At 59.4% G+C, this 115343-nt stretch carries 95 protein-coding genes, 8 pseudogenes and 1 riboswitch (1 of these 104 running past the window's edge); of the genes and pseudogenes, 56 read left to right on the top strand and 47 right to left on the bottom strand.

Annotated features, from left to right (window positions below):
- The 3 genes in view from ABID12_RS13615 to ABID12_RS13605 are tightly spaced (at most 52 nt apart) and all read left to right on the top strand, a layout consistent with a single transcriptional unit that may run on beyond the window.
- Window positions 1–489 carry the 3' end of a M20 family metallopeptidase gene (locus tag ABID12_RS13615; protein WP_354434665.1) on the top strand. It extends 900 nt beyond the left edge of the window, so 489 of the gene's 1389 nt are visible here — the last part of the coding sequence; its start codon lies beyond the left edge, outside the window; the stop codon is at window positions 487–489.
- A gap of 52 nt (window positions 490–541) precedes the next feature.
- On the top strand, window positions 542–2050 hold the full coding sequence (locus ABID12_RS13610; protein ID WP_354434664.1) for an amidase: 1509 nt from the start codon (window positions 542–544) through the stop codon (window positions 2048–2050).
- Between the two features lie 23 nt (window positions 2051–2073).
- Window positions 2074–3321 carry an NAD(P)/FAD-dependent oxidoreductase gene (locus tag ABID12_RS13605; protein WP_354434663.1) on the top strand — a complete coding sequence of 416 codons (1248 nt, stop codon included), beginning with the start codon at window positions 2074–2076 and terminating at the stop codon, window positions 3319–3321.
- Between the two features lie 54 nt (window positions 3322–3375).
- Here the strand turns inward: ABID12_RS13605 and ABID12_RS13600 are convergent, their stop codons facing one another.
- From ABID12_RS13600 to ABID12_RS13590, 3 genes are read right to left on the bottom strand one after another with little or no spacing between them, the layout of a single operon-like run.
- Window positions 3376–4269, bottom strand: coding sequence for an MBL fold metallo-hydrolase (locus tag ABID12_RS13600; RefSeq protein WP_354434662.1), 894 nt, complete (start codon window positions 4267–4269; stop codon window positions 3376–3378).
- Between the two features lie 34 nt (window positions 4270–4303).
- Window positions 4304–4924: an NAD(P)-dependent oxidoreductase gene (locus ABID12_RS13595; protein WP_354434661.1), complete on the bottom strand. Its 621-nt coding sequence runs from the start codon at window positions 4922–4924 to the stop codon at window positions 4304–4306.
- 14 nt (window positions 4925–4938) lie between these two features.
- Window positions 4939–5544 (bottom strand): DsbA family protein, encoded by a 606-nt coding sequence (locus ABID12_RS13590; protein ID WP_354434660.1) that lies wholly within the window; start codon window positions 5542–5544, stop codon window positions 4939–4941.
- Between the two features lie 103 nt (window positions 5545–5647).
- Here ABID12_RS13590 and ABID12_RS13585 point away from each other — a divergent pair, with 103 nt between their 5' ends.
- The 4 genes from ABID12_RS13585 to ABID12_RS13570 all read left to right on the top strand — a co-directional run bounded on the left by ABID12_RS13585 (window position 5648) and on the right by ABID12_RS13570 (window position 9857).
- The gene (locus ABID12_RS13585) at window positions 5648–6562 is read left to right on the top strand and encodes a LysR family transcriptional regulator (protein WP_354434659.1); all 915 of its coding nucleotides are present in this window, start codon (window positions 5648–5650) and stop codon (window positions 6560–6562) included.
- A gap of 419 nt (window positions 6563–6981) precedes the next feature.
- Entirely contained in the window at window positions 6982–8427 is a 1446-nt protein-coding gene (locus tag ABID12_RS13580) for an amidohydrolase family protein (RefSeq protein ID WP_354434658.1), read from the top strand.
- 107 nt (window positions 8428–8534) lie between these two features.
- Window positions 8535–9338, top strand: a complete 804-nt coding sequence (locus ABID12_RS13575) for an SDR family NAD(P)-dependent oxidoreductase (RefSeq protein ID WP_354434657.1) — start codon at window positions 8535–8537, stop codon at window positions 9336–9338.
- 117 nt (window positions 9339–9455) lie between these two features.
- Window positions 9456–9857: a nuclear transport factor 2 family protein gene (locus tag ABID12_RS13570; RefSeq protein ID WP_354434656.1), complete on the top strand. Its 402-nt coding sequence runs from the start codon at window positions 9456–9458 to the stop codon at window positions 9855–9857.
- Between the two features lie 28 nt (window positions 9858–9885).
- On the opposite strand, the gene ABID12_RS13565 is transcribed toward ABID12_RS13570, so the two are convergent.
- A complete protein-coding gene (locus tag ABID12_RS13565) occupies window positions 9886–11292 on the bottom strand; it encodes an MFS transporter (protein WP_354434655.1) in 1407 nt (468 codons plus the stop codon).
- 257 nt (window positions 11293–11549) lie between these two features.
- On the opposite strand from ABID12_RS13565, the gene ABID12_RS13560 reads away from it, so the two are divergent.
- Window positions 11550–12179, top strand: a complete 630-nt coding sequence (locus ABID12_RS13560) for a TetR/AcrR family transcriptional regulator (protein WP_354434654.1) — start codon at window positions 11550–11552, stop codon at window positions 12177–12179.
- Window positions 12180–12207: 28 nt separating this feature from the next.
- Entirely contained in the window at window positions 12208–12603 is a 396-nt protein-coding gene (locus ABID12_RS13555) for a hypothetical protein (protein ID WP_354434653.1), read from the top strand.
- Window positions 12604–12656: 53 nt separating this feature from the next.
- Here ABID12_RS13555 and ABID12_RS13550 read toward each other — a convergent pair whose 3' ends face one another.
- Window positions 12657–13556, bottom strand: coding sequence for a LysR substrate-binding domain-containing protein (locus ABID12_RS13550; protein WP_354434652.1), 900 nt, complete (start codon window positions 13554–13556; stop codon window positions 12657–12659).
- 410 nt (window positions 13557–13966) lie between these two features.
- Window positions 13967–14125 (bottom strand): annotated as a pseudogene (locus tag ABID12_RS20865) (carboxymuconolactone decarboxylase family protein); the annotation flags it as partial.
- Window positions 14126–14277: 152 nt separating this feature from the next.
- On the opposite strand from ABID12_RS20865, the gene ABID12_RS13540 reads away from it, so the two are divergent.
- The gene (locus ABID12_RS13540) at window positions 14278–14757 is read left to right on the top strand and encodes a MarR family winged helix-turn-helix transcriptional regulator (RefSeq protein ID WP_354434650.1); all 480 of its coding nucleotides are present in this window, start codon (window positions 14278–14280) and stop codon (window positions 14755–14757) included.
- A gap of 12 nt (window positions 14758–14769) precedes the next feature.
- Here ABID12_RS13540 and ABID12_RS13535 read toward each other — a convergent pair whose 3' ends face one another.
- Window positions 14770–15666: a LysR family transcriptional regulator gene (locus ABID12_RS13535; RefSeq protein ID WP_354434721.1), complete on the bottom strand. Its 897-nt coding sequence runs from the start codon at window positions 15664–15666 to the stop codon at window positions 14770–14772.
- 212 nt (window positions 15667–15878) lie between these two features.
- Here ABID12_RS13535 and ABID12_RS13530 point away from each other — a divergent pair, with 212 nt between their 5' ends.
- Complete coding sequence (locus ABID12_RS13530) at window positions 15879–17078, top strand: MFS transporter (protein ID WP_354434649.1); 1200 nt, start codon at window positions 15879–15881, stop codon at window positions 17076–17078.
- A gap of 80 nt (window positions 17079–17158) precedes the next feature.
- Here ABID12_RS13530 and ABID12_RS13525 read toward each other — a convergent pair whose 3' ends face one another.
- The 8 genes from ABID12_RS13525 to ABID12_RS13490 all read right to left on the bottom strand — a co-directional run bounded on the left by ABID12_RS13525 (window position 17159) and on the right by ABID12_RS13490 (window position 28342).
- Window positions 17159–18229 carry a hypothetical protein gene (locus ABID12_RS13525; RefSeq protein WP_354434648.1) on the bottom strand — a complete coding sequence of 357 codons (1071 nt, stop codon included), beginning with the start codon at window positions 18227–18229 and terminating at the stop codon, window positions 17159–17161.
- Window positions 18230–18279: 50 nt separating this feature from the next.
- Window positions 18280–18927 carry an epoxyqueuosine reductase QueH gene (locus tag ABID12_RS13520; protein WP_354434647.1) on the bottom strand — a complete coding sequence of 216 codons (648 nt, stop codon included), beginning with the start codon at window positions 18925–18927 and terminating at the stop codon, window positions 18280–18282.
- 129 nt (window positions 18928–19056) lie between these two features.
- A riboswitch (cobalamin riboswitch) is annotated at window positions 19057–19258 on the bottom strand.
- A gap of 128 nt (window positions 19259–19386) precedes the next feature.
- Window positions 19387–21201: an ABC transporter ATP-binding protein gene (locus tag ABID12_RS13515; protein WP_354434646.1), complete on the bottom strand. Its 1815-nt coding sequence runs from the start codon at window positions 21199–21201 to the stop codon at window positions 19387–19389.
- 1 nt (window position 21202) lies between these two features.
- Complete coding sequence (locus ABID12_RS13510) at window positions 21203–23011, bottom strand: ABC transporter ATP-binding protein (RefSeq protein ID WP_354434645.1); 1809 nt, start codon at window positions 23009–23011, stop codon at window positions 21203–21205.
- A 148-nt stretch (window positions 23012–23159) separates the two neighbouring features.
- Entirely contained in the window at window positions 23160–23942 is a 783-nt protein-coding gene (locus ABID12_RS13505; protein WP_354434644.1) for an ABC transporter ATP-binding protein, read from the bottom strand.
- A 3-nt stretch (window positions 23943–23945) separates the two neighbouring features.
- Window positions 23946–25010, bottom strand: coding sequence for a FecCD family ABC transporter permease (locus ABID12_RS13500; RefSeq protein ID WP_354434643.1), 1065 nt, complete (start codon window positions 25008–25010; stop codon window positions 23946–23948).
- Window positions 25007–26158 carry an ABC transporter substrate-binding protein gene (locus tag ABID12_RS13495; RefSeq protein WP_354434642.1) on the bottom strand — a complete coding sequence of 384 codons (1152 nt, stop codon included), beginning with the start codon at window positions 26156–26158 and terminating at the stop codon, window positions 25007–25009. The genes ABID12_RS13500 and ABID12_RS13495 overlap by 4 nt, the downstream gene beginning before the upstream one ends.
- Before the next feature lie 18 nt (window positions 26159–26176).
- A complete protein-coding gene (locus tag ABID12_RS13490; RefSeq protein ID WP_354434641.1) occupies window positions 26177–28342 on the bottom strand; it encodes a TonB-dependent siderophore receptor in 2166 nt (721 codons plus the stop codon).
- A 142-nt stretch (window positions 28343–28484) separates the two neighbouring features.
- On the opposite strand from ABID12_RS13490, the gene ABID12_RS13485 reads away from it, so the two are divergent.
- The 5 genes from ABID12_RS13485 to ABID12_RS13465 all read left to right on the top strand — a co-directional run bounded on the left by ABID12_RS13485 (window position 28485) and on the right by ABID12_RS13465 (window position 35946).
- Window positions 28485–29375, top strand: a complete 891-nt coding sequence (locus tag ABID12_RS13485; RefSeq protein WP_354434640.1) for a helix-turn-helix transcriptional regulator — start codon at window positions 28485–28487, stop codon at window positions 29373–29375.
- A gap of 154 nt (window positions 29376–29529) precedes the next feature.
- Window positions 29530–30774: an efflux RND transporter periplasmic adaptor subunit gene (locus ABID12_RS13480; protein ID WP_354434639.1), complete on the top strand. Its 1245-nt coding sequence runs from the start codon at window positions 29530–29532 to the stop codon at window positions 30772–30774.
- A 1-nt stretch (window position 30775) separates the two neighbouring features.
- On the top strand, window positions 30776–33784 hold the full coding sequence (locus ABID12_RS13475; protein WP_354434638.1) for an efflux RND transporter permease subunit: 3009 nt from the start codon (window positions 30776–30778) through the stop codon (window positions 33782–33784).
- 93 nt (window positions 33785–33877) lie between these two features.
- On the top strand, window positions 33878–34603 hold the full coding sequence (locus ABID12_RS13470; RefSeq protein WP_354434637.1) for a response regulator: 726 nt from the start codon (window positions 33878–33880) through the stop codon (window positions 34601–34603).
- The gene (locus ABID12_RS13465) at window positions 34600–35946 is read left to right on the top strand and encodes a sensor histidine kinase (protein WP_354434636.1); all 1347 of its coding nucleotides are present in this window, start codon (window positions 34600–34602) and stop codon (window positions 35944–35946) included. Before ABID12_RS13470 ends, ABID12_RS13465 begins: the two co-directional genes overlap by 4 nt.
- Window positions 35947–36013: 67 nt before the next feature.
- Here the strand turns inward: ABID12_RS13465 and ABID12_RS13460 are convergent, their stop codons facing one another.
- From ABID12_RS13460 to ABID12_RS13450, 3 genes are all read right to left on the bottom strand, one after another.
- Entirely contained in the window at window positions 36014–37051 is a 1038-nt protein-coding gene (locus ABID12_RS13460) for an Ldh family oxidoreductase (RefSeq protein ID WP_354434635.1), read from the bottom strand.
- A gap of 35 nt (window positions 37052–37086) precedes the next feature.
- Window positions 37087–38085: a 4-hydroxyproline epimerase gene (locus tag ABID12_RS13455; protein WP_354434720.1), complete on the bottom strand. Its 999-nt coding sequence runs from the start codon at window positions 38083–38085 to the stop codon at window positions 37087–37089.
- A gap of 188 nt (window positions 38086–38273) precedes the next feature.
- A complete protein-coding gene (locus tag ABID12_RS13450; RefSeq protein ID WP_354434634.1) occupies window positions 38274–39413 on the bottom strand; it encodes a M24 family metallopeptidase in 1140 nt (379 codons plus the stop codon).
- A gap of 180 nt (window positions 39414–39593) precedes the next feature.
- Between ABID12_RS13450 and ABID12_RS13445 the strand changes: the two genes are divergently transcribed.
- From ABID12_RS13445 to ABID12_RS13425, 5 genes are all read left to right on the top strand, one after another.
- Window positions 39594–41336, top strand: coding sequence for an ABC transporter substrate-binding protein (locus tag ABID12_RS13445; RefSeq protein WP_354434633.1), 1743 nt, complete (start codon window positions 39594–39596; stop codon window positions 41334–41336).
- 252 nt (window positions 41337–41588) lie between these two features.
- A complete protein-coding gene (locus tag ABID12_RS13440) occupies window positions 41589–43454 on the top strand; it encodes a dipeptide ABC transporter ATP-binding protein (RefSeq protein ID WP_354434632.1) in 1866 nt (621 codons plus the stop codon).
- On the top strand, window positions 43451–44428 hold the full coding sequence (locus ABID12_RS13435) for an ABC transporter permease (RefSeq protein ID WP_354434631.1): 978 nt from the start codon (window positions 43451–43453) through the stop codon (window positions 44426–44428). The genes ABID12_RS13440 and ABID12_RS13435 overlap by 4 nt, the downstream gene beginning before the upstream one ends.
- The gene (locus tag ABID12_RS13430) at window positions 44425–45384 is read left to right on the top strand and encodes an ABC transporter permease (protein ID WP_354434630.1); all 960 of its coding nucleotides are present in this window, start codon (window positions 44425–44427) and stop codon (window positions 45382–45384) included. Before ABID12_RS13435 ends, ABID12_RS13430 begins: the two co-directional genes overlap by 4 nt.
- A gap of 16 nt (window positions 45385–45400) precedes the next feature.
- On the top strand, window positions 45401–47197 hold the full coding sequence (locus ABID12_RS13425; RefSeq protein ID WP_354434629.1) for an aminopeptidase P family protein: 1797 nt from the start codon (window positions 45401–45403) through the stop codon (window positions 47195–47197).
- A 4-nt stretch (window positions 47198–47201) separates the two neighbouring features.
- On the opposite strand, the gene ABID12_RS13420 is transcribed toward ABID12_RS13425, so the two are convergent.
- Together ABID12_RS13420 and ABID12_RS13415 are read right to left on the bottom strand one after the other, a co-directional pair.
- A complete protein-coding gene (locus tag ABID12_RS13420) occupies window positions 47202–48461 on the bottom strand; it encodes an NAD(P)/FAD-dependent oxidoreductase (RefSeq protein ID WP_354434628.1) in 1260 nt (419 codons plus the stop codon).
- 161 nt (window positions 48462–48622) lie between these two features.
- Complete coding sequence (locus ABID12_RS13415; RefSeq protein WP_354434627.1) at window positions 48623–49330, bottom strand: GntR family transcriptional regulator; 708 nt, start codon at window positions 49328–49330, stop codon at window positions 48623–48625.
- 2307 nt (window positions 49331–51637) lie between these two features.
- Here ABID12_RS13415 and repA point away from each other — a divergent pair.
- From repA to ABID12_RS13390, 5 genes are all read left to right on the top strand, one after another.
- Window positions 51638–52855: a plasmid partitioning protein RepA gene (gene repA, locus ABID12_RS13410; protein WP_354434626.1), complete on the top strand. Its 1218-nt coding sequence runs from the start codon at window positions 51638–51640 to the stop codon at window positions 52853–52855.
- Entirely contained in the window at window positions 52852–53865 is a 1014-nt protein-coding gene (gene repB, locus ABID12_RS13405) for a plasmid partitioning protein RepB (RefSeq protein ID WP_354434625.1), read from the top strand. The genes repA and repB overlap by 4 nt, the downstream gene beginning before the upstream one ends.
- Window positions 53866–54072: 207 nt before the next feature.
- Window positions 54073–55368, top strand: a complete 1296-nt coding sequence (gene repC, locus ABID12_RS13400; protein ID WP_354434624.1) for a plasmid replication protein RepC — start codon at window positions 54073–54075, stop codon at window positions 55366–55368.
- Window positions 55369–55460: 92 nt separating this feature from the next.
- Window positions 55461–55703 carry a type II toxin-antitoxin system Phd/YefM family antitoxin gene (locus tag ABID12_RS13395; protein WP_354434719.1) on the top strand — a complete coding sequence of 81 codons (243 nt, stop codon included), beginning with the start codon at window positions 55461–55463 and terminating at the stop codon, window positions 55701–55703.
- Complete coding sequence (locus ABID12_RS13390; RefSeq protein WP_354434623.1) at window positions 55703–56134, top strand: type II toxin-antitoxin system VapC family toxin; 432 nt, start codon at window positions 55703–55705, stop codon at window positions 56132–56134. The genes ABID12_RS13395 and ABID12_RS13390 overlap by 1 nt, the downstream gene beginning before the upstream one ends.
- A gap of 82 nt (window positions 56135–56216) precedes the next feature.
- Here the strand turns inward: ABID12_RS13390 and ABID12_RS13385 are convergent, their stop codons facing one another.
- Window positions 56217–57140 (bottom strand): sulfotransferase family protein, encoded by a 924-nt coding sequence (locus ABID12_RS13385; RefSeq protein ID WP_354434622.1) that lies wholly within the window; start codon window positions 57138–57140, stop codon window positions 56217–56219.
- A 304-nt stretch (window positions 57141–57444) separates the two neighbouring features.
- Entirely contained in the window at window positions 57445–58524 is a 1080-nt protein-coding gene (locus ABID12_RS13380) for a site-specific integrase (protein WP_354434621.1), read from the bottom strand.
- 146 nt (window positions 58525–58670) lie between these two features.
- Between ABID12_RS13380 and ABID12_RS13375 the strand changes: the two genes are divergently transcribed.
- Together ABID12_RS13375 and scpB are read left to right on the top strand one after the other, a co-directional pair.
- Entirely contained in the window at window positions 58671–59621 is a 951-nt protein-coding gene (locus ABID12_RS13375; protein WP_354434620.1) for a DUF1403 family protein, read from the top strand.
- 2 nt (window positions 59622–59623) lie between these two features.
- A complete protein-coding gene (gene scpB / locus ABID12_RS13370) occupies window positions 59624–60310 on the top strand; it encodes an SMC-Scp complex subunit ScpB (protein ID WP_354434619.1) in 687 nt (228 codons plus the stop codon).
- Between the two features lie 66 nt (window positions 60311–60376).
- On the opposite strand, the gene ABID12_RS13365 is transcribed toward scpB, so the two are convergent.
- From ABID12_RS13365 to ABID12_RS13340, 6 genes and pseudogenes are all read right to left on the bottom strand, one after another.
- A complete protein-coding gene (locus tag ABID12_RS13365; RefSeq protein WP_354434718.1) occupies window positions 60377–60676 on the bottom strand; it encodes a protein NO VEIN domain-containing protein in 300 nt (99 codons plus the stop codon).
- 33 nt (window positions 60677–60709) lie between these two features.
- The gene (locus ABID12_RS13360; protein WP_354434618.1) at window positions 60710–61153 is read right to left on the bottom strand and encodes a hypothetical protein; all 444 of its coding nucleotides are present in this window, start codon (window positions 61151–61153) and stop codon (window positions 60710–60712) included.
- A 45-nt stretch (window positions 61154–61198) separates the two neighbouring features.
- Window positions 61199–61405 (bottom strand): annotated as a pseudogene (locus ABID12_RS13355) (helix-turn-helix domain-containing protein); the annotation flags it as partial.
- Between the two features lie 253 nt (window positions 61406–61658).
- A pseudogene (locus tag ABID12_RS13350) lies at window positions 61659–61775 on the bottom strand (IS5/IS1182 family transposase); the annotation flags it as partial.
- 31 nt (window positions 61776–61806) lie between these two features.
- Window positions 61807–64875, bottom strand: a complete 3069-nt coding sequence (locus tag ABID12_RS13345; protein WP_354434617.1) for a non-ribosomal peptide synthetase — start codon at window positions 64873–64875, stop codon at window positions 61807–61809.
- Between the two features lie 131 nt (window positions 64876–65006).
- Complete coding sequence (locus ABID12_RS13340) at window positions 65007–65996, bottom strand: JmjC domain-containing protein (RefSeq protein ID WP_354434616.1); 990 nt, start codon at window positions 65994–65996, stop codon at window positions 65007–65009.
- Between the two features lie 544 nt (window positions 65997–66540).
- On the opposite strand from ABID12_RS13340, the gene ABID12_RS13335 reads away from it, so the two are divergent.
- The 3 genes and pseudogenes from ABID12_RS13335 to ABID12_RS13325 all read left to right on the top strand — a co-directional run.
- Complete coding sequence (locus ABID12_RS13335) at window positions 66541–68232, top strand: PEP-utilizing enzyme (protein ID WP_354434615.1); 1692 nt, start codon at window positions 66541–66543, stop codon at window positions 68230–68232.
- Between the two features lie 9 nt (window positions 68233–68241).
- Entirely contained in the window at window positions 68242–69054 is an 813-nt protein-coding gene (locus tag ABID12_RS13330) for a PEP/pyruvate-binding domain-containing protein (RefSeq protein ID WP_354434614.1), read from the top strand.
- Between the two features lie 270 nt (window positions 69055–69324).
- Window positions 69325–70065: pseudogene (locus ABID12_RS13325) on the top strand (DUF4158 domain-containing protein); the annotation flags it as partial.
- 108 nt (window positions 70066–70173) lie between these two features.
- Here the strand turns inward: ABID12_RS13325 and ABID12_RS13320 are convergent.
- The 5 genes and pseudogenes from ABID12_RS13320 to ABID12_RS13300 all read right to left on the bottom strand — a co-directional run bounded on the left by ABID12_RS13320 (window position 70174) and on the right by ABID12_RS13300 (window position 72087).
- A complete protein-coding gene (locus ABID12_RS13320) occupies window positions 70174–70446 on the bottom strand; it encodes a hypothetical protein (protein WP_354434612.1) in 273 nt (90 codons plus the stop codon).
- A 92-nt stretch (window positions 70447–70538) separates the two neighbouring features.
- The gene (locus ABID12_RS13315) at window positions 70539–71009 is read right to left on the bottom strand and encodes a hypothetical protein (protein ID WP_354434611.1); all 471 of its coding nucleotides are present in this window, start codon (window positions 71007–71009) and stop codon (window positions 70539–70541) included.
- 34 nt (window positions 71010–71043) lie between these two features.
- On the bottom strand, window positions 71044–71484 hold the full coding sequence (locus ABID12_RS13310; protein WP_354434610.1) for a thermonuclease family protein: 441 nt from the start codon (window positions 71482–71484) through the stop codon (window positions 71044–71046).
- Window positions 71485–71926, bottom strand: a pseudogene (locus ABID12_RS13305) (IS3 family transposase); the annotation flags it as partial. It lies immediately after the preceding gene.
- Entirely contained in the window at window positions 71872–72087 is a 216-nt protein-coding gene (locus ABID12_RS13300) for a hypothetical protein (protein ID WP_354434609.1), read from the bottom strand. The gene ABID12_RS13300 and the pseudogene ABID12_RS13305, both read right to left, overlap by 55 nt.
- Before the next feature lie 102 nt (window positions 72088–72189).
- Between ABID12_RS13300 and ABID12_RS13295 the strand changes: the two are divergent.
- From ABID12_RS13295 to ABID12_RS13245, 11 genes and pseudogenes are all read left to right on the top strand, one after another.
- Window positions 72190–72606: pseudogene (locus ABID12_RS13295) on the top strand (ATP-binding protein); the annotation flags it as partial.
- Between the two features lie 158 nt (window positions 72607–72764).
- Entirely contained in the window at window positions 72765–73775 is a 1011-nt protein-coding gene (locus ABID12_RS13290) for an ABC transporter ATP-binding protein (protein ID WP_354434608.1), read from the top strand.
- A gap of 3 nt (window positions 73776–73778) precedes the next feature.
- The gene (locus ABID12_RS13285; protein ID WP_354434607.1) at window positions 73779–74567 is read left to right on the top strand and encodes an ABC transporter permease; all 789 of its coding nucleotides are present in this window, start codon (window positions 73779–73781) and stop codon (window positions 74565–74567) included.
- 2 nt (window positions 74568–74569) lie between these two features.
- Window positions 74570–75370, top strand: coding sequence for an ABC transporter permease (locus tag ABID12_RS13280; RefSeq protein ID WP_354434606.1), 801 nt, complete (start codon window positions 74570–74572; stop codon window positions 75368–75370).
- Between the two features lie 424 nt (window positions 75371–75794).
- The gene (locus ABID12_RS13275) at window positions 75795–76457 is read left to right on the top strand and encodes a class I SAM-dependent methyltransferase (RefSeq protein WP_354434605.1); all 663 of its coding nucleotides are present in this window, start codon (window positions 75795–75797) and stop codon (window positions 76455–76457) included.
- Between the two features lie 52 nt (window positions 76458–76509).
- Window positions 76510–76827: a PqqD family protein gene (locus tag ABID12_RS13270; protein WP_354434604.1), complete on the top strand. Its 318-nt coding sequence runs from the start codon at window positions 76510–76512 to the stop codon at window positions 76825–76827.
- Window positions 76820–77311, top strand: coding sequence for a hypothetical protein (locus ABID12_RS13265; protein ID WP_354434603.1), 492 nt, complete (start codon window positions 76820–76822; stop codon window positions 77309–77311). The genes ABID12_RS13270 and ABID12_RS13265 overlap by 8 nt, the downstream gene beginning before the upstream one ends.
- A gap of 55 nt (window positions 77312–77366) precedes the next feature.
- Window positions 77367–79346: an asparagine synthase (glutamine-hydrolyzing) gene (asnB, locus tag ABID12_RS13260; protein WP_354434602.1), complete on the top strand. Its 1980-nt coding sequence runs from the start codon at window positions 77367–77369 to the stop codon at window positions 79344–79346.
- A 153-nt stretch (window positions 79347–79499) separates the two neighbouring features.
- Complete coding sequence (locus ABID12_RS13255; RefSeq protein ID WP_354434601.1) at window positions 79500–80171, top strand: hypothetical protein; 672 nt, start codon at window positions 79500–79502, stop codon at window positions 80169–80171.
- Between the two features lie 14 nt (window positions 80172–80185).
- The gene (locus ABID12_RS13250) at window positions 80186–80929 is read left to right on the top strand and encodes a hypothetical protein (RefSeq protein ID WP_354434600.1); all 744 of its coding nucleotides are present in this window, start codon (window positions 80186–80188) and stop codon (window positions 80927–80929) included.
- Between the two features lie 129 nt (window positions 80930–81058).
- Window positions 81059–82165, top strand: coding sequence for a nucleoside-diphosphate kinase (locus ABID12_RS13245; RefSeq protein WP_354434599.1), 1107 nt, complete (start codon window positions 81059–81061; stop codon window positions 82163–82165).
- 190 nt (window positions 82166–82355) lie between these two features.
- Here the strand turns inward: ABID12_RS13245 and ABID12_RS13240 are convergent.
- The 8 genes and pseudogenes from ABID12_RS13240 to ABID12_RS13205 all read right to left on the bottom strand — a co-directional run.
- A pseudogene (locus ABID12_RS13240) lies at window positions 82356–82529 on the bottom strand (glycerol-3-phosphate acyltransferase); the annotation flags it as partial.
- 86 nt (window positions 82530–82615) lie between these two features.
- Window positions 82616–83719 (bottom strand): annotated as a pseudogene (locus tag ABID12_RS13235) (IS3 family transposase).
- Between the two features lie 93 nt (window positions 83720–83812).
- A complete protein-coding gene (locus ABID12_RS13230) occupies window positions 83813–85471 on the bottom strand; it encodes a GMC oxidoreductase (RefSeq protein WP_354434598.1) in 1659 nt (552 codons plus the stop codon).
- Window positions 85472–85498: 27 nt separating this feature from the next.
- Entirely contained in the window at window positions 85499–86584 is a 1086-nt protein-coding gene (locus ABID12_RS13225) for an ABC transporter ATP-binding protein (RefSeq protein WP_354434597.1), read from the bottom strand.
- A gap of 6 nt (window positions 86585–86590) precedes the next feature.
- Entirely contained in the window at window positions 86591–87472 is an 882-nt protein-coding gene (locus ABID12_RS13220; protein WP_354434596.1) for a carbohydrate ABC transporter permease, read from the bottom strand.
- Entirely contained in the window at window positions 87469–88359 is an 891-nt protein-coding gene (locus tag ABID12_RS13215) for a carbohydrate ABC transporter permease (RefSeq protein WP_354434595.1), read from the bottom strand. Before ABID12_RS13215 ends, ABID12_RS13220 begins: the two co-directional genes overlap by 4 nt.
- Before the next feature lie 59 nt (window positions 88360–88418).
- Complete coding sequence (locus ABID12_RS13210; RefSeq protein WP_354434594.1) at window positions 88419–89654, bottom strand: ABC transporter substrate-binding protein; 1236 nt, start codon at window positions 89652–89654, stop codon at window positions 88419–88421.
- 66 nt (window positions 89655–89720) lie between these two features.
- A complete protein-coding gene (locus tag ABID12_RS13205; RefSeq protein WP_354434593.1) occupies window positions 89721–90674 on the bottom strand; it encodes a sugar phosphate isomerase/epimerase family protein in 954 nt (317 codons plus the stop codon).
- A gap of 219 nt (window positions 90675–90893) precedes the next feature.
- Here ABID12_RS13205 and ABID12_RS13200 point away from each other — a divergent pair, with 219 nt between their 5' ends.
- Both ABID12_RS13200 and ABID12_RS13195 read left to right on the top strand, forming a co-directional pair.
- Window positions 90894–91961 (top strand): LacI family DNA-binding transcriptional regulator, encoded by a 1068-nt coding sequence (locus tag ABID12_RS13200; RefSeq protein WP_354434592.1) that lies wholly within the window; start codon window positions 90894–90896, stop codon window positions 91959–91961.
- Window positions 91962–91977: 16 nt separating this feature from the next.
- Entirely contained in the window at window positions 91978–92550 is a 573-nt protein-coding gene (locus ABID12_RS13195; RefSeq protein ID WP_354434591.1) for a diguanylate cyclase domain-containing protein, read from the top strand.
- A gap of 114 nt (window positions 92551–92664) precedes the next feature.
- Here the strand turns inward: ABID12_RS13195 and ABID12_RS13190 are convergent, their stop codons facing one another.
- A complete protein-coding gene (locus ABID12_RS13190) occupies window positions 92665–99012 on the bottom strand; it encodes an autotransporter outer membrane beta-barrel domain-containing protein (RefSeq protein WP_354434590.1) in 6348 nt (2115 codons plus the stop codon).
- A gap of 600 nt (window positions 99013–99612) precedes the next feature.
- Between ABID12_RS13190 and ABID12_RS13185 the strand changes: the two genes are divergently transcribed.
- The gene (locus tag ABID12_RS13185; protein ID WP_354434589.1) at window positions 99613–101073 is read left to right on the top strand and encodes a PAS domain-containing protein; all 1461 of its coding nucleotides are present in this window, start codon (window positions 99613–99615) and stop codon (window positions 101071–101073) included.
- A 505-nt stretch (window positions 101074–101578) separates the two neighbouring features.
- On the opposite strand, the gene ABID12_RS13180 is transcribed toward ABID12_RS13185, so the two are convergent.
- Window positions 101579–102067, bottom strand: a complete 489-nt coding sequence (locus ABID12_RS13180; RefSeq protein WP_354434588.1) for a P-loop NTPase family protein — start codon at window positions 102065–102067, stop codon at window positions 101579–101581.
- Window positions 102068–102725: 658 nt separating this feature from the next.
- Between ABID12_RS13180 and ABID12_RS13175 the strand changes: the two genes are divergently transcribed.
- From ABID12_RS13175 to ABID12_RS13145, 7 genes are all read left to right on the top strand, one after another.
- Window positions 102726–103046, top strand: a complete 321-nt coding sequence (locus ABID12_RS13175; RefSeq protein ID WP_354434587.1) for a DUF736 domain-containing protein — start codon at window positions 102726–102728, stop codon at window positions 103044–103046.
- Window positions 103047–103275: 229 nt separating this feature from the next.
- Window positions 103276–103707 carry a hypothetical protein gene (locus ABID12_RS13170; protein ID WP_354434586.1) on the top strand — a complete coding sequence of 144 codons (432 nt, stop codon included), beginning with the start codon at window positions 103276–103278 and terminating at the stop codon, window positions 103705–103707.
- A 209-nt stretch (window positions 103708–103916) separates the two neighbouring features.
- Complete coding sequence (locus tag ABID12_RS13165; RefSeq protein WP_354434585.1) at window positions 103917–104126, top strand: antitoxin VbhA family protein; 210 nt, start codon at window positions 103917–103919, stop codon at window positions 104124–104126.
- Complete coding sequence (locus ABID12_RS13160; protein WP_354434584.1) at window positions 104123–105037, top strand: Fic/DOC family protein; 915 nt, start codon at window positions 104123–104125, stop codon at window positions 105035–105037. Before ABID12_RS13165 ends, ABID12_RS13160 begins: the two co-directional genes overlap by 4 nt.
- 276 nt (window positions 105038–105313) lie before the next feature.
- Window positions 105314–105487 (top strand): hypothetical protein, encoded by a 174-nt coding sequence (locus ABID12_RS13155; protein WP_354434583.1) that lies wholly within the window; start codon window positions 105314–105316, stop codon window positions 105485–105487.
- Window positions 105488–105820: 333 nt separating this feature from the next.
- Complete coding sequence (locus tag ABID12_RS13150; protein ID WP_354434582.1) at window positions 105821–106114, top strand: hypothetical protein; 294 nt, start codon at window positions 105821–105823, stop codon at window positions 106112–106114.
- Window positions 106115–106173: 59 nt separating this feature from the next.
- The gene (locus tag ABID12_RS13145; protein ID WP_354434581.1) at window positions 106174–106500 is read left to right on the top strand and encodes an FtsZ/tubulin family protein; all 327 of its coding nucleotides are present in this window, start codon (window positions 106174–106176) and stop codon (window positions 106498–106500) included.
- A gap of 180 nt (window positions 106501–106680) precedes the next feature.
- Here the strand turns inward: ABID12_RS13145 and ABID12_RS13140 are convergent, their stop codons facing one another.
- From ABID12_RS13140 to ABID12_RS13125, 4 genes are read right to left on the bottom strand one after another with little or no spacing between them, the layout of a single operon-like run.
- Entirely contained in the window at window positions 106681–106932 is a 252-nt protein-coding gene (locus tag ABID12_RS13140) for a WGR domain-containing protein (protein WP_354434580.1), read from the bottom strand.
- A 2-nt stretch (window positions 106933–106934) separates the two neighbouring features.
- On the bottom strand, window positions 106935–108806 hold the full coding sequence (locus ABID12_RS13135) for a type IV secretion system DNA-binding domain-containing protein (protein ID WP_354434579.1): 1872 nt from the start codon (window positions 108804–108806) through the stop codon (window positions 106935–106937).
- Window positions 108803–108994, bottom strand: coding sequence for a conjugal transfer protein TraD (locus ABID12_RS13130; protein WP_354434578.1), 192 nt, complete (start codon window positions 108992–108994; stop codon window positions 108803–108805). The genes ABID12_RS13135 and ABID12_RS13130 overlap by 4 nt, the downstream gene beginning before the upstream one ends.
- A gap of 22 nt (window positions 108995–109016) precedes the next feature.
- Window positions 109017–109259 (bottom strand): TraC family protein, encoded by a 243-nt coding sequence (locus ABID12_RS13125; RefSeq protein ID WP_354434577.1) that lies wholly within the window; start codon window positions 109257–109259, stop codon window positions 109017–109019.
- A 215-nt stretch (window positions 109260–109474) separates the two neighbouring features.
- Here ABID12_RS13125 and traA point away from each other — a divergent pair, with 215 nt between their 5' ends.
- The 4 genes from traA to ABID12_RS13105 all read left to right on the top strand — a co-directional run bounded on the left by traA (window position 109475) and on the right by ABID12_RS13105 (window position 115256).
- On the top strand, window positions 109475–113245 hold the full coding sequence (gene traA / locus ABID12_RS13120) for a Ti-type conjugative transfer relaxase TraA (RefSeq protein WP_354434576.1): 3771 nt from the start codon (window positions 109475–109477) through the stop codon (window positions 113243–113245).
- Between the two features lie 117 nt (window positions 113246–113362).
- A complete protein-coding gene (locus ABID12_RS13115; RefSeq protein WP_354434575.1) occupies window positions 113363–113866 on the top strand; it encodes a DotD/TraH family lipoprotein in 504 nt (167 codons plus the stop codon).
- On the top strand, window positions 113863–114774 hold the full coding sequence (locus ABID12_RS13110) for a type IV secretory system conjugative DNA transfer family protein (protein ID WP_354434574.1): 912 nt from the start codon (window positions 113863–113865) through the stop codon (window positions 114772–114774). The genes ABID12_RS13115 and ABID12_RS13110 overlap by 4 nt, the downstream gene beginning before the upstream one ends.
- Window positions 114735–115256 carry a hypothetical protein gene (locus ABID12_RS13105; RefSeq protein ID WP_354434573.1) on the top strand — a complete coding sequence of 174 codons (522 nt, stop codon included), beginning with the start codon at window positions 114735–114737 and terminating at the stop codon, window positions 115254–115256. Before ABID12_RS13110 ends, ABID12_RS13105 begins: the two co-directional genes overlap by 40 nt.
- Window positions 115257–115343 lie beyond the last annotated feature (87 nt).

The raw sequence follows: 115343 nt of genomic DNA, 5'->3' as shown, positions 1-115343 counted from the left end.
AGCTTTGCGGTTCTGGCGATGAAATCCGGCGTGCCGGAAGCGCCGGTCAACGCCATTTCCGGTCACGCCCGCGCCACCTGCCAGCTTCGTTACGTTGTCGGAACCGACAGCGAAGACATTGTGCCCGCCTTGCGCCGTCATCTGGACCGGCACGGTTTTTCGGGCGTCGAGGTTGTGCCCGCCGGTGGCGGTTCCTTCCCCGCCACCCGGCTTGATCCAGACCATCCATGGGTGAAATTCGCGGCGGCCTCGCTTGAGACAACCACCGGAGAAGCGCCGCATATCCTGCCCAATCTGGGCGGATCGCTGCCGAACGACTGCTTTGCCGAGGTGCTGGCCCTGCCGACGATCTGGATACCGCACAGCTATGCGGGTTGCAGCCAGCACGCGCCCAATGAACATATTCTCAAGCCGCTCGCCCGTCAGGCGCTCGCCGTCATGACAGGCCTGTTTTCCGATATCGCCGACGCCGGAACGCTGCCGGCGTGATATGACGGGGCCAGCGGCGGACAGGCCCGAAAGCCAGTTGGAGTGAACATGTATGACCGTTGAATCCGCGACGCAACCGGCCGATCTTGGTGCGGTGGAGGCCCGGCAGCTGATTGCCAGAAAGGCGCTGTCGCCGATCGAACTGGCGGAAAGCTGCATCGCCCGCGTCGAGGCGCTCGACCATGCGGTCAACGCCGTCGTGGCCAGCGATTTCGACACCCTTCTGGAGGACGCAAAACAGGCGGAAGACGCCGTCATGACCGGCGCGGCGCTCGGCCCGGTGCACGGCCTGCCCTTCGGCGTGAAGGACATGATCGACGTCAAGGGCCTGCCGACGACCTTTGGCTCGGAAATCTTCCGCGACAATATCGCCACGAAGGACGATGCCATCGTGGCCGCCATGCGCCGCGCCGGCGCCATCCCGCTTGGCAAGACCAACAATCCCGAATGGAGCGCGGGCGGCAATACCCGCAACCGCGTCTATGGCGTCACGCCCAACCCGTATGACCTCACGCGCACGGCGGCGGGGTCGTCCGGCGGTTCCGCCGTGGCGCTTGCTTGCCGCTATGCGCCGCTTGCCACGGGCTCGGATACCGGCGGCAGCCTGCGCAACCCGGCGGCCTATTGCGGCGTTGTCGGCTTTCGCCCGAGCCCCGGCGTGGTGCCGGGCGACACGCGCCCCATCGCGCTGATGCCTCTGTCGACCTCCGGGCCGATGGCGCGCAACGTTGCCGATGCCGCGCTGATGCTGTCGGTGATGGCGCGCGCCGACCGCAACGATCCTTTCACCGCCGTCATCGATGGCAAGACCCAGTGGGATCCGGCCGCTTTCGCCAATCTGCCACGCCGCGACCTGTCTTCGCTGCGGATCGCGTTTACGGAAGACTATGGTTTCGCCCCGGTGGAGAAAACCGTCCGCGCGCATTTCCTGAAGGCGGTCAAGGCGCTCTCGCCGTTCATCGGCCGGCTTGAGGAGGCAACGCCCGACTGTGACGGCGCGGACCGGATTTTCTCGGTTCTGCGCGCTCTTAATTTCCTGGGACGCCATGCCATGCTTGTCGATGAGCAGCCGCACCTTGTCGGCCCGAATGTCACCGACAATGTTGCCGAAGGTCGCGGCTATTCCGCCGAAGACGCTGCTGCGGCGCTGATCGCCCAGAGCGGCTACTACCGCAACTGGCAGTCGTTTTTCGATGATCACGACTTCATCATATCGCCCGCCGTGACCATCAGCCCGCGTCCCTGGCGCGAACTCTATCCGACCGAAATCGACGGCGTTGCCACCACGAGCTATTATCACTGGCTGGCGATGGCCTATGCCTCGACCATCGCCGGGCATCCCTCGATCACCATTCCCTGCGGTTTTGATGCCAACAACATGCCGTTCGGCCTGCAGATCGTCGGCCGCCGTCATGACGATCTCGGGGTTCTGGCCGTGGCAGCGGAGTTTGAGGCCGTTATCGCCGGCCTGTCCGGTTTCGCCCCGCGCCCGCCGGACTTCGAAGCCCTGAAGGCCGCGCCGCCGATTGCCGAAACCGACGGTTTTCTCAGTTTTGAATAGACGGGATCGGGAGCCATACGGTCATGCGTGAAATTCTGGTTCTGGGCGCCGGCATGGTCGGCATTTCGTCGGCGCTCGCCCTGCAGGAAAGAGGCCATAGCGTCACGGTCGTTGACCGCCGCGGACCGGGCCTCGAGACGAGCTATGGCAATGCGGGCATTATCCAGAGCGAGGCGGCGGAGCCCTATGCCATACCCTACGCCGCGGCGACACTTTTCCGCTATGCCATCGGGCGGACGAACGACATTATCTATAACATCCCCGGCCTGCTGCGATCCACGCCGGCGCTGTGGCCTTATTTCCTCGCCTCCGCGCCGGGACGCCACGCGCGGATATCGCAGACCTATGCGAAACTGACGGCACGCTCGACGCATGATCATGCGCCTTTGATCGCGGCAGCGGGTGCGGACGACCTCGTCCGGCGTTCCGGCTTCTATCAGTTCTACCGCACGCCCGAAACATTCGACGCAGCCGCCGCCGACGCGGACAGGCTGAAGAAAATCTACGGCGTTGCCTCAACCTTGCTGGACACGAAGGCACTGAAAACCGAAGAACCGGCGCTGAAAACCGACATTGCCGGCGCGGTTTTCTGGACAAGCCCCTGGACCGTCAGCGATCCGGGGGCGCTGACGCAGGCCTATGCCGCGCTGTTTGAGGCCCGCGGCGGGCGCATCGTCAAGGCCGATGTCACGACGCCGATGCGGGAAAACGGCAGCTGGCGCATCGAAAATGCCGGTGAGTACCTGACCGCCGAACATCTGGTCGTTGCACTGGGGCCGTGGTCTCCCGAATACCTGAAACCGCTCGGATATCGCATCCCGATGGTCCGCAAACGCGGCTATCACGGCCATTTCGAAATGACCGAGCCGCTCAACCGGCCGCTGATGGATGCCGCCAACGGCGTGGTGCTTTCCAACATGCGGCAGGGCTTGCGCATCACCACCGGCGCCGAACTCACCGGCCCGGTCGCGCCGGCCAATCTCGTCCAGCTTGAACGCGGCGTTGCCGGCGCGCGTGAGCTGGTCGATATCGGCGCGCCGATTGAAAACAGCACATGGTTCGGCCATCGCCCCTGCCTGCCGGACATGCTGCCGCTTGTCGGCTCCGCGCCGCAGCACGAGGGACTGTGGTTCAACTTCGGCCACGGGCATCAGGGTTTTACGCTCGGCCCGACAACGGGGAGTATCCTCGCGGACATGATCGATGGCCGCGAGGACAACAATTTTGCACTTCTGAAGCCGGAAAACCGGCGCCTGCGCTGTCGCGGATAGACCTGACCGGATGCGATCGGGCTTTTCCGCGGCGGTTCCGGCGCTGTTTTCGGATCAGCCCCATTTCATTTCGCCCATGGCGACCTTTGCGCCGAGTTCGAGCGAACTGACACCCTCAAGATCCGGATAGCGCACCGCCATCGCGGCGGTCAGGGCGGCGCTGTCATCCGCCTTTTTCAGTTCCTCGTCGAAGGCCAGAAGATAATCACGGGTAAAGGTCACGGCTTCGACGCCGCTAGGCGCATCTTCCGTCTTGTGGCCGGGAACGACGATTTTCGGCTGGCGCGCGATGATCTCGTTGAGGGCGTCGACCCAGGCCGCGCGCTCTTCGGGCGTCGGCGTGTCGGCCACCCAGACATGGATGCCGGACGACACCAGAACGCCGCCAAACACGGCTTTGAGCGACGGCACCCAGAGATAGCGGCGGTCGTGCATCGACGAAATCTCGATGATGTCGATGTCCTGCCCTTCAAGCGCGAGCGACGAGACGTCCGACGGCGTGGGAATGACCACATCGGCCAGCTTCTGCGGGCCGTTGTCCTTGAGCATCGGCCCCCATGTCGCCAGCTTGTTCTCGACATTGCCGTTGATCGCTTCGACGGTCACGGTCTTGGCGATCACGTTGGCTTCCGGGAATGCCTCAACGACGGGGCCGAGGCCGAAATAGTAATCGGGGTCGCTGCAGCTGACATAGATCGTTGTCAGTTTTTTACCCGTGGCCTTGATGGCTTCCGCCAGAGCGCGGCCATCGGAAAGCGTGAAGCCGCCATCGATCAGGATCGCCTCGGTCTCGCCGCTGAGCAGCACCGGTGTGCGGCGAAAGCCCTCTTCTCCGGCCTGAAAAAACTGCCAGTCAAGCTGTTGCGCGGCCGCAAAAGCGCTGCGGCCGGCTGTCACGACGGCTGCCGCCGTCACTGCGTATTTCAACGTTTCCCTGCGGGTCAGCATGATCGTCCCCTCCTTCCGGGCAAGTGTTTCGGGTTCAGTAGGCTGCCGTGAACAGCTGCCGGCGAAACTGCGGCTGTTCAACCTCGTTGAGCAAGGCCACGGCGAAGTCCTCGGCGCTGATCCGGCTGTTGCCGTCAGCATCGGTCAGCAGAATGTCGGTTTGAAGGCGGAATTGTCCGGTCCTTTCGCCGGGCGCAATTTCGCCCGCAGGCGCCTGAACCGTATAGTCGAGATCCGAGGCCTTGATGCGTTCATACGCGGTGCGCATGGCGCGGGCCTCCGCCGCATAGACATCCGGAACGACATCGGCGACGGGGGTGCCGTCGGGCAGGTTCAGCGAGCCGGCGCCGCCGACCATCACCAGCCGGGTCTTGCCAAGCGCTTCGATCAGCGCCGAGGCGTAGGACACGGCCTCTGCTTCCGGGTTGCCGCTGCTGCGCGGGCTGGTTGCCGAGATCACGGTATCGACGCCGGCGGCAAGTTCGCCCAGCCGTTTGACGTCTGTCACATCGAGCCGCTCGGCGGTCAGACCTGCACGGGGCTGGATCTTGTCGGGGTTGCGGGTTGCGGCCACCACTTCATGGCCGCGGGACAGGGCTTCATCCACAATGCGCGAGCCGATCATGCCGGTGGCGCCGATGACGAGAAGTTTCATTGTCGTTTCCTTTCTCAGGCAGCGATCGCTGCAATACGTTCAGGCGTTTGATAGAAATCGCCGATATTCACGATCTGCGTGTTGTCGCCGTCGTGGCGAAGCAGTGCGGGCACGCCGGAGAGGCCGTAGCGCGCCAGAAGCGCACCGGCCTGCTCGCTCAGGGCGCGGGCTTTCTCCGCAGCGTCGGCCAGATCGGCGGTCACGCCTGCCTCGGCCAGTGCCGCTGTGACGGCGGCCTTGTCAGCGGCCGAACGCCCGTTGACGAAGCGTTCCCGCTGCAGGCGGGCGGCCAGCGCCATCTCCGCCTTTGCGCCCCGATCATGAATAAGCGCGGCGGCCCGGGCCGTCAGGCCGGATTCCAGCACCTCGTCCGGCGCCGACAGGATATTGGATACATAAGTATCGCTGAATTCCTGTCCGGAAAGGGTCGCGATGCGGCGATCATACTGCATCGCCATCCGGCCAAACCCGTCGCCCATCCTGTGGGCGTTTGCGCCCTGAAACAGATGGCGGTGGAAGACCTCGACCGCGGCGCCGCTGTCGATCAGCGCGGTGATCACGGGCTCGGCACCATAGCACCAGCCACAGTAAGTGTCATAGATATAAGTGAAATGCGGCATGTCGAGGCCTCCGGGGTTTCCTGAATGACATCAAGATATGCGGTGTCGAATGTTTGCTAAAGAGCGTATATTTTGACTGTGTGTCAGTTAAAAGGATACGATCATGCGGAATTTCACGCGGCTTCAATATTTCACGGCTGTTGCGGAAGCCGGCACGATCACCGCTGCCGCCGAGCGGCTGAACATCACCAAGGCGGTGGTCAGCAAACAGCTGCAGCTTCTCGAGGCCGAGCTTGGAACAGCTTTGGTAATCCGCAATTCGCGGCATCTGAAACTGACCGAGCGGGGGGCGGCCTTTTATGAATCCGCCCGCGCCGCCCTGATCCAGATCGAGGAAGCCTACCGGGGCGCACAGCAGGGAAACGAGGTTCCGGCCGGCGAGTTGCGGGTGACCGCGCCGCTGGATTTCGGGATTGCTTTCGTCGCCGAAACCGCAGCCGTTTTCAGCAGACGGTACCCACAGGTCGCCGTGGATCTGAATTTCACCGACAGCAGGCTGGACCCGGTTGAAAACCGGTTCGATCTCGCCTTCCGTGTCGGCTGGCTCAGGGACTCGACGAATATCGCCCGCAAGCTCGCCGATTTCGAGCAGTTCCTCGTTGCGTCACCGGAGCTGATGGATGGCCGCGAAGCCCCCGCGGAGCCGAACGATCTGCTCGCGCTCCCTTTTATCACCAACCGCGCGCTCGGCGGCGGGGACCGGTGGACGTTCCGGCACGAAAGCAGGCCGGCGCAAGATGTCGCCCTTCTGTCCACGATCCGGGTCGATGTGACGATGGGGGTCAATGCCTGCGTCAAGGCGGGCGGAGGCTTTGCGATCATGCCCGATCTGCTGGTCAAGGACGCATTGCGTGACGGCAGCCTGATCCGCCTGCTGCCCGATTACACGCTGAGGCGCGGCGGCATCTTTGCGGTTTTCCCGCCGACGCCATTTCGCTCCGCGGCAACCCGGCAATTTCTGCAACTCATGGAAAACCATCTGCGTACGGTGCTCAAGGACGCGGCGGCTTCGACCTGAACCGATCCGAAGCGTGGCCGTCAGAATGTCCGCCGCCCGGGCGAGGCCCTAAAAAAGCGCTGCTGCCCGCAATGCTGGCGATGTCCTTGCGCTGCTTTCAGCGCAGCGTGGATCTTCCTAACTATATGCATTATAACAATAATATATGTAGTCCTGCTCCCCTCCCCGCCAGTATTCTCGTCGCCATGCGGCTCGCCCATGCGCGGCGATGAGCCGTCGCAATTTTCAAAGAATTTTCTTGACTTAATTTTCTCCGAGGTTTTCAAATCATTCCCTTGGAAAATGACATTCCGCAAATCAACAAGCCTGTGACCACGTCATTTTCAAACCGCCCGTTATTGGCAAAGGCCGGTCTTCAAAGCGGTCGGGCCCTGTTCGGGGAGGGTGGCGGCGCGAAAGGGAAGCAGGAGGAGAAAGACATGACACAATCCGGAAAAAACGCCCTCGATCTGGCCCAAGCACAGTTCGACTCCGCGCGCGCAACCCTCGTGAAACAGGCGATCATCATCAGCGGCTCTGACAAGGGAACCTTCCGGGGCGATCTTCTGCTGCGCGACGGTCATATCGTCGACATGGGGCCGGAACTCGATATCGCCGACACCGACGCAGAGATCATCGATGCTTCGTCCTATATCGTCTCGCCGGGTTTTATCGACACCCACCGCCATCTCTGGCTGTCGGCGTTCAAGGGGCTGTCCTACGACTCCCATCTGGCCGACGTGTTTGCCAATCTCTACGGCGTTTATTCGCCGCGTTTCCGCCCGCAGGACCATTACGCGATCACACGGCTTGCCCGGCTGGCCGCACTCGACGCGGGCGTGACCACCATGCTCGACTGGGCCCACAACATCGCCTCGCCGGAGCATGAGGACGCCGCCATTCAGGCGCATCGCGATATCGGCGGGCGCACGGTGTTCGGCCACGGTTACGGCTCGGATCGGCTTTTCGATGTCGACCGCTACTATGATCAGGCCCGGCCCTTTGCCGGCGCGGAGCGCACCCGCAAGCTTCTGCCTGACGATGATGCACTGCTGTCGTCCTGTTTCCTCGGCCTCGAGCCGCCGCAGCTGATCTCGCTCGACGCCTGCAAGAGGGAGTTCGAAATCGCCCGCGAACTGGGCATGCGGATTTCGATCCATATCGTTTCCGCCGACCGGAATTTCCAGCCCTGCGCCACGCTGGAAATGATGCACGAGGCCGGCATGATGGGGCCTGACGTGACCTGGGTTCACCTGACCGGCGCCAGCGATCACGAACTGAAGCTGATCGCCGAAACCGGCGGTTCGGCCTCCGTCGCGCCGCATGTGGATTCGCACTTCATGTCGCCGCCGCCCACCGGGCGTTTGATGGCCGCCGGCATCCGCCCCAGCCTCAGCATCGACTCGGCCAATGCGGCTTCGGAGGATTTCTTCTCGCAGATGCGCACCGCCTTCGGTGTCGAACGCACGATCTCCATGAGCGGTTTTGAGGAACGGCCCGAAGGGTTCAAGATCACGCTGGACGATATTTTCGAGTTTGCCACCTTCCAGGGCGCACGCGCTCTCGGACAGGAAAAGCGGCTGGGCACCATCGAACCCGGCAAAGTCGCCGACCTTCTGTTCATCGACACGACCTCGCCCAACATGGTGCCGGTGCTGAACCCGGTCGCTTCGGTCGTCTTCCACGCCTCCATCGGCGATATCGACACGGTTCTGGTGCAGGGCAAGCCGGTCAAGCGCGGTGGCAAGCTGCTTGCCGATCTCGACGATGTCCGCCATCAGGCCGAAGACACCATCGATCACCTGTTCTGGCAGGCACAGAACGAAATGCCGAAGACGGCCACCCGCCCGCATCCGGCGGCGCGGTCGTGCGCCTGCCATTATTGAGGTGGCCCAATACGGGCCTGAAAACGCAAAAGCACGCGGCGTTGCGCCGCTTGCATCCAAAAAACAACAAACCGGTCAAGAGACCGCATATGTGGAGGACATGAAACATGTCGGCAAATTTCAAGGACAAGGTGGCCATCGTTACCGCCGCCGCTTCGGGCATCGGGCGTGATATCGTCGAACGTCTCGCTGCGGACGGCGCGCGCATCATCGGCGCGGATATCAACGAGGAAGCCCTTGCCGGGCTCAAGCAGGCGTTTCCCGATGTGGAAACCGTCACCGTCGACGTCACCCGCGAGGCCGATGTCGAGGCGATGACGAAACGCGCCGTGGACAAATTCGGCCGCATCGATATCGCCCTCAACGTCGCCGGCGGCGCGCGGGTGGGGTATTTGCTGGACCTCGATCTCGAGGACTGGCAGGCGAGCGTCAATATCGGCCTGACCAATGTCTTCCTGTGTCTCAAGCATGAAGGCCGGCATATGGTCAAACGCGGCGGTGGAGCCATCGTCAACGTCGCCTCCCTCACCTCGCACCTGCCGCTTCATGCCGGCAGCGCCTACAGTTCGGCCAAGGCCGGCGTGGAAATGCTGACCAAGAACGCCGCACTCGAGTTCACCCCCCTCGGCGTGCGCGTCAATGCCATTCTGCCGGGGCTAGTGCAGACCCCGCGCACCGGCGGGCTTTTCGAAAACGAAACCGTGCACAAGGCCTATATGGACCGCATTCCGATGGCCCGGGCCGGAAGCCCGCGCGAGGTTGCGAACGCAGCTCTTTTCCTTGCGGGCGACGATGCCAGCTATATTTCGGGTACGAGCCTGGTCGTCGATGGCGGCTGGGAAGTCACCGGTTATCCCGACCTGCGCAGCCTGCGCGGCGAGCCGGAATGGCTGAAGGGCAAGAAGGACTGATCCCTTCCCTTCAGACAAATCTCCGACCGGCATTGCGCCTTTTGCCATGCCGGTCTTCTTTCAGGATGCACAATGCCGCTTGGCGGAAGCTTTTGCGGACACGGTGGAGGCAGCATGATGGGGCGCGAAACAAAGCAGGCGGAAAACGACGTTCTCGCCGTCGAGGCCGTGCGTCTTCAGGCTATGCTGGATGGCGATGTCAAGACGCTGGCGCGGATTACCGGAGCTGACTATGTGCATGTCGAAAGTAGCGGACAGTTGCGCTCAAAAACAGATTTTCTCGCTGGTTTCACCAATGGTGAATACCGTTTCATTGCGTTCGTGATCGACGAAAACGCCGTCAATGTGCTGGGGTCTGCAGCTGTGGTGACCGGACGCTACCACAATGTGATCGAAACGCCGGGCGGTGTGCAGCCGGTCAAGCATGCACGGCATATGCGTGTCTATGCGCTGCGTGACGGGCAATGGATCAACATCGCCCATCAGGCAACCGCGCTGCCGGACGGGCCGCCGGTCTGACCGGAACGCACTCTGTCCTCACGGGAGACTATGCCTGCTCTCGCTGCGCCCTTGCAGATGGTCTCATGGCCGCGATCAGGAACAGCGATACCGCCACGGCCGATATCCCGCCCCAGAACACGGCCACACCAAACCCTTCCGCTGTGGCTTCGGCCGCGCTTTGGCCGAGGGTCAGGGCACGGGCACTGGCGCCGGCCATCAGCGAGCCCAAAAGCGCGATGCCGATGGCCATGCCGCTTTGCCGCATCGTATTCAGCGTGGCCGAGGCTGCGCCGGTGCGCGTGCGCGGCGTCATGGTCATGACCGCGGCACTGGTGGCGGGCACTGAAAGCCCCATGCCAACGCCCAAAAGCAGAAACAACGCAAACAGCAGTGCGTAGGACGTATCAGGGGCAAAGCCGGTCATGCCGAGCATGGCAACGCCCATCAGCGCGTAACCCGCGACCATCGGGCCGAACTGACCGAAGCGATGCGAAAGCCTGCCGAAGCGGGAGGCAAGAACAGCCATCGACAGGAACACCGGCGCCATGCGCAATCCGGCCTGCGTGGCGGACAGTTGCTGGGCATCCTGAAGGAAAAGCGAAAAGAAGAACAGGCTGCTGTAGCCCATGAAGCCCAGCACGAAGGAGGCGATATTGACCGCGGCAAAACGACGGTCGCGGAAAAGATCGACCGGCAGAACCGGCCGCGCAACCCTCGTCTCCACGGCCAGGAATGCAAGGAAGGACAGCCCGGCGACGACAAAGGCTGAAAGCGCCAGCATCGTATCCCAGCCGCTGCGCCCGGCTTCGGTCAGGGCGAGTGTCAGTGCGCCCAGTGCGATGACGCTAAGCAATTGTCCGGCCGGGTCGAAGGCCGCGTGGTCCGGGTCCGCGCTTTCCTCGATGCCGATACGGCCGAGGATCAATGTCACGAGGCCAAGGGGGAGATTGATGAGGAACACGCTGAACCAGCCGAAAAGATCGACCAGAATGCCGCCGACAAACGGGCCGAGGATCAGCGAAATCGCGCTGACCGACGCCCAGCCGCCAATGACGCGGCTGCGCTGAGCGGCATCGCGATATGTCTGCGTGAGGATGGAAAGCGCACCTGGAATGACCAGCGCGCCGGCAATCCCCTGAACCGCGCAGCCTGCAATCAGCATCGGCAATGTGACGGCGCCGGCGGCCAGTGCCGAGCCGAGAGCAAAGATCGCGACGCCGGAAAGCCACACCCGCCGCCGCCCGTACCGGTCGCCCAGAGGCCCGGCCGACAGCATGAAGGCCGAAAGGCAGAGGGCGTAACTGCCGACAATCCACTGCAGCGCGGTGATATCCGCATCGAAATCCTTCTGGATCGCCGGCAGGGCGACGGTCACGATACTGATGGCGATCGTGGCCATGCAGGTGCCGAGATAGACGGCGATGGTACCAACGGTTTTACGCGAAGCTGTCATGGTGTGGTCCTGTGGTTGGTTTGCGCAGGGCAATCAGTGTTTCAGTCGGCGATAAGGCAGGTTTGGCGGATATCCCCGCTGGAAATCAGCGTCCGGCGAACAGGGATGCGCGCCGCTGACCGGGCGCTATTAATGTGCTGACTGATTGTTTAGTCAACATATAATATGAAATTTTTACTCAAGTTATTGCGAGGCGTTGATTATTTGTTCAGCCAGCTATACGTTTGTTCAAAAATCAATATCAGGAACCCGCGCCGATGCCGGAACTCAGCCCCGTGCACACAACCATCGATGCCCGTGATCGTATCCTTGAGGCCGCGCTTTCGGTTTTTTCCGAGGTCGGGTTTTCGGGGGCGACCATGCGGGCGATTGCCGAGGAAGCCGGGGTTTCACCCGGCCTCATCCATCATCATTTCAAGGACAAAGAAAGCCTCTGGAACCTTGTCGGAGAACGAACCTCGGATGATCTGGCAAAAGCCGTCTCGGCCGTTCCCGATGACGCAGCCGATGATCCGGCCAGGGCGCTGCGGCATACGATGGCAAGCTATCAGCAATACTGGAAGGAGCACCCCCGCGCGCTTCGCTTTCAGCTCTGGCGTGTTCTGGGGGCGCCGGTGGAGGAGCGCAAGTCCCGCTCGCAATTCCTGAACAGCCATTTCGTTCCCACGTTCAGACAGGCCCAGGAAGCCGGGCTGGTGCGCGACGATATCCCGGCGGGGCTGGCGATGACGACGGTCGGCGGCCTTATCCAGTATTTCCTGCACAGTGATATCGAAATCGAAAGTGCGATCGGGGTCACCGGCGACACGGTTCCCGATGATGATCAGCTTCTGGACTATTTCATCGGCCTGATTGCGCCGCCTGCGGACACCGGGCCGAAGGACTGACCTCGCAAAACAGAAAACGAGCATATTCATGACAACAGATAATTTATCCGTGCTTGACGGCTCCGGCTTTCCGCTTGTGCGTCTTGATGTCGGTAGGCTTGCGGCCAGCGGCATCGACGCGATGATTGCCGATTTCGAGACCCTTCTGGCGGATGGAAAGCGATTTGCGCTTTCCGTGCGCGGCCGGAGCGCCGAAACAAAACAGGCGCATGACGACCAGAAACGCTGGATCCTGTGGCTGAAGGAAAACCGGTCCCGCATGGCGGCCTTCTGCCTGGGCTTCGTTACCGTCAGGGATGCGGCGACCGACCGCGCCGTTCAGGACAAGCAGATCGCCGGACTACAGGCCATGCTGGGCTTTCCCGCTTTGCTTGCCGAAGACGCCGCGGACGCGGACCGGATTACCGCCGGGCTTCTGGCCTGACGATACGCTTTCAGGCGGTTGTTCCTGCCGATGCGGTGAGCCCGGCCCTGCCGTCATTCCAGTTCGGTCTTCAGCCACGCTATGAGCCGGTCGACTGCAGCGCTGGGCGTGCGGCGGGGGCCGCGGAAAACCGAAATCTCGCCGGGGCGCCTGATCGTTTCCGTGCAGGCGGGGCGCAGCTTTCCCTCGTCAATCAGCCCTTCCACGGTGCGCTTCCAGCCAAGCGCGATCCCCTGACCGGCAATGGCGGCCTGAAGCACGAGCGGGTAGCTGTCAAAGGCGATCACGCGCAGGTCCTGCGGCCGGGACATGCCGCTGGCGGCAAACCAGTCGGGCCAGTCGAACCAGTCCTGCGGCAGAACGCGGTGCGACAGCAGCGGGAATTCGCGGATTTTATCCGGCGGCAGAGGTCCGGGGTCATTCGCCAGAAGCGAGGGCGCACACACCGGAAAGATTTCGTCGGTCGCGGTGAACAGAAGCCGTGCCGAACCGGCGGCACGGCCGGTGGTCTGCAGGGCAACGTCGAAGGGTTCCCGTGCCTGCGTCAGCGGCTCCAGCGCGCTGACCAGCTGAAGCTGGATGTCGGGATTGCGGGCATGAAACCGCGAAAGGCGCGGCATCAGCCAGTAAAACGCCTCGCAAAGCTGGCAGCGCAGAATGACGGTTCCCGGCGCGCCGGTTCCGGTGATTGCGGCAATTTCCGCATCGATTGACGCCAGCGCCTCGGCAACGACAGCGCCGAGCCGCCGTCCTTCTTCGGTGAGGAAAACCGCGCGGTTGCGCCGTTCGAACAGGCTGACGCCCAGTTCCGCCTCAAGCTGGCTGATCTGGCGGCTGACCGCAGTCTGGGTCAGGCCCAGTTCTTCGGCCGCGCGGGTAAAGCTTTCATAGCGTGCTGCCGCTTCGAAAGGTCTGAGCCGTGCCAGCTGGGCCTGTCCATGCGTTTTACTCATGTATCACGCCCGTCGTTTCGTTGCAGCCGTGTGCTCATGCTTGTTTCCATGCTGATATGATATCCATATCGCCTCCGGGACCGCAAGATAAACGACGGCGTGAAGGCACGGGCGCCATCACGGGGTGCCGCTGGTTTCTCGCCTGCCCTCTTTGCATAAGGAAAACGTGCGGCCGTCCGGGCCTATCCCTCCGGCATTGGCGGGAAATGCAGCGCACCGGCAATGCGGTTCCATGCGTTGATATTGGCAATCGCGACCGTCAGGTGGGTGATTTCCTGTTCAGTAAAGTTTGCGGCAATCTCCGCCTGAGCCGCCGCAGCGACAGGCGCCGTCGGAAACCGGGTAACATGTTCGGCCCATTGCAGCGCCGCACGTTCGCGCGCCGTGTAAAGGTCTGTATCGCGCCATGCCGTCAGCATATCCAGCCTGACGTTTTCGACACCGGCCCGCCGCGCGACCTTCAGATGGAGCGCAATGCAGAATGCGCATCCGTTGATCTGGGAGACCCGCAGTTTCACCAGTTCTGTCAGTGTTTTTTCAAGCCCGGCCGCGTCGACGGCCTTGCCCATGGCCAGCAGCGCGCCCAGCCCGTCTGGGGCAATCGCTTCGAAACGGGCATAGGTGAGGCTCGGAATGGTGGCAGGGCTATCGGCGGACATCTTGGCAACCTTTCGCAAAATCTTTATATCAGAACTCTGACATTAATATCAGGGTTCTTATAATGAGCAAGGATGATTCATATTCCGCGGCCCTGCCCCGTGCGGGCGAGGGAAAGCGTGGCGCGGATGGATATCTGGGATATCTCCTGCGGCAGGCGGCCGGTGCCTATCGTTATCGCGTCGAGGCGGTTTTGCATGATCTGCAGCTGACCCAGCCGCAGTTTGCCGCCCTGACCATGCTTGCCGCCTATCCTGAACATTCCAGTGCTGATCTGGCGCGGCTGGCGTTGCTGACGCCGCAGACGATGAGCACAATCGTCGCAAACCTCGAAAAGGCGGGGCTGGTCAGCAGGCGCCCAAATGCCCGCCACGGCCGCAAACAGCATATTGACCTGACCGGCAAGGGGCGTGCGGTTCTCGCTGCCGCCAAGGACAAGGCCTATGTGCTGGAAACCGAACTGCTTGCCGGCATGACCGACGACGAACAGACCGTTATCAGACGCTGGCTGGTCAAGGTTGCAGGCGCGGAAACGGAGAGCTGATATCCATCGGCGTCAGCTTTGCGCCCGGGCGAAAAGGTTTTCCACCATGAAATCGACGAAAACCCGCAGTTTCGGCGAGCGGTAGCGGCTCGACGGCCAGAGAATCCGAAGAGAGCCGGTATTTTGAACATCCGCCTCCAGAATGCTGACAAGCGTGCCGTCATCACAATGGCTGCGCACGGCAAAATCCGACAGGCAGGCAATACCGCGCCCCTGCAGCGCCAGATAAAGAAGCGGCTCGATGGCACTGGCAACGACTGTTTGCGGCAAACCGCTGACGCCGGTGCCAGCTGTGCGGGTAAATTGCCATTCTTCCAGCTTGCCGGTGCTGGGATAGCGATGACGCAGGCATTTGTGGTGGCGCAGGTCGTCCGGAGTTTCAGGGATGCCATGTGCCGCGAGATAGGCGGGCGCGGCAACAAGCCTGTAGCCGAACGTTCCAAGCTTGCGGGCCATCAGGCGTGAATCGTCCGGCTCGCCGCTGCGGATGACCACGTCATAGCCTTCTTCGATGACATCGACGAGCCGGTCTGTGAAATCGAGTTCCAGCTCGATGTCCGGCCACGCTGCCATGAATGCGGAGATGGTCGGCATCATCAGCATCGCGACGAGCGGCAGGCTGACACGCAGCACCCCGCCCGGCCGGTCGCGGGTCTCGGCCAGTTCCATTTCGGCGGCTTCCACCTCGCAGAAGATCCGGCGGCAGCGTTCGAGGAAAAGCTGCCCTTCGGGCGTCAGCGTGATCGCGCGCGTGGAGCGGTGGAACAGCCTGACGCCAAGGCGCGCCTCCAGCCGGGCAACCGCTTTTCCAACGGCCGACGGCGACACGCCCAGCTGTCGCCCGGCATGGGTGAAGCTGCGGGTTTCCGCGGCCTGAACGAAGACATTCAATGCGCCGAGATTGTCCATCGGGATTGCCATAATAGTGGACATCATAGTCCGAAGTGTTCGGAATTAAAGCCTGTTTTTCTGCAATTTGGTCCATGTCAGGCTTGCCGTCATTCATCAATCGAATGAGGTTTTCCCATGGTTTCGCATGCCCCTTCCGCCGATCCGGCGGACGCCCTGCCGCTTTCCGTCGCCGGTTCATTTCCCTGCCTGTCCGCCACGGGAGGTCTGCAATGGCTGTAAGCGACAGATCGGTTTCGGGACATGCCGGCGCAACCGGTGAAAGCCTGCCATGGGCGGGGCTGCTGGCGCTTTCCATGGCGGCATTCATCACCATTTTGACGGAGGCGTTGCCCGCCGGTCTTCTGCCCGCCATCGGTGGCGGTCTGGGCGTTTCGGAAGCCGCCGCCGGTCAGTTGGTCACGGCATATGCACTGGGCTCGCTTCTCGCGGCCATTCCGCTGACATTTCTGACCCAGGGGCTGCGTCGCCGTCCGCTTCTGTTGGCGGCGATTTTCGGTTTTCTGTTCGCCAACACCCTGACAGCCATGTCCGGCAGCTATACGCTGACACTTGTCGCAAGGTTTGTGGCTGGCGTGGCGGCGGGCCTGCTGTGGGCGCTGGCGGCCGGTTATGCCGCGCGCATGGCGCCCGAACATCTGAAGGGCCGCGCAATTGCCGTGGCCATGGCAGGCACGCCGCTGGCGCTTTCACTCGGCGTGCCCGCGGGAACCTTCCTCGGCGCGCAGATCGGCTGGCGCAGCTGTTTTGCGCTGATGAGCGGGCTGACCGTGCTGCTTGTCTTTTTGGTTCTTGCAAAGGTGCCGGATTTTCCGGGCCAGCCTGCGGGAAAACGCAGCAACCCGGTTTCCGTTCTGAAACGGCCCGGCATTGGCTCCGTGCTTCTGGTGGTGCTGACCTTCGTGCTCGCCCACAACATCCTCTACACCTATATCGCTCCGTTCCTGGGTCAGGCTGGCATGACCGCACGCACCGATACGGTGCTTCTCGTCTTCGGCATCGCCTCGCTGTTCAGTATCTGGATCGTCGGTGTATTGATCGATCGTCACCTGCGGGCGCTGACCCTTTTCAGTACGGGGCTTTTCGCCCTTGCCGCGGTAATGCTCTGGCTTGGCGGTGCGGTACCGGGCGTGGTCTATGTGGCGTGCGCCTTCTGGGGGCTGGCGTTCGGCGGCTGCGCGACCCTGTTTCAGACGGCAGGCGCCCGTGCCGCGGGCCCGGTGGCCGATATTGCGCAGTCGATGCTGGTGACGGTGTGGAACATGGCGATTGCCGGTGGCGGGCTGGCTGGCGGGCTGATGCTCGATGCATTCGGCGTGACCAGCTTTCCGCCGGTTCTGCTTGTCCTGATCGTCTTGTCCCTGTTGCTGATCCTGCGGGCCCGCGGGCACGGTTTTCCCCGGCGGGTATGAGGCAGCACGGCTGGATGACAGGGATGGTATGTCCGCAAAAATGCCCGGCAGAGGATGCTGCCGGGCATTGTCTGATGGTCTCAGGCAGCCGCTTGCTTGTCAGCGCCTTCGGCAAGGGTTTTCAGCAGGTCCGGCATGATCGCCTTGTTCCAGAAATACCCGCAATAATGGGCAACGCCGAATTTCGGCAGGAATTTGTGCGCGGCGTTCATGCGCCGTTCCATGCCCTCGAGGCCGTCATTGCATTCAAGGCCGAGATAGATCGTTGCATCGCCTGTTTCCAGCCGTGAAAGCGGCGCGAAATAGGCTTCGCCCGAGTCCGCCATGGCCGGCAGGTGGAAATAGCAGATACGGCCACCGGCGGCCTTCTGGATGGCATTCGACAGGTCGACCGGCAGGCCGATGTCATCGAGCGGCTGCACCGGATAGGACGGCGAGGTGCCGCAGCAGACGTGAAAGCCGATGGTGACGGCCTCCGGCAGGCCCTCGATATGACCGTTGATGTATTCGGGCGATGTGTAACGGGCGAACAGCGTGTCCTTCGGTTCTTCGGGAATCCAGTCGAACTTCTGTGCCCAGGTGCCGCCGATGTGGATCATCTCGGTGCAGTAGTCGACCTGGATGCACAGCTCTTCTGCCGGGATGACTTCGAGAATCCGGCGGTATTCTTCCTGTAGCGCTTCCTGCCAGGCTTTGAACAGCACGGGCCAGGTCGAAACATCGGGGAAGGTGATCGAGATCACGTCATGGGCGCCCGGGACCGAGCACTGGAAACGGACTTCCTCGGGAATGCGGCCTTCAGACTGCATCTGCTTGAAGATCCTGTAGGAGGCAATCGCATCCTTGGCGTAGGGCAACTGACCGCGCAGGTCGACAGTCGCGCCATCCTTGATCTTCAGCGTCTTGAACATGTGGTAGGGGTGGTCTTTGGGCAGCGTCAGCGGCGAAGGGATTTCCTCGAAGCAGGGCGCCGTCGCCAGCACCATGTTGTTAACCGCGCCGATCCAGCCGCGCCGTTCCGGGTTGGTCTCGCCATCCGGCCAGAAGGCGGCGCGGGCGCCAACCGTTCTGGCCAGCGATTCGAAGACGTCCTCGACGCCTTCACCGGGGATGCCGCCGGAAAACATCACATTCTGGCATATCTGGCACATATTGGGTCCTTTCGTTTGACAATGAAGCGATTTTTGCGGGCGCAGCGGGGTTATTCGCTGTAATAGAGCTTGCCCAGTTCGATGGGCTCACGCCCCTGCTTGCGGCGGTGCATATTGGTGTCGCGCAGCGAATAGACGCAGCCGCAATATTCCTGCTGGTAGAATGCCTCGCGCTTGCTGATCTCGATCATGCGGTTGGCGCCGCCGCCCTTGCGCCAGTTGAAATCCCAGTAGCTCAGCCCCGCATAGGGCGCGGCGGCGCGATGGCCACAATCATTGATCTGCGCCATGTTCTTCCAGCGCGATATGCCGAGCGACGACGTCATCACCGGAAAGCCGTTTTCATGGGCGTAAAGCGCGGTGCGTTCGAAACGCATGTCGAAGCACATGGTGCAGCGGATGCCTCGTTCGGGCTCCCATTCCATGCCCTTGGCGCGCGCAAACCAGTTGTCCTTGTCATAATCGACGTCGATGAACGCGACGCCGTGCTTTTCGGCGAAACGGACATTCTCGTCCTTGCGCAGCAGATATTCCTTCTGCGGGTGGATGTTGGGATTGTAGAAGAAGATCGTGTAGTCGATGCCGGAGGCAAGCATGGCCTCCATGACCTCGCCCGAACAGGGGGCGCAGCAGGAATGCAGCAGAACTTTCCTGTTTCCGCCGGGGGGTGTCAGTTCGGGCCTTTGCAGATCCGTCATGGCAAATCACCTTCCCTCCGGATGCGACAAGCCTCCGGACAGATGCAGACAGACACCGCGCCGTTCAAGCGCGGTGCGACGAAAACACCTTCACGGAAAACCGCTCCCGACACGCCGCCCGCGGTCAGAACAGGTGAATATCTTCAGGCAGGTTTCCTGACTTGCGGGTCATCATTTATCCCGGCCTTCCCGATGCACGTCTCTGCACCAGTGGTATTCCGGGTAAACTCTCCGCCTACAGTTGCGGGGGCAGTTCCGGATTTGGCGAGGCCATGAACCGGATTCCCTTTTAACCGAAGCTTCCTCCGGCACCTGAACGGGTTTGACCAATATCATCACCGCCGCGATGTCAATAGCAAAACGGAAGGTTTGCGCTGTAGCGGTCAGCGATGTGCGCCGCGCTATGACAGGAAGTAAATTATTGATTTCACAGGAAAATAACCTCTTATCCATCGACCTTCAAAGCGTGTTTTTCGCCTCTGGATCGTCAGGCATGGTCTGATGTCCGCCAATCCGCCAATGCGCGGCCTTTGTCCAGGAAAGCCACAGCCGTCGGTAAAGCCCGTTGTTTTCGATGAGATCGTCATGGTCGCCGCGCTCGACGATCCGGCCATTGTCGAGGACGAGGATCTGGTCGGCCTCGCGCACGGTGGAGAGCTTGTGGGCGACGACGATCAGGGTCTTGCCTTTCACCAGTGCGGCAAGCGCCTTTTGCAGGGCGCGTTCATTGGTCGGGTCGATGGCCGCCGTCGCCTCGTCGAGCAGCACGATCGGGGCATCCTTCAGCATGGCGCGGGCGATCGAGATGCGCTGGCGCTCACCGCCGGAAAGCGAGGCCCCGCACTCGCCGACGCGGGTGTCGTAGCCATCGGGAAGCGCCATGATGAAATCGTGGGCCTGCGCGGTTTTGGCAGCGGCCTCGATATCGGCGGGCACGGCGTCGGGGCGGCCGAAGGCGATATTGTCGAAGATCGTCCCGGAAAACAGGTAGACGTCCTGAAAGACCACGGTGATCAGCTCCGACAGCCGTTTCGGTGCCATGTCGCGGATATCGACGCCGCCGATGATGATCGCGCCTTCGTTGACATCCCAGAAGCGTGGCAGCAGGTTCAGGATTGTACTCTTGCCCGCACCCGAGGGGCCGACAATGGCCGTCATCGAACGTTCGGGAACGGAAAAGCCGATATCCTTCAGTACCGGCCCCTTGCCATAGCCGAAGCCGACATCCTCGAAGGCAATGGCGAAACCGTCCGGCTGTCTGGGCAGCGCGGTTTCAGGCAGCGGTTCTGCCGTCAGCACCCGGTCCATGCGGGTCAGCGAGGCATCGGCCTGGCGGGTGAGTTCCATCAGGGCGGTCAGCCCCAGAAGCGGGCTGTAGATGGCATAGACCAGCATCAGCGCAACGATGATCGTCTCGATGCCGATTGCGCCGGTGGCAAAGCGTAAACCGGCTGCGAAAATGACCAGCGGCACGCCGAGCGTCAGCACCATGCCGAACAGCGCCAGCGGCAGGGTAAGCTGCGCCACCATTTTCAGCGACAGGTCACGGAAATCTTCCAGAGAGGCGCGGAAATCCTCGGTTCCGCGGCTTACGCGGTTGAAGGCGCGGATCACGGGCATGCCCTGCACATATTCGATCATCCGGGCGGCAGCCTCGGCCTGCATGTCCTGCCGTTTAAGCCCGGTTTTCGCCAGATAGCGGCTGATGGCGAAATAAAGCGGCATCGACAGGACAATGGAAACGAGGGCGGCAAGCGTCACCGGCCCGTCCTGAAACGCCATGAAGGCAAGCACTGCGACCGGCAGGCCGAAGGCTTCGGCCACGCGCGGCAGACCGTCCGACATGAAGCTTTCGACCATCTGCATGTCGGAGGTCAGCATGGTGACCGTGTCGCCGCGATTGCGGGAAAAGTGAAAGCCAAGCGGCAATTGCTGCAGCCGTTCCAGCATGGCGAGCCGGAGTTCGCCGCCGAGCGCAAAACTTGAAAGCCAGCTATTGGCCGACGACAGATAACTGAAGACGACCTGTCCCGCGAGCGAAAGCGCCGCAAGACCTGTAATCTGCCACACCCATGCTTGTGACGGCGTAAAACCCGGCTCCGTCATGGCGCTGACAAGCCGGATGGCGGCGGCAAAGCCGATGCCGAGCGAGAAGGATTGCAGGAACCGGAAGACGATGCCCGCCGCAACGCGGCTGCGCAGCGGCCCCGCCAGCGCCCAGAGCCGTTTCAGGCTTTGCAGATCGGAGCGGATTTCGGTGGTCTCGGCACGCATTTCAGGCCTCCTTTTCTGCGGTTCGTGTTTGGCGCAGGCCGGTTTCGCGCGCGGCGATGAAATCGCGCCACAGCCGGGCATAAAGGCCGTCATGGGCAAGCAGATCGTCATGGCGTCCGCTCTCGGCGACCTTTCCGTTTTCGATGGCGATGATGGTTTCGGCATCGCGGATGGTGTGCAGCCGGTGGGCAACGACAATCAGCGTGCGGCCTTTCGCCAGCGCTTCGATGGCCTGCTGGATGGCGGCTTCATTGTCGGGATCGGCAAAGGCGGTGGCCTCGTCAAGCACGATCACCGGCGCATCCTTCAGGATGGCGCGGGCAATGGCGATGCGCTGGCGCTCGCCGCCGGAAAGCACAGCGCCCCGGTCGCCGATTTTTGTGTCGTAGCCATCCGGCAGCGCCGCGATGAAATCATGCGCGCGGGCGGCAATGGCGGCGGCTTCCACCGCTTCTTCGGAGGCATCGGGATTGCCGAAGCGGATATTGTCGGCAATCGTGCCCGTGAAAAGAAACGTCTGCTGAAACACGAAGGCGACGGTGTCCATCAGCTGTTCCTGCGCCATATCGCGGATATCGACGCCGCCGATGGTTATGCGCCCGGCGCGCGCATCGAAGAAGCGCGGAATGAGGCTTGCAAGCGTGCTCTTGCCGGAGCCGGAAGGGCCGACCAGCGCCGTCACCGTGCCGCTCTTTGCGGCAAAGGAAACATCGGTGACCACATCGCCGCTGCCATAGCCGAAGCTGACATTTTCGAAGACGACATCATGGCCGGAAAGCGTGACGCGCCGCCCGGTGTCATGCTGCGGCGCTTCGGCCAGCACGCTCGCAATCAGCTGCGAACCGACGCTGATATGGGCAAGCTCGTGAAACAGGTTGAACAGTTTCATCAGCGGCCGGCTGTAATTGGCGCCGAGGATGACGAACAGCAATATGGTGACGATATCGGTTTCGCCCTGGCTGGCCAGATAGGCGGCGACCGGCACGATGAAGACGATATTGGAGAGGATGAGACTGAAAAACGTGCCGCCGAGCGGCAGATAGGCGCGCGCCCAGCGGGTTTCGACCGCCGCATAGGCGCTGACGGCCTCGCTTGCCTCGCGAAAGCCTTCGCCTGGCCGGTTGAAGATCTTCACCACCGGCATGCCGGCCAGAAATTCGACAATGGCCGCGTTCATCCGCCCGCCCGCCGCCTGATAGGCATCGACATGACGGCCGCCGCGCTTCATCGCCAGCACCAGAAGCACGAAGGAAACCGGGGTGATGAACACGGTCGCCAGCGCCAGCCGCCAGTCGATGGCGAACAGAAACACGGAAACGGCAAGCCAGGTGCCGAATGCGCTGATGCCCTCGGGAATGCCGTGGGCGACGACGAGTTCCAGCTTTTCCGGGTCGTCGATCATCAGCTTCTTGGCCTCGCCGCTGCGCCTGTCGGCGAAATAGCCGAGCGGCAGGCGGGCAAGGTGGCGGGCAATGGCAAGCCGCAGCCGGTAGATGGCGGCAAAGGCGACCTTGTGCGCCCCGCTCATGGCGGCGGCCAGCGCCAGCCAGGTTCCGATGACGGCGACAAGCGCGATGGCGGCATAAAGGCCCGCGACGGGACCCGTCAGCGTGCCGGCAAGGGCGGATTGCAGAACCCGGTAGATGGCATAGACCGGCACGAGTTCGAGCGCGACGGAAAGCGTCGCCCAGCCGATGGCGCGCGCAAGCTGCGATTTTTCGCCCGCCATGTGCGGCCAGATCAGCCGGAGACTGGCGAAATAATCCGGCCCGCTGCTCTTTTGTCCGGCGTCATCCGAATGCTGTGTCATCGCGAAAACCTGAAAGTTTTGGGTTTATTTTCCTAAAGTCGTGGCCATACGGGCCGGTTGGAAACCGGAGCGGCTGGCTTGCACTTTGCTGGCTTGCCGCTCCGGTTCTCCGGAAAGGGCTGACCTTTCCGAACCCTGTGACCGCACGCTATCCCGGTGCGAGGACATGAATGGTCATCGCCCCGTCGGGCCGTGTCGCAACCTCCGCTCTGATGCCGTAAACCTTATGCAGCAGTGCGGGCGTCAGCGTTTCGACGGCAGCACCCGCCGCGGCGATCCGGCCATCGGCGAGAAACACGAAATGACCGGCCCATCTGGCCGCCAGCGCCAGATCGTGCAGCACCAGAATGATGGTGGTGCCCTCATCGGCGAGCGATTGCAGCACCGCCATCACCTCGAACTGGTGGCGCAGGTCGAGCGCGCTGGTCGGCTCATCCAGCAGTAGAACGGGAGGGCGCCGCGCCAGCGATTGCGCCAGCACGGCAAGCTGGCGCTGGCCGCCGGAAAGGCTTGCAAGCGGCGTTTGCGCCAGTTGCAGAATGCCGAGCCGTTCCAGCGCATCGCAGGCGGCATCCATGCTTTGGCGCGAGGCGCGCAGGCCGGATGTGATGTCGGTTGCCGCCAGCACGGCTTCCAGAACCGTCAGCCGCGCCCGCGCCGAGCCCGATTGCGGCATGAAGCCGATCAGCCCGCTTTTTTCGCGCGGGGGCAGGCTGGCGAGATCGGTATCGCCCAGCCGGATGACGCCGGAATAACGGACAGTTCCGGCAATCGCCTTCAGAAGCGTCGATTTTCCAGCACCGTTCGGCCCGGCGAAAACGGTCATCCGCCCCGGCGCGATGCGCTCCAGCGTGATGCCATCAAGCGTCGGGCGGGTCGCGCGGGGATAGGAGACGGAGAGGTCGCGGATATGAAGATGCCTGTCTGCCATGGTTCACCGTGCCCGCATCAGGAGAATGACGAAGAAAGGCAGGCCGACAAGCGTGGTGACGATGCCGATGGGCAGCAGCACGCCGGGCAGGATGGTCTTCGAGGCGATGCTTGAAAGCGACATGATGATCGCCCCGCACAGCACCGATGCCGGCAGGTGAAACCGGTGATCGCCGCCGATCAGCATGCGCGAGACATGCGGGCCCGCAAGGCCGACAAAGCCGATGGTTCCGGCAAAGGAGACGGCAAAGGCGGCCAGAAGGCTTGCCCGCAACAGACAGCCGAAGCGCAGGCCCCGGATAGAGATGCCGAGGCTTTCGGCGCGTTCCTCGCCCAGTTCCAGAAGCGTCAGCGCTCGCGATGCCCGCATCGAGAACGGCAGGATGGCGATGAGGGCCACGGCCAGAACGCTGACGGAAAACCCGTCGGCGCGGGTCAGCGAACCCATGGTCCAGAACACCAGTTGTTGCAGCGAATCCGCCGTGGCGACGAATTGCAGGGCCGAGACCAGCGCGTTGAAGGCGAACACCATGGCAATGCCGAACAGCACCAGCGGCGCGCCGCCGCTCTGCCGGTTGGCGATCAACTGGATCAGCAGAATGGTCAGCAGCGAAAACACGAAGGCATTGGCCGGAACCGCAAAGCCCGCCGGAATAAACGGCAGCGACACACCGAGCACGATGGCGAGCGCCGCGCCGAACGCGGCGGCCGACGAAATGCCCAGCGTAAAGGGGCTTGCCAGCGGATTGGCGAGCATGGTTTGCATCTCCGCGCCCGCAAGTCCGAGACAGCCGCCGATCAGCACCGCAAGACAGGCTGTCGGCAACCGCACCTGCCAGATGATGGCGCTGGCCGTGCTGTCGCTGCCGCCGAAAAGCGCATTGACGATTTCCGGGAGCGCAAGCCGCGCGGGGCCGGTCATCAGGTCGAAAACGAAACTTGCGGCCAGAAGCACGGCCAGCGCCACAAGCGTCAGCACGCGCCTGCGGATGACACCGCCATGCCCCTCAAGGGCACGGCGGCGCAGGTCGGTCGTACTATCCGGCATGGCGGGCGCGGTGGTGGTCAATTGGATTGCGCTCCCGCCTTGATCCAGAACGTGCCCTCAAGGTCAAACGGCAGGAAGCGTTCATTGAGTTCGGCCAGCGTTTCATCGGGATCGACATCGGCAAACAGGTCGGGGTGAAACAGCGTCGCCATTTCCTCCACGCCGAGGAAGAACAGCGGATTGTCGAAGAAGAACAGCCAGATGCCCGCCGCATCATCATCCTTCACCGCCGTTAGCTCCGAAATGCCCGGCGCGGCGGTGACCTTTGCCAGCGTTTCGGCCGCTGTTTCCCGCGTGATATGCGTGCCGACCTTCAGCCCGTCCGGGCTGACCGTGGAACCGCCGCCGGCAAGATAGAAATCCGGGTCTTCCGCCAGAATATATTCCAGGCTCAACTGACCGATAGGACCGGGAATGCGGTCCTCGCCGATATTGCGGCCCCCGGCTGCGGCGATGAAATCGCTCATATTGCCCGGACCGGAGGAATAGCAGCAATTTTGTCCATCGGGGTTGAGATGGAAGAACACGCTTGTCGGCGTCACCTCGTCGCCAAGACGGCCGGCGATCTCGTCCATATGGCTTTCGTAAAAGCTGATGAACGCCTCCGCCTGTTCTTCCCGGCCCAGCAATTGCCCGAGCTGGCGCATGCTTGGCACCGTGTTTTCAAGCGGCTTCTGGAAGAAATCGACAAACATGTAAGGAATGCTGGCGGCTTCCAGCTTGTCGGTCGTCTCCGCCGGCACGCGGCCGTAAAGGGTGAAGATCACCAGATCCGGCTTTGCCGCCATCATGCTTTCGATCGAAAGCGAATTCTGCATGGGATTGCCCATGTCGGGAATATCGTCGATTTCGGGAAAGGCGGCATGAACCGCGTCGAAGGTCTCGGGCGAAAACAGCTTCAGGTCATTGCCCCAGCCGACCAGAAACGCGGCCGGGTCCGGGTCGAGCAGCGCCAGCGTCAGGATATGGCGACCTTCCGGCAGAATGATCCGTTCGGCCGGTGCGTCGAGCGTCACCGTATGTCCGGTAACGTCGGTGACGGTGATCTCGTCGGCGCGTGCGCCGGAGAGGTCGCCCGCAAGCGCTGCGAGGAACAGGCCCGCCGCAAACAGCGTGGCTTTTGTCTTCCGGCCGGAAAGGGAGCCGTTTTTTGCGAATATATGCGTCATGATGATCGTCTCCCGGCCTTACCAGTTATAGGTGAGCGTGGCCTTGACCATGCGGTCGAAGCCCTGGCTGCACGAGCGTGCCGAGCAACCGCTGTAATAGTGCTTGTCGAAAAGGTTGGAGGCGTTGACCGCGAGATTCAGCCCTTCGAGATCAGGATTGCGCGCGCCGAAATCATAGGAAAGCGCGGCATCGACAAGGGCGAAATCCGGCACGGTGATGGTGTTGGCCGTGTCGGCATAGGTCTCGCCGACATAACGCACGCCCGCACCCAGCGACAGCCCGTTGAGCGCGCCGTAATCGAAGGTGTAGTTCATCCACAGCGAAGCCATGTGCTCCGGCACGCCGGTCGGGCGCTTGCCGGCTGCAAGCGGATTGGTGGTGCTGGTGATTTCCTGATGATTGTAGCTGTAGCTTGCCAGAAACTCGAAATTCGGCGTCACATTGGCGCTGGCCGAAAGCTCGATGCCGTTGGCGGTGACTTCGCCGGTCTGGATGGTGTTGAGGTCGTTGTCCGGGTCGGGGGTTTTCACATTCTCCTGAACGAGGTGGTAATAGGCGACGGTGAACAGGCCCTCGAAGGCATCCGGCTCGTATTTGGCGCCGACCTCGATCTGCTTGCCGGTGGTCGGCTTGAAGGTGTTGCCGTAAAAATCGGTGCCAAGCTGCGGATCGAACGAGGTGGCGTAGCTGACATAGGGATTGACGTTCCAGTCCGACAGATAGGTCAGCCCGGCGCGATAGGTGAAGGCGTCGTCATCCTGTTTCGAACTGGTGCCGTTCAGCCGGTTATCGGTCTTCACCCAGTTCCAGTCCTGCCGCCCGGCGAGATCGATGGCGAACATGTCGTCATAGATGAAGGTGTTGGCCGAATAGAGGCCGAGCCCGTCGCTGGTCTGATCGGTGCTGGTAACCGGCGTGGGGGCCGAAAACTGGCCGTTATAGGTCGGGTTGTAGATATCGACCGGGTCTGCCGGGCCGTAATTCAGCCAGTAGTCTTCCGCCGTGTTGCGATAGGCAACGCCGAAGACATTGGTGCCTTCCCACGGGCCTGCCTGCCATTCGGCCTTGGCATTGTTATCCAGCGCGAAGATGTCGCCGACGATCGAGAATTCATAGGCAGTCCGGTTCAGCGTGCGCATGTCGGACTCGAGACCCATGCCCGAAAGCGTCTGGGTGAACAGATCGTTGCGGGTGTAGCGCCCGGCGGAGTGGAACGACCAGACATCGTTGAAGGCATGGTCGAAATCATAGCCGAGATTGAACTGCTCGTTGTGATTGTCGAGATCGGAACCGTCGAGATAGGTGTTCCACGGGATCGGCCCGTTGGGATTGGGCAGGAGAGTGCCCTGAATTGGCAGGAAAGGCCGGGGCGGACCGAACTCGTCGCGGCTGTAGGAGCCGAGTACGGTCAGGCTGGTATCCGCGTTCGGCTGCCACGTGAATGACGGGGCGAAATAGCCGGTATCATCGGGCACGTAGTCGAACTGGGTATCGGCCAGCCGGCCGAGGCCGACGAGGCGATAAAGCAGGGTGCCGTCCTCGTTCATCGGGCCGGAAAAGTCGAACCGCGCCTCGAGCCGGTCATGGCTGCCGGCCTGAATGCCGATCTCGTGATAGGGCTCATCCAGCGGCTTCTTGCTGATGGCGTTGACGACGCCGCCGAGCGAACCGGCGCCGTAGAGCACCGAGGACGGGCCGCTCAGAACGTCGATTTCCTCCATGCCGTAAGGCTGGTAGCGGACATAGGACTGCACCGTCGTCGAATTCAGCCCGTCCAGCATGATGCCGGAATTGGTGGCGTCGAAACCGCGAATGCTGAAATAGTCGAAGCGCTGGGAAATGGCGCTGGTGGAGGCGAAGACGCCGGGCGAATATTCAATCGCCTCCGTCGTCGTGGAAACGGCGCGGTCCTTCATCTCTTCCGCGGTGACGGCGTTGACCGACTGCGGCGTTTCGGCAATCGGCGTGCCGGTCTTGCTGCCGGTGGTCGTGTCATAGGCGACGTAACCCTCGGCGCCGCCCGTGGTCGTTACCGTGACCGGATCAAGAACCGTTGTGTCCTTTTCCTGCGTTGCCTGTTGGGCCAGGGCCTGACCGCCGGCGGACATGGCAATTAGACTGACCGTTGAAACCAGCAGACGGACACCGAACCGGGCACTGACGTTGCGCTTGCAATCTCTCACCGAGACCCCCTATAACTTTACTGAAAAATTCATGTTTTGTTGCCACGGCGGTCCAGCTGATGGCAATTTGCTGTCCTTTCGATGGACGGACTCTTTCTTTCGATTGTGTGCGGGGCTTCGTTCGCATGCGGGAAACGGGACGATGATGGAGAATGGCGCTGCGGCGATAGAGCAGGAAGACCGCCGGGTTGACGCGCTTTATGACGGGCAGACCGCGCTGACCGCCGGAACGCTGAAGATCGCCTCGTCCTTCCGGCGCAACGAGGCGCTTTTCGATGGCCTGCGGGTAATCGTGGTCGAGACGGGAAAGCTGGAATGCGGCCTGCCGGGCCATGACCGCTTCACCGTCGCCGGCCCCGCGCTCTGCCTTGTCTGGAACCGCGGGGCGGAAGAAGGCGAGCATGTGTTTTCCGGCGGCCAGACGCTGCGCTACACCGCCGTGTCGCTTACGCCGACCTTTGCCGCGCATGTTTCAGACGATGCCGCGCTGCGCCGCGCCGGTTCCTTCCTGAGCGACAACCCGCATATCCCCGCTTTGCGCATCAGCCGTATCCCGGAAAGCATCCGCGGCGTCTGCAGCCAGATCGCCGCCTGCCCGCTGAAGGGCGCGGGGCGCTCGCTGTTCCTCACGGGCAAGGCGCTGGAACTGACCGGCATCGCGCTTGAAAGCACCGGCGACGGCGAGACCGGCGGCACGGCAATCAGCCTGGCCGACGCCGAGCGCATCCGCGCGGCCAAGGACCTCCTCGACAGCAATCTTGCCCATCCCCCTGCGCTCGCCGGTCTGGCGCTCGCCGTCGGTCTCAACAGCCGGAAACTCAGGGAGGGCTTCAGCCGCATCTTCGGCATGAGCCCGAACGCCTACCTGCACGAGGCTCGCATGGACGCCGCCTACCGCCTGCTGTCATCGGGCGATATGCAGATCGCCACCGTCGCCTACCGCATCGGCTTCACCCCGGCCCACTTCTCGGTCGCCTTCAAGAAACATTTCGGCGTCTCGCCCAAGGCGCTGAGGGGCCACGCCGATATCTGATTTCTCCCGCAATTCCGACAGACACCCCGGAACAGTCGCCGGCAGGCTTCGCAATATTTCGTAACATAACGTAGCACCTGCCGAGGGGCTGCTCTGGCAGATGTCATGGTGGGGTCGGATGGGCCGGCTCCGGTTTCTTGCACAGAGATCGGCCATGACAGACAAGACGACTGATTTTTCCCTTTTCGGAGCGCATGGCAGGCGGCGTTTTTTGCCGATGCTGGCGGTGTTGTTCGCGGTTGCCTCCGTTTCCCTCGCTTCGGCGCAGGAGGTCAGGCATGTCACCGTGGCTGCCGCGCGTGAGGGGGAGGTTGTCGGCACGGTGGCGGCGACCGGGGCGGTTATCGCACGGGAAGACGTGCCGGTTCATGCCGAGGTGGACGGCGAGATCATCCGCGCGGTGCTCGCCGAGGAAGGCGATTATGTCGCCGTCGGCGCGCCGCTTGCCAGGATCGACACGAGCGATGCCGAACTGGCGCTGGAGAAGAACACCGTCGAACAACGCCGGGCCCGCACGATGATCGAGCAAGAAAAGGCGCGGCTTGAAAAGGCCAGGGTCAGCGAGGCGGAGGCCGCAAGGGAACTGGCGCGCAACCGCTCGCTGGTCACAAGCGGCGCGGTCTCCGAACGGGCGTTAAGCGAGCGCGAGAACGACCATGCCCGCGCCGCCGCCGATCTGGCGCTCGCCCGCAATGCTCTGGAGGTGGCCGAGGCCGAGCTGGAGCTTGTCGGGCGCAACCGCGCGGAAATCGAGCGTACGTTGGACAAGAGCACGGTCAGGGCCCCGGCCGCCGGGCTTGTGCTTGTCCGCAACGCCCGCACCGGCCACGCCGCCGCGCTCTCCGGCGAACCGCTTTTTGTGTTGGCCGAAGACGGCGATCTGGAACTTGAGGTTGCGGTGGCCGAGACCGATCTGGCCCGCATCAGGGAAGGTCAGAAGGCGGTCTTTCATCTTGAAGGGCACGACGCGCCGCTTGAGGGCTATGTCCGGCATCGCGCCGCGCAGATCAATGCGGCAACCCGGCTGGGGGACGTGCGGATCGCGCTTGATGACCCGGTGGGTCTTGTGGTCGGCGCCTTTGTCAGCGGGCGGATCGAAGTGCTATCGCGCCGTTCCATCCTGCTTCCCGTCTCCGCGATCCGCTTTGCCGGAAACGGCGACACCATCGTCACCATTGTTGAAGACGGCATTGTATCGAAACGGCCGGTTGAGACCGGGCTGGCTGAGGGCGATCTGATCGAGGTTTTGAGCGGCATCCGCCCCGGCGAACGCGTGGTGCTGAAGGCTGGCAGTTTCCTGAAGGACGGCGAGCGCGTGGTGCCGGCGGTCGATGACTATCGCCTGCCGTCTACAGACACCGGCAATGCCGCCGCCGTGACCGTATCGAGGGCCGGCTAAGATGAACGTTTCCGCCTGGGCGATCCGCTCGCCGCTTGCCTCGATCCTGTTGTTCATTGTCCTGATGGTGGTCGGCGTCTATGGCTTCATGCGCTTGCCGATCACCTATTTTCCGACCATCGATACGCCGGTGGTCAGCGTCACCGTCGGGCAGTCGGGCGTCGCCCCGGAAGAGCTTGAAACCGAAGTCACCAAACCGGTCGAAAACGCGCTGGCCTCGCTTGCCAATGTTGAGAAGATTTCCTCGACCGTCACCAATGGCGAATCCGTCACCGAGGTCGATTTCGTGCTCGGCACGGTTGATATCGACGAGCCGATCATCGAGCGCATCGAGGAAGAGGCGCAGCCGGTCGCCATCTATGCGGTGTCGAGCACGGATATGTCGCTGGCCGAGGTCTCGTGGTTCATCGACGACACGCTGGCGCGTGAACTGCAATCCGTGCCCGGACTTGCCGGCATCAGCCGCATCGGCGGCGTCGACCGCGAAATCCGGGTTTGGCTCGACCCGGACCGGCTTCACGCCTATGAGCTTTCGGCCAGCGCGGTAACGGAAAGTCTTGCCTCCACGCAGCTCGATGTTTCCGGCGGGCGCAGCACGTTCGGCGGGCGCGAACAGGTGTTGAGCACGCGCGCACGGGTGGACGACGTTGCCGATCTTTCCGCCATCGGCATTGCGCGGTCGGGCGGCCGGCAGATCGCGCTCGGCAATCTTGGCGCGATCCGCGATCTATACGCCGAGCCGCGCAGCTTCGCCCTGCTCGGCGGGGCGGAAGTGGTTGCCTTTTCCGTCGAGCGCACCATGGGCGCCAGCGAAACCGGCGTTGCCGACAGCGTTGCCCGCAGGATCGATGAGATCGTGGCGGCGACACCCGGCATCACCATGATTCTGGTGGATGACGGCGTGCGCTATACCCGTGGTAATTATGTCGCCGCCATGCACACGCTACTGGAAGGCGCGGTGCTGGCCGTTGCCGTCATCTTCCTGTTTCTTAGGGACTGGCGAGCGACAATCATTGCCGCGCTGGCGCTGCCGCTTTCGGCGGTCCCGACATTTTTCGTCATCGGCCTTCTGGGCTTTTCGCTCAACATCCTCACGCTTCTGGCGATCACGCTGGTTACCGGCATCCTTGTCGACGATGCCATCGTGGCAATCGAAAACATCGCGCGCCACCGCGCCATGGGCAAGAGGCCCTATCGGGCCGCACTCGATGCTTCCGATGAAATCGGGCTTGCCGTCGTCGCCATTTCCGCCACCATCATCGCGGTTTTCGTGCCGGTCGGCCTGATGAGCGGCGAGGTCGGCCTTTATTTCCGTGAATTCGGCCTGACGGTCGCCATCGCGGTGTTCTTCTCGCTGCTGGTCGCCCGCCTGATTACGCCGATCCTCTCGGCTTATTTCCTGACCGGGGCCATACCGGCTGAAGGCGGGCGGGGCGCGTTTGTGTCCGCCTATCAGCGCCTCCTGCGGTTGGCGCTGAAATTCCGCTGGCTGACGGTCGGGCTTGCTGTCGGGTTGTTTGCCCTGTCGATGATGCAACTCGGCTCGCTGCCCACCGCCTTCCTTCCGGAGGAGGATACCGGCAGGCTGGCGCTCACCGTCGAGCTGCCGGCAGGCTCGACGCTCGAAGAAACCCGTGCGGTGGCCGAAGATGTAAGTCGCCGTTTTTCCCGCGCCGGCGATCTCGACACGGTGTTCATTCGCGGCGGCGCCAGCGCTTCGGGCGAACGCGGCGTGCGGTTTGCCGCCGTCACGCTCGATTTCGGCCCGGCCGCCGGCCGCGCGATGAGCGCATCCGATGTCGAGGCGGCCATGAAAGCCGAACTCGCCGCCATCCCGGATATCCGCTATCAGTTCCTCAATGCGCGCGGCGGCCGCGATATTTCCTTCGCCATCCTGAGCAATGACGGCGACGCCGCGCAAGCGGCGGCAAACGCGATCCTGACGGCGATGGAAAACGATCCGGCCTTCGTCAACCCGACCTCGGAAGCCACCGCCATGCGACCGGAACTGCGCATGGATGTGCTGTCGAAAAAGGCGGAATCGCTTGGCGTTTCCGCCGCCGCGATTGCCGAGACCATCCGCGTTTCGACCGTTGGCGACAGCGACGGCAAGCTGCCGAAATTCGCCGATGGCGGCCGCCTTATCCCGATCCGCGTGCAACTGGACGAGAACCTGCGCACCGATATCGAGACCCTCGGCCTGCTGGGCATTCCGGCGGCGGGCGGCATTCAGGTTCCGCTGTCCGGCGTGGTCCGGTTCACCTATGGCGAAACGCTGTCCTCCATCGAGCGGCTCGACCGCGAGCGCCGCATCGATATCGGCGCGGATATGGCCGAAGGGCTGACATCGGGCGAAGGGCTGGAGGCGTTGATGAGCCTTCCCGCCATGCGCGATCTGCCGCCCGCGGTGCGGATTTCGACGACGGGCGATTCCGATACGCAGGGCGATGTGTTTTCCAGCTTCATCGTCGCCATGAGCGCCGGCGTGCTGCTGGTCTTCGTGGTGCTGGTGCTGCTGTTCGGCGGTTTCCTGTCGCCGTTCACCATTCTGGCCTCGCTGCCGCTTTCCGTCAGCGGCGTGGTGGCGGCACTGATGCTGACGGGAAGCGCCATCTCGCTGCCGGTGGTGATCGGCATCCTGATGCTGATGGGCATCGTCACCAAGAACGCCATCATGCTGGTCGATTTCGCCATCGAACACGAAAAGGCCGGCCATCCCCGCCTCGAGGCCACCATGGAGGCCTGCGCGGAACGGGTGCGGCCGATCATCATGACCACGCTGGCCATGGTCGCGGGCATGCTGCCCTCGGCGCTGGCCTTCGGCGAAGGCGGCGAGTTTCGCTCGCCGATGGCCATCACCGTCATCGGCGGGCTGATCGCCTCGACCTTCCTGTCGCTCGCCGTGGTGCCGGCGCTGCACCTCATCGTCTCCGGCCTCGGCGACCGGCTGACGCGGCTTTTCGCCCGGCACGCAGACACGGACGAACCGGTGCCAAATGCACAATCATGACAACCGCTGGACAATTGCCCCCAAACGAACAAACCTTGGGACTGGCGTGCCGGAGACATCCGGCCTCCCCTCACCCGGCTTCGGAGAACGAGATTGAACACCAATGACTACAGATCCGGGCATATTCTGATTGTCGAGGACGATACCGAGATTGCCGATCTGCTGGTGGACACCATCCGCCAGAACGGCATGCACGCCACCCATGTCCAGGACGGGCAGGCCATGCGCCGGGCAATGCTGGGCCAGAATTTCGATCTCATCATCCTCGACGTCATGCTGCCGGGCGAGGATGGCATCAGCCTGTGTCGCGGCATCCGCGCCGGCAATACCATTCCGATCATCCTGCTGACAGCGCTTGGCGAGGAGGTCGACCGCATCGTCGGGCTCGAGGTCGGGGCCGACGACTACATCACCAAGCCCTTCAGCCCGCGCGAGGTGATCGCCCGTATTCGCAGCCTGCTGAGGCGCGCGGCCTATGGCGTGAAAACCAACCATGCACCAACCGCCTTCCGGTTCGAGGGCTGGCGGCTCGACCCGATGCGCCGGCAGCTTCATGATCCGAGCCATGCCCGCGTCTCGCTGACGACGACCGAGTTCGACATTCTGGTCGCCCTTTGCCAGAACCCCGGCCGCGTCATCTCGCGCGAGGAACTGCTGATGCTCACCCATTCCGGCCTTGCCGGGCCGATCGAGCGCAGCATCGACGTTCATGTCAGCCGGCTGCGCCAGAAGATCGAGAAGGACCCGAAGGAGCCGCAGCTTCTCCAGACCGTGCGTCTCGGCGGCTATGTGTTCACGGCGGCGGTGGAGCGCGAATGACCTGGCTGAGACGGTTTCTGCCGACAACGATCCGCACCCAGATGGTGCTGCTCATCGTGGTGGCCATCATCGTGGTCGTCAAGGCGGGTTCGTTGCTGGAAAATCTCGAAGGCGGGGAATATTCCGACGACAATGATGTGACCGTGGCGCGCGCCGAAACGGTGGCGGCCCTTTTCGCGCAGACCCCGCCCGAGGACCACGCGGCATTGCTTGCAGGCGCGCGGCGCGCGGGCATGGATATTGCGCTCACCGATCAGCGCCATTTCGAAAGCTTGGCCGAAGCCGAACGGACGGGCGGCTTTTTGAGCCGGATGCTCTCTTTGCTGTTTTCCGCCGAATATCACGATATGTCGCCGGGAACCGAGATCGTTCTGCATGATGGCAGCCCGGCGATTTTCGTGCCGATCACGCAACAGAACGCACTTCTCTACATGCCGGACGCCTCGACCTTTGTCGTTCACGACTTTACGTCGCGCTACACCTATTACTTCATTTCCTTCGTCACATTCGTGACGCTGTTTTCGGTTTTCGGCATCAGGGCCATCACCGCGCCGCTCAGAAATCTCATGCGCGAACTGGCCTCGACAAAGGCCTTTCTCGACAATGACGCGCCGCTGAAGGCGCAAAGCAGCCGCGAGATTGCCGATCTGACGAATGTTCTCAACGAACTCAAATTCCGCATCCGGGCGATGATGGCGGGCCAGACCCGCATGCTGCGCGCCGTCAGCCATGATCTGAGAACCCCGCTGACCCGCATTCGCCTGCGCAGCGAGCGGATCGAAAACGCGGAGCTGCGCGACCAGATCGTCGCCGATGTCGGCAATGTCGACAAGCTTATCAACGCGACGCTGGATTATATCCGCAATGACCGGGACACAGAGCAGCCGGAACGCACCGATCTCGCCAGCATGCTGGAAACCATCGTCGCCGATTATTCCGATCTCGGCTCCGACATCACCTATGACGGCCCGCCGCGTCTGATCTGGACCGTCAAACCCAACGCCTTCCAGCGCGCCATCGTCAATCTCTGCGACAACGGCCTGAAATTCGGCAGCGCCGTCGTTGTCGCCCTGAGGGACACCGGAACCGGCGTGAAAATCGAAATCCGCGACAATGGCCCCGGCGTTCCCGAAACATCGCGCGGCCGCCTCATCGAACCCTTCTTCAAGCTCGATGATGCACGCAGCGAAAAAAACGCACCCTCCGGCTTCGGTCTTGGTCTGTCGATCGTCGATGACATCGTCCGCGACCACGGCGGCACGGTTTCGTTTCACGACAACGAACCGCACGGGCTTGTTGTCGCGCTGACATTCACCGACGATGCATTTGCGTCATCATCGTGATCAGAACCGGTAGCCGAGCGACAACGTGACCTGCGGCTGCCACACCGCACTTGTCCGGGGCTGCAATTCAGCGCGTATCAAGCCGGGCGGCGCGTGTTCTAAGCTCTTCGAGCACATTCTGCTTTACCGGCATGGTCCCCGACTTTTGGTTGCGGGTCCGGGCCATGTATCGGCGGGCAGATGGCAGTCGGGCCCCCTGCCCTTCTATGGCGTCAAACAGCGCTTCGCCGCGTTTCAGATTGTCTGCAGCCATCGCCTGGCCCGCAAACGAGGCCGGGTCGAGCGCGATAATCAGCTCTCCGTGCAACGGCACCACCTTGGCATCGTCATCGAAGGCGATGGATTCCGCACTGGTCATATCCCCGATCAGCGGTCCGGCGATAAGTTCGATCATGGTCGAGAGCGCCGACCCCTTGTGCCCGCCGAAGGTCAGCATGGCGCCGTCAACGGCCGCCTCCGCGTCGGTGGTGGGCGCGCCATCGGCATCGATCGCAGTGCCCTGCGGCAGCGGTGTGCCGGTGCGGCGATGCAGCTCGATATCGCCGCGGGCAATGGCCGACGTGGCAAAATCGAACACGAAAGGATGTTTGCCCGGTCGCGGCCAGCCGAATGAGAACGGATTGGTGCCGAAGACCGGCTTGCTGCCGCCGGCCGGCGCAACCCAGGCGTGGCTGACGGTGGTCGCGATTGCAACCAGCCCCTTGTCGGCAATCATTTCGGCTTCCGGCCAGAGTGCGGAGAAATGAAAGCAATTGTTGATCGCAAGCGCCGCGATGCCGCAGTTTCGCGCCTTTTCGGCCAGCACCGGAAGTCCGGCCTCGAAAGCCTGAAGCGATATGCCCTTGCAGGCATCGACCCGGACAATGGCCGGCGCCCTGTCTTCGACGTGCGGTGTGGCGACAGGATCGACCTTGCCGCGCTCGATCAGTTCGCAACAGCTGATCAGCCGATAAAGACCGTGGGAATGGCATTCGTCGATCTGCGCCCTTACGACCCAGTCGGTGATGGTGCGGGCATGGGGTTGGGAATATCCGGCTGCCAGCAGAAGGCGCTGTCCCAGCGACCGCGCCTCGTCAATCGAAATCGTTGCCAGGTCTTCGCTCATGCAGCCTCCATGCAATCGTAGTGTCGGACAAGCGCTTATCTGACCTGAAAGCCCTGCCACAGGGGATCGTCATCATCGATGAAGATCGTATTGAAACCCGTCGCGATTGCCGATCCTTCGATGGACGGAATAATGGCATCGTGATCGCCCAGTCGGGCCGGTTCTTCCACCCGCCCGGTGAAAGTGGTGCCGATATAGCTTTCATGAACGAAGCTGTCGCCCGGCTTCAGCCTGCCTTTCGCCGCAAGATGCGCCATGCGCGCCGAAGTGCCGGTTCCGCAGGGGGAACGGTCGATCGCCTTGTCGCCGTAGAAAACGGCATTGCGTCCGTCTCCGCCATGCTTCGGGGCGTCGGTCCACATCACGTGTGAAACGCCGGCAATGGTCGGGTCGAGCGGATGAACGGGCGTGAACTTTTCCCGCACCAGCGCGCGGACCGTGTTGGAAAGATCGATGATCCGCGCGGCGCCCAGAGCGTCCAGCCCCTCATAGGCGCCCTGCGGCTCGATAATGGCATAGTAATTGCCGCCATAGGCGACATCGAGCGTGAGCGGGCCAAAGTCTGGAACGTCGATCTCGATGCCGGTTGCCGCCAGATAGGCCGGGACATTGGTGATCTTCACCGCCGTGACCCGCTTGCCTTCCTGCCGATAGTCGATCGCAATCAGCCCGGCGGGAACTTCGAGCTTCAGATGACCCGGCGTTTTGGGCCGGATCAACCCGTTTTCAAGCGCGAATGTCACAATCCCGATCGTGCCGTGGCCGCACATCGGCAGGCAGCCGCTGGTCTCGATATAAAGAATGCCCGCGTCGGTATCATCCCGTGTCGGCGGATACAGAAATCCGCCCGACATCATGTCATGGCCGCGCGGTTCGAAGCACAGTCCGGTGCGGATCCAGTCGAAGCGCTTCAGAAAATCCTGACGGCGTTCGGACATCGATGCGCCGGCCAGAAGCGGTGCGCCGCCGGCCACCAGCCGAACGGGGTTGCCGGCCGTGTGACCGTCGATGCAAAAGAATGTACTGCGCATGATGTTCCTGTCCTTCATCACCAGCGAAGAGAGAAAACGGCGCGGAGCTTTTCCGGCTGCCGCTTTCCGAACGTTCAGATCAGCGTAATTGCCTCCCGGCAGACATCAAGCCGTGTCTGCCGAGATGCAGTCCTGTTTTCCGGCCGGAGATCCGCGATATTGCGAAAATATACCGGGAAACGGAAATTCATTCAGGCAAACGGTTCGGTCGGGCTTTTGCCGGGTTTCGTAAACCACACCGGCCCGCTCTCGCCCATGTGAATGATATCCTCAAGGCGCACGCCGAAACGGTCGGGCACGACAATCATCGGCTCATTGGAAAAGCACATGCCGGAGACAAGCGGCGTGGTGTTGCCGCGCACGATGAACGGGGTTTCGTGGATATCCATGCCGAGCCCGTGGCCTGCCCTGTGCGGCAGGCCGGGCAGCTGATAGTCGGGGCCAAGGCCGTGGGCGGCGATCACGCGGCGGGCGGCATCGTCCAGGGTTTCCGCCGCAACGCCCGGTTTCGCGGCATCGAACACGGCCTGTTGGGCTTCCCGCTCGATGGCCCAGATCCGCGCGAATTCGGCTGCGGGCTCCGCTTTCACATAGGTGCGTGTCATGTCCGACTGATAGCCGCCGACAATCGTGCCGGTATCGACCAGGATGATATCGCCCTCGGCATAGGTCTGGTCGTCATCGACACCGTGCGGCAGCGATGTCGCCGCGCCGAAGGAGCAGATTGCGAATGTGCTGCCCGAACCGCAAAGGGCCCGGTGTGTCTCGTCGATGAACTGCACCACGTCGGAGGCGCGGATGCCCGGTTCGATCAGCGCGTGGACGCGTTTGTGCACCTCAAGCGTGGCGTCCATGGCATATTGCATCAGCGCGATCTCGGCCGGCGATTTTACCGCCCTGAGCGCCGAGATCAGCGGTCCGCCATCGATGAGCCGCTCCGGCGCGATCTGTCGGGCCAGTGCCGAATAGACGAAAAAGGGCAGTGCATCGTCGAGCGCCAGTGTCTTTTCGCGGCCGAGAAGCCTTGCCACGAGCGCTGCGGCATTTTCATGCTCTTCCCATGCTGCAATGTCGCCGTCGATCCGCTCGAGCGTTTCGATTTTCGAGACCTCGAAGGCCGGGGCGATATAGCTCAGACTGTCGGCGGTGATCAGGGCGCCGACCAGACGTTCGCTGGCATGCCAGATGAGACCGGTAAAATAGCTCAGGCTGGTGGTCGAACCCAGCAGTATGGCATCCGCACCCGCTGCCTGCATGGCCGTGCGCAGGCGCGCAATCCGGTCTGCGTGTTCATCTTTGCTGATTGGCGCAGGACGGCTATCAGAGATCATCGCGGCAACGTCTCCCGTTTTCATTTTCTTGCAGGCTGCGGCCTGTCATTGGTCAAACGGCTTTAGCATCTTTGTCGCCAGTTTGTCGACATTATCATTGACAAGTTTTGGACAATCGCAAAAATTGTGGTCGGAACCCAATCGGCATGAACATGCCATCATAATGAAGGGAACAGTTCCATGACTGCATTCACGGGAAGAAAACTGCTGAGGCTCGCTGTCTCTGTGCTCGCCGCCTCCACGGCCACGGCCGCACTTGCGGCATCGCCCCAGACCGGCGGAACGCTGAAGATCGTCGGAACCGCCGATATCGACCATTTCGATCCGACATCTGCGGCCCTTGTCACCTCGAACAATTTCCTGCGCGCCGTCAGCCGCCAGCTGATCAGCTACGCGGCATCAACCGATGACAAAGCCATGCTGGAGCCGAAGGGCGATCTGGCGACCGAAGTGCCCCAGCCCACCAATGACGGGCTGACCTACACGTTTACCTTGCGCGACGGCGTTGCCTGGGATGCTCCGGACGGTCCGCGGCCGATGGTGGCCGCCGATTTCGAACGCGGCATGAAGCGGATGTGCAATCCTTTTCTGGGCTCGGCGGCGCTGACCTATTATGTCGATCTGATCGAGGGCATGCGCGGCTTCTGCGACGGCTTTGCCGCGGTTGAACCGACCGCCGCGGCAATGAAGGATTATATCGAAACCAACGATATTTCCGGCATCGAAACGCCGGATGACAAGACCATCGTCATCAATCTCACCGAAACAGCGGGCGATTTCGTCTACATGCTGTCGCTGCCGACCTCGGCGCCGGCACCCGTCGAAGTGCTCGACTATATGCCCGACGGCCCGGACTACCGCGACAATTTCATTGCTTCGGGTCCCTATACCGTTGAAACCTATGTGCCCGACAGCACGATCAAGCTTAAGCGCAACCCGGCTTGGACCACCGAATCCGACCCGCTGCGCGGCGGCTATGTCGACGATATCGACATCACCTTCGGCATTCAGCCTGATGCGGCCATCCAGCAACTTCAGGCCGGTGACGCCGACATGACCTACGACATCATCATTCCGCCGGCGATCCTGCAGATGCTGACGGCGACGGGAGACGACAAGCTGACCACCATGTCGGTCGGCCGCACATCGTTCCTGTGGTTCAATACGCTGACCGACAACAATGACGGTGCGCTGCGCGATCTGCGCATCCGCCAGGCGGTGCAGTATGCCATCGACAAGGCCGCCATCGTGCAGCAGATGGGCGGGCCGATGGTGGCAGCCCCCCAGAACGGCATTTTCGGCCCCGGCGTTCTCGGCTTCCACGCATTCGATCTTTACCCGAGCGAAGATTCGGCCGGCGATCCCGAAAAGGCGAAGGCGCTGCTTGCCGAAGCCGGCTATCCGGACGGCATCACGCTGAAAATGCCGTTCCGCAACCAGAACGCCGAGCCGGCGATTGCCCAGACCATTCAGGCCAGCCTGAAAAAGGCCGGTATCGAAATCGAACTGACGCCGGTGGCGCCGTCGGACTATTATTCGAAGTTCATGACCAACCAGGAAAACACCAAGGCGGGGCTTTGGGATATCGCGCCGGTGGGCTGGTCGCCGGACTGGGTTGGCGGTGCGGCGCGCTCGGTGTTCCAGCCGCAGTTTACCTATAACGGCACGCACCAGACCTATAACTATGTCGACTACGACAACCCGGAAGCCAACACGATCGCCAAACAGGCCATCAACGCCACCACGCCGGAACAGGCAGCAAAGCTCTGGGGCGAGGTCGATGAGCTGGTGATGCAGGATTCGCCGGTCGCGCCCTACACGACCGAAAACGTGATCCTCTATCACGGTGCGGCGGTGGAAAATTTCCAGCCCTACGCGCTCGGCGCCCAGGGTGACTGGACCAATGTCTGGCTGAGCCGCTGACAATCGCCGCGGCCGCCCGGTGTGGTTTTCCACCCGGGCGCGACCATTCAACCGGTCAGGCGGAGCCGTTTCCGCCTGATTGCCAGGAAACTTTTCCTCGTCTGCGGCGTCACCCTCGGGCTTGACCCGAGGGTCCACAAAAGCGGTGGATGCTCGGGTCAAGCCCGAGCATGACGCGAGAGGAGGTTTCGAACCTTGTCGGCGGTTGAGGCGATATCGCCCTCACCCGGTTCCGTTATGGAGGCAGTTTTTTTGACATCCATCCTCGACGCGCGCGATCTGACCGTTGAAATTCCGACGGAAGACGGCATCGTTCACGCGACCGAAAAGGTTTCCTTCAGCGTCGAAGAAGGCTCGCTGTTCGGCATTGCCGGCGAGTCCGGCTCGGGCAAGAGCGTGCTGACGCAGGCGATCATGGGGTTCCTGCCCAATGCCGCGATCTCGGGTCAGGTGACATTCGAAGGCGAAGACCTGCTCACCCTTTCGAGACGGCGATTGAGAACGCTGCGCGGTGCGCGCATCGGCATGATCTTTCAGGACCCGCTGTCCAGCCTGCATCCCTATTATACGATCGGCGACCAGATCGCCGAAATGATCCACACCCATGAAAAGGTCAGCCGGAAGGCGGCGCGCGAGCGGGTGATTGCGATGCTGACACGGGTCGGCATCCGCGATGCAGCGCACCGGTTCGATGACTATCCGCATCAGTTTTCCGGCGGCATGCGCCAGCGCGTGATGATCGCCATGGCGCTGATCCTCAATCCGCCGCTCGTCATTGCCGACGAGCCGACGACCGCGCTCGATGTCACCGTTCAGGCGCAGATCATCGCGCTGCTGGACGAGATGCGCCGCGAGCTCGGCACGACCGTGATCATGATCACCCACGACCTGTCGCTGCTGTCGTCCATCGCCGACAGGGTCATGGTGATGTATGCCGGAAACCGCATGGAAATCGGGCCAGCCGGAACGTTGTTTTCCGCGCCGGTTCACCCCTATACCGCCGGTCTTCTGAATTCCTCGCCATCGCGATATACGCCCGGCGCCATGATCGAGCCGATCACCGGACGCCCGCCCAGCCTGCTTTCGCCGCCGAAGGGCTGCGTCTTCCGCCCGCGCTGCGCAAAGGCAATGGATATCTGTCGAAAGCCCCCGCCGCTGCGGCGATACGATGATGGCACGCAGGCGCTGTGCTGGCTGGAAACGGAAAGCGCCGCAGCTGAGGCCGCCGCGACCGGCGACATACCGGTGGCAGACAAGACGCCGGAAAACACCCACCGCAAACGCATGATCGAGGCCGTGGATATTCACCTGTACTATGAAACCGGCGGCAGCATCAAAGGCACGCCGAAGACGCTGCATGTTCTCAAAGGCATCGACCTGACGCTCAACAAGGGCGAAACGCTGGGCCTTGTCGGCGAATCCGGTTGCGGAAAATCGACGCTGGCGCGGGTTCTGGCCGGTCTCGTTCCGGCCAGTTCCGGCGATGTGGTCGTCGAAGGCGAGATGCTCGACACCCTCACCCGGGCCGACTGGCGGGCCATGCGCAAACGCATTCAGCTTGTCTTTCAGGACCCGTTCGGCTCGCTCAATCCGCGCCGCCGAGTCAGCTCGATCATCGGCGATCCGTTCCGCATCCACGGCATCTGTTCGGGTGCCGAGAAAAAGCGCCGGGTGCAGGCGCTGATGGAGCGCGTCGGCCTCAACCCTGAGCACTATAACCGCTATCCGTCGGAGTTTTCCGGCGGTCAACGCCAGCGTATCGGCATCGCACGGGCGCTGGCGCTCAATCCCGACATCATCATCTTCGATGAACCTGTATCCGCGCTCGATGTCTCGATCCAGGCGCAGATCCTCAATCTGATGCGCCGCCTGCAGCAGGAACTCGACCTCACCTATCTGTTCATCTCGCACGATCTGTCCGTTGTCCGCCATGTCTGCGACCGGATCGCGGTGATGAACAAGGGCCGGATCGTTGAACTCGACAGCGCCGAGAACATCTATGCGCATCCGCGCGATTCCTACACACGCGAGCTGATGGCGGCATCCATGCATGAAATCGCGACGGACACGATGCCCGCGCGGCGGCTCATTGAAAGCACGGGAGGCGAAGCGGCATGAACGCTCTCACACATGATCCCGCCGAAGACGATGATGACACCGGCCATGTCGTGCAGCGCGGCCCGCTGGAACTGACGCTGAGAAGGCTGGTGCGCGACCGCGCCAGTCTCGCCGCCGCCTGTTTCATTCTGCTGCTGATCGCCTTTGCGCTGGCCGCCCCTCTGGTGGCCGATATCACCGGCCATACGGCGATCGAGCAATACCGCAAGATCGGCATGAGCCCGATGGGGCTGCCGGTTGGCCCGAACCACGACTTCTGGCTGGGGGCCGATCATCTCGGTCGCGATGTTCTGGTGCGCCTTGCCTATGGCGCGCGCATCTCGCTGATTGTCGGCGTTGTCGCCTCGCTGGCTGCCGCGCTGATCGGCATCACCGTCGGCACCATTGCCGGTTTTGCCGGCGGCAAGGTGGATATGGTTTTAAGCCGGATCATGGATCTGGTGATGAGCGTGCCGTTTCTGCTCTGCGCGCTGGCGCTGGTCTCGGTTTTCGGCCCCAGCCTGTCGCTGAGCATCGGCGTGATCGTGTTCTTCTCGTGGACGACGATGGGCCGCGTGATCCGCGCTGAAGTGACCTCGCTGCGCCGCCGGGAATTCATTGCCGCCAGCCGTTCGCTGGGCGCCGGTCCGGTGTCCATTGTGCTGCGCGATATCCTGCCCAATCTTTCCGTGCCGATCATCGTCTACACCACCATGATGATCCCGACGGCCATCGTCTTCGAGGCGACGCTGTCCTTTCTCGGTCTCGGCATTGTGCCGCCGACGCCAAGCTGGGGCGGCATGCTGGCCGATGCCTCGGCCAACTCCATCTATCTCGTCGCCTGGTGGCTAGTGGTGTTTCCGGGGCTGGCGCTGCTGTTGACCACGCTTGCCTTCAACATTCTGGGCGACGGCCTGCGCGATGCGCTCGATCCGAAAGCGCGGCCGGTCCGCAAATCGCTTCTGAAGCGACTGAAGAAGGAGGCGCGTTCATGAGCCGCTATCTCGCCCAGCGCATCGGCTTTGCCGTTCTCATCCTGTTTTCGCTCAGCATCTTCGTGTTCGTGCTGTTTTTCGTCGCCCCGGGCGATCCCGCCCGCATGATCGCCGGCGACAAGGCCACCGAAACCCAGTTGGAGCAGATACGCTCCAATCTCGGTCTCGATCAGCCGATCTATGTGCAATATGGCCGGTTCATCGCCAAGGCAGCGATCGGCGATCTCGGCTTTTCATACCGCAACCAGCAACCGGTGACGGAACTGATCGTGCGTCGCCTGCCGGCCACCATATCGCTGGTCATCGGCGGCGTGATCTTCTGGTTGGCGTTCGGCATTCCCATCGGCATCATGTCGGCACGGTTTCCCGGCGGTTTTCGCGATCGGCTGGGACAGGGGTTTATCCTGCTGGGCCTGTCGTTTCCGACCTTCGTGCTCGGCATGCTGTCGCTCTATGTCTTCTATTTCCTGCCGCGGAAGGCCGGCTTCATGCTGTTTCCGCCCGGCGGCTACAAGCCCTTTCTGGCCGATCCGGTGGACTGGGCCTGGCACCTGTTCCTGCCATGGACCACGCTGGCGCTGGTGACGGCCGCCATCTATGCCCGGCTGACGCGCGGCAAGCTGATCGAGGTTCTGGGCGAGGACTATATCCGCACCGCCCGCGCCAAGGGGCTTTCGGAGGCCAAGGTGGTCTACAAGCACGGCCTGCGCGCCACGCTGACGCCGCTGATCACCCAGCTCGGCGCCGATATCGCGCTGCTTCTGGGCGGGGTCATCGTCATCGAACAGATTTACGGACTGCAGGGCGTCGGTGCGCTTGCGGTGCAATCTGTGCGCAATCTCGACCGGCCGGTGATCATCGGCATCGTGCTGATGGGCGGCTTTTTCATCGTCGTCACCAATATCATCGTCGATCTGCTTTATGCCGTTCTCGACCCGCGCGTGCGCGGCGCCTGACGGTGAGGAAAATGCCATGACAGCCAATCCCCAAATCGCCACACGCCTTGCCGCACTGCGGACTTTGCTGAAATCCGAAGGTCTGGACGGGCTGATCGTGCCGCGCGCCGACCCCCATCAAAGCGAGGTAACCGCACCGCATGATGACTGGCTGGCCTTCATCACCGGCTTTTCCGGCTCCGCCGGTCTGGCGCTGGTTCTGGAAGACAACGCGCTCATTTTCGTCGATGGCCGCTATGAAATTCAGGTGCGCCACGAGGTCGACCCCGCGTTTTACGACGTGCACCACCTGCACAATGATCCAATCGACGGCTGGCTTTCGGCCCATGGACGGAAGGGCTGGCGGATCGGTTTCGATCCGATGCTGATCGACACTGCCCTTTATGACTGTCTGTCGGCATCGGCCGAAAGGGTCGGTTTCACGCTCGTGCCTGTACCCAGTGACCCGTTTGACGCAATCTGGCCCGACCGACCCGAAAAGCCGCTCGGCCTTGTCCGCCCCATGCCCCCTGCCCTTTCCGGCGAAACCGTTTCGGCAAAGACGGTGCGCATGGGCAAGAAGATTGCCGAGGCCGGGGCCGACATGATGGCGGAAACGCTGCCGGACAATATCGCCTGGCTGCTCAATCTGCGCGGCAGCGATATCGCCATGAACCCGGTGCCTCAGTCGTTCATGATCCTGCAGGCAGACGGCGGCATCGACTGGTTCGTCGACAGCCGCAAACTGCCCAATGACCGTTTCGCATTCGAGCTTGAAGGCATTCGCCTCAAGTCTGTCGAGGAATTTATTCCTTCCGTGAAGGCCGCGGCCAAAGACAAGACGGTGCTGATCGACCAGTCATTCGCCCCGGTGGCCCTGCGTTTTGCGGTGGAAAATGCCGGCGGCACGGTCCTTGCCGCCGATAACCCGCTGACTATTGCCAAGGCGCGGAAAACGCCCGCTGAACTTGCAGGCTACCGCGACTGCCATCTCGAAGACGGCGTTGCTCTGACGGAATTTCTCGCATGGCTGGAACGTGAAGCACCGTTGCGCGCGGCTGCCGGCAATCCGATCCGTGAAATCGAGGCGGAGGACAGGCTGCTGTCGTTCCGCGCCCGCCGGACGGGCTTTCTCGAAGCCAGCTTCCGCTCGATCTCGGCATCGGGCGCCAATGCGGCGATGTGCCATTACAATGCCGGGCCGCAAAGCGATGCGGCGATCACGCCGGACGGGCCCTACCTGATCGATTCCGGCGGTCAGTATGAAAACGGCACCACCGATGTCACCAGAACCCTGTTTCTGGCCATTCCCGAAAAGCCGGTCCGCGACACCTATACTGCTGTGCTGAAAGGCTTCATCGCGCTGATTTCGGCCACGTTTCCCGAAGGCACATATGGTCATCAGCTCGATGCGCTTGCCCGCCTGCCGCTCTGGCAGCTGGGCCTCGATTACGACCACGGCACAGGCCACGGCGTCGGGCACAATCTTCTGGTGCACGAATACCCGCACCGCTTCGCCAAGAAGGCCAACACTTATGGCCTCGAGCCGGGAAATATCATGACCATCGAGCCCGGCTACTACGAGGCCGGCGCCTACGGCTTGAGGATCGAAAACCAGGTGGAAGTGATTGCCGCCCTGCTCGGCTTCTGCCGGTTCCGCTCGCTGACACTTGTGCCCATCGACCTCAAACCGGTGGATGTCGCCGCCCTGTCGGCGCAGGACATTGCGTTCATCAACAACTACCACGCTCTGGTGCGCGAAAAGCTCATCGGCCTTGTCAGCGAGGACGCCCGCGATTTTCTGATCCGGTCAACGCTGGCTCTTGAGGCGTGAGGCCTCACAGCCGGCTGAACCGGTCGAAGCGCAGGTCATGGAGGTCGATGGAAGGCTTCTGCCCGGCGCTCAGCTCTGAAACCAGCCGTGCGGTCGCTGCCGACTGGGTCAGCCCCAGATGGCCGTGGCCGAAGGCATAGATCACGTTCGGGGCAGCCTTCGAACGGCCGATCACCGGAAGGCAATCAGGCATGGACGGGCGCAGACCCATCCACTGTTCGCCGCCGCCGGTTTCAAGCCCCGGCAAAAATCGTTTGGCAAGTTTTATCAGCATGTCGGAGCGTTTGAAATTGGCCGGCAGATCGAGCCCGCCGAACTCCACCGCGCCGCCAATGCGAACACCGTCTTTCAGGGGCGTGACCACGAAGGAATGATCGTTGAAATAAAGCTGCCGCTTCAGCGGGAAAGAGGCCGCCGGCAATGTGGTGTTGTAGCCGCGCTCGGTATCGAGCGGCGTGGCCTCGCCGAGGCTTTTTGCAAGCCGCTTCGACCATGCGCCGCAGGCGACCACAACGGTGCGGGCCGCAAGCGCGCTGCCATCGGTAAGGCGAATGCGTGCCCCCTCCCCCGTCGGTTCGATGGCCTCCGCTTCTGCGATGCGGATCGTGACGCCATTCCCGCGCAGGCTTTCGGCAATGGCGCGGGTGAACCCGGCGGGATCGGAAACCTGCAAGCCGTCATCGCTGTAGATTGCATGTTCAAACTGCGGCGCCAGTCCGGGCTGAAGCTCTTCGATCTCGCGGCGGCCGACGCGGTGGAAATCAAACCCCGCCTTGCGTTTGCGGGCCCAGTCGGGCGCGGCGGCGTTGAAGCTCTTTTCGCTGTCATAAAGATCGAGCGTGCCGGTGTTGACCACGAATGGCGCGAGATGCTCGTCCTTGCGGACCTGTTCGAATTCTGAGATCGCCAGCCGCATCAGCGCGGTTTGAACCTTGAGGCCGTGTTCGAAATTCTTCCGGAAACTGGCGCGCCAGAAATGCCAGAACCACGGCACCAGTCTTGCAGCATAGGCCGGACGGATCGTCAGCGGCCCCAGCGGGTCGAGCAACCACACCGGCGCTTTCCAGGTGATCCCCGGCGAGGGGATCGGCACGATCTCCGGAAAGGCGAGAATGCCGGCATTGCCCGCGCTGCTGCCGGCTGCGATTTCGCTGCGCTCCAGGATCGTCACCGCGCGTCCGGCTTCAGTCAGATAGCGCGCAATCATGCATCCGATAATGCCGCCGCCAATGACAACGGCATCTGCGCCAGATACGTCTTCCATCATGTTCCCCATGCTTTGCCGGCGGATGACGGCAGCAGGTCACCGCATCGCCGAAACATCCCGCCTGCCCTGTCACCGGATGGCGCGTTTTGGCAGCGAGATGCTAAACATTTGTTGTTATTAAACTTTCCGGACATAAGCACATCCGGGAAGGCATTGTTTCAGTCGAGCGACAGTGCGCGGGCCTGCTCCGTTTCGCGGGCCAGATATTCCTGTATCTGACGGACGATCTGGTCGGCATGGGCAATCGCCAGCCGATCGGCCTTTTCGGTGTCGCCGTTCTCGATCGTTGCAATCATCTCTTCGTGCTCGTCGACATATTGCCGCGGGAGCCGGTCATCGAAGGTGGAATAATAAAGCCGGAGGATACGGCGCCCCTCGTCGAGAAGCCGTGAGAAGAAACCGGTGTAATAGCTGTTGCCGGCGAGGTTCGCGATGGCGACGTGAAATTCGCGATTGGCCTCGATCATCGCAAAGGCATCCTGTGCCTCCACGGCGGCGACGAACTCGCTTTGCCGGTCGCGGATATTGGCCATCATGGTTTGTTCGTGCGGTGCACGTGATGCCGCCCCTCTGGTCGTGATCCTGTACATCAGCGTCAGGGCCTCGAAGTAAGACGGCATATCGGCAAAATTGATAGCGGAAACAATGGTATTGCGGTTGGGCAGCGTGGTCACCAGGGCGTCGCCCGAAAGCTTCAGCAGCGCCTCGCGCACCGGCGTGCGGGACATGCCGAAGCGCTCCGAAAGCCTCACTTCGTCCAGCGGACTGCCGGGCATCAGGTCCATCGCCAGAATTTCCCGCCGTAGTGCTTCGTAAACCTTCTGGGTTCCTGATCCGCGTGTCTTCGCTTTCGCCGTTTCCGCCATCGCTGCCTCTGCCTTTCGTTTCACTGTCGCGCGTTATCGCCGGTCTGTTGTATCGTAGCGCGGAAACCGAGGATACCGCGACCGCGCGGAAGACTCGCTGATTTTGACCATACGTCGGCCAATAAGCATTGTCGACAGTTTGTGTTCAAAAATATTCTATTTTGCCGCGATAGCAGTATCGATCGGATCCTGGCCGGAAAGGCGGATCGAATTTGCTCTGAATTGGACCGGGTGTCTTTCTCCGATGCCGTAAACGACAACGACAACAGCTTTCGCGCTGTGGCGGAACATGGATGCGAACTTCTTCCCTTTCTAAGCTTGATAGGGATGGACGGGCCGTGTTGTCTCGGGGAATATAGCTGCGACCGTCACGCCTTCGCAGTCAAGCGAGACGTTCAAAGTGTTATCGTTTGCATCGAAGTGACAGGCGTTTGATGGTCGTTCAGTCGATACGTGAGGCGGCGGCGGTACTCTCCTTCAAACACTAATGGCGCTGGAGCGTAGCGACCGTGTCGAATGCCATAGTCAAGCTGGTCACGGCACCACGCATGTGTTCGTATGCATTGTGGCGGTCATGTCGGTTGGACCCGGTCAGCGATTGATCGAGTGGCCGCGATCGTTACGAACAGCAAGTTCCCCTCGCCCGCGACGGGCCCAGCTGTTCTCCGGTTTAGCGACATGTTTTCGTTCAGACGAGGAAGGTCATCGATGGCGCTGTGAGGATTACCGCGTCGCTTGCGCCTTCGGTTAGTGTTGAGCTTCGACGCCGGGACTTAAGACGGCCAGGCTGAGTGAGGTGTACCGAGAATATATCCAGCCGTTTCTGTTTGCATGTCTCCGGAGTGGCGAAGAACAGTAGATTGATTTCGGGATGTTGGTTCGACCCCTCAGATAGCCTGTTTCGCAGATGTCCTTAACCATGCGCTTTGCATAGCCTGCGCCGTTCCTGCCGATCACTGGTTTATGTCGTATCCGTTGACCCAGATTAAGAATCTGGAACTGAGTCCTTTGCCGGCCTGTTGCGAAACGTCTGTCTGGCGACGATAAATCCTCGAGAGTTTTTTTGGTGCAGTCTCCAAAGGCGAGCGACCTCGTGTTGGATGATGGCGCGATAGCGAGGGCGGCGGTTTCTAGGCGAGGCCCGGTATGTGATTTCAGGTTCGGGGTCAGCTATTATAAGCTACGACTTTAATTGAGTTGTCGTGTTTCTTTGGGGATGCGATTCATGGTCTTCATCGGAAGTTTTCGTCGCAATGGCAACGAGCCGCTCGATGTGATGTTTTCAATTGAAAACTTTTGATTTCCTCATCCGAGATCGCTTCTGATCGCATGGAAAGTTTTCAACTGAAAACATATCATGATGTTTCCGGTGTTCTTCGACATTGTGAATGAACAGGATGCCTCGGCTGCACGCCTGGCTTCATGACGAAGGCGGCTTTGTTTAGCGGCCGTCTCAGCATGCCGCGCCGCGCTATTGCGAGTCGCCCCCAAATGTTCAGGTCGCAAATTCGTTTGCCTGCGTTCAATTGATGCAACAGGTATCTCGCAAACGAGAAAGAGTCGAGGCGCAGCCGTGCCGGCGAAGGGTATTTGGTCGGGTACTCCACTGGCTTGGCAATTAGGAATGCTCATGGCGTCGATGCGGCACTATCGCTTGTCTCTCGAACAGCGCCACCTTGTTGGTGAAGCTCCGAGGCCCATGGAACGATGCTGTTAAGGTTGGGACGGAAAGTCTTATAGGTAGCATCGGAAAAGACATAACCGCGCAAGCCGTTCCGTGCATCATATGTCACTACTGTGATAGCGGTCGTCGATAATATCTGTAAAGCGAAGCCGATTCGCTATGGACAAAGAAGATCGGTGGTGCAGCATTCCTTATTCATACCGGCCGGAAGAACGGACAGGGCAGGACGTCGTCGAGTGCCTCAACATGAGTTTCCATGTCAACTCCTCTACAACGCCTGTTAAAATAATGGGTGGCCGGGACAGGTGAGCGAGTCGTTGCCGATACGTTCAACATCTCTGTGCGAGCCCTTCAAACCATGCTGCGCACGTGTTCAGCACCGTCGGGTTTTATTGCTCTTGCTCTGGTCCGATCGACAATCACATACCAACCGCCCGTCGTCATAAAGCGAGCATCTGGACATGATACAAATCCCTGGCGCGATGGATGGGAGAGGCGGCGGGAGCAGGGGAGAGAACACGTGTCGGGCGTTAACCTTTCATTAACGAAAAAAGGCTTGCAGAATCGGTGCGAGTCATCCACGCTTGACGCCAACATTCCATTTTTGGTTCGGAAACCGTCAGATGAACGAAAAACCCGCACACGTCACCTCGGGCGACACCGCGGAAAAGATCGCCGATTACACCGACAAGCTCTCCGCCGAGCTTCAGGTGATGCGTCATCGTATCTATCCGCCGGAAGCGCACAAGGCCTTTACGCGGACATTTTCGACGCTTGATCTGGTCAAGATGCTCGACGTTCCCGAAAGCACCTTGCGGTCGATGAGTATCGATGGCAAGGGGCCGCAGCCGCATCGCGCGGAAAACAATCGCAGGATCTATTCCGTCGAACAGCTGTCGGAGCTCAGGCAATATCTCGCCGAACACCGGCCTGACGATGCGTTGAAACTCTGGCCGCGCCGTCGCGAGGGCGAGAAGCTTCAGGTGATCGCCACGGCCAATTTCAAGGGCGGCAGTTCCAAGACCACGACATCCATCCATCTGGCGCATTATCTGGCGCTGCAGGGCTACCGCGTGCTTTGCATCGATCTCGACCCGCAGGCCTCGATGACCTCGATCTTCGGCCTGCAGCCGGAATTCGACGTGGCCGAGAACGAGACGGTTTATGCGGCCCTGCGTTATGACAATGAGCGCCGTGCGCTGGCCGATGTCATTCGCGAGACCTATTTCCCCGGCATCCATCTCGTACCCGGCAATCTGGAACTGATGGATTTCGAATTCGATACACCGGCCTATCTGGCACGGCGCGAGCGTGACGAACTCGGCCTGTTCTTCGAACGGCTGCGGCATGCCATTCACTCGGTCGAAGAGCATTATGATTTTGTCGTGCTCGATACGCCGCCGTCGCTGGGCTATGCCACGCTGGCCGCCCTTTATGCGGCGACGGGACTGGTCGTGACCGTGCATCCGGCGATGCTCGATGTCGCGTCCTGCAACCAGTTCCTGATCATGATCTCCGATCTCGCCGAGACGCTGGCCGAGTTCGGGGCGCATTTCGAGCATGACTTCGTCAAGTTCCTGCTGACCCGGGTCAATCCCAATGACGGGCCGCAGAAATATATGGCAAGCGTCATGCGCCGGCTGTTCGATGACGATGTGCTGGTCTACGAAGCGGTCGAATCCACCGCGATTGCCGGGGCAGGGGTGGCCAAGAAGACGCTTTACGAACTGGAAAGCGGCGAAGTCGGCCGCGAGACCCTGAAGCGCGCGCTGGAGAGCGCCGACAACGTCAATGGCGAGGTGCTTGCGCTTCTGTGGCAGGTCTGGGGCAGAGCATCATGAAAAAAAGCATTCTGAAAATGATGGCGGAAGCCAGTCCCGAAGATGCGGACAAGGATAGCAGCGAGCAGCAGGCATCGCCGCTTGCCCGCGGTCGGCGCGGTTCCCCGGTCATCAGCAATGTCGGCAAGGCGCTGAACAGCCTTTCGGAAAGCAGCATTACCGTGCTGGATCCGGAAAAGATCGATGCCTCGCCCTATAATGACCGGTTCGAAAGCGACAGCGCCGTTGCCGAGGAAATCGAAAGCCTCGCCGCCTCGATCAAGGCCGAGGGGCAGAAGATTCCGGTTCTGGTGCGCCCGCATCCGAAAGAACAGGGGCGTTATCAGCTGGCTTATGGCCATCGGCGCCTGGCGGCCGTCAGGCTGTTGGCGGCCGAAAGCGAAACGCCGGGTGAAATCCGTGTTCGCGCCTATATCCGTCCGCTTTCTGACAAGGAACTGCTGGTTGAACAGTCGTTGGAAAACGGCGTTCGTGAAAACCTCACTTGGATCGAGCAGGCGCTATGGGCGCAGCAATTGCGCGCCGCCGGCTTTTCCGGTGTTGCGATCGAGCCCGTGCTCGGCGTTTCCAAGACCCCGCTGTCGCTGATGCTGAAGGTCGCGCGCGCTCTGCCGACGGATATCGTGCGGGCGATTGGCCGGGCAAAGGGCGTGGGACGGCCGAAATGGATGTCGCTGGCCGATGCCTGCGCCGAAGACGGCGATGCGGCCATCAAGCGTGTGCGCGCCTTGATGGATAATCCGGCTTTCAAGTCTGCCGATTCCGCCCATCGCGTCGATCTGGCGCTAAAGGCCGCGCGTGGACCGTCTGCCAACAAGGACGAGGCCGAAACGCGCGATATTTCCGGCAATGGCCGTGTTCTCGGGCGGGTAATCCGCAGCCGCACCGGCACGACGATTTCCATTCCCGGCCGGGAAGCTGCATTCGCCGAATGGCTGGAGACGCGACTCGACGCACTGGCCGATGAGTTTTTTTCAACGTCTTCCGGCAAAAACAAGCGCAAGCAATAAGCGTGCTGCCGGTTGGTGATGTGTGTTGAAACAGGAGAGCAGAGGAGAGATCAGGTAAAAGAAAAGGCCCCCCGAGCGGTTCACACGGAGAGCCTCAAAGTCCTAAGCAACCTTTGAGTCGCATTTCTTCGAATCGCAGTCAAGTCCCTGCCGGCAGTTTTGTCGGTCGGATGGCCGGTTTCTTTTGCCTTTTTGAAAGGTGAAACCATGGAACATGCGACTGTAGCGACGCCCTTCGGGCGGCGGCCGATGTCCCTTGCCATGATGGCAAGCCAGAAGGCTGCAAGCGCCATGCCGGAAGGGGCATGTGTGCACAAATGGAAGACTTTTCATCTGATCCGCGAGGCGCGCGAACGCCTGGGCGCCACCGATCGCGGTCTGTCGGTGCTCAATGCGCTCTTGTCGTTTCATCCGGAAACGGAGCTTGCGGCCGATGGCCAGTTGATCGTCTGGCCCTCCAACACACAGCTTGCCGCTCGCGCAAACGGGATGTCGCCGGCAACGCTGAGGCGACACCTGGCGGTACTGGTCGATTGCGGCCTGGTCATCCGTCGCGACAGCCCGAACGGCAAACGCTTTGCCCGCAAGGGCAGGGGAGGGGACGTCGAGCAGGCCTATGGCTTCGATTTGTCGCCGATCGTCGCCAGGGCGGCCGAGTTCGAGGAACTGGCGGAAGAAGTTGCTGCGGAAAAGCGGGCCTACAGGCTTCAGCGCGAGCGGTTGACATTGTTAAGGCGCGATATCGTCAAGCTGATCGAGGCCGGGCTGAATGAGGGCGTTCCCGGTGACTGGAGCAGGATGTCAGAGATGTATGCTGCCATTGTCGGCCGGCTTCCGCGCTCGCCGTCGCTGTCCTTGCTGGATGATCTTTGCGATGCGCTCGAACTTTTGCTGAATGAAGTGCATGAAGCATTGGAAAATCAGCTGAATTCGGAAAATATGAACGCCAATGAGTCTCATTTTGAGCGTCACATACAGAATTCAAACCCACAATCTCAATTTGAATCTGAATATGGCGCTAGAAAAAATCAAGAAGATAGCGGCAATGCCGACGAAACCGACAACCTGCACAGCCTGCCGAAACGGGAATTGCCGCTGAACCTGGTTCTGGATGCCTGCGCAAACTGGCGGGACTTGGCGAAAGGCGGTGAAATCCGCCACTGGCGCGAATTCTTAGGCGTTTGCGAAACGGCACGGCCGATGCTGGGCGTCAGTCCAAGCGCCTGGCGGGAAGCCTGCGAGGTTATGGGCGACAAACACGCAGCCATCACGCTGGCGGCGATCTATCAACGCGCCGACCAGATCAACAATGCCGGCGGTTATCTGCGCAGCCTGACGGAACGGGCCCGCGATGACCGGTTCTCGGTCTGGCCGATGATCATGGCCTTGCTGCGCGCCCGACTTGATGCGGGCAGGGACCGGTCCCGGGAGACGACCGAAAACGGCCCCCAGGCGGAAGGACTGGAAGTTTCGGCGGCGCTCAAGGCCCGGATGAAAACCTGAGGCCATCTCGAACCGGTGAAGACGCGGCACTTGAGAAAACCGCGCTGACAGACTATATATGACTACAGTGGTTACAAACTGGGATGACGATGATGAAGGAAATTCAGCTCAGAGATGCCAAGGCGACCTTTTCGGCGGTTGTCGATCAGGCGGTTCACGGCAAACCTTCGGTGATTACCCGCCATGGGCGGAAGGAAGCTGTTATTCTGTCCTATGAGGAATATGAAAAACTCGCGCATGTGCCCAGTTTCGGCCAGCTTCTGGCTGCCTATCCGGGCGATGAGGACACGATTGCCGAGCGTAGCGACAAACCCGGCCGGGATGTCGCATTCTGATGTATCTTGTTGATACCAATGTGATTTCAGCACTTGCGCCATCAAAACGCGGGCGTGAGACAGCGCTGATCGACTGGCTCGACCGGGCAAGCGACGATCTTTTCCTGTCGGCTGTGACGGCGGCGGAGGTGCGCGCCGGAATTGCCAAGGCCGAACGGGAACAGGCCAAGACGAAGGCTGAACGTTTGCAGTCGTGGTGGCAGAGCATCGAATATCTCTATGGACAGAAGATTCTGCCCTTCGATCTTCGTTGCGCCCATGCAGCAGGCGAGATCCTCGATGCCGCCCGCGCTCATCAGCCGGGTTTTGCCGATATCGCCATCGCTGCGACGGCAAAGGCTCACGGGCTAACGATCCTGACCCGCAATCTCCGCCATTTCGCGCCGCTCGGCGTTCCGGTGCACGATCCGTTTCAGTCCTTGCCGGGCTGATATTTGCTTTTTAAAGGAAAAGCCGCTCTGACCCGACCGTACGAGCTTTTCTGTACGCGCCGCCAGATCGCATCTGTCCCGTTCATCCCCAATGCGACAGGGAAAGCCCGCTCAGGTTCTCGATGCGTGAACGCTCCGGCGCAAATCGCCGGGTAAGGGCGTGTCGTGTCTGATCGCTCAATACGGGAACAGGGCGACCGCGACCTTCGAGATAGGGCCGGATACGCGATCTCACGCCTGGCGGCACGGCCCGTTTCAGCAGTGATTGAAACGCCCCGGGCTGCTTCAGCCGCCGCGCCAGCCCGGGGCGGGCCGAGACCTGGGTCAGATCGGTCGTGGTATTGACCCGTTCGTTGCGAAACAGCGGCTGATGCTCAAGAGCCAGATGCCCGCAAAGCTGATGCCAGCACTGCTCCGGCGCATTCTGGAGATCGCGGTAGTCCAAAAACAGTATCTGGTTTTCTGGAAAGAATGCGAGATACCGCTCTATCTGTGCAGCGTAGAAACCGTGGGTCGCGTATCCATGCCCCCAGCTCCAGCCATCACGCAACCGCTCTTCTTCCGCTTCGAGGGCTTCCTCGAAGGTCGAGCAGGTCTCAAGGCTGTCGCGCATGTGATGCATGAATTGCGAGAAAGCCCGCTCGACAGGATCGCGCAGGAGGATGATGATGCGCGCATCGGGGCGAACGGCCGCGATACGAGCCGCCGCATTGCGGTCGATCAGATAGACCGGCGACACATCTCCCGTCAGCCGTCCTGCTGCCGTGTCAAAGAGGGCCGCATAGGACGGGCCATCGGTGATGATCTGATTGCAATAGGTAGGGTCATAGGGGCCCTTGTCCGGGATCGCCGATCTGCCGGCATAGGCGAAGAAACCGGGCTCTTTCACGGCCGGCAAAAAAACGTCAGGGTGGCCCGCAAGCCAGTGATAGATGGCCGTTGTGCCCGCCTTGGCGGCGCCGACGACAAAGAAATCCGGAGCGAATTGTGTGTGCGCGTGTGTCATGCCCAAAGTCTTGCGTATGGGCTTGGTTCTGTCACGTGCGCAAAGGTATAGGAGCGTGTCCGAATGGAGGGCAAATTCGCCTTTTGTCTATTGTCTTGACACGCACTTTCCGCAAAGGGAAGGGGAGCGGATGATGGCCGTTGCTCCGTCACAACGAAGGTGACGGCCCGCATACCGTTTGTGCCGAAACCCGTGCATCGCGAAAATATCGGTCCTTTGACTGGGCTCTGCGCCTTTCCTCTTGCTACGGCCTGGAAATCGGACTTTTGCGATCGCTCTGGACGCCGTTTGCTATCGTTTGCGTCTAAAGTCCGGCCGCTTTTGTCAAATTGACCCGGAACCGGTCGCGTCGTCTCTGATAGCGCCGGGTCATCTCCGCCGAGGCATGGCCGAGCTGTTTCTGCACATAGCGCTCGTCGACTTCCGCCGAAGTGGCGAGACCGGCGCGCAAGGAGTGGCCGGAAAACAGTCTGACGCGCTCGGCCTCGGGCAAATCGCCGCGAATGCCGGAGGCAAGCACGGCGCGCTTGACCAGACGGGCGACCTCCTGATCCTTCAGCCGTTCGGCGCCGACGGACTTGCCTTTACCGGTGACCCGGCGGAACAGGGGACCATGGGCGATCTTTGCGAATGTCCGCCAGGTTTCGACGGCCGCCACGGGGCAGGTGAGGTCGGATGAGCCGCGGCCGATTTCAACCTCTCGCCAGCCGGTCTTGCCGCGCAGCGTCACGATCATGCCCTTGTCGAAAATTTCAATCCAGCCGCGGCCGTCTTCCGTTTGGTCACGTCCGGCGTCGAGCGCGACGATTTCCGAACGCCTGAGACCGCCGGCAAAACCGATCAGCAACATGGCGCGGTCGCGCAGGCCCCTGAGCGTGCCGCGGTCCAGCGTTTCCAGCATGGCGATCAGCTCTTCCGGCAGAATTGCGTCCTTCTGGCGGGGCGGCGCGGCGTGGCTGTTGCGAATGCCGGCGAGAACCGTGGCGATGTGGCGGTCTCGGCGGTCGAGATGCAGCCCGCGCTGGGCAAAATTCCAGACAATCGCCGACAGCCGCCGCTCGATCGTGGCAACGGACGCGCCTTTGCCCTTTGGCGTCGCTGCGCCCGATGCAAGCGCGGTGATGTAGAGACCGACCGTCTGGGGATCCGGCGTAAGCGCGGAAAGTCCCTGACGCCGGCACCATCCGGCAAAGTGTTTCCAGTCCGACGCATAGGCGCGCCGTGTATTGGCGGACGAGGCGGCCTCGACGTAAGTGCGGGCGCGGTCGACAAGCGGCGCAAGGCTGGAGGCCGGGCCGGTCGACACCACGGAAAGCTCTGAATCATCCTGCCGCGGCGTGCCGTAAGACGGAGCGGAGGTCGGATCGACATCATTTTCGGGCATTTGCGGCCTCAAAACGCGGGTTTTCTTTATAAAGTACATTATGAATGATAATACAACATTATCATTCATTTTATCAAAAAGACAAGCTGTGCGGTTTATGTCGAAAATTCTAGATTAAACCGCGCATATGATGTAGCCTTGCCTGCATGGATTCGCGCGCTGAAACACATGGATCAACCTTGACGGAACCCGCCCGGTTGCCGGGCTGGGCTTTGCCGCAAGCACTTGAAACGACGGAGGCGGATTCTGCCTTTTCCGCAGGTATCGCCTTGAAAATGCTTGATGATCTTGTGCGGTCCGATCCCGTCTGGGCCGGCTGCTGGCGCGCCCGTCAGGCGCTGAAATGTGCGGCAACGGCGCTGCGGCTGATGGGGCGCAGGGAGGATGAACGAGGCCTGCGGGACGCCGTGCTGCTGCGCTCCGTTGACGATGATGCCGGGCCTGCCGGCCGCGTGTTCCTCGGCTATCGCAGAATGGTCATGCGTCGTCCCGCCCTGTCGGCGGACGCCATCGCTGCTCTCGCCGATCATTTCGGTCTGGCAGTTCCGGATGACCGGCTTGCCGCTATTGCCGGGCATGCGGATAGGGCGCTGCAGTCGGGAAGGCCCGCGCCGTTTGCCGCCGCAGCTTTGATCAGGGCTATCTGCCACGATGCCGGCGAAGACGAACCGCTGGCCTTTGCGCTGGCCGACATGCTGGTGGCGGCGATGCTGGGCTGGAGCCGGCCCGTGCCGCTGCTTCTGGCCGAGCGCTATGCCAGCGCGTTCCGGATTGGTGCGGGCAGGGGGCGTGTGGGCAGCGGCGATATCGGTTTTGACCGGGCTGTCTGCCTGGCGCTGGTGTCGGCGGCCGGACACGCCTTGTCTTCGGCGCGTGACATTTCCCGGCGGGCGGCAACGCTTCTGGCCGTGGCGCCGAAGATCAGGACAAAAGGTGCCGATGCCGTTTTCCACAAACTGCTGGAGGAAGACGCCGTGTCCGCCTCCGGTACGGATCTCTCGCGCTGGGCCTCGGCGCGCCTGTTCGAGCGGCTGGAAGGATTCGGCGCCGTGCGTGAACTCTCCGGGCGGTCTTCTTTCAGAATTTACGGGTTGTGACGATGACGGGTTCCGGTTCCAAGCGCGGCAAACGACAGCCGAAAAACGGCGCGGACGGCGAAGGCCTGTTCGAACGGGAACTGGCGGATATGCCGCCGGCGCTGCGCTGGCGCGAATGGATGCTGAGGGTCGAAGCGGTGATCTTCGCCTCGTCCGAGCCGGTGACGCGCGATGTTCTGGCGCGGGTCGTCGGCACGGACTGCAGCCTCGACCTGTTGATCGACGATCTGCGCGAGGAACTGCGTGACCGTCCTTATGAGCTGGTCGCGGTCGCCGGCGGCTGGCAGCACCGCACGCGCCCCCGGTTTTCCGAGGCCATTCGCGCATCGGTCGCGCCGACCCGCGCGCCCGCTGCAGCGCTTTCGGAATTCGAGTCCATGGTGCTGATGGCCATCGGCTATTTCCAGCCCGTCACCCGCAGCGCCCTGTCGGATATTTTCGGGCGCACGGTCAGCCGCGACACCATCGCGTCGCTGCGCAGCGCCGGCCTCATCGCCTCCGGCCCCCGCAGTCCGACCCCCGGCGCACCCTACACCTACGTCACGACGAAGCACTTCCTGTCCGCCTTCGGCATGGAAACGCTGCGCGAGCTGCCGGATATCGAGGCGCTGGAGGATGCGGGGTTGCTTAGCCGTCAGGCTTTGCAGGAGGAGGCGATGGCGGCCGTGGTGGAGGGTGAGGAGGAATAGGGCTGCCGCCGCAGGGCTCTGGCGACGCCTTTATCCTTCAGAGTAACTGTCATTTCGAACCCGCCTTCAGTTAAAGGCGGCCTGAAACTGGGTCGCCATCAGCGAAACATGGGTTTCGAGTGGCGGCCGGAGCTCGAATGCGCGCGCATTCCGGGAAAAGTCGAACAGACGCACCAGGCTCCATTCGTGGCGACGGGCGTCTGCAACCTCCAGCTCGTTTCTCGAGATATAGAAAGGCGTGCGCTCCCATCCATTCGTCGTTTTCACCTCGATCAGTCGTGGCAATCCATCGGGTGCGAAACTGGCGATATCATAGCCTGCGCCATCACCGTCCTCCTGGGACACCCAGCGGACCTTCGCGGCCAGATCCCTCCGCCCCGAGGCCGCAAGATGGGCGCGTTAGTGATGGAAAACGCGCTCTTCGCCAGCTTTGCCAAGCGAGCGGTTTCGCTCATCCCTTCCCGCCACGTCAAATCTGCGCGCGATCGCCTCGATTTGTGACAGTTCGGCCAGAGGCGGTGCATTCTTCATCGTCGGCGGTACGCCGGAAAACAGGGGCGAGGCTTCCGCGAAACCCGGATGCATTTTCGCCGCGCTTGCAGTCTCGAACGACGGGTTTCTGGCAAGCCATCGCGAAACGACCTCCGCCAGCGCCATCTGAAAATTGAAGCGGGGTTGGTAGCCGCCGATGTGAGGAAGCCCGAAGCCGATCAGGGCTGCCGAGATGTTGCAGTTCTTGAACTCGATCGAGCCTTTGGACCGGCCAAGGGACTGCTGCAGCATGTCGAAGTAGACGGCGACGATCGCGTCGTTTTCTGGATCGGACCAATGTTCAGCGTTCATGACGTCAGACTATGATGGCAAAATTTCTTTGTCACGGGAAACCCGTCAACCGAGCATCTGCAGTCCGTGCTTCTGTACCAGAGACAGGAGCTTGAGCGCCGGCCCGCTCGGCCGCTTGGCGCCGGTTTCCCATTTCTGCACCGTTGACGGGCTTGTGTTCAGGTAACGGGCAAAGACCGGCTGGCCGACATGGTTGTGTTCGCGCAGAGCCTTGATCGCGTCAGGCGTCAGTTCCTGCGGGACTACAAGGCAGTCTGATCACAGCGGCAATGGCGCTCTCTCCAGTTGTGTTTGCTCGCGCAATTTGGACTGAGGACGACAGGTCAGGAAATTATTCCGTGTAGCGCCACCCGGGTGTGAGCGTCCGGTGAGCCGATTTTGGTGAAGCACCTTTCTGTCGCAAGTTACGTCGCTGATGATTCATTTGTGGCGTAACAAGGTACGGATGGCCAAGGTTGAGATCCTGACGGGTGGCGAGCGACAACGGCGTGGACGATCTCCGAGACCTTCTCGCCGACATCCGCACATGGGAAGATGGCATTCGCCAGTTCCTACTTGATAGGCAGTGCGATCCCGACAGGATCGAGCGCATCATGGCCGTCGAACTGAAGCGCGGCCAATAGCTTCAACATATCGAAGCTGCAAAAATGCCTTCACCGGACGCTCACACCCGATTGGTCACTCTCATGGGCGGTACTGTCGACGGCAGATGCCACGGCGTCTATATTTCCTAGAAGTGTGTCGATCGTGTCCTTATTAAATTTATTGGCATTGTATTCTATTGTGACTTGCCAACTCTCGGCGTCGTAGTCCCAAAAGACCTTGAAATACGTCGATCGCGTAGTGTCCGGTCGTGGCAACGGCTTCCTTCTTATCGACGAGGGCAAGAACGGCAGACGCCGTACATGAATCTGCATGCGGCCGTAAGTGCCTCGTGGCGCCCCTGTCAGCTCCACCGCAGGATACGCGCCATAAAGTTCTAGCGAACGAAGCTCGTGCGCGATATGCCGAATGGTGTCGGAAAGTGATGTCGTGTGATCAAGGCTACAGGTGAGCCAGACCGGATTTGCAAAAAAACCAACAATCTGCATCATTTCCGCACGTAGGCGTCCATGGAATGCCGTTCCAAATGTCACTTGCGGGCTCAAAATCAGATGACGCATCGCGGTCAACGTCACGCCCATCGCAACAGCCGCTGTCGTTACACCAAGAGCTTGCGCGAGGTTTCTAATTTTGAGAGATCTTTCGGCTGCTAGTCTAATTTCGGCATAGCCGGCGGGCGCTGACGTGCCGTCTGGATGATCCTCAGACTGCAAATCAGATCGCAAACGCAAGGGTTGCCACCCCGCCAAGCGGCCCTGCCAGAACAAGTGGGCTGAAGACCTATCCCGCTCCATGTGGTCACGGAGCCATTCGGCCGCCTCGCCATAACCTACACGAGACCATTCGGTGGAATCCCCGCCAAGCAACGCTACGATCTGGTGCTCTAATATGTCGAACGATAATTCATCGATGATCAAATGATGGGCACACAGCATCAAGACGGCTCCGCCGGTAGCCGTCGTTAAGGCCAGGGCCCTCCAAGGTGGTTCGACCGTTGGATCAAACGCTGTAAGCCGGCATGCCGCCAGAAGGTCCCGCTCCCGCACGGTCCCACGGTCTACTCGATCTACAACGACACGCGGCTCAAAATCAGGAAGTACGCATTGAAGAAGTTCTCCTTGCTTTTCCTGAAAAACTGTCCTCAGGGCAGTGTGGCGATCGGCGAGGTGTTTAAACGCGGCAAGGATTTCCTCTTCCTTGACGGGATGCTCAAACACCCATGCGCGAGCCTCATTGTAATGCATGCAGTCCTGGGCCATATCTCTCAGATGCCACATGCGTTTTTGGCCACAAGAACTACGAAACACCGATTCCGCAGAGGGGACCAGCGGCAAACTACTTGGTGCACTACGCAGCAGGTGAAAGAGCGTGTTCGCGGTTGGGCGCCGCAGGAAAGCTTCCAGATCAAGTTCCACCTTGTGATATTTCTCCAGAAACATCTGAAGCTCCAGGAGCTGCAATGAATCTCCTCCAGCTGCAAAGAAGTCATCGTCTAGCCTTAGGCCGCTTGTGCCGATGATTGTTTCTAGAATACTCTGGACTTGAGAAATGCTCTCGATACCGGGAGCCGAGTTCACTATCGCGTCTGCCGGTTCGGACGCTAATTCGCTCTGCGAAAGCTGCCTGGTCAACGCTGCGCGGTCTATCTTTCCTGAATTGTTCGTTGGAAAGCTCGTGAGTCGCATGAGCCGCGATGGCATCATGTATCCGGGAAGTCGTCGCCGCAGTAGCGTGCTGAGTTGTTGGCCATCATGTATGCCCGCAATCGGGGTAGCAACCCACAAGCCGACCAACCGGTTGTGGCCTTGCGGAGCAGGAACCACCAAGGCGACCGCTCGCTCCACTCCGGGGCAGGCCAGCATAGCAGCTTCGATCTCATGGCATTCGACGCGGTGACCGCGAATCTTGACCTGCAGATCCATGCGGCCGAGAAACTCGTAGCGACCGTCGGACAGGCGTCTGACCTGATCGCCGCTGCGATAGAAACGTAGAAGGCCAGCTGCCTTGTCCGGTATCTCAACAAAACGATCTGCGGTCAGGTCAGGTCGCTTCCAGTATCCGCGGGCTACGCCGGGGCCAGCGATCCAAAGCTCACCGGGGCTGCCATCAGAAACCTCCCGACCAGAATTGTCTGTGACGCGGAAGTGAAATCCCGAAAAAGGTCTCCCGATCCAGGCTGTAGTTTCGTCCGCCTTCGAACCCGCGGCGAGCCTATCGCTGGCACACCAGACGGTGGTCTCGGTCGGTCCGTACAGGTTAAAAACAGGCATATCCCATCGAGACAGGCGATCCGCGAGATGTTGTCCGATCGCTTCCCCACCGACGCCGACAAGGCGGAGCGTTTGTAACCGTTTTCCACTTTTCTGAAGCAGCACATCCAATGATTGGATCGCGGATGGCGTTTGATTAAGAACTGTCACTCCTTGCTGCTCGATGAGCTCCGCCAACCGTCTCGGATTAGCCGAGATTGATTTCGGAACGAGAGCAACACAGCCTCCGTTCAGCAGCGCTGACCATATTTCCCAAACTGACAAATCAAAAGCAAAGGAATGACAGCAGCTCCAGCAATCTCTCTGTGATCCACCGAACTTGCTATGTGCGACTTCTACTAGAAAAAGAACGCTCGACGCATCGATCGCAACGCCCTTGGGTAAACCAGTGGAGCCTGAAGTGTAGATTACATAGGCGAGGGCCTCGAATTGAGACGTTACTGGCCACCTGGCCACCTGGTGTGAACGGCCGTCTACATAGGAATCGATTCGCGGTTCGCTTCGGTTCCGAAATAAGGCGCTGGTAGTATCGTCACATATGATCGCGTCCACTTTTGCGTCATCAAGAATGGCGGAAACTCGCAAATCCCCTTGGTCGGGGTCCAAGGGCAGAAATGCCGCTCCTGAACCCCAAACACCAAGCATCGCAACAAGGGCTCGGTGATCGCGCTTCGTACAAATCGCAATCAAGCGACCTGTCCCACCCAAGCTATCGTATAAGTGCAAGGCCAACGCCATCGCATCTGCGCGAAGATCTTTGTAGCAAACTTCCCGGCCGCCATCGCGAATGGCGGGGAAGTCCCAATACCGATCGACAATCTGGTCAAACTTGCGGACAAGTGGCGACATCAGTTCGCTGCCTCCAGGGAGATTTGTCACTCTGCTTCCCATGACCTTTTTCGCACTTCAGCAGGCGGCAGAATATTGAACCGACCAGCCAAACTCAATGCAACAATCCAGATGTGCTTCGAAAACCGCTCTTAGAGTTGGAGCTCGGTGGTCTGCCGCATGACGGCGTTGGCAATTTGATAGGAGTCGTGCTCCATCGTTTGAGCGCCCGTTAGATCGGAAGCTGAGATATCTCCGATGTCATCGATGATTCGGGCGGCCAAATCCTTAGCCCTGGCGCCGGCGGCGCCTTCACCGTTCGGTTCGAAGCCTTCTGCTGCCTCACGCCAAATCGGCGAACGGCTCAACCTTTTGCGGACCACGTACAGCGCTAAATCAAGCCAAGTCGGCTGACTGAAGGTCAGATTGAGAGAGATCGACGAACCGCTGGCCTTTGTCCCATGCCACCATCCCCGCGGCACATACAGGAAACTGCCTGGCTCCATGTGCACAGCTAAATAATCGGTGTCCTCGTTTGGTGGAGCAGCAGGAGGAGTGCCCGTCCAATATTCCCTTAGGTCTTCGGGAACATATGGATATTCGTCCAATTCATAGTGCTGAAGAGGGAAGGGCGCATTCTCGTTGGGTTTGAACCACCAGGTCTTCGATCCTTCCAACTGAAAGACGAAATTGGAGAACGCATCAAAATGCATGTCGAGACCGCTCGAGGAGGGCGACATATATGATACAGACTTCGTGAAGGTTCCCGTCGGCATTCCCATAGTCGTGCGAAACTCGTCGAGCATGTCGCGCAGTTGCGGAATATGCTGATCGAGGTGATCAAATTCGAGAGTGCATCCTTCCTTATATAGCTCAACCGCGCGCTGACCTGGAACAAGCATTCGATTTGCCAGTCCTTCCTTGAGGTCCACAATCGCGGATCCGAAGGCCGTGACAAGACTTCCATAGTGCTTGGTAAGCTCTTCAGGGCTCTTCAGCAAGTCAATCAGATCAGTAAATGGCCACACTCGGCCCCGGTTGTGAACGAAGAAGGGCTTTTTTTCCCAGTATTCATCGCGAAACGTCGTCAGGGAATACGGCTTCATGATTTCATCAATATACGAGCTTTTCATTGCTGTCATTCAACCTTTGCTTGACTTCATTCTGGCGAATGCGGCCTAGTGCCTGTTAAAAAGTGTCTTCAGGAGTTTCATTTCTCCCTCATGCTTACCACCTTCTCTAGGGAAAGCTTGTCGCCTGATCGGTTACCCAGCGATGGCTCCGAAAATCGGTGAGATTCCAGGAGCTGTTGCCGCTTCGCCCCATGCTATGGCATTTCGCAGAAACAACGTTGAATTCCATCATTGGCGTCTTCGACCATGGAGCCCCGACGTCCGGCAGCTCGGTGCGGACCGCTTGGACTTTGAGCTTCATAAAAGTGTTACGCGTTATTCATATGGTCGGGAGGTTGACACACCAATTCCGTCTTGTCAACTCCAGGGTGATAAATACATATACACTCGTATAACGTGTAAAAGTGATGGGGATGACATGCTTTGGGATGGTAGCAAGCATTTCCAAAAAATTCGCTAGGACTCGCTTCTCGCTATGTCCGGAAGGGCAAATCATTCGATCGTAACACCTCTAGCGAAAAGGCCATTTGATCATCGGAGCCAGGACCAATTTATGAGGATGCCACTGTTCAATCCGCCGACTACCGGTACATGGTTTAAGGACAAAGAGCATTGGTCTAGGCCAATTTCGGGTTCATTCGGTAGCATTTATACTCGCGCTCTTACCGATGGCCTTAAGGTATCGGCCGCCGAGTATGGCGAGATTGAGATATGGGACTTTGCGGTTGTTGCGAACGTGCCATACGGGTCTCCTAGCTGGTTAGGGGTCGCGGCTGATAGAACTGACGATATCGATGCTCAACTCCAGGAGGGTAACCCGAGAGTGGCGGCGGCCATTGCAAGAAGCGAATCCATTTGGGAAGAGCGGCCTTGGCGCACCGAACTTCAACATTGGGATACGCACTGGAAACCGGCATTGGCGGACGGTAACCGCGCGCTCCAAGCTGTCGATCCGGCAAGCCTGGATGATGAGATGCTAGCTGCCCATCTGGAATTGGCGGCGAGGCATCTCTATAGGGCGATGTATTGCCATCACGCCCTAAACAATAGCTGTCATGTGCCTGTCGGTGACTTCCTGTCGCGTGGTTCGCGACTGGTTGACGGCACGCCATTGCAACTCATCAATTTGCTTAAGGGAACAGCGACCGTTTCGGCAGGGGCAAGGCGGGAGTTGGCGCTAGTCGGTAATGCCATCGCCCAAAACGCCACTGCAACCGCCATACTGGAGGGAGGCGAAAACGGTGCCCGGACACTAGAGATCCTGCAAAATCTTGACGCCGAGCTTTCTGACGCGGTGGCTCAATATGTCGATGCGATTGGTTGGCGCCCTCTTTCGGGCTACGATGTTACCGATCCAACAGCCAATGAAGTTCCTGAAGTGATTCTGAGTTCAATCCAGAATATGCTACAATCCACATATCTGGAAGAAACCACGCCTGCGGTTAAAGACGAATTGCGGAAACTACGGCAGACGGTCTCCCCGAAAGCCAGATCCGAATTTGACGCTCTTCTTAGTGAAGCCCATTTGGTCTATCGCCTTCGGGATGAGCGAACCTTCTATGGCGATGGCTGGGCGACCGGCCTGCTACGTCGGGCATTACGAGCGGCAGGCCGTCGGCTTGCCGATCGTGGACAGCTCTCTAACCCAGAACATATATTCGATCTCACTGTCGAGGAGGTCGCGACCTTAACGGTCTATCGCGCGGGTCCAACACGACATGACGTTACTGCGCGAGCCAACAACCGCCAGAGAATTACTGTGGACGAGGCCCCGGATCGTCTAGGGCCTGAGATGACTTTCCCGATCCTAGACTGGTTACCTGCCTCAGCACAACGGCTACATGACGCGATTCAAGAGACCAATCTCCATATGTTCGCGGCCAAGGCGGATACTGCTGATAACGCCCACAGAATCCAAGGGCTGGCGGCCAGCCCAGGTGACTACGTTGGAACTGCTCGCATTGTGTCCGCTCCAGAAGACCTCAAAAGGGTGCTTCCGGGTGATGTGATCGTAGCTCCCACAACATCGCCGGCATATAATATCGTTTTGCCGATCATTGGTGCTATTGTAACCGATCGAGGCGGGTTGCTCAGCCACGCGGCGATTGTCTCTAGGGAGCAACACATTCCCGCCGTGGTCAGCACAGGCGAGGCGACGCGGCGGCTGAAGGATGGAGCGCTTGTCCGAGTGAACGGCCATGAAGGTTGGGTGGAAGAGGTACTGGTAACTCTCAATTTGGCGTAGGTTGAGGACATGCAAATTAATATAGTCGATCTTAGCGCTGCACATGATGCACACCACGGCGGCAAGGCCAGCAGGCTATCGAAGGCGTTGCAATTGGGACTGCCTGTCCCGGCAGGCATGGTCATCACATTAAAAGCTATCGAAACGCTGACGGTTGATGAGCTCTCTCGTTTCTGCGACTGGGGTGAATTGCTCCGAACGTTAGGGGGGTGCGTTGTCGCCCGATCTTCTGCTAGCGCAGAGGACTCAGAGGATGCTTCCTTTGCCGGTCAATTCCTCACCGTTGTCAATATTCAAAGTGTCGACCAACTGCTACAGGCCATCATCGATGTGTTCCAGTCTCAGGATTCTGCCGGGGTAAAGGGTTATATGGCGCACCGTTCGATGTGCGATCGTGTGGCCATGTCCATTCTGATCCAACGAATGGTGGATCCGCGCTCTGCAGGAGTACTTTTTTCGCGCCATCCGGTCACGGGCGAGGACTGCTTCTATATCGAATCTGCCTGGGGTTTGGGTGAAAGCGTCGTTGGTGGCTTGGTGACACCTGACGCTTTCCGGATGAATAGGGAGCTTGTGCTGCTGGAGCGGACCCTGGGAGATAAGCAGATCGCTATCCGTGCATCCGCGGAGGGTGGAGTTGTCGAGGAGCATCTGGATTTGTGTCTTCGCCACAAATCCTCTTTAACCGCTGAGGAGTTAATTAACTTGGGGGAACTTGCGCTGCAGTGCCTTTCTGGGTTCGGCAGGCATGGATTCGACATGGAATGGGCGATCGACGAAAATGGACTCTGGTTGCTGCAAATTCGACCCCTCACTGCCTGAGATTTGGCTTGTGCTTGAATTGAAAGAGCTGAGCAACACCGGAATACCACTGGTCGCAAAAGTCAGAGTTTCGCGACTGACTTTTGCGACACGCCCTGGGTGAATGCGTCCTTGAAAGGATGAGGGGATCGGTTACACTACTTAATAGGCCCAGTCGGCCCGAAGCTGCGATTTTGGCCAACTCGAAGAACGTTGTGGGAACATGACTTGCGGGATTGACCTGAGAAACGCCTATTCGTGACATTGCGCTCCATTTTGAGGAGCGTGGTGATGAGTACGAGTATTTCGAGTTCGGATTTTGTCGGCCTATGGAGCTTGAGCTTCGCTGACATTGATTTCATCAATTCCAAACCGGCGGCAACAAGGCTCGGTTCGGCGGCGCAGTTGAAGTTTTTCAGCGCACGCGGCTTTTTCGCCGATGACACCGCCGCAATTCCACATGATGCAGCCGACTATCTGGCCGAACAGCTCGGCGTCCATGCTGATGAACTGTCGGGATATGATTTCAACGGGCGAACGGCCCGGCGGAATTGCGCCGAGATTTTGCAGTATCTCGGATTTCGCCGGATGAAGCGGGCGGACCGGGAGGTCTTGTCTCTCTATATTATGGACGAACTCTGCCCAGCGGGCCAATCTGCCAGCGCCATGCTTGAGGCGGTGTTCCTGTGGTGCCGGGATCGCAACATCTATGGCCCTTCGGCCAAGGAGCTTGAACGGCTGGTCCGCTCGCAACGCCAGCAATATCTGGACGGTTGGCTCCATGAGGTGAGCGCCGCGCTACCGGACGAGACCATCGTATTGATGGAAGGTTCCCTCGCCGACGCAGACGCACCAACTGGCTTCAATGCGATGAAAGCCGATGCGGGCCGGGCAACGCTGGACAACATTCTGGAAGTGACCGAGCGGCTGGCATTCATCCGGAGACTGAACCTTCCCCGGAAAATGCTTTCGAAGGTCAATCCGGCATGGATCGATCAGGTCGTTCGCCGCGTTTCCGGTGAAAAGGCATCGCCTTAGCGATCGTCACCCGCATGGGCGAAGACGGCCAAAGGCTGGCTGCGTGCCGAAGGCATAGAGCGCGGCCGCCAGATAGGGCGGAAGGTTAAACCGCAAGCCGTTTCACCCCTCTGAGATCAGCTCAAAAGGCAAATTTTTGGCGAACTCTCCCAAACCATCGAGCATGTCGCCAACACGAATTGGCATGTCTTCGATGGTCTCATTCGTCAGGTAATAGATCCACGGCTCGCCACCGGACGTCGAACAAGTGAAAAATTGCTGCCATCCGTTTTTGTCGATTAAGTTCGCGAATTTCTCCCGGCTGCGAACAGACCACTCGAAGCCCCCATGGAACATGTAATTCCGATAATTGAACATGGCATCAAGCCAGGTCATGAAATCGGACGGCAGATATGGTAATAGACCGCAGGCATCGGCGAGTTGATGAACGCCTCGCGAAATGTTGTTTTTGGCCTCGTTTTTATCGTTTAAATGGAACTGCCCGTTCCAGCGAACATCCCATGAGCACCCGCTTTTATCCGCCCGCGTCCAACGCTTGTGCGCCGGGGCGCCATGTTTTTCTTCTGATACATATAACCGAGCGCTGCCATGGCTTGGCAGAGGATACTTTCCACCATTGGTGCAATCATCCCGATTGCAGCCATGCTTTCAGCCGCGTCTTCATAGATGCTATCATGGATCAGGTCGACGTGTTGATCGACGTAATGATCATGGTGCGACCCCTTGTAGGATTTCAGCTCCTCCCCATCACGTTTGATGAACTCGGAGGCCTCTTCCCGTGACTTGCGATTGCGGCCTAGAAGCAGGCGGATTGCTCGAAGCTGGGCATCCCATTCGACATGGTCGATTAGCGTGTGGATGTAATCGCGCTTGTCGAGAAGACTATCCCAATCTGGTTGTTCAAAGCCTTCGAAGTCGCTTTCGCTGAGTTGGCCCATTGTCCGCTCCGTGTTCACCCGCATCAATGCCGTTTTATCTCGTTCCAGGCGGCCGAACCGCCACGATACCGAAGTGCAAGCCCTTGCTGACAAGGATTTTCCCGGCGTCTCGCCCATCGACCTCGACATGGATCAGATTCCGACCGTACTTGTCAGTGGTCCCGCTGTCGATGATCTCGACCGTTCCGGCCTGACCGATTAGATCCCGCAGCCGGTCCCGCGCCTGATACCCCACCTTTTCCTCGTAGCTACACCGCGGCTTGAAAATCTCGGGCGTGTCGATGTCGAGCAATCGCATCCGCTGACTACCAATTTTGATGGTGTCCCCGTCGTAGACGCTGATTTCGCCGGCGCTGGTCACGATCGTTGTTTGCCGGCCGTATTTTTCAGCCTGCCGGCCGATCTCCCGAAGGAACGATTTCGGGACACCGATGGATTGGACCTGTCGCGTATTTGTGCCGCTCGGATTGCTCACTTAAGCTACCTTTCCCTCGAAAGCCAAGGGGCTTTTCCAGCCCAGGGCTGAGTGGCGACGGCGCGGATTGTAGAAGCCGTTGATGTATTCGAAGATGGCGACTTCGGTATCACGACGCGTTCGCCAGGACTGCTGCCACAATAGCTCGGCCTTGATCGTCTTGAAGAATGTCTCGACCGCCGCGTTATCGTAACAGTTTCCAGTACCGCTCATCGACACCTCGAAGCCATGTTGGCGCAGGATTTTTTTGATAGTCGTGAGAACAATATTGGCTGCCACGGTCGGTGTGATGCATGCAGCCTTTCGGCGGTCTTCGCAGGGCGATGGCCATGTTCAAGGCTTTGATCGCAAAGTCACGTTTCATGCGGTTTGAGACGGCCCAACCGATCACGCGCCTTGAATGCAGATCAAGGATGACAGCCAGGTAGAGCCACCCCTCTCTTTCCGCAGCTCGGCGACCTCGCGCTCGAGATCGGACTGGGTCGTTGGCTTCTCAGGATTGCGCCGATCTTGCTGGATCCAACGGCTCAGCGTCGAGAAGCCGACGCCAAAATCTGCCGCCACCTGCCTACGCGGCAAACCGCTGGTCAATGCGACCCGCACTGCCTCAGCGCGGAATTCCGGGGTCGGTGTTTGTGCGATGATGTTTCTCCTTTGTGGCAAAATACCAAGTCAAAGGAGCGGAACAATTCCGTGACAGGTCCAGTCGAGCATCATCGCAGAAAGGTCCGCTTCTTCTCGACCATCGAACTGGTCAATGCACTTGAGCAGGAAAAGGCCAAAGGCAAGGCAGGCCAAATTGCCGAAGCCCTGGTCCGTCTCGACCTGTTGATCCTTGATGAGCTCGGATACCTTCCGTTCAGCGCCTCGGGCGGCGCATTGCTCTTCCACCTTCTGAGCAAGCTTTACGAGCGCACCAGCGTCATCATCACCACCAATCTCAGCTTCAGCGAATGGGCCACAGTCTTCGGCGACGCCAAGATGACCACCGCTCTGCTCGATCGGCTGACACACCGTTGCCACATCCTGGAAACAGGAAATGACAGCTTCCGCTTCAAGGCCAGCTCGGCCGCAGCGGCACACAAGAGAGGAGAAAAGGCCACACCATTGACCAAAGCCTGATCAGAAAACCATACTCAGAGGTGGCTCACTTCTCGGTGGAAAAACCGGCTCAGTTCCGCGTGAAAACCAACAGCGGGCGAATGCCACGAAACGTCCGTCACAAAACTGTATTCCACCTCTTATAGGTTGCGGTGACACATCCAAGACAAAGTGGTTATATGCCTCCGATCCTATCCGCCAAACATGTGGTCAAACGCTATCGCCAAAGGAAGCAGGCTTCCGGGCTTTTTGGTGCGTTGAAGTCGTTTGTGTCCTCGGGCACGGATGAGATCGCGGCTGTTGACGACATCTCGTTCGATCTCGAGGCGGGCGAGGCCGTGGGCTATCTCGGTCCCAATGGAGCGGGTAAGTCCACAATGATCAAGATGATGACTGGGATTCTCGTTCCAACTCATGGTCACTTAAGCGTACTCGGACGTGTCCCACACGTGGACCGGATGAAGAATACCCGTGAGATTGGTACTGTTTTCGGCCAAAGAAGCCAGCTTTGGTGGGATCTGCCGGTTTCCGAGTCCTTTGACCTGTCACGCCATATCTATGGAATGCCGGAAGGGCACTTCCGCAAAAACCTTGACTATTTTGTGACTCTCTTGGACCTTAACGACCTACTATTGCGCCCGGTGCGCAACCTCAGTCTGGGTCAACGAATGCGTTGCGAGATTGTCCTCGCACTCCTACATGACCCCAAGATTGTTTTTCTCGACGAACCGACAATTGGTCTTGACGTGGTCGCCAAAGACATTGTCCGCAAATTCCTTCGGCGGATCAATCTTGAGCGTGGCGTGACGCTGGTGGTCACATCTCACGACATGCAAGATATTGAGGCGATATGCCCGCGGCTCCTAATGGTCGACAACGGCAAGCTGCTGTTTGATGGCGACCTGTCGCAGTTGCGTAATCATTTGGGAACTCATCGCCGTGTGAAATTACAGTTTTCCCATTCGGTGCCCGCCTTTTCTGTAGTGGATCTCCAATTGATCGAGGCAAAAGAATCAACGGTTTACTTCGAAATATTACGGGAAAATTTGTCGCTTCTGCAGATTCTGGAAAGATTGCCGAAGGACCTTCCCCTTGAGGACGTGCGGCTTGAGGAGCCCGATACCGACGAAGTGATCAGGGCATTCTACGGCATGAGCCGTCCGGAACCGCTTCGCGTTGTGGGAGCGTGAGCCATGTACTTGGCAATTTTCCGAAATTCCCTTCATGTCGCGCTGACTTACCGCGGGCGCTTTTTTCTGCAAGTGCTGGAATCCTATATCGCGTCGGTCGCACTCGCTTCGATTTGGCAGGCGGTGTATGGCAACTCTTCATCGGTCGACGGCATCTCGCTTCAGGAAGCGATCACTTATTCAACTCTCGGATTCACGGTTTTGACGGCTTGGCGATGGCGGCGGACGCTCCGAGAACTCGGTCGCCAGATTAAGTCTGGCGACATTGCCGTCCATCTCCTTAAACCCGTTAATTTTCCGATGAAGCTCTTTGCCGAATCCTGCGGCCAGAAACTGTTCGAAGTCATTGTCGTAGGTTGTCCAGCTTTGGCCTTAATAGCCTTGACATATGGATTGGAACCGCCCGTTGATCTGTCTCACTGCGCGTTGTTCTTGCTGTTTTTTCTGCTGTCCTTTTTCTTGATGTTTCTGGTCGTCCTAATCGGCGGCTTGGGGACTCTATATCTCTATAAAGAGGAACCGGTGGAGTGGACGATCAGTGCGTGCGTCGTCTTGCTGTCCGGCCAGGCCATTCCCCTCAGGTTTTATCCAGAGACAGTGCAAGTGCTGATCACACACCTGCCCTTTTCTTGGATCAGCTTCTACCCCGCGGCCGTTTATCTCGGAAAGGTAGAGGCTCCTGACGCATTTGGCCTCCTCAGTATCGGAATTGTATGGAGCGCTACACTTGCCCTGGTCGCTCACGCGTTGTGGGGGCGACTTGTCAATCACCTGACAGTGCAAGGCGGCTGACTATGAAGCGCGAATTCATGGTCTGGCTTCACCTTGTCCGCTTATCTCTCAAGTCTGGGCTCCAATATCGCGGTGCATTCATTCTGCATATGGCGGGCATGATCGCAAACTATATAGCCATCTTTGCTGGAATATGGGTCGTTCTCCGCAAATTCAACGAGTTAGGTGGATGGACATGGCCCCAGATGGGAGTATTGTTAGCCTTTCAGCTCTTCACCTACGCGCTTGGCGCGGCTTTCAGCCAAGCGCAGTTTCGCGGCCTCGGCGATTTGATCAGGTCCGGCAATTTCGATGTCACTCTTACACGTCCCATACGATCGTGGGCCTATGTGATCTTTTCGAACGTCAACACGGGCTACGCGGGCCATTTCATTCTAGCTTTGACGCTGATGTTTTGGGCCCTGTCTCAGCCCGGAATCCCTGTAAGGGTCTTACCTTTGATCTATCTGTTTCTGGCTTCACTAAGCGGGGCCATGGTCGTGGCGTCCATTTTTATGACGCTCGGTGCATTTTCGATGATTGCCGTCGAAGCAGAATTCCTAACGGATCTTTTCTTCGGCTTTTGGGAGCTGACGCGTTATCCGCTGACTATCTTTCCTGTGTTCTTGCAATGGTTGCTCGTGACTGTCTTACCGCTCGGTTTCTTCAGCTTTGTTCCTGTGTCTGTTTTCTTGAACAAGGGCGGATTCGTGCTCGGAGACGCCGCTCTCCCGTTGTCTCTTTTTGCTGGCCCGGTCATGGCTGCTGTTGCAGGCAGCACATGGATAGCGTGCCTGAGAAAATATCAAAGTGCGGGTGGTTAGGTATGAATTAGATTAAATTTATATTTACATCACTATTTTACAGTTTTACATCTAAGTATTTCTATGAAGTATACTTGGCAGAATTACATATTACTTATTTTATAAATGCCTATTGACATAAAGAGTGAATTATTTTGTATATTTTCCTCTCTTTTGAGTAGGTTATAGTTGACTCGAAGAAGTTGTTGATGAACACTGGTGGTTGCTGGGTGGCATCCCGCTACTCCAGATAAGCAAGAGGTAACTAGTCATGAAAAAGAAGTACAGCTCCGCCCGCGTCGTTCGCCTGCGTCGTGCGGTTATCGCTAGCGGTCACTAATTAGACCGTCGCACTTGCGGCCGACTATGGCCGCAAGTGTCGCTGTGAATTCACCAGCTCTCCGAGGTCCGAAGTTTGCTTAGCTCCGAAAGATGTTTGGACTACGTGCGTTTCGTCGATAAGTATCAGCCATTCTTGTATCCCCTGATAGCTCGAACGATATTCCGCGAAGTGTCTAAGAGGATAGAAACGGTACTCGATGTTGGATCGGGTCCAGGCTATCTGTCAGTCGAAATGGCGGCGCGACCGCCCATTAAGGTCCAAGCCATTGACATCAACCCGACCATGCTTGCGCTTGCCGCGAAACGCGCCGACCAACGGGGCTTTCGCTCCCAGATTGTTTTTGACACGGCGGATGTCCACCAACTTCCCTACAAGTCGAATACGTTCGATCTGGTCGTTTCCTATTCATGCCTGCACCACTGGCATGACATACCTACGGCGCTAAGCGAATGTGTCCGCGTCCTTCGTCCTGGCGGGACCCTGTATATTATCGACAGCTACCCTGATCCCCAGGCCGTTTCGTTTTTCAAGAGGATGATCCCAGAGCCAGAATTGGCCCGCTTTGCTGTCCAAGCCTTGGAGGAGAGCCTTGAACCGGAAACCATCCGCGCCTTTGTCAAGAACCTGGAAACACAGAATTTTGAAGTGGCCGACTTCGTGTTCGATGAGGAAGACATGCTCGAAATCATCGAACACATCCAAGACTCTCCCTTCGAGGAGGCCCCACCGAACACAATCTCTTGGAAGCTTGTCGCAACCAAGTAGCCCCACCGTATGTTCGTGGGGCCCATCTAAAACACGATAAGGGATACAAACCATGGGACAGGAAATCGCGTCCAGTCAAAGTGAACCGTCAGAAATAGATGTAACCGCGATACCAGTATTGAACGACAATGTTGAATGGCGCAGCTATCTCAAAGGGGTAGTGATTAATCCAGATTTTGCCCTGAATGAAGCCGCAGCTTCGATGTTCAAGCTGATTGACGGAAAGCGTTCAATCGAAATGATAGGAGAGGAAATCACCAAAGAATACGAGGTTGATCTCGATGTCGCACTGCAAGATTGCTGGGAGCTGGTGCAAGATTTGCGAAATAATGGCATCCTGAAACTTCGCTCGGTAGCAACACATGATTGATCTGCTCGCTCTGGAACGAGCAGTTGCAGGCCCTATGAGAGTCGCTGTGGTCGCAAGTGAGCGCAGGGCTGCATTGTTCAACCATATCGCAAGCTTCATCAGTCTCGGCGAGCACGCTGGATTGTCGCCTGAAGGCGTCGCGGCGTGGTTAGTGGAAACCTACCAAGACCATGGCTACTACGAGGAATGGTCGCGAGACAGCACGCAGTCGCGTCAGGAACGTTTTCTTGAGGATTTCGTTCGCGGGCGCCGCTTGCTCTACGACGACCTCCAGGTCGAACTGAACGAAGCGTCTGCGATCGTAAGAGCAAAACAATGGTATGTCGACGAGCCACCGGACGCGCTGTTTTATTTCGATCTCAATGTTGGCACTTTCGAGCGCTTCGCCGTGACACTTGCGACGCTTACGTCATCCGCCGCTGGGGTCTCACTTCAGATCTCCCATGATTCGGGATGGGAAGTTACTCACATCGCCATGAGATAGGCGCACCACGTGTTGAGCGCCATGGTAAAGTTGAACCGAGATTGGAACGATCATCATGTGTGGAATTGTAGGAATAGCCAATCTCGATAAACGGCCTCTCTCCGCGAGGCAGATTTCGGACCTCAAAAAGGCGACGCGACTCTTGGCGCATAGAGGGCCGGACGCAGAGCGGATCATACTTGATGACAACGTCGGCTTGGGTTTCCGACGTTTGTCCATCGTAGATACGTCTGACCAAGGCATGCAGCCGTTTCTGAATGAGGACGATACCATTTTATGCGCGGTCAACGGCGAAATCTACAATTCGGATGCCTTGCGCCGCCGACTTCAAGGTCGGCACAAGCTTCGCTCGCGGTCGGATTGCGAAGTGGTCGTGCACTTGTACGAGGAGATGGGGCCTGCGTATGCAAATCCCTTGGATGGAATGTTTGCCGCAGCGATTGTCGACTTTCGTCACGGAAAATTACTGCTCACGCGGGACCGCTTTGGCATCAAGCCGTTATTTTACAGCATGCAGCGCCATACGTTGGTATTTGCCTCCGAAATCAAGGCGCTGTTTATGTTTCACAACATTGAACGGCAGCTAAACTGGAGCGAGTGTCTCGAAGACCGATGGCTATCGGGCGGTTTTACTTTCGCGGCCCAACCTGCGCCAAGTTACTTTGAACGGATCGAACCTGTTGAACCTGGGACGACCGTTGCTTTCGACTTTTCAACCGGACAGATGGAAGTGCGTAGGTATTGGCAACTTCCGTGCCCGGAGGAGCCCATCGAGGAATTCTCATGCCAGAATAAAGAAGAGGTGGTCACACTCTATGGGAATCGCCTGCAAACATCGGTCACCGGATGCCTTATGAGTGATGTCGAGATCGGCATCGCTTTGAGCGGCGGTATTGACTCCATGGCGGTGGCCGCCTTGGCAGGAATGGGCGATCTGCATTCGTTCACGATCCTGAATCAAAGTACATTGGCCAACCATGACGCCGAGTGGGCGGCCAGGGCTGCAGCAAGCCTCCGGTTGAAAAATCATCAGGTGCTACTTTCCGATCTTGAACAGGTGCGGCCACAGGATTGGCTCCGCCTTCTGTGGATTGCCGAGTCGCCCTATTGCGGAGCCGAGCACTTATTCAAGTTCCACCTCTACCGTTGCGCGCGCATGCTACGTCCGAATTTAAAGGTAGTCCTTACTGGGCAAGGAAGTGATGAGTTCAATGGAGGCTATTCTAGCCTTTGGCCCGTGGAACGACCGGAATGGCAATGCTTTATCGATACCATTTCGGCCTTTGCCGACATTGACTCGGAGCTCGCCCCTTATGTGCGGTGGAATACGATTCTAGGCCGACCAGTTGTCAAGCCGATGGACGTTAACAAGACAGGCGGCTTCGAAAGAGGCTCGTTTCACAACTACATGCGATCGAAGATGCGGGATCTTCAGGTCTATAATCTTTGGCTGGAGGATCGGCTCTCGGCATCGCAGGGCATGGAAGTCCGTTTGCCCTTCCTCAATCACAATCTTGTAGAACTCATGGCGACATTGCCGCCAGAACTGCACGACCCGCTTCTTTGGAACAAGTATATATTGAGAAGCGCTGTTTCCTGCGCGCTTTCGGAGGACTTTTGCCATCGGCCAAAGGGTGCCCTTTTCTACGGGCCTGAAACGAAAGCGACAACAAATCTAGTTCTATTTCTAATTTACCGCCTTGTGGAAAACGGCGACCTCGACGCCGCCTTTGCGCGCGGGACCGAGGCAGCTGAAAGGCTGGATTATCTCCAGCTTCGGGCCTGCATTGAGGATTGCCGGAGGAGCCAGGATGACACGACCGCCCAGCTCCTTTTGAGACTGGTCAACATGGCTCTCTTGGATTTAATCGCCAAGTCCCCGGAATTGTGCGCCGACGCGTATTCAGCGCCGTATCCCGACGTGCACAGCCTAACGGTTTCCAGTTGGGAAGACAGCTACACTGACATCGAAAAGCATGTTCTCCGGAACCACCGGTCGATTTCGAATATGGAGTCGGGGAGTCGGCATGATTAAGCAAAGCACATTCTTTTGCGGTTTGCCGGGCGGCTCGTTTTCGAATTACATGTCTTTTGGTCTCGTGGATACGAAGCTTGCGCCTTCTTTTCGGCGAATACAGGGGTGCTGGAGCTTGCAACTTGGGCACGTCAGAATACGGACCGAACGATGATGAAACATGGCAATTCGGGCGCATTGGAAGCCTCGATAACTCAGTATTTCCAGCTTAGGGAATCGCGAATTCGGGCAAGCTCCCCGGTCGAGTACTGCCTGAGATACAACGCTGGGAGCGGGAAGACCCTTCAATATTGGCAGAAGTTTTTTGGGCTCAACGGTTTCTTTTCCATCGGCGACAGGACCTTCCGAACATACAAGACCGTCTCTCATTTTGAGATTTGGACAGGCTGTAGCTTTAGCCTAGCTGATAACGGCTCTCTCGAGGAGTTTGAGTTTATCTTCGATGGAACCCAAGCACGGTTGATGAAAATTGAAGAACACGACGGTATCAAATCGAAGACGATTTTGAATTTAATCGAATCTGATCAAAAGTATCTGTTTGACAGGATCATTCTGCATGATCACGAGGGGCGCTCCTCGCATGGCAAGTTCGACTACCTTAAGCTGCAGGTGACTGATACAGTCGGCAATCGAGATAATGGAAGTCTATTATTAAGCAACATTGCCTTTTACATACCAAAGCTTGGTGATCGCTCCGCTGAGGGGCCAGTTCCGCGGTGGGGAATCGATCTGCAAGCTGCGAACACTTCTAGTCTGGCGCATGTGCGCGACTGCATCCTCCGCGACTCGACATGGACTGACCTCTTTGAAATCGACCACAAATAGACAGGATTTGGAAGATGATTGAGGCTCAACGCATTCTGGAATTGGAAGCCAAGTATGTTCTGCCGTCGCCGGGAGTTAACGACGATATTATCGAAACAACTATTGAACAGCTTGTTTCGAAGGGGATGACCGTCATTGATGGCACGATGACCGAGCAGATCAACGTATACTATGACTTCGATCGATACGAATTGCTTGGCTCCGGGATTTCATTCTTGATCAATGTGAATGAAAGGGAAGTTCTGGGACGAATCAAGTATCGGCTCGATGAGCAACCCGCGCTATCCAAGTATCGCGAAATCGAACTCCGGGCAGACAACATCAATGAAATCAGCTCACCTGCACTTTGGCTCTCTCCCGACCTATTTTCTGCACGGAAGCGCATTCAGGAGAACTGGGGCACAACGACCGACCCTTTTTCACTGCAACTGAAGGGAGACCTCCGCGAAAAGGTCTTCACTCGCGCTGAGCGCAAGTACTGCTTTCTTCTACCGGACAACTCGATCGCCACCGCTGATGAAAACCGGATCTCTATCGTATTCGATCACGTGGAATTTGAACATCTTGCTACTGGTCAAAAAGGTATCTTTTTCGAAATCGAAGTCGAAGTCCATGCGATGTCTACCGATTATGATCTTGCGCTGCAAATCACCGATCAGACACTACGGGACTGCGGCTTTATTGGATCTCCAAAGTCAAAGTATCATCGATCGTGCGAAATGCTAGGCATAGAAGCGCTACCGGAAGCGTCGTCTTAACCGGATGGTGGGGAACGGGCAATAGTCTATCGCAATGACTGAAGATGCTTCTGCCCAATATAAACGCCTATCAATAACCGGACCATTTTCTTCGACTAACTCGGACATTCTGCCTATAGGTGTAAAATGTTGGATCATTTTATCGAGAAATATCGCGCAAACAGTGACCTTCTGAAGTTCAGACGCCGCGATGAAGTACTAACCAACATTATAGAGAGTTTCGGACTTGAAGTCCTAAAGGCATTTGAAAATGTTCAACTTCTCATTCTCAAGCCGGACGCGGTTTGCTCCGGCAAAGCACTGGGCATCACAGAGTTCCTTGTGGAGCATGGCGTCGAGGTTTTAGGGGCCTGGCCGCTGTTCTCACTGTCCGAGCACCACTATGAAGAACTCTATCGCTACAATATAGATTTAGACCACAAGAAGCCGATGGTGGGTGCCGTATGGCATCTACGCAACCAGTTTGTCGATCATCCCAGTATCGCTTGCCTCATCACCACCACGCCGGGTATTGCCGAACGGCAAGTTTACGAAGTCACACGTAGCCTGAAAGGGGATTCGACTCCGCTGATGTCACAATCAGGCCAGATTAGATTCGACTTCAATGGTGCCTCGAAGGCGATGAACCTTGTTCACATGTCTGACGATCCAATTTCGACGCTAAGGGAGTTGAGAGTCTTCTTTAAAGAGGATTTCATCCGGGGGCCGTTACACACACTTTGCGACAGGAGGCGGACAGACGACACCTCCCGCTCAACTATGTTTCAGGCTGCGCGCTGCGTGCCAACGCAAACCACGGATGCGGATTTCCCGGCGGCTACCTTGCGCGTCCTACTAATGATCACGAGCCAATTGGCAACTGAGGCACCGCCCTTTTCCAAACACATTGAGTCATTCGATCTACCAGCGGCTCACAACGGCCCCAGAGAAAGACTTTTGGCGCTTGACGGTTTCTTCCAAACGCTTGTAAAAAAAGATTTTTCAACCTTTTGTCCGGCAACGTCACTCAGTTTTCGCGCAAATGCGCTGCTTCAAGTCAGCAAAGTTCTTCTAGAGATGCGCTCTTGGGATACCCAGCGTATTCGCTATTGCCGAGGCGTATTGAAGAGCTTCGACATGACCATCAACGAATGGGATTTCCAGATGCTATTTTCCAACGCCGTCTTCAATGATGCGCTAAAAGCGGCTCTGCAACCAATCACCAAATCTTCAACTCCGCTTGAAGGTGCGATTTGAACAGCCTGAAAACACCTCATTCAATCCAAAGTAGAAAATAATTTCCTATGACCCAGATTGTTCTCCAGAATGCCGGGCTTGATGATGTAGAGCCCACCGCTGGCTTTGATGTGCGAAGGTGGGATTTTCTCGATCCTACAGGAGAGCATGAGGGATTGTGTGGCAATCCCGCGGCCAGCCGCTTGTTTGTACCCAAGCGCGGCTCTGTCCCAGACCATAGCCGCTGAATGTTGGCGCGATGGCGCGCTATCACATAAATTGCTCCGGCGAGTACCAACAAACGATAGGGCAGCGGGTGCGGGAGAACGAAGATAAGGGCGATCGCGGCCAGGGCCGCGAGCATTGAGCTGAGTGAGACAATTCTAAATGTCAATCGGCTTCGTAACGGGGGTCTGACTCATTCTCGATGATGTTGGACTTGCCCGGAAAAAGTGGAGAGCGAACGGGGTCTTACGCGGCCAGTTGGAGAGCGATGCTCTCGAACTGGATTGGGCTCATATAGCCTAAGGCGGAGTGCCGTCGGCGTGTGTTGTAGAAGCCGTCGACATATTGGGATATCTCGGCTTCAGCCTGTTGGCGGGATCTGTAGGCTGTCCGCCATATCAGCTCGGATTTGATGGTCTTAAACACCGTTGATAGGCCTCGGAACAATATTGACTTCCGCGGTCGGAGTGGTGAATGACGCCACGTGGCGGTCTGCGGATGGCGATGGCGCGTTGCAGGGCATTGAGGGCAAGATCCTTCTTCAACCGGTCGCTGACCGACCAGCCGATAATCCGGCGGGAATAAAGATCGAGCACGATCGCCAGGTAAAGCCAGCCTTCGGCGGTCCATATATAGCTGATATCGACACCCCATTTCTGGTCAGGCGCTGACGCTTCAAAGTCCTGATCCAGAATATTGGGTGCCACCGGTCCGCCATGATGGCTGTCAGTCGTCTTTTTGTAACGCCTTTTCTGCAGTGCTTTGAGGCCGTTGTCGCGCATCAGGCGGGCAACGCGATGGCGCCCGACCTCGATGCCGTCTTCCTGCAATTCGACCGTCATACGCGGGCTGCCATAGGTTTCATGCGACGTGGCGAACTGCGAACGGATATGCGCCAGCAGCACCATGTCATCCTGCTGACGTTGGCTGGGCGCACGCCCTTTCCAGGCATAAAAGCCGCTCACGCTGACGCCGAACAGCGTGCAACTGCGGCGGACAGAAACCTTAGCCTTCTCCGCATCGACGACCCGAAACATCATTTCGTGGTCTCCCGTGCGAAGAAGGCGGCAGCTTTTTTAAAAGATCGCGCTCCTGGCGCAAAATCTCGTTCTCTTTGCGAAGACGCGCCAGTTCCTTGCTGACGTCCGAATGCGGCCCCGACAAAAGATCGGCCTCCCGATGCTGTGTCAGCCAGCGTGTCAGCGTCGACTTGCCAATACCCAAATCTTCGGCAATCGCCGCGATAGAACGGCCGCTCGTTTCAACAAGGCGAACCGCCTCGGCCCGGAACTCCGGCGTAACACCAGCATGGCGGCCGCGGCCGCCTAATGTCTTCTTCTCGTCTTTCATGCATCAAACTCCTAGCAAATTTTAGAAGTTCGCTCTCCACTTTTTCCGGGCAAGTCCACATCGTCTCTGACACACGGGACATCCGATTTTGAATCAAAGCCGCCCCGCCTTGTAGTCGGCGGCCAAGTTCCTACAGGCCCGGACGGTCAGTGCCATGATGGTCAGTGTCGTGCCAGACGTGCCGCTGCTGGGGAAGGCGCTGGCGTCGGTGACGGCGAGGTTGGGGATGTCGAAGCTCCGGTTGAAGGGGTCGAGGACGGCCTCTTCGGGGGATGCGCCCATGCGCGCGCCGCCGCTTTCGTGGATGGCGGCGCCCATGCACATGGTCTTGCGGAACCACCGGCGGAACATGAAACGGCTGAAAGCGTCGGCCTCGGGAAAGGCGCCGCGGCCCATTTCCTTCAGCCCGTGCGGGGAGCCGTAGAATTCCAGTTCGCCGCCGGCGTTTCCCACCAGTTCCGCCATTGTTTCGATCTGGCGCGACAGCAGGTCGTGGTCTTCTGCCTGCGGCACGCAGCGGATATGCGGCACGGGCTGTCCCCAGGCATCCTTGCGCTGCGGGTCCAGCGTGATGCGGTTGTCGGCATGGGCGGCCATGCGGCCGAAGCCGAAGAAGGAAAGCCGCGCCGGGGCGTTTTCGTCCGCGACCATCCGGCCGATACTGCCCTGGTAACTGAAATCGCCGTTAGGATCGCCGACGCCGTCCTGCCCGAAACGCGGAATGAAGATGCCGCCCGAGGGATTGTAGAACGGGTCGGTGGGCGCGGCGTCATCGACCATCCAACCCTTGGCAGCGGGAAACGATCCAGCGGCAAGGCAGGGAAGCTGGTCCATGAAATAGCGCCCGAGCAGGCCGGAGGAATTGGCAAGCCCCTGCGGATGCTCGGAGGATGCGGAGTTCAAAAGCAGCCGCACGCTTTCCACCGGTGAAGCGCAGACGACGACGAGACCGGCGCGGACCGTTTCGCGCTTGCCGGTGGTGCGGTCGATGACTTCCGCCCCCGTCGCCTTGCGTCCGCCGGTCTCCGTCAGGATGCGGCTTGCGGACGTGTTGTAGCGCACCGTCAGATTGCCGGTCGCCAGCGCATCGCGCAGGGGCTTCGGCGTGCGCTCGGGATCGGGCGCGATATAGCGCCAGGAAACGACGCGCCGTTCCGGCCAGCGCTTTTCCGTGATCTCGCGAAACTGTTCCTCGGCCGGTGTCAGTTTGGCCGGCGCGGCATAGACACCGTCAGGCAGGCTTTCGACATTGTCGGTATTGCCGTAAAGGCCCAGAAGGGTTTCGACCTCGTCATAATAGGGGGCGAGATCGGCATAGGTGAACGGCCAGTCAGCGCCCTTGCCGGTGCGCGAGCGGATATTGAAATCGTCATCGTTCCAACGCAGCAGCACACGGCCGAAACTGTGCAGCCGTCCGCCGCCCTGCTGGCCGCGAATCCACAAAAACGGCGCATCCTTCGGCGTCGTATAGGGGTTCTGGCGGTCATTGACGAAAAAATGGCCGAACTGTTCGCTGAAAAAGGCGGCGCGGGCCTGAACCGGCTGCCCCTTCAGCGTCGCGCGGGCGCGCTCCCAGATGTTGATGTCCCGATGGCCCTTGCGCTTGCGGGACGGGTCGAAGTCCTCGGGCTTCGTTTCCCGGCCCGCCTCCAGGAGCAGTACGGAAAGCCCCTGTTCGGTCAGTTCCTTGGCGGCGAACGAGCCGGACGCGCCCGAGCCGATGACCAGCGCATCATAATGTTCTTCTGTCATGTGTCTGTCCTGAATGATATCGGCGCCTCAAAGCCGCGCGCCGTCGGCATCGAAAAGCGATGCCTTTGAAAGGTCCGTATAAAGGGAAAGCGCGGTTCCGGGCGAAAGGTCGGTCTCGCCCATGATGCGCATGGAAAGGCCCGGCTCCCCGCCTTCGAACCAGACCACCGTATCGGCGCCCATCGGTTCGACCACGGAGACGGTCGCGGCAATCGACTGCCCGCCGGATGTTGCGTCGGGCGTGGCGGTGAGATGTTCGGGCCGCAGGCCGAGCGTGACATAGCCGCTTTTCGGCGGCTGAAGAAACGGGTAGGCGGAAAGGTCGAGACGGTGGCCGTCACCCTTGAAAACCGGTGCGCCTTCATGCACTTCCAGCCGACCTTCGAGAAAGTTCATGGCCGGCGCGCCGATGAAGCCGGCGACAAACAGGTTGACGGGGTGATGGTAGATCTCCGTCGGCGTCGCCATCTGCTGGATGACGCCGTCCTTCATGATCGCGATCCGGTCGGCCAGCGTCAGCGCTTCCACCTGATCATGCGTCACATAGATCATCGTGTTGCCGAGCTGCTGGTGCAGCTTCTTGATTTCCACGCGCAATTCGTTGCGCAGCTTGGCGTCGAGATTGGACAGCGGCTCGTCGAAGAGAAAGACGTCGACATCGCGCACCAGCGCCCGGCCAATGGCAACCCGCTGGCGCTGGCCGCCGGAAAGGGCGGCGGGGCGGCGGTCAAGCAGCGGTTCCAGATGCAGAAGGGCCGCCGCCTTTTCAACGCGCGCCTCGACCTCCGCCTTCGGCAGACCGGCCACGCGCAGGCTGAAGGAGAGATTGCGCCTGACAGACATGCGCGGATAAAGCGCGTAGGACTGGAACACCATGCCGATGCCCCGGTCCTTCGGCTCGCTCCAGGTGACATTGCGCCCGGAAATGGAAATCTCGCCGTCGGCGATGTCATTGAGCCCGGCAATCGCGTTCAAAAGCGTGGACTTGCCGCAGCCCGAGGGGCCGAGGAGAACCAGAAACTCGCCCGGCGCGACATCGAGGTCGAGCTTGTCCATGACGGTGTGGTCGCCATAGGTGACCTTGAGGTCGGAAACGGAAACAGCGCTTTGCATGATGGATTATCCTTTCACCGCGCCGTCGGCGATGCCGCGCACGAACCACCGCCCGGAGAGGAAATAGATGGCCAGCGGCACCAGTGCCGTCAGAATGGTGGCGGCCATGTTCACATTGTAGAAGCGCTGTCCGGTGGTGGTGTTGACGATATTGTTGAGCTGGATGGTCATCGGCAGGTTGTCGCGCCCGGCAAAGACGAGGCCGAGCAGGAAGTCGTTCCAGATGCCGGTGAACTGGAAGATCGAGGCGACGACCAGCATGGGCACGGCCATGGGCAGCATGATCTCGCCGAAAATGCGCCAGAAACCGGCGCCGTCGACGCGGGCGGCGCGGAACAGTTCGGAAGGCACCGAGGCGAAATAGTTGCGGAACAGCAGCGTGACCAGCGGCAGGCCGAAGAGAACGTGGACGGCGATGATGCCGGGCAGCGTGTTATAGAGGCTCAATTCCGCCATGGCGCGCACCAGCGGATAGAGAAAGACCTGATACGGCACGAAAGCGCCCAGCATCAAAAGCGCGAACATGAGCTTCGAAAAACGCATGTTCCAGAAGGAAAGCGCATAGCCGTTGACCGCACCGAACAGGACGGAAATGACAACGCTGGGCACGGTGATCTTGACCGAGTTCCAGAAGCCGAACCGCACGCCGGTGCATTCCGACCCCATGCAGGCGCTCGACCATGCGGTTTTCCAGGCGCTGAAATCGAGATGCGTGGGTAGCGCGAAAATGCCGCCGCTGCGGATTTCGTCCATCGTCTTCAGCGACGTCGTCAGCATGATCCACAGCGGCAGGGTGAAAAACACCACGGCACTGACGAGGAAGATATAAAGGCCGATGCGACCCGGCGTCAGCGACCGGGGATTGGGGCCTCTGGGAACGGGTTTCATAGCATTCCTGCCATTTTCTTTGCCTGCATATGGCGCGCATAGGACAGCGGGACGGCGACCAGAACGACGGTGATCAGCAGAACCGTGGAGCCCGCGGCGGCAAGGCCGAGATTGTGGCGCTGGAACAGGTTGTCCATGATGAATTTCGCCGGAACTTCCGATGCGCCGCCGGGGCCGCCGTTGGTCAGGGCGACCACGAGGTCATAGGTCTTGACCACGCCCATCGAAAGCAGCGTTGCGGCACTGGCCACCGAGGGGCCGAGCTGCGGCAGAACGATCGAGACATAGGTGCGCCAGACCGGGATGCCGTCGACGCGGGCGGCCCGCCACTGCCCGTCGTCGATGGTGCGCATGCCTGCCAGCATCAGCACCATGACGAGGCCGGAAGCCTGCCAGATGCCAGCGACGACGACGGCATAGATCGCCATGTCCCGGTCGACGATCCAGTCGAAGCGGAAGCTCTCCCAGCCCATGGCGCGCACGGTTTTCTGAACGCCCAGCGTCGGGTTCATCAGCCATTGCCAGATCAGGCCGGTGACGATGAAGGACATGGCATAGGGATAAAGAAAGATTGTGCGGAAGACGCTTTCATAGCGCACCTTGCGGTCGAGCGCTGCGGCAAGAACGAAGCCGATGGCGAGGCAGCCGCCGACAAAGAGCACGCCGAAGATCACCAGATTCTGCAGTGACACAATCCAGCGCGCGGTCGAAAACAGTGTCTCATACTGTTTCCAGCCGACCATTTGCGTGGAAGGGAAGAGCGTGGAATTGGTAAACGACAAATAGACCGTCCACGCCATGGTGCCGCAGTAAAGCACCAGTACTGCCGCCCAGGTGGGAAACAGCGCGACAGCGGCCGCGAAGGGACGTTTCTTCTTGTTGCGCATAGAATGCCTCGAAACAGCCGAACGGGCCGCAGACCATGCCGCGACCCGCCTCGGGGAACTCAGTCGGCCGCAATGACGTCGATGAAGGCCGAAGCGCCGTCTTCCGGCGTGGCGGAAGGATTGCTCCAGTACTGATCGACCATATCCGTCAGCGCGCCGACCTTCTGCGGCGTGATGAGAATGCCGTGTTCGGGCACGATCTTGTTTTCTGCAAGCAGCGACATGCCGGTCTGCGCGCAGACATCGAAATCGCTCATATCCACATCCGAGCGGACGGGGATCGAGCCCTTGGCGAGCGAGAATTTCTGCTGGACTTCGGGCATCATCACGACCTTGGCCATCAGCTTCTGCGCCTTGTCCTGTTCTTCGTCGCCGGTCTTGGGGAAGGCGAAGGCGTCGGAGATATAGACGAGGCCGTCGGAAGCGGGCGCGAGCGCGCAGCCGAAATCGGTCCCGGCGTTCTGCCCGGCAAGCGCGAACTCGCCCTTGGCCCAGTCGCCCATGAACTGGAGACCGGCATCACCATTGATGACCATGGCTGTGGCGTCGTTCCAGTTGCGGCCCGGCGCACCCGCATCGACATAGTCGCGCATGCGGCCGAAAATTTCGAAGGTTTTCAAAACACCGTCGGAATTGAGAATGGCTTCGTCCTCATCCGCATAGATCTTGCTGAAACCCTCAATGCCGACCTCTGAGGCGAGGATCGCGTTGAACACCTTGACCTCCTGCCAGGCCTGACCGCCCCAGGCGATCGGCGTGACGCCGGCGGCCTTGAGCGCGTCCATGTCGGCAAAGAAGGCGTCCCAGTCTTTCGGCGGTTCGGTGATGCCTGCCTTTTCGAACGCCGGCATGGAATAGAACATCCAGTTTTCGCCGTGGATACCGGTCGGCACCAGATAGATGTCGCCGTCATAGGTGGCGTAGTCTAGGAGCGCTTTCGGCATCACGGCTGCCCAGTCACCGGCGGTCGCGACATCGGTGATCGGGTTAAGCAAACCCTGTTCGGCATAATCGGCGGTATCGGCGCCGACGACGCGCTGAACGACTGTCGGCGGATCACCGGCGATCATCCGGTTCTGCAGCGCCGCATTGGCGTTTTCAAAACCGGCGATGGAGAAATTCTCCCACTCGCCGCCTTCGCTCTCGAATTCCTCGCGGATGGCCGAAACGGCCTTTTCCTCGCCGCCGGATGTCCAGGAGGTGAAGACTTCCGCCTTCAGTCCGGCATCCTGGGCAACGGCCGATGACGCCATCAAAAGCGTCGAACACATGAGCAGTCTGATCTGGTTTTTCATGTTCCACCTCAGTTTTTAGCGGGCTCTCTCGAGGAGCTTTGTCCGCGGGGTTTTGCCGAAACCTGTTCAGCGAAAGATCGGAAGAAGCGCCTGCCGCGCCAGTTTCAGTCCGTTGGCGATATCGGTAACCGGATCGGCCGCGGCATCGAGTTCCAGAATGGCCCAGCCTTCATAATTGCGGTTGCGCAGAAGCCGCATGAAAGCGGGCCAGTCGACCCGGCCGGAGCCGAAGCCGCAGAAATAGGGGCGGTGGCGCTGGTGAATATCTGCGCCGATCGGCGTGTCGGCGGGCATTGCGCCGAGCGCGTCCTTCCAGTGCGCGATGATCATGCGTTCGTGGTGACGGTCGATGACCTGCAGCGGATCGGCCCCGGCGAGGATAAGATGCGCGGTATCCGGGCACATATGAACATAGGCCGGATCGGTCATAAGCATCAGAAGATCGACATCCCGTCCGTTGGCGAAAAGCGAATGCGCCTCCGTGTGCAGCGCCAGCCGGACGCCCTTTTCAGCGGTTATCGCGCCGAGCCGGTTGAGAAGATCGGCGAGTTTTTCCGCCGCCGCCCTGTCGAAGAACCGGGCCGGGAAGATATCCGGCGAATGCCTGAGCGGCGTGCCGACCACCATGATATCACCGCCGCAGGCCGCAATGAAATCGGCATAGGCGGAGACCTTCTCGATGATCGCCGGCTGAACCGCCGGATCGTTCGGATCGCCGTCTGCTTCCAGCCCGGCGAAGAAGCCGCTGGCAAGCTGAAGACCGCGCGCGGAAAGCTCGCCGGCAAAGGCGTCGACGGAGCCGAAGGTCGCACAGGCATGTTCCCAGCCGAAGGGCGAGAAGGTGAGTTCCACGCCGGTCACACCGGCCTGCTGCACGCTGTCGAGAAGCTTGCGCCAGAACGGCTCCGGTTCGGCCTGAGCATAGGCAATGACGTCATCTTCGCTTCCAACGCCCCAGAAGCCGGGATGGAAGAAAGTCACGAGATCGACCCCGAAGCGAAGCCTGTCCTGCGATGCCATCGATCATCCTTTCGCCAAAGCGCGCACCATCGCGGAAAGGCTAAAAGCCTTTCCGAAAACGCGAATAAATCCATAATGTTACAAATGGCAATCGTTTGCCATTGACTAGATAATAATCAAGTTCATTTTCGAGGCAACCGGTTTTTGGCAAACGATTGCTAAATTTCGGAGGGTCTTATAGTTTGACCGTTCAAAAGACGCTGTCTCAGGGAGGGATATGTGAAGAAAAACAAAGCAATATCCGGTGAGGAGGGCAATGGCCCGCTGATGGCCGATGTCGCCAGACTGGCGGGCGTGGCGATTTCCACCGTCAGCCGGGCGCTGGCCACTCCCGACCGCGTCAACGCCAAGACCCGTGAGAAGATCATGCGCTCGGCGCGCCAACTCGGCTATACGCCCAATGCCATTGCCAGTTCCTTGAGGGCCGGCAAGTCCAACCTGATCATGATCATCCTGCCGGGCTCGCTGTTTTACGGCATGTCGCAGGTCATTCCGCAGATCCTGCACAGCATCAACACCACGCTGGCGCGCAACGGCTATCACCTGATGATCGCCAACCTCGACCGTGACGAGACCTCGGAGCGGCATATTCTCAACCTCGCTTTCGGCAGCGCCGTGCGCGGCGCGCTGATCTTTTCCTCCGACCTGCCGGACGATGGCAGCCGCTCCTTCGCCGACACCGCCCTGCCGGTCGTCTCGATCCTGCGGGATCTGAGCGGGCTTTCCTTTCCGAGCGTCGTCACAAACGACCGCGCCGCCATGCGTGAAGCGACGGAAAAGCTGATCGGGTTGGGCCACCAGCGCTTTCTGTACATCACCGCTGAACAGGGAAATTATCACGACCGGGAGCGTTATGGCGGGGTTGTCGATGCCATGGAAACAGCGAGCCTGCCGAAGGAAAACATTGTCCTTTCCGGCGGTGCGCTCAGCTATCAGGAAGGCTTCCGGATCGGAACGGAAGCGGCAGACCATTTCGCTACTCTTGCGGAAAAGCCGACCGCCGTTCTGGCCACCAGCGACGACATGGCTGTTTCTTTCATGAGTGCCGTCCGGCAGCAGGGCTGGCGCATTCCCGAGGATATCTCGATCATCTCCTTCGACGGTTCGCCGGCTTGCGCCTTCTGTTTCCCGCCGCTTTCGGCCATCGAACAGCCCGTCGAGGCGATGGGCCGGGCGGCGGCTGAACTGCTTGTGGACCTGATCGAACGGAACGAGCGCGCCAGCGGCCAGCGGGTCGTCATTCCAAGTCGCCTGATCTGTCGCGAAAGCATCGCCGCGCCGTCATGACTTAGCCTTCCGGATAATGTTTCAGAAATTCGACGAGGACTGCGAGCGCCGTGGCGATGTCGTCTCTTCCCACGAATTCCGCGGGACTGTGGCGGATACCTTGGCGGCAGCGGACGAAAAGCTCTGCGTAATCGCAAAGCGCATACATATGACGCGCCGTCACGCCCTGTTTTTTCGCTTACCCGTCAATCGCATTGACCGCCCGCAGTGCAATGTCGAGAGCGTCGGTTGTCGAATGACCTCACCGCGAAGGCTGCTCCTAAAGGTTCAGTTCCACAGCCGTGTTGTCGGCCACGGAGCGGTAGGCCGCCGATATGATGTCGATTACCTTCAGGGCGACGACGGGTTCGCGGTGCTCCTTCCCGGCGTAGACTACGGGGCCGCCGAGGTGGCGCTCGAGGAGATCGACAAGGTCCTCAGGATCAACAACCAGTTCTATGCGGATGCGTCGATCAGCATTTCAGCAGGCATCGCGATCTGCGATAAAGGCGAGCCGATCCAATCCGCCGTGCGCCGCGCCGATGCTGAAATGTATCGTCAGAAGCGCGAGTTCTACACGCTGCAGAAGAAGACCAGCTCTGACGGCTGACAGCCCCCCGTAAGCGAGAGCTGTATCCTGGTGTCCCTACGATGATACAGCCGATTGTGAAGTCAGGCTTGTCAACCAACTGCGCCAGGCGGTTCCGCCTGACTGCGACGGGTTTCAAAAGCGCCAGCCGACACGCCCGGTGACCGTCTGCGCGACGGTATCCCGATTGCTCTCAAGCTCATACTGGAGGCGCATCTCAAAGCCGCCATCGGCAACATATTCGAAGCCGAGCGCGCCCTGGCCGACCCAGTCCTGGCCATCATAGATTGTGTTGAAGCTCGATCCACGGTTGGAAGCCCCCCTGAACCGCGTATCCTGAGCGATGTCGCGGTCGTGCCACCAGCTCACACTGGCCTTGGCGAAGGGCCGCAGCGTGCCGCCGTCAAGATCGACGCGCGCACCCCACTCAAGCCCCGGACGGATGCCGATCGCCACATCGTCAACACTTCCCAGATCTGCAGCATAGGCGCTGCCGCCCCTTTCCGAATAGCCAGGTACATGGGTGTAGATCGTATCGAAGTCGAGATGCGGTTTCAGATAGGAGCTGCCGAGATCGGCATAGTAGGCCGCCCTCAGACGGCCGACGAAGACATGAGCCTCGGGTTGCGAGGGAATGATATCTCCATTGCCTCCAACGATTGACGGGCTGAGATAGCGCGTCTGGTCGATATCGCTGAAGATATAGCTGCCCGATGCGGCAAGTTCGTACGCACCGTCAATGCGCTTCTTCACGACGAGGCCAAGGCCGTAGTCGTCCGTGCTGGAGGAAAAGCTGCCATTCGAAGCATGTGTGCTACTTTGCCCGAACACCGCCGACCCGCCGACGAACCAGTCGTTCTCGAGCGCCTTTTGGCCGCCGAAACGCAAGGCGGTGGTATCGGTCTCATAGGCCGGCGCACCATTTGACGAAAACGTTCTGATGCTTCCGCCCGTCACCTTGCCCCAGACACAGCTCTCCTCCGTGAGGAAGGCTGTCTCGCCGGTAAAGACCGGGCAGGAATGAAGGGAATCGGCAAGCCTGACGACCTTGCCGGATTGCTCGGCTGCGACCCGGACCGCGCCCTGCGGCGAAAGCGAGGTCAGCATTTGCGCATAGCCTTCAGTATCGCCTGCCGCGACATTGGCGAGCGCCACCATGGAAGAGCCGAGATTGCCGATATCGCCACTCTGCCATTCCTGCTGGTAGTAGGTCGCAAGCGACTGCGCCGTGCCCGAAAGGCCAACCCCGGCGGGATCGAAATCGAGGCTTTCGGCAGCAAGCAGCGCGCTCGGCAGCCCCTGATAGGAGCCCGACGACAGCGCATAGTCGACGACGAAGCTGTCCGTGACGGAAAGTGCGGCAACAGACGGCGCATCCGGCGTGCCGCTGACGCTGAAGATCGCAGCGCCGGGAAGCGGCTGAGACGGATCGCGGGTTTGCGGCAGGGCAACGACAGAAGGCGCGACCGTGCCGGCAAGAGAGACCGCAGCCCCTTCCGTCTGCATCCGGATCCAGTCCATCTGCCCATCGGCAAGGTCCACATCGACCGAAAGCGTGCCGGACGTCTGCTGGGTGAAGTTCGAGACATAGAAATTCGAGAACCCGACCGTTCCAGGACCCGCAACATTGATCGTTCCGCTATTTACGAACGTATCGGCAGTGCTGTTCACACCGGTTCCCGTCGGCACGGGATTGGCGATATCGCCTTCGGTCTGGTTCGCCGCAAAGATGGTCTTCCAGAACTGGGTACGGCCGTTGACCGGCGGTCCACTCACCGGATAGACGCTGTTGGCGTAGTCTGTGTCGTTGTCGATGACGATCCACTCGCCGGCATTCAGCGTTCCGGAATTCTCGAAGCGGTTCTGCCCGACACCGAGATCGACATTGCCGCTGACCGTGCCCGAATTGGAAAACGTCGTCAGGTTCGCGCCGGAGGTCGAAACACTGCCATTCTCCTGCCATGCGAGCCCGGTATACGCAGCGGCGACGGCGAAACCGTTTTCGCCCGCTGAAACCGTACCGCCCTTGACATTGATCGTGTTCGCCATGCCGCCGGCAATGGCAATGCCCGCGCCTGCCGGGCCACTGCCGCCCGTCACATCGCCGTTGACCGTAACGGCAATCTTCGGAAGATCGTCGGCAGAGACCGAAAGCGGCCCGTTGCTGAGCGCCTCGGCATAAATGCCGACAGATCCCGTGCCGGTCGCCTTGACCGTTCCTTCAAGGTCGATCGTCACGTTGCCGGCAACAGCTGCCTCGCCATCGCCGGACATTGCCAGAAGCGCGTTGAATACGCTTAAGACGCCAGCATATGTCCCCGCAGAACCGCCGAGGCCGCCAGCGGACTGGGCGAAAATGCCATGGGCGCCGTAGCCGGTGGTGGTAATCGCTACCGGTCCGCCATTCGTCTTGATCACCACATCGCCGCCCGTGCCGCCTGCAGCGGGAGAACCATAGAGTTCGAGAGGCGAAGCGACCGTCGCAACCCCGGTATCGATCCCGCCGATATGCCCGCCGCCGCCGCCGACAGACTGGGCCAGAACGCCAACGGCGCCGGTTCCGCCAGTCGTAATATCGCCGCCGAGCGTCACCTTGACGTCACCGCCCGCACCGCCGTTTCCACCGCTCGGTCCATAGGTCAGGTCGCGGCCCGAAAGCGTCGCTCCATGACCGATAGCACCGACACCGCCGCCGCCGCCAACGGACTGGGCGAAAATGCCGGAGGCTTCATCACCCTTCGTGATCAGCGCCCCGGTGTTCTCGATCGAGACCGATCCGCCATTGCCGCCGGAGCCGCCCGAGCCGCCAAGGGTGACGGATACACCCGAAAAGACCTCGCCGCCCGCGCTGGCTCCGTCATTTTCAGGCGTTCCTGGCTGGGCGTAGAGTGGCCCTCCGGCATTTTCCGGCAGATCGCTTTCCACAAAGGCCTGACCGTCGAGATAGGAATAGCCGCCGCCGCCGCCGATGGACTGGGCTGCGAGTGCATGGCTTTGCGTGCCGGATGTGGTGATGCTGCCCTTGTTGGTGATGGCGGCTTCGCCGCCGCTCCCGCTGGCTCCGCCATCGCCGCCATTGCGGAACTCGAGCGCGTGGATAGGCAGCAGCGACTTTTCATCCGCAGCCACACCACCCAGGCCGCCGCCGCCGCCGATGGACTGGGCAAGAATACCGAAAGAGTGATTGCCCGCAGTGCCGATCGTGCCGGAGTTCGTTACCGAGGCTTTGCCGCCGTCGCCGCCATCGCCGCCACTTGCGCCGATGATCACAGTGCCCCCTGCCGATGAACCACCGCCCGACGCTGCGCCGCCCGCACCACCGCCCCCGCCGACGGACTGGGCGAGAATACCTGCCGCAATCGCGCCCTTGGTTGTGATCGCGCCATGGTTTTTCACAATCGTCGTGCCGCCTGCCCCGCCTTTTCCGGCGGAACCGCCGAGTGCGATATCAAAGGTGATCGTGCTGGACGGCCCCTTGACGGAACTGCGGCCCTTCCACCAGTTTTCGAGCCTTGTCCAGTATTTGATGATGCTCTTGGGCGCCTTGGCAATGTTCGCCGAGCCAAGCGAATTGGCGGCCGTGGCGCTGCCGCCGGTTCCGCCCCCGCCGCCGACCGATTGGGCGAGAATGCCCGTACTGCCATGCCCCTTGGTGGTGATCGAAGCCCCTTCCTCGCTCGTGGCGGTCACAGCGCCGCCATCACCGCCATCACCGCCGGAACCGCCGAGGCTGAAGCTCACCTGCATCTTGGCCGCAGTCGCATTTGATGTCGCGCCTCCGCCGAGCCCGCCGCCACCGCCGACCGACTGCGCGAGAATACCCCGCGAGTTCGATCCGTCCGTGGAAATCGCGCCTGTGCTGGTGACGGTTACCGCTCCGCCTGCGCCGCCACCGCCGCCCCTGCCGCCAAGTGTTACGGCAGACGATGCGCTGGCCCCGGCCACGACCGTAACCCATTGCGGCGCGTAGGCCGCGCCCGCGCCACCCGTGCCGCCACCGCCGCCGACAGACTGGGCGATGACCGCATCGGAGGAATTGCCGTGGGTCGTGATGGAACCATCATTGGTGAGCTTGACCGCGCCACCTGCACCGCCGCCGCCCGCATTTCCAGCAAGGCTGACGCTGACTGCGCCGTTCTTGCCCTGAGCCGCATCGGTCGAGAGCGAACTAAGGATCGTAGTTGCCGAGGTCGCCTGGGAGTTACCGCCAAGACCGCCGCCACCGCCGATCGACTGCAAAAGAGCACCATAGGACTGATCGCCGTGGGTCGTGACCTTGCCCTTGTTGGTGACGGTCACCGCACCGCCATCGCCACCGCCGTCGCCAGTTCCGGCAACGGCAACGCTGGCGGAAATGGAGACCTTGTCGCTGAGGCCCGCCACCGGTGTTTCGGAAAACGCCGTTGCCGCTCCGCCGGAGCCGCCGCCACCACCGACCGAGGCAGCATAGATACCGAGCGCATCATCATCATTGGTGATGACGGAGGCGAGATTGGTGACGTTGGTCGCACTGCCCGCACCGCCCTTGCCGCCATTGCCGCCGATAGAGACTGATACGGCAAGGCTTACGCCCTGGATCGGAATGCCGAAGGCTGCACCGGTTGCCCCGCCCCCATCACCACCGCCGCCGCCGACCGAGAGCGCGTTGATACCATAGGCGCCCACCCCCCACGTCTGGATTGTTGAACTGGCGGCCTCGGCTGCGACAGCACTGTTCAGAACGGTCGGCGAAACCGTGACCGCCCCGCCATTACCGCCATCGCCGCCGCTGCCGCCGATCGTCACCGTCAAAAAGCCGTTTTCGGCGAAGGAACCGCCGCCCGCACCGCCGCCGCCGCCAATCGACTGGGCGATGACGGCGTGTGCATTGCTGCCATTGGTGGTGATGCTGCCAATGGGTGCGATCCGGACGGCGCCGCCCGCACCACCGCCGCTGCCGCTACCGCCACCGGCATAGAACGCACCGCCCGCGGAACCGCCGCTGCCGGTGGTTCCGAGCTGGGAGCCGAGAACGAGCCCGCCGCCACCGCCGACGCTGAACCCTGCCAGTCCGATGGCGCCAGCACCATCGGTCGTCACCTTGCCCGTGCTGGAGATCGTGACGCCGCCGCCATTGCCCGATCCGCCTGCATTGCCGCCGATCGAAACGAGCGCAGAGGATGCTCCGCCATTGCCGCCGCCGCCGCCGACAGACTGCCCGAGGATTGCGAGCCCGCCTGCGCCGCTTGTCTTTATCGATGATCCTGACTTTGTCGTCACCGTGATGGCGCCGCCAGCGGCACCTGCGCCTCCGGTGCCCGCATGGGCATAAAAGGGATCGATCGAGCCTGCGCCGGCGCCGCCGGTACCGGCATAGGAATGCGCGACGATACCGAGCGAGTCATCCCCTTCGGTAACGATCATGCCGGAAAGGGTAACCCCGATTATTCCCCCCGCCCCGGACGCGCCGCCATCGCCACCATCGCCGAGGCTGCCGCCGGAACCGCCCGCGCCACCCGCGCCGCCATTGGCGGAGGCGTAGAGGCCGGCGGCGCTTTTGCCGGTGGTTTTGAGGGAAATATTCTCGCCCAGATTGATCGTGACAGATTGCGCCGCGCCGCCATTGCCGCCGTTCTGTTCCGTGCCGCCCCGGCCACCATCTCCGCCGGTGGCATCGACCCAGAGCGCCGGCGCGTTTTCGCCGGATGTTTCGATATGGGCGGAATGGCCCGTAACCGTGATCGTGCCACCCGCACCGCCATTGCCTCCAAGAGCCTCGGTACCGAACGGCTCGCCCTCGTTCTGGCCCGCGCCGCCGTTTCCACCCGCGGCGGAGATATGCACCGCGCCGGCGTTGGCGCCTGCCGACGAGATTGCCGGCTGCACCCCGCCATCGCCGGCATCTAGCGTCAGTGACAATTCTCCGCCTGCACCGCCGGCGCCGGAGCCATTGGGGTCGTCCCAGAAAGCCTCTGTCGCACCGCCATTGCCTCCCTGCCCGCCATCGCCGTTCACCGAAATCGCGGATGTGCCGCCGCCCGATGCCGAAAGCGTGGCGCCTGAGGTGATCGTCGCGCTGCCGCCAGCGCCGCCCGGCGCACCTGAAACATCGGGGGTGTCGTCAAAACCGCCGGACATGCCGGCCCCGCCACCCTTGCCGCCTGAGACATCCACCTGAACGGGCGCCGTACCGGAGGGTTGGCTGTTGATCGTACCTGCAACATCGACGGTCACCACGGCGCCGTTTCCGCCGGGAGGAAGCGGATCGGGCGGACTGCCGGAGTAATCGGGATAGTTTGTACCGCCGCCCTGGTAATTGAGCGGTGCGTTCGCGCCATCATTGCTCACAGTGTCGGAAGACCAGGCCGGAGCCACGAGAAGCGGACTGAGCAGGGTCGAGGCGAGAAGAAGTCGCGAAAAGCGTGCGCCACCCTTTCTGGTTGGGCTCTTGTCAAAGCCGCTTTTCGCGGGAGTTTCGACAGCGCGCGTCTTGATCTTTATCATGTCCTATCCCCTCGTCATGCCCCCATGACCAGGCAGCAGGATAGTTTAGGCATTTCCAGAAGACAATTAAACAAAGCCAACAATTTCAGCATCCTATAAGTGCATCATTCCTAAAAATCGCGTCAGACACGAAGATGAAAAGTCCTGACGTCCCTCCACTTTTTGGGAGATTCTTGAGGTTCTGCAGTGTGCCCATTTATTGGACCGCCGGAGGTTAGATTTTTCCGGCTCTGATCATCGTGGCGGCTGGCGGCGCCACCGGGATTTGCCCCCGTGCGATTGCATCCTTCATATGGCAGTGAAGGTCAACGGAAAGGGCTCGGAGTATCGTACCGTTTTGTCGAATCGAGGAACCACAATTCAATTCAAAACGGAATCCCATTCGATTCATGCAACGTGCTGGATGTTCCAGAAGGTGGTTCTAAAGAGTTCCACGCGTTAGCCGACAGGCTGTTGAAGCAAGTGCATTTATAAGGCTGATTTGGTAAGACTTTAAACGACTTTAACGTCGATGTCGGTAGCTTCTGACAAAGAAACAGATGGCTTTTTGCCGACAAGTCTCATACCAGAAACTAATATCAATTTTTCGAACAAAAAAGAATGAACGCTCCTGACGCCATTCGTATCATAGACGAATTAAGCCGCACTTCTGCTTCAAATGATCCGTTCGCGGCCGTTGTTAGGGCCACCCGAATGCCGATCTTGATTACGGACCCTCGACAATCTGACAATCCGATCGTTTTTGTAAACGATGCTTTTCTCCAGCTCACTGGCTATGACCGTCAGGAAGTGCTTGGGAGGAATTGCCGGTTTTTGCAGGGAAATGGCACGAATGTTCATGACATCAGAAAAGTGCGGGAGGCCATCGCTCAACGAGAGCGTCTTGAAATCGACCTCCTGAACTACCGCAAGGATGGTACCAGCTTTTGGAACCGGCTTTTTATTTCGCCGGTCTTTGATGCCCAGGGTGAGCTCTCATATTTTATTGCCTCTCAATTCGACGTTACCCCAGGGCGAAGTCCGTTTGCCGAGCACGCGTACTCCGAAGAGCAATTGCAGTTCCAGATTGAGAATAGGATTCACGAATTATCCGAATCTGAAAACAGACTTCAGTTCGTATTGAATGCTGCCCAGTTCGGCTCTTGGACGCTTGACGTTGCCAGCAAACGATTGGCCTTGTCTTCGCAAGCAAAGGCCAATTTCGGCCGCGGTGCGGCCGACAGCTTTAATTTTCGAGATGCCATAAAAGCTATGGAGCCAGCAGATCGCAAAATTTGGCAAAGTGCTTTGTCAGAAAGCGACAACAAAAACAAAGCTCTTCATATTGAATACCGTATTCGAATACCAAATGGGGAAACACGCTGGTTAGAGGCACATGGACGATTCTCAGCGTCTCCCGATGGAGACTTAACCCTGACCGGTATTTCTCAGGATATCACTGAACGAAAAGAAGCAGAAGAGCGCAGAAGGGTCCTCGCCAGAGAACTCAACCATCGCGTCAAAAATTCGCTAGCGATCGCACAATCAATCTTCGCAAGGTCACTGGAGTCTTCCGAAACTTTCGATGAAGCTCGCCAATTGGCCTTTGGACGAATTAGCGCAATGTCTAAAGCTCAGGATTTGCTAGCCACAGACGACTGGAATTCAGCGAGAATTCGTGCCTTGATTGAAGAGGTCTTGGCTCCATTTGAAGGAGCAAATATTAGAATTTCCGGGCCCGATGTCTTACTAAATGAACAAACCGTCTCGACTCTCTCTCTTGCCCTCTACGAACTGGCCACTAACGCGACCAAATATGGCGCTATGTCGGCTTCGGATGGCATAGTTGCCGTCGAATGGGAAGTTGTTAAAAGTGATGAACCCTCACTGAGATTGGTTTGGACCGAGTCTGGTGGCCCCGTGGTACACACGCCGACGCGTCGCGGCTTTGGTTCGAAAATCATCGAAAATGTACTGTCTGCAACACTCAATGCCGACGCCCACATCGAGTACGAGCCGGACGGTGTCCGATTTGAAATGATGGCACCGCTAAACTCAATTCATTATGGGGGTGGCGGATAAGCTTAGGCTTAGGATCTTTAGCTTGAAGGACATGGCGGTGTTTTCCTCGAGGGTTTCAATATGTCTCCACACTAATGGCCGCTGAACACGCTTTACGAGAGAGGGGCTGAATAGCTTCGTCGCTCGGGGAACGGGCCAATATCCTGCTTCCGGACATCGGATATCTGATAGATCCAACACTTTCGTGTCGCGACGCCTCGAAGGCCGTTTCGAACGCGGTTTCGGGCTCACAGCCGGGCGAAATCGCTATCATCACGAGCTTTTCGGCACTTATGTTCAATCAGAACCTTGCTACGAGTATTAGCCACCGTGCGAGATACTCGAGCGGCGGAGTGCGACCGTAGGCTTGAACATCCGCACGAAGCTTGTCCGGGACATGCCTGCCTGTTCCGTAAGCGGTGTCCTTATTACACATGGCGCAAATGCGGCAGACGATTCCGAGAATGTCGGTAACGAGATTAACGGAAAGAGAGCGGCAAAGCAGCGACTGAACTCGCCAAGATGGCTATTGGATTCCAACCAAAAAATCGTTGATCTCGGTTCGACTCGACAGCCTAAATTTCTGCTTGGGATGCTGATCATAGAAGAAGCGATGCGCGTCGAAGGAGTTCAGATGTTTTTTTCGGAGGCGGTAAGTGCGTGTGTACTCGAGCAACTGCTGGAATTGCTCTGACGTGCCTCCGTCGTTTTGTCCTCGTTGCACCAGATTTGGAATGCATTCGTCGTCGGCGAGATCTAGCCAGATCAACGTCGTCACGCGGGAAAATACCTGCTTTAGAACTGAACCATAGATGCCCTCTATGATCCACGAGTCGCAGCTTGCAGCTTTGGCGGCGAGCTGATCACGCTCATGGCGCGGACGCTCTCCGACGAAACCCGGTAGCCAGTGTAAATCATCCAGATTGGTGATCGGAAACCCAAGCTTGGCTGCCAATTGTTTAGCTAGCCACGATTTGCAGCTTCCGCCATTACCCATGATAAAAATCCGGTTCACGAAGCGCGCTCCTGCCGAAGACTGTTACGGGCGTCAGCCCACCATATCGAGAAATGCCACAGTTCGCGAACTTGAAATGGTGTCAGGTTTGGGGTGCCAGCAGTCTTTGGCCGTCTGATCGCTCTGAATGATTCCGTGGCCGCAACTCGTTGATCCGTCTCTGTTTATGTCCGCTGACGCTGGCTATCAGCGTGGCTGCCAGATACCCTGTTCCGCAAGCGCCGGTAAGGCGCTACTGCGCGCCTGGCTGCTCAGTCATTCCACGAGGCGGTCGATCACGACTACGTCAATTTCATGGACGTGAACGACTACGGCAGGATCGTCGCCGAGGAAGAGGTCGTGATCGGCTGACGGGAAAGCGTCCAGAACGGTGCGGTATCCAGCTCACCGTAACGAGACGACGGAGAGATCTGATCTGCCATGGCACAGGCACGTCTTGCCGTTGTTGTTTGTGATCAATTGACGATGGGACTGTAAGGCCCGGCGCCTGTCAGCAACGTCTCCGGTCAGGAAAAGACGGTTTCCACCTTCGGCGAACCCTCCGTCTTTTCCTTTCCTGCGTCGCCCTCCGCTCTGCTACGGCCCTTCGGGTGCAGCCAGCCTTTCTCCGGTCCTTTGGGCGTCCCTGTCAATTCGATCAAACAACGGAGACATACCAATGGCAGACCTGATCAACTTCATCCGCTTCAACGACAACGGCACTCTGACGGGCAATATCGCCGCACTGGATTTCGATTACGACATCACCGGCGAGATGATTGACAGCACAAACCCGAAAGCCCCGGTTTACCGCCTCTATGGCGTATCACCGCGTGGCCGCAAGGTTGAGGTAGGCGGCATTTGGCGGCAGACAAACCAGAACGGTGATGAGTACCTGCAACTCACCGCCGCCACGCCCAGCCGGTTGTTCCGCGCAAACCTCGGGAAGTTTCCCGGCCAGGACGACGATGATCTGATGTCAGTCATCCCCTGGAGCTAACACTCATATAGCGCGGCGCGGCAGCGCCGCGCTATTCCTTAACCAGGGCGTTAAAACGCATCCTTGCAACATCTGGCGGCTCTTGTTTCAATGAAGGCCACAAATTAAGTGTTCTGTTCTACGATTTGCGGCTCACGGCGAATTTAATTCGCAAGCATCGTGATATTCGCTAAGTGCAGGTGCACGTACAACATAATCCGAAACCGGACCGGACAGCTGTCGCAAAAGAATGAAAAGAGAAGATATCATCAAAGGACTTGGCGCACAGCCGCACGATCCGTTTGTGTGGTTCGATGGGCATCCTATCCTGGAACAGATCCCGCCTGGCACTGTGGGTGTTAACGCGAACAAAATCGCGACAGCCGTGGAAAACCGGCCAAAACGGTTTGTGAACCTGTTGCCGATGCTGCGTCGCAGTCTGATCGAATTGGTCTACAGTCCGCAGATGGACGGCGGGATATTGCCGGTTCATATTCTCGCTGAACATTTGGGGATCAGTCGGTTTACGATCGCGCGTAATTGCGTGTTGCTCGAAGAAATGGGCCTTTTCTACAAGATCAATAAGAACGGGCGTTATGCCATTGAGCGTGATACGGCGTTGGCGGTTCTTCATGATCTGGTTGTTCCGCCGCCTGCCAAGCGGCTTGAGAAAGACGATTGATTCGGGCCGAGAAAAGGGTCAAGCATATAAAAAAACAAGAGAAATTTGTCCATTCTTGAGGTATAATACGGGTGTTTTCAGGACTACGCGGGTTTTGGTGCCCAAAGAGTGAGAATGCAAAGTCGAACCGTGCCGGTTCAGGATCGGAGAGAGTTCTGAAGAACTGGTAAGCCGGCGAAGACCACATTGATCTGAAGAAGGAAGCGACCATGGCAGCCACCCTTGAGAAAGCGCGCATCTCAGATGCGGAGATGGAAAAGCGCCGTCAGATAGTCAAAAGCGCCGACCATTCCAATGCCATGGAAGGCCTGAAACGCGATCCGGCAACGGATCACATTTTCGAGGCTTTCATTCGTGGTGATATCGAAGCCGGTGATATTGACTCCATGCTCGATGAATTTCGCGCAGCCAACGGATGACGAACTACACATACGAAAACGGCACTCTCAAGAACATCTATGGCATAACCGATGCTGACAAGCTGTCAGCTGTGGAAGCCGAACGCGTTGCCGCTCGTTTGGTCACCTTGCGATTTGGTGCCGGACCGCCCCCGACCTTCGATGGCCAATACTTGAAGGGCTTGCATCAGCATCTCTTCGAAAAGGTCTATGAATGGGCGGGGCGCACCCGCGATGAGCGGGTGCAGCTTTCGGATGGCACGGTCGCAACCATGCCAACGATGCAGAAGATCGAGGGCGAGCAATTCGCGATCGGCCCGGCCATTCCCGGCGAGCTGGACCGATTATCCGAAGATCTACGCGGTCAAAACCTCTTGCGCGGTCTCGACCGTGAAACCTTTGCCGATCAGGCGGCCGGTTACTTCAACCGGCTCAATATGATCCATCCCTTTCGGGAAGGTAACGGCCGTACGCAGAGGGAGTTCATGGTCGCCCTGGCGAAGAACGCCGGTCACGAACTTAACTTTGGTGTCGTGTCGGCCGAGCGCATGGCGCAGGCCAGTATTGCCGGTCATGAGCGCGGCGATATCGATGCCTTCAAGCGCATGTTCCGCGAGATTTCTGATCCGGAACGTGTGCAGGCGTTGGAGAAGGCACAGAAATTCCTGACCTCGCAAGGGTTTGATTGGCAGGATCGCTATATGGCAACGACCGAACCTGGCCGTCGTTATGATGGCGTCCTGGTCGGGGTCGGCGGGGCGGATTTCATGATGCATGACAAGCAGAATATCCTCGTGGGCCAGACAAAAGACCTGCCACGGCCGTTGCCCGAGCAAGGGCAGCATGTGGCGTTCGAAACGCCACAGAAGACCCGTGCGAACGCCCGAGAGGGGAGGGCGCGCGACGACGACTTTGGACACGGCCTTGGTTAAAACCTCATCCTTGCGATTTCGCAGCAGAGATTGCCGGCTGGACGCCGGATTCGGTCGCGGCCTTTAGGGCCGCGGTTCTCTTCTTTTTCTGCCGGGATAGCGTACGGCTCCTTGGTCAGTGTCAATGACGAACGGTGCCCCCAATTTTGCCGCTGCCCGCAGGGCAGCAACAAAATCGGCACCCCCATTCGCCGGCGTTGCCGGTCGCTGCGCGATCATTGACACTGCCCTGCGATCACCCGTGGCCGGTTTCTGTCAACAAAAGGAGACGGAGACATGACCACTTTCGACCAGATCAACGAACTGCGCGCCGAGCTGATGAACTGCGACCTCTCGCAGTTGGAACGTGAGGGTGCTGAAGCCGAACTTGCACAGCTGCAAGCACAGGCAGCGGCAGAGGAGCGGCAGTTTGAGCAGGACATGGCATCCTGGATCGCTGACCTCGAATGAGGTCACTTGAAAGGAAGGCTTCCAGCCTTCCTTTTCTCTTCGTTCAAACACGAGGATTACGGTCCCAGACATGGGGCAGGGAAGGGGCTGTAATGGGCACCGCTTTAGCGGTGCGCATTTGTTTGCCTGGATTGAGGGCAGTTCCGCCCTCTTTCCAAATGGCGGGGCTCCCCGTGCTCGCTTCCTCCACAGCCTTCGGCTGCTCCGTGCAGCTGCGCGCGGGTCCGCTCCTGCCTTCGGCACATTTGGAAATTCACCCCCCATCTCGCCGATGGGCAGGGTTTGGTGACAGGGCACCAAACCCTGCCCCGATTTTAGACAAGGAAAACGGCGATGTGTGAAGTGATCGACCAGAGCAAGGAATATTGGGCAGGCAAAATGAAAGGCTTTGCCCTGATCCGTCGTGCCGAGAGCCTTTATGATGCTGCCTGGCGCGAGCGCCAGTACATCAGCGGCGGTGTGGATGAATATGGCGATGCCATCCCCGAGGAAAATCTGGAACCGTGGGACGCGCTGGCCGAAGCAGTGGCCGCTGTCTTCGCCAGCAAGCACGCCATGCGCATCCTGAAAGCCCAACGCCGTTGGGAATTCTGCGGTGAAGTATTCGGCAGCGTGTCGCACGACTAGCGAGCCTATGCCTGCCGCCGAGGCGGCAGGCCCTGAAAACACTGTGAAGATTGCGAATAATGGCATATATTGAAATTAAAGGAGACATCCGCATGGCGGCTTTGGCATTTGACACATTGAAGGCAGCAAACCGGCTGAAGGAAGCAGGCTTTGACGACAAGCAGGCTTACGAGCTCGTTTCCACATTTGCCGAGGGCGTTGGCGAGAACGTCGCCACGAAAGACGACATCGAAAAGCTGGATCGCAAAATCGACGATCAAGGCAAATACCTTGTCGCCGCGATTGAATCGATGGGTCAGAAGATGACCATAAGACTTGGTAGTCTCGTCGTTGCTGGCGTCGGTTTTATGGTGTTGCTTGATCGACTGTTTCCCTCGATACACTAAACGCGAAACAGGGCCACTTAATCGGCCCTGTTTCCGCCTTGGCTTGTCTTGGCCGGATCGACCGACCAAGACAAGTATGAGGGGAACCCGTTCCTTCCCCTCAAACTCTCCTCCCTCCCGCTTGACGGCCGTTCACCTGTCCATCGAAGCGATGAACAGGTGAACGGCGCGTCTCGCAAATCAATCGCGGTACCCGCGTTTGCGTTTGCTTTGAGCCAGCACGGCGAGCGCGTCGTGTGCTTCTCCGGCGGAGGCGAACCAGTCCAGCTTCAGTTGGCCGCCAGTGCCAATACGGCCCCAACGGCGCACAAGGCACCAGTCCCCGAACAGGTCGCTCTCGATGCTGAGATGATAGAACCGCCATTTGTTGGTGGCCGGTTCGATGCGGCGCAGGAAAACTTCTGTCGGGAAAAGGTCAAACTGGCTGCCCATATTCAAATGCCCGGCAATTGGCCGTCAAACAGATCCAGCGTCTCGCCTTCGACCATGGATGTGTTCCTGGGCTTGCTGACTGGCTCCATTCCCTTGAGCACCTCAATGGCTTCTTTCGGATAGCCGTCGTCACTGTTCGCGTTCCCGGTCTCGTCTGCATCGTCGGCCGATGCGGCAGTGCCCTCAAGTCGGCTGACGGTGATAAGGTCCAGCGTCCAATGCGCCGGCTCCTGTGCATCTCGTGCATGGGGCAGGGTGGTATAGGGAACACGCACCTTGTAAACATCCTCGCCAATGCCTGTTACGAGCACATCGATGCCGTTCTTTCGCGGCCCGAGCTGGGTCTCGAACTCCGAGCGCTCAATCGTATTTTCGCGCCGTTCATCGCGCACCCATTCGAGCCCGTTTGCTCGTGGCTCACGGCGGTTATAGACTACCGTCGCCTGACCGACGTCGCTTTCAAGGCGCTGGGCTGTCGGGCCGGAATTCACCTTTGCGATGATCTTTGTACCGACGATCGACATCCAGGCATCGGCCCGTTCGCGACCGTAAGTATCGCGAATTTGGGCGATATCCTGCACGCCTAGACATACGCAAACGCCTTTCGACCGCCCAATATCCAGCAGTGCGGAAAACCGGCTGATCTTCGGCAACTGGGCAAATTCATCCACGAAAAACCAGATGCGGCGAAGCTTGGCGTCACCGAGCTCCGGATCGGAAACGATGCCAGAGGCAATGGTGAGGAAGGCACTGATCCAGCCGTCCGACTGATCGGAAAACCGGCCTGACTTTTGCAGAATAACCGTGCGCTTTTCGGTCTTGTAGAGCAGCCAATCGCGCAAGGAAAATCGGTTCAATCCTTCATAATCCGACCACGCGGTGGCCAACAAACGGAGCGTATTCGTATCAGCCGTCAAGGTGGAAAGCGTCGAAGAAACCTGTCTGTAATCTGCATCCAAAAAGCGCACGGCATCCGGATGATACCGGTGCGCGACTTCCAGAAGCTCAAGATGATCGCGGCGCGTTTCCGCCACCAAATCAGCCCATGTCCACGCGCGGGGCTTCTCATGCATGAGGCGGATGGTGCACGCCGCGAGCACGGCGCGGGCCGAGTTGGAAAAGAACCGGTCCCGCGTGTCCGGGATCAATCGCGTCGCTAACTCCACAGCGTCTTCAGCGATCCGCAAATCCTTGGCGATGTCCCAAACATGGGAACGCCGGTCCTGCGGCGCGATGATAATTGGTTGCACCTTTGAACCATCTGGCTTGATTGTCGGCGGCAACTTTTCGGTAAAGTCTCCCTTGATATCGAAGACAAGAACTTTGTCATGTCGCGCGATCGCGGAGACGATCAGGCCGATCATGGTCTGTGTTTTACCGCCGCCAATGGAGCCGAATATGATGAAGTGACGGACTTCCCGTTCGAGCGCCAGCCGCCAACCATTGAACCAATGAAGGCCATCTTTTTTGTCGATTTTCTCGCGCTTCGCCGCGCTCAGAAGCTCGGGCATGCCAGCAACGGTGCGGCCTGACTTGATCCACTTTTCGGGCGGTTGAAGAAAAGTAAAATATCCGCCGACAGCAATGCCTGTGATGCCGGCAATCAACGAGCCGACAACAAGCCATTGCCAGTTTTTCAAACCGGCAGGAGGTGTCCCCGCACTGTTGACAAAATGCCGGCTGCAAAGATCGCCATTCCAGATTTTGAGGCAGTCGATTGCTTCGGATACCGAAAGGCGAACTGCAAATCCTTCTGGCAACGACCACGACTTGACGACGAAAAGGTACACCCAAGTGACGGCCGCAACCGCAACAAAAAACAGTCCTGCATAGAACAGGACTGAGAGTTCCGAGCGTCTGGGTTTCGTGATCATTGCCGGAATGCCTCTCGACCGAGTTTGATCATCTGCTCGCGCAGACGTTTATCACCCTTTCGTTGGTTGCCTGTCAGAAGAACGCCAAGAATATAGGCGCGGTCTTCCTCACCAAGCCCGGCTTTTATGACAAGCCCGCCGAGTTCGATCTTGTGGCGCGTATCTTCACTGCGTTCACGGGTCCGCATTTTCCTGTACTCGCTTTGCAGGTCACTGAGCGTTCGACGTAGCTTGTAAATCTCCTTGTCCGCCGTCTCGCTCGGAACGAAAGGACTGGACCATTTCGGAAAATGCCGCCTCCAGCTCGCTGTCGGACACTTCCAGCGTTTCGACACCCGCTTTCATCGCGATCTGTCCAATCCGCAGCGCTTCCTTTTCCTCAGCTTCGCGCAACTGCTTTTGCAGGTTTTTGATCTGGTCACGGATGGCGGAGGGGGATTTGGTGCGAGCCATAGTCATTCTCCTTTACGGCAATTCTTACCCAGGCAGAGTGCAAAAGTGTTCTCGTTTTGTAAACCTCAATGTTGCACGAAATTCGGCCCAAAACGGCATGAGAAAATGAATCGGCGTAGCCGATGCCGTTTCTGTCATGCAGGATAGAACCAAGGTTCTATGAAATGGCACACTTATACATTGTTTTCAACAATGTGAGATGCTAGGCACGATCCATGGCGATCTATCACTTGCGCGCTCAACAGATTTCGCGCGGAAAAGGACAAAGTGCTGTTGCTGCTGCAGCATATAGACATGCGGCCCGGATGACTGTCGGCCGTGTGGGTGAAACCGCCGACTATAGCCGTAAGAAAGGCTGCATCCACAGTGAAGTTGCCTTGCCGGAGGACGCGCCTAAATGGGTCCGCTCCTGGCATGATCGGTATACTGCGCACGAGTTCGCAGAGCGCTTCTGGAATCGCGTGGAAGCCAATGAACAAAGGGATGACGCCCAGCTTGCTCATGAGTTTGTCGTTGCACTTCCCGTCGAGCTGTCGGCGGATCAGAACATTGATCTTGTGCGTGATTTCGTTCGTTCGCAGTTCGCGGAGCGTGGTCAGGTTGCCGATTGGAATTATCACGATGCGACAGGAAATCCGCATGTTCACATCATGGTATCGTTGCGGCCGCTGACGGATACGGGCTTTGGTCCCAAGCGGGTGCCGGTGCTCGATGTTGACGGTGAACCGATGCGAAGGCCGCCAAAAGAAGAGGGCCAAAAAGGAGAGATCGTCTATCGGCATTTCGCGGGATGGAAAGACCGCTTGCCGGAGATACGTGCGGCCTGGTCTCAGGAGATCAATCGCCATTTGGTGCAACATGGCTATGATGCGAAGGTCGATCACCGCAGTTTTGACGATCGCGATATTCCTCTTGAGCCGACAACTCATCGTGGGCCGGCTGTTGATGAGATGGAAGCGCGCGGCATTCAAACCGAAATGGTGCAGCAGCATCAGCAGGTGATGAGCGACAACTTCCGCAAGCTTGCAGAAGATCCATCGCTTGTTCTGAAACTGATCACCGAAGAAAAGTCAGTTTTCGATGAACGGGATGTTGCCAGGCTCATCCATCGATACGCTTCTACGTCCGAGGAGTTTTCCGGTCTTTTCCTCCGTGTGGGTGCATTGGAAAACCTCGTGACACTTTCACAGGAAGTGCGCGATCCGTTCACCAACAAGTTGCTTGAACGCGAGAAAATGACAACGCGCGAAGTCCTGGAAATGGAAGCGCGTATGATTGATGGCGTGCGCGACCGTGCTAGCGATCGCGCATTTGCCGTTTCGGACGGGCGCGTGAACAAGGCGCTTTCTGCGTTCTCGAAGTCGCATGGATTTGCCCTTTCTGACGAACAGGCGATGGTGGTGCGCGCGGCCACGTCTGATCGTGGGGTGACGACGGTTGTCGGTTATGCCGGCGCGGGCAAGTCAACCGTAATGGATGTCGTCAGGCAGGTTTACGAAGGAGAGGGGCGGCGTGTTATCGGTGGTGCGCTCGCCGGCAAAGCGGCCGAGGGGTTATCTGAATCTGCGGGCATTGAAAGCAGAACTCTGGCGTCCTGGCGGATGTCCTGGGAACATGACAGGCATCAGCTTCAAAAAGGTGATGTGTTCGTTCTTGATGAAGCCGGTATGGTGTCATCAAACGACATGGCCATGCTGGTTGAAGCGGTAGATGCTGCGCAAGCCAAGCTTATTCTGGTCGGTGATGCGCGGCAGCTGCAGCCTATTCAGGCCGGCGCTGCGTTTCGCGCTATTGCCGACAATACCGGGTTCGTCGAACTCAGCGAAGTTCGCCGTCAAAACGAAATGTGGATGCGTGAAGCTTCGCTTGCGTTCGGCAGTGGCGACAGCCGCGCGGCGCTTCAGGCTTATGCCGATAATGGACACGTGCAGGTCAAGGACACGCGCGATGAGGCTGTTGCGGCACTGGTGGAAGCTTGGAGCCATGACTGGGGCGCTGGCGTCGATACATTAATGCTGGCGCATTCCAACGATGCAGTGTTCAGTCTGAATGAAGAAGCACGTCGGACGATCAAGCGGAGAGGCGGCCTTGATAACGAAGTCACGTTTGCTGCGCTGCGCGGGCATCGTGAATTTGCGGTCGGAGACCGGCTTCTGTTCCGCGAAAACAATCGTGACCTCGGTGTAAAGAACGGCATGCTGGCAACCGTGGAGGACGCGCAAGAAGGCATTCTTTCCGTCCGGATCGATAATGGCAGAGCAGTCACGGTTGATGAGAGCCATTACAACAATGTCGATTATGGCTATGCGACCACGATCCATAAGTCGCAGGGCGCGACGGTAGATCGGGTGCATGTGCTTGCCACGCAGATGATGGACGCGCAGCTTTCCTATGTTGCGCTTACGCGTCATCGGGAGACGGCCACACTCTATGCAGGGAAAAGCGATTTCCCGAGTGATGACGACCTGATGAAAACATTGTCGCGTGACAGGTTGAAGGATTCGACGTTGGCTTATGAGCATACGCCCGACTATCAGTTGGAGCGGGAAGCGTTCATACGGCGGCGCGATCTGCCGGACCGGGGCGAGCTGCGCGATCTGTGGCGACGGTCCCTCGATGTCATGCGCACGCGGTTCTCTGCGGTGGCCGAACGGTTCCGGTCTATTTCGCAGCGACTTTCGCACAACGACGCGCCGGCCGGCGACAGGACGCCGGCAACGCCGGACGTGCCGCCGTCGTCTGTACCTGTCGCAGCGCGCACCGAACCGGAGAAAGAGATCAGGCTTCCGGAACTGACGCCGGCCGTCAGCCAGGCGCTTGCCCGCCTTTCGGAGGTCGATGGCAACACCCAAAATTACAGCAACAAGCGTGCGCGTTGGTACCGGGCGGCCGAAACGGAGCTGACGCAAATGTCGTCGTCATCTGATCTGGTCATGTTTAATGAGCAAGTCGCAGCGCTGGTTTCTCCCGTCGAGGTTCGTTCCCTTGGACGCGATCCTGACGAGGACAGGGTGCAAGCGCTCGTTGATCATCTGCCGCCAGAGGCGCAAACCTTCATCAAGGAAAACTGGCGGCTGGTGCATGTCGGTCAGCTGGCCACAGACGACAAGAGCCGCGATGACGTTGCTTCGGTCTTGGTGACCGAGCGGCGTGAAGCCAATATTGAGGCGGAATATGAACAGGAACGGGCGCGATATCGCATACCGGATGAGCCGCTTATCCCGGCAGTGAAAAGCTGGCCTGTTTCGGTCTCGGCCGTGGCCCGAGATCCGGCCAATCAGGCCGCCGTCACCAAATCACTGCAGGAATCTGCTCTCGCACACATGGGTAAGGTCTGGCGCGATCCGGCGCCGATCCTCGATAAGGTGGTTATTGCGGTCAAAAACAACGGTGATGTCAGCCAGGTCTTGAGAGCGATGGATGAGAACCCGGCTTCTCTTGGCGAGCTACGTGGCAAGACGAACTTTCTTGGCCGACCTGATGAGGAACGAAAAGCCGCACTTGCGGCAGCGCTTCCGGCATCCAGTAGCGCTGACGACTTTGCGGGGTCATTGAAGGTGAGCATCGAGGGCGTTGAAAATTCGGAGAAGAAGCTTCGAACACAGATGGCAGAACCAATTGATGGACTTTCGCCGGCAGCCCGGGAACTGTTGTCTATGCTTGAGGAAGCATCAAAGTTTCCGGAAGGCTCCGATGACCGGCGCACGCTCGAACGGGCGGCGCTCGATGATACCGAGGCCGTCGGCCAGGTTCGGTATAGCGCACAGGAGCTACGGTCGCGCTTTGCCGACAGCAACGGAGCCTTGCGTAAGGACTTGTTGGCACGGTCGATGCCGGACCAGCCGGAGCAAACGATATCGACGATATATCGTGAGGCCGGCCAGATCTGTGCCGCTCAGGACCGCTTTGTTGAGATCGATCGCACGCAGCGAGCCGAAATTCGTCTTGAGCACGAGAAATCACACCATCATTCGATTGGCCGATGAGGCCAAAAGGCTTGTCGATTAACCGCTTTTGTTCTCTTTAATGTTGCATCAAGGCCCCCATTATGGTGAATTGCAGGCGTAATACGCTGCAATTTCAGCACCGGAAGAGGTTTCCCAATGCGCATCGCGATCAGTCTGGTATTGGCTGTTCTTGTAGGCTGTACCAGTACAGGAGAGGTTTCGTCGGATTCCCCTACGATCAATTACATTGACAATCAGGTTCACCTGGTTCGCAGCGAGTTGAACGACGCAGCGCTATACCAAGGTGTTCTGGAACCTCGTGCAACAAATACCGTCGAGGTGCGCAACCCTGAAACCGCCCAGGGTCCGCTTATGAAAGTGCTGGACGCTGAGTGGCAGGGAACTTTGGATGAGCTGACAACCCGCGTTGCCAGCGAAGTTGGCTACAGTGTTTCGGCTTCGGGTGAGAAGTCCGGTGCACCGATTTTGATCTCAACCAACTTTTACAATTTGCCGGCCTTGGGGTTGTTGCGGGAAGCTTATGGACAGGCGAAAGGCCGAGCGCGTCTCGTTGTTGATCAGGGGCGCAGGCATATGACGATCTATTACGCTCGCCCTGAACAAAGCCCCATTCCACATCAGGAGGACCTCAAGCCGTGAGCTCGACCGTTTCTCGCCGCCGACATCGCTCCATGGCGCTTTCGAGCGTTCTTATGGCCGTTTTTCTATCCTCATGTGCAACAACCAGCGAACCGCCGGAACCGCCTCCTGTTCCGCAACTTGGTGGTTCCGACGATCTGACCAACCCGAAATATGCGCCGATGTCGTACAAGCAGTTTGCCTCACGGGCCAAACACGGCAAGCTTGGCGGTAATGATGTCGCAGAACAGCGTTATTCGGTGCTTCGCGACGCTGCCCTTGCCTATGGCGCACAGGCCGGGTTTGAGCGACGCAGCTGGGAGATCATGAACGATCTGGAGCGTGAATCCGTTAAACTGTCCGAGACTTTCAACTTCAATCGTGTGGCATTTAAGGCGCCGAGGGAGACCGGTTATGTTCTGCCACCGGTGATCACTCGTGCAACATCTGCGATCAACGTGACTGATAACGGCCGTAAGAGCGTTGCCGCTGACGAGTACTACCGGATTGAAGAACCCGGCCGTCTGGTCGCTATTCTGCCGACCTGGCGCGACTATCTGGTGCTGCCGCTTGATGAGCCGCGCGAGCCTGATGATCGTCTGTTGCCCCAGGATGACGACGAAACCAAGATCTGGTCGCAGTACCTCGATGAGGGCTGGGCACAGGGCAAACAGCAGGCAGATGCAGCGTTGCAGGAGAATATGAACCTGCTACGGCGCGACTACCTTGGCATGGTTGAGTACCGCAAGGCGGTCGAAGCCGGCCTGATTACCAATCTCGTGCTGAAATCGAGCGAGACACGCGCTACCGGCGGCGTCAACGAGCTTTATATCGGTGAGCGCCGCGTCGAGATCGACGATGCAGCCCGGTTCGTGAAAAATCCGGCGCAATGGAAACCGATCCGGAGACGTTTTCAGGTAACGAAGTAATGCCCGTCGTTGATTTATCGAATGTGACCGATGTCGCCTATGATCCGAAGGAGCCTTATGCGCGCATCCTGAAGCGTGAGCCATTGCGTTTTGACGGCGATATGGACCCGTTTCAGCAGCTGCTTGTTGGGGCTTCAATGAAAGGGGCATCAGACATCCGGATACAGACGGACAGTCGTATCCGGATCAAGATGCACGGGACACAGCATTTCGCTACCGCGAAACCTCTGAATGCCTCTGAAGTCCTGAGTATCCTGACCCATATGTGGCGCTCTGAGGATGCTTTCAGTATTCTACGGCAAGGTCGGCCGCTGGATTTCTCGTTTGAAATTCCGATTGATCGTCACCGGCGTCAGCGGTTCCGCGTGAATGCGAAAGGTGTGATGAAAGGGTCTGGCGATGGCATTTCTTTGACCATGCGACCCTTGCCGACAACGACACCGACAATTGATGATGTTGGGCTGGAACGCGATATCCGCTGAGAACGGCGGTGCAAAAGTCGGCCACGGAAGCGGCGGAATAGACCGTCCGCGGGCGGAGTAAAATCCGTCCACCTATCTTCCTTCTGC

The sequence above is a fragment of the Martelella mangrovi genome (genome assembly GCF_040545495.1).
In the GTDB taxonomy this organism is placed as follows: domain Bacteria; phylum Pseudomonadota; class Alphaproteobacteria; order Rhizobiales; family Rhizobiaceae; genus Martelella; species Martelella mangrovi.
Note: the sequence above shows the minus strand (reverse complement) of the source record. Positions and strands in the feature narration are given on the sequence as shown.

Bases quoted from the DNA above. Each gene is read 5' to 3' on its own strand.
- ABID12_RS13610 (WP_354434664.1), top strand. From the start codon at position 542: ATGACCGTTGAATCCGCGACGCAACCGGCCGATCTTGGTGCGGTGGAG.
- ABID12_RS13585 (WP_354434659.1), top strand. From the start codon at position 5,648: ATGCGGAATTTCACGCGGCTTCAATATTTCACGGCTGTTGCGGAAGCC.
- ABID12_RS13335 (WP_354434615.1), top strand. From the start codon at position 66,541: ATGAGGATGCCACTGTTCAATCCGCCGACTACCGGTACATGGTTTAAG.
- ABID12_RS13450 (WP_354434634.1), bottom strand. From the start codon at position 39,413: ATGATCTCTGATAGCCGTCCTGCGCCAATCAGCAAAGATGAACACGCA.
- repB (WP_354434625.1), top strand. From the start codon at position 52,852: ATGAAAAAAAGCATTCTGAAAATGATGGCGGAAGCCAGTCCCGAAGAT.
- ABID12_RS13565 (WP_354434655.1), bottom strand. From the start codon at position 11,292: ATGACAGCTTCGCGTAAAACCGTTGGTACCATCGCCGTCTATCTCGGC.
- ABID12_RS13160 (WP_354434584.1), top strand. From the start codon at position 104,123: ATGACGAACTACACATACGAAAACGGCACTCTCAAGAACATCTATGGC.
- ABID12_RS13165 (WP_354434585.1), top strand. From the start codon at position 103,917: ATGGCAGCCACCCTTGAGAAAGCGCGCATCTCAGATGCGGAGATGGAA.
- ABID12_RS13435 (WP_354434631.1), top strand. From the start codon at position 43,451: ATGAACGCTCTCACACATGATCCCGCCGAAGACGATGATGACACCGGC.
- ABID12_RS13150 (WP_354434582.1), top strand. From the start codon at position 105,821: ATGTGTGAAGTGATCGACCAGAGCAAGGAATATTGGGCAGGCAAAATG.
- ABID12_RS13125 (WP_354434577.1), bottom strand. From the start codon at position 109,259: ATGGCTCGCACCAAATCCCCCTCCGCCATCCGTGACCAGATCAAAAAC.
- ABID12_RS13285 (WP_354434607.1), top strand. From the start codon at position 73,779: ATGTACTTGGCAATTTTCCGAAATTCCCTTCATGTCGCGCTGACTTAC.
- ABID12_RS13330 (WP_354434614.1), top strand. From the start codon at position 68,242: ATGCAAATTAATATAGTCGATCTTAGCGCTGCACATGATGCACACCAC.
- ABID12_RS13250 (WP_354434600.1), top strand. From the start codon at position 80,186: ATGATTGAGGCTCAACGCATTCTGGAATTGGAAGCCAAGTATGTTCTG.
- ABID12_RS13205 (WP_354434593.1), bottom strand. From the start codon at position 90,674: ATGGCATCGCAGGACAGGCTTCGCTTCGGGGTCGATCTCGTGACTTTC.
- ABID12_RS13385 (WP_354434622.1), bottom strand. From the start codon at position 57,140: ATGACACACGCGCACACACAATTCGCTCCGGATTTCTTTGTCGTCGGC.
- ABID12_RS13475 (WP_354434638.1), top strand. From the start codon at position 30,776: ATGAACGTTTCCGCCTGGGCGATCCGCTCGCCGCTTGCCTCGATCCTG.
- ABID12_RS13225 (WP_354434597.1), bottom strand. From the start codon at position 86,584: ATGCAAAGCGCTGTTTCCGTTTCCGACCTCAAGGTCACCTATGGCGAC.
- ABID12_RS13390 (WP_354434623.1), top strand. From the start codon at position 55,703: ATGTATCTTGTTGATACCAATGTGATTTCAGCACTTGCGCCATCAAAA.
- ABID12_RS13555 (WP_354434653.1), top strand. From the start codon at position 12,208: ATGACAACAGATAATTTATCCGTGCTTGACGGCTCCGGCTTTCCGCTT.
- ABID12_RS13480 (WP_354434639.1), top strand. From the start codon at position 29,530: ATGACAGACAAGACGACTGATTTTTCCCTTTTCGGAGCGCATGGCAGG.
- ABID12_RS13320 (WP_354434612.1), bottom strand. From the start codon at position 70,446: ATGACCTGGCTTGATGCCATGTTCAATTATCGGAATTACATGTTCCAT.
- ABID12_RS13465 (WP_354434636.1), top strand. From the start codon at position 34,600: ATGACCTGGCTGAGACGGTTTCTGCCGACAACGATCCGCACCCAGATG.
- ABID12_RS13425 (WP_354434629.1), top strand. From the start codon at position 45,401: ATGACAGCCAATCCCCAAATCGCCACACGCCTTGCCGCACTGCGGACT.
- ABID12_RS13220 (WP_354434596.1), bottom strand. From the start codon at position 87,472: ATGAAACCCGTTCCCAGAGGCCCCAATCCCCGGTCGCTGACGCCGGGT.
- ABID12_RS13155 (WP_354434583.1), top strand. From the start codon at position 105,314: ATGACCACTTTCGACCAGATCAACGAACTGCGCGCCGAGCTGATGAAC.
- ABID12_RS13255 (WP_354434601.1), top strand. From the start codon at position 79,500: ATGAAACATGGCAATTCGGGCGCATTGGAAGCCTCGATAACTCAGTAT.
- ABID12_RS13540 (WP_354434650.1), top strand. From the start codon at position 14,278: ATGAGCAAGGATGATTCATATTCCGCGGCCCTGCCCCGTGCGGGCGAG.
- ABID12_RS13570 (WP_354434656.1), top strand. From the start codon at position 9,456: ATGGGGCGCGAAACAAAGCAGGCGGAAAACGACGTTCTCGCCGTCGAG.
- ABID12_RS13340 (WP_354434616.1), bottom strand. From the start codon at position 65,996: ATGACAGCAATGAAAAGCTCGTATATTGATGAAATCATGAAGCCGTAT.
- ABID12_RS13575 (WP_354434657.1), top strand. From the start codon at position 8,535: ATGTCGGCAAATTTCAAGGACAAGGTGGCCATCGTTACCGCCGCCGCT.
- ABID12_RS13485 (WP_354434640.1), top strand. From the start codon at position 28,485: ATGATGGAGAATGGCGCTGCGGCGATAGAGCAGGAAGACCGCCGGGTT.
- ABID12_RS13280 (WP_354434606.1), top strand. From the start codon at position 74,570: ATGAAGCGCGAATTCATGGTCTGGCTTCACCTTGTCCGCTTATCTCTC.
- ABID12_RS13375 (WP_354434620.1), top strand. From the start codon at position 58,671: ATGGATTCGCGCGCTGAAACACATGGATCAACCTTGACGGAACCCGCC.
- ABID12_RS13175 (WP_354434587.1), top strand. From the start codon at position 102,726: ATGGCAGACCTGATCAACTTCATCCGCTTCAACGACAACGGCACTCTG.
- ABID12_RS13190 (WP_354434590.1), bottom strand. From the start codon at position 99,012: ATGATAAAGATCAAGACGCGCGCTGTCGAAACTCCCGCGAAAAGCGGC.
- ABID12_RS13140 (WP_354434580.1), bottom strand. From the start codon at position 106,932: ATGGGCAGCCAGTTTGACCTTTTCCCGACAGAAGTTTTCCTGCGCCGC.
- ABID12_RS13195 (WP_354434591.1), top strand. From the start codon at position 91,978: ATGTTTCAGAAATTCGACGAGGACTGCGAGCGCCGTGGCGATGTCGTC.
- ABID12_RS13270 (WP_354434604.1), top strand. From the start codon at position 76,510: ATGGGACAGGAAATCGCGTCCAGTCAAAGTGAACCGTCAGAAATAGAT.
- ABID12_RS13505 (WP_354434644.1), bottom strand. From the start codon at position 23,942: ATGGCAGACAGGCATCTTCATATCCGCGACCTCTCCGTCTCCTATCCC.
- ABID12_RS13515 (WP_354434646.1), bottom strand. From the start codon at position 21,201: ATGCGTGCCGAGACCACCGAAATCCGCTCCGATCTGCAAAGCCTGAAA.
- ABID12_RS13510 (WP_354434645.1), bottom strand. From the start codon at position 23,011: ATGACACAGCATTCGGATGACGCCGGACAAAAGAGCAGCGGGCCGGAT.
- ABID12_RS13530 (WP_354434649.1), top strand. From the start codon at position 15,879: ATGGCTGTAAGCGACAGATCGGTTTCGGGACATGCCGGCGCAACCGGT.
- ABID12_RS13315 (WP_354434611.1), bottom strand. From the start codon at position 71,009: ATGGGCCAACTCAGCGAAAGCGACTTCGAAGGCTTTGAACAACCAGAT.
- ABID12_RS13600 (WP_354434662.1), bottom strand. From the start codon at position 4,269: ATGCTGACCCGCAGGGAAACGTTGAAATACGCAGTGACGGCGGCAGCC.
- ABID12_RS13210 (WP_354434594.1), bottom strand. From the start codon at position 89,654: ATGAAAAACCAGATCAGACTGCTCATGTGTTCGACGCTTTTGATGGCG.
- ABID12_RS13520 (WP_354434647.1), bottom strand. From the start codon at position 18,927: ATGACGGATCTGCAAAGGCCCGAACTGACACCCCCCGGCGGAAACAGG.
- ABID12_RS13580 (WP_354434658.1), top strand. From the start codon at position 6,982: ATGACACAATCCGGAAAAAACGCCCTCGATCTGGCCCAAGCACAGTTC.
- repC (WP_354434624.1), top strand. From the start codon at position 54,073: ATGGAACATGCGACTGTAGCGACGCCCTTCGGGCGGCGGCCGATGTCC.
- ABID12_RS13135 (WP_354434579.1), bottom strand. From the start codon at position 108,806: ATGATCACGAAACCCAGACGCTCGGAACTCTCAGTCCTGTTCTATGCA.
- ABID12_RS13380 (WP_354434621.1), bottom strand. From the start codon at position 58,524: ATGCCCGAAAATGATGTCGATCCGACCTCCGCTCCGTCTTACGGCACG.
- ABID12_RS13550 (WP_354434652.1), bottom strand. From the start codon at position 13,556: ATGAGTAAAACGCATGGACAGGCCCAGCTGGCACGGCTCAGACCTTTC.
- ABID12_RS13360 (WP_354434618.1), bottom strand. From the start codon at position 61,153: ATGAACGCTGAACATTGGTCCGATCCAGAAAACGACGCGATCGTCGCC.
- ABID12_RS13230 (WP_354434598.1), bottom strand. From the start codon at position 85,471: ATGACAGAAGAACATTATGATGCGCTGGTCATCGGCTCGGGCGCGTCC.
- ABID12_RS13415 (WP_354434627.1), bottom strand. From the start codon at position 49,330: ATGGCGGAAACGGCGAAAGCGAAGACACGCGGATCAGGAACCCAGAAG.
- ABID12_RS13590 (WP_354434660.1), bottom strand. From the start codon at position 5,544: ATGCCGCATTTCACTTATATCTATGACACTTACTGTGGCTGGTGCTAT.
- ABID12_RS13345 (WP_354434617.1), bottom strand. From the start codon at position 64,875: ATGTCGCCACTTGTCCGCAAGTTTGACCAGATTGTCGATCGGTATTGG.
- scpB (WP_354434619.1), top strand. From the start codon at position 59,624: ATGACGGGTTCCGGTTCCAAGCGCGGCAAACGACAGCCGAAAAACGGC.
- ABID12_RS13495 (WP_354434642.1), bottom strand. From the start codon at position 26,158: ATGACGCATATATTCGCAAAAAACGGCTCCCTTTCCGGCCGGAAGACA.
- ABID12_RS13115 (WP_354434575.1), top strand. From the start codon at position 113,363: ATGCGCATCGCGATCAGTCTGGTATTGGCTGTTCTTGTAGGCTGTACC.
- ABID12_RS13185 (WP_354434589.1), top strand. From the start codon at position 99,613: ATGAACGCTCCTGACGCCATTCGTATCATAGACGAATTAAGCCGCACT.
- ABID12_RS13265 (WP_354434603.1), top strand. From the start codon at position 76,820: ATGATTGATCTGCTCGCTCTGGAACGAGCAGTTGCAGGCCCTATGAGA.
- ABID12_RS13130 (WP_354434578.1), bottom strand. From the start codon at position 108,994: ATGCGGACCCGTGAACGCAGTGAAGATACGCGCCACAAGATCGAACTC.
- ABID12_RS13145 (WP_354434581.1), top strand. From the start codon at position 106,174: ATGGCATATATTGAAATTAAAGGAGACATCCGCATGGCGGCTTTGGCA.
- traA (WP_354434576.1), top strand. From the start codon at position 109,475: ATGGCGATCTATCACTTGCGCGCTCAACAGATTTCGCGCGGAAAAGGA.
- ABID12_RS13605 (WP_354434663.1), top strand. From the start codon at position 2,074: ATGCGTGAAATTCTGGTTCTGGGCGCCGGCATGGTCGGCATTTCGTCG.
- ABID12_RS13595 (WP_354434661.1), bottom strand. From the start codon at position 4,924: ATGAAACTTCTCGTCATCGGCGCCACCGGCATGATCGGCTCGCGCATT.
- ABID12_RS13560 (WP_354434654.1), top strand. From the start codon at position 11,550: ATGCCGGAACTCAGCCCCGTGCACACAACCATCGATGCCCGTGATCGT.
- ABID12_RS13420 (WP_354434628.1), bottom strand. From the start codon at position 48,461: ATGGAAGACGTATCTGGCGCAGATGCCGTTGTCATTGGCGGCGGCATT.
- ABID12_RS13430 (WP_354434630.1), top strand. From the start codon at position 44,425: ATGAGCCGCTATCTCGCCCAGCGCATCGGCTTTGCCGTTCTCATCCTG.
- ABID12_RS13445 (WP_354434633.1), top strand. From the start codon at position 39,594: ATGACTGCATTCACGGGAAGAAAACTGCTGAGGCTCGCTGTCTCTGTG.
- ABID12_RS13105 (WP_354434573.1), top strand. From the start codon at position 114,735: ATGGAAACCGATCCGGAGACGTTTTCAGGTAACGAAGTAATGCCCGTC.
- ABID12_RS13215 (WP_354434595.1), bottom strand. From the start codon at position 88,359: ATGCGCAACAAGAAGAAACGTCCCTTCGCGGCCGCTGTCGCGCTGTTT.
- repA (WP_354434626.1), top strand. From the start codon at position 51,638: ATGAACGAAAAACCCGCACACGTCACCTCGGGCGACACCGCGGAAAAG.
- ABID12_RS13535 (WP_354434721.1), bottom strand. From the start codon at position 15,666: ATGGACAATCTCGGCGCATTGAATGTCTTCGTTCAGGCCGCGGAAACC.
- ABID12_RS13290 (WP_354434608.1), top strand. From the start codon at position 72,765: ATGCCTCCGATCCTATCCGCCAAACATGTGGTCAAACGCTATCGCCAA.
- ABID12_RS13460 (WP_354434635.1), bottom strand. From the start codon at position 37,051: ATGAGCGAAGACCTGGCAACGATTTCGATTGACGAGGCGCGGTCGCTG.
- ABID12_RS13395 (WP_354434719.1), top strand. From the start codon at position 55,461: ATGAAGGAAATTCAGCTCAGAGATGCCAAGGCGACCTTTTCGGCGGTT.
- asnB (WP_354434602.1), top strand. From the start codon at position 77,367: ATGTGTGGAATTGTAGGAATAGCCAATCTCGATAAACGGCCTCTCTCC.
- ABID12_RS13170 (WP_354434586.1), top strand. From the start codon at position 103,276: ATGAAAAGAGAAGATATCATCAAAGGACTTGGCGCACAGCCGCACGAT.
- ABID12_RS13525 (WP_354434648.1), bottom strand. From the start codon at position 18,229: ATGTGCCAGATATGCCAGAATGTGATGTTTTCCGGCGGCATCCCCGGT.